The sequence below is a fragment of the Pantoea agglomerans genome, assembly GCF_021397715.1.
Taxonomy (GTDB): Bacteria; Pseudomonadota; Gammaproteobacteria; order Enterobacterales; family Enterobacteriaceae; genus Pantoea; species Pantoea astica.
Genome location: NZ_CP090207.1, coordinates 3605236 through 3720578 on the forward strand (window position 1 = coordinate 3605236; position 115343 = coordinate 3720578).

Sequence of the window (115343 nt, forward strand, 5' to 3'; positions counted from 1 at the left end):
CCGCCGCCGCTGGGCATCGGCAGCCTGACGCTGGCGGACGGCCGGGTAGTAAAAGGCTTTATCTGTGAAGGGTCCGCGCTCAAAAACGCGCTGGAAATTACTGAAACGGGCGGCTGGCGCAACTGGCTGGCGACGCAAGGGAGTCACTAAACCATGTTCAGCACCGTACTCATTGCCAACCGTGGCGAAATCGCCTGTCGCGCCATCCGTACCCTGAAACGCCTGGGCGTGAAAAGCGTGGCGGTCTACTCCGATGCCGATCGTAATGCGCAGCACGTTAAGCAGGCCGATGTGGCGATCGCGCTGGGCGGCGATAAAGCCAGCGACAGCTATCTGCGCATCGACAAAATTCTGGCAGCAGCGCAGCAGAGCGGCGCTGAAGCTATCTGGCCGGGCTATGGATTCCTGTCCGAGAGCCTGCCGTTCGCCGAAGCCTGTGAGCAGGCGGGCATCGCCTTTGTCGGCCCGACAGCGCAACAGATCGGCGAGTTCGGTCTGAAACACCGCGCCCGTGAACTGGCCGCACGCGCCGGTGTGCCAATGACGCCCGGCACGCCGCTACTGGATTCGCTGGAGGCGGCATTGCAGGCCGCCGATGAGATCGGTTATCCGGTGATGCTGAAAAGCACCGCGGGCGGCGGCGGGATTGGCCTGACGCGCTGCGCCGATGCCGCGGCGTTAGCCAGCGCCTGGGAGAGCGTGCGTCGTCTGGGCGAACAGTTCTTCAGTGATGCTGGCGTATTTCTGGAGCGCTGCATCGATCGCGCCCGCCATGTCGAAGTGCAGATCTTTGGCGACGGTCGCGGCACCGTGGTCGCGCTGGGTGAGCGCGACTGCTCACTGCAGCGGCGTAATCAAAAAGTGGTGGAAGAGACCCCGGCTCCGGGCCTGTCGGCCGCCACGCGTGACGCCCTGCTCGCCTCGGCGGTGCGTCTGGGTGAGCTGGTCAACTACCGCAGCGCCGGTACCGTCGAGTATATCTATGACGTCACTCAGCAGGCGTTTTACTTTCTCGAAGTGAATACCCGGCTGCAGGTTGAGCATCCGGTCACCGAATGCGTGACCGGGCTGGATCTGGTCGAGTGCATGTTAAAAGTGGCGGCGGGCGATGAGATCGACTGGCCGCGCCTGCAGCAGCCACCGCAGGGCGCCGCCATTGAAGTGCGGCTCTACGCGGAAGATCCGCTGAAAAACTTCCAGCCGAGCCCCGGCCTGCTCACCGCCGTCAGCTTTCCCGCCGGCGTGCGCGTCGACAGCGGCATTGATACCGGCAGCGAAGTCTCCAGCTTCTACGATCCGATGATCGCCAAACTGATTGTGCACGCCGACAGCCGCGAGGCGGCGCTGGAGAAGATGCAACAGGCGCTGGACGCCACTCAGCTGCATGGCATCGCTACTAACCTCGACTATCTGCGGCAGATCGTGGCGACCGGGGCGTTTCGCAGCGGCGCGGTCTGGACCCGATATCTTGATAGCTTCACCCCCTCCGCGCCGGTGATTGAAGTGCTGCAGCCCGGTACCTTCAGCTCGGTTCAGGATTATCCCGGCCGCCTCGGCTACTGGGACATTGGCGTTCCGCCTTCCGGCCCGATGGATGATTTCGCCTTTCGGCTGGCGAACCGGATTGTCGGTAACGACGAATCTGCGGCGGGTCTGGAGTTTACCCTGCAGGGCCCGACGCTGCGCTTCCACTGCGATGCGATTATCGCACTGACCGGCGCAGACTGTGCGGCGACGCTGGAGGGCGAGCCGGTCAGCAACTGGCAGCCGCTGACGATCAAAGCGGGACAGACGCTGGCGCTGGGTCGCGCGCAACAGGGCTGCCGCGGCTATCTGGCGGTACGCAACGGCCTCGACGTGCCGGAATACCTCGGCAGCCGCAGCACCTTCTCGCTGGGCCAGTTTGGCGGCCACGCCGGACGGACGCTGCGCGTCGCGGACATGCTGACCCTCTCCCGGCCTGAACTGCCAGCCTGCACCACACCGCCGCCGATCAGCGCGCCACAGGCACCCGATCCGGCCATGATCCCGCACTACGGCACCGAATGGCGCATTGGCGTGCTCTACGGCCCGCACGGCGCGCCAGACTTCTTCACCCAGGCCGCTATCGACGAATTTTTTGCCAGCGACTGGCAGGTCCATTACAACTCCAACCGCCTCGGCGTGCGGCTGGTCGGCCCGAAACCGAGCTGGACCCGCGCCAACGGCGGCGAGGCGGGCCTGCACCCTTCTAACGTCCACGACTGCGAATATGCCATTGGTGCCATCAATTTTACCGGCGACTTCCCGGTGATCCTGACGCATGACGGCCCGAGCCTGGGCGGGTTCGTCTGTCCGGTCACCATCGCCAAAGCCGAGCTGTGGAAAGTCGGTCAGGTTAAACCGGGCGATCGCATTCGTTTCCATCCGATCGCGGCTGATGAAGCACTGGCGCGGGAAAAGGCACAGCAGCAGGCGATCGCCACGCTGCGCCCACATCATTCCCCCGCGTTTGCTATCCCTTCGCTGGCCGAAACCGAGCACGGTTCCGCCACCGTGCTGGCCGCACTGGACGCCACCGCAACCACACCGCAGGCGGTTTACCGTCAGGCGGGCGACAAATATGTGCTGATTGAATATGGCGATAACGTGCTGGATCTGGCGCTGCGACTGCGCGTTCACCTGCTGATGGCTGCACTACGCGAGCGGGCGGTGCCCGGCGTCGAAGAGCTGTCGCCCGGCGTGCGTTCGCTGCAGGTGCGCTACGACAGCCGCATCCTCAGTCAGTCTGAACTGATGTCGCTGTTGCTGACGCTGGAAGCGACGCTGGGCGACGTCAGCACGCTGAAAGTGCCGTCGCGCGTGGTCTGGATGCCGATGGCGTTTGAGGACAGTGCCACGCTGGATGCGGTAACCCGCTATCAGGAGACGGTACGGTCCAGCGCGCCCTGGCTGCCAAACAACGTTGATTTTATTCAGCGTATCAATGGATTAACCGATCGCGAACAGGTGCGCGACACCCTGTTCAACGCCAGCTATCTGGTGCTTGGGCTGGGCGATGTCTATCTCGGCGCGCCCTGTGCGGTGCCGATCGATCCGCGCCATCGTCTGCTGAGTTCCAAATACAGTCCGGCACGCACCTTCACCGCCGAAGGCACGGTCGGCATCGGCGGCATGTACATGTGCATTTACGGCATGGATTCACCCGGCGGCTATCAGCTGGTTGGCCGCACGTTACCGATCTGGAACACCTTCCTGAAAAACCCGCAGTTCGCGGCTGAAGAGCCGTGGCTGCTGCGCTTCTTCGATCAGGTGCGTTTCTATCCGGTGAGCGAAGCCGAACTGACGCAGCTGCGGGAAGATTTCCGCGAAGGCCGCGCCAGCGTACGGATTGAAGAGACAGAGTTTGATTTCGCTGCCCACCAGCAGTTCCTGGCGGACAACGCCGGGGAGATTGCGGCCTTCCGCCAGCGTCAGGCGGCCGCGTTTGAGCGGGAAGTAACGCTGTGGGCAGAGGAAGAGCAGAACGCGCCGCTGACGCCGGATGCCCCGCCGCCGGTCGCTGAGCAGGATGAGAGCGCGCTGGCGGTGCAGGCCGATATGAATGGCAACATCTGGAAAGTGCTGGTGCAACCGGGTGAGACGGTCAGCGCCGGTCAGACGCTGGTGATCGTCGAGGCGATGAAGATGGAGCTGGCGATTGTCGCGCCGCAGAACGGACGGGTGAAACGTATTGCCTGTCAGGCGGGTCGTCCGGTGAGTCCGGGCGAAAGCCTGCTGTGGCTGGAATAAGGAGTCACGATGACGATGCATTCTCCCACCCCGAAAGTCCGGCCGGAAGCGCTGGCGGAACGGGTTTATCAGGCGCTGAAGGAGGAGATTTTTGCCTTTCGCCTGATGCCCGGCGACCGCTTCAGCGAAAGTGAAATTGCCGGTCGCATGGCGGTCAGCCGCACCCCGGTCCGTCAGGCGCTGTTCCGGCTGGAACGTGAAGGCTTCGTTGAGGTGTGGTTCCGCAGCGGCTGGCAGATCAGGAATTTCGATTTTGCCTGGTTCGAGTCGCTGTATGACCTGCGTACCGTGCTGGAGTGTGAGGCGGTGAAACGGTTGTGCGCCCTGCCCGCCGCGCAGTGCAGCGCCCTGTTAAGCGGGCTGACACGCTTCTGGTGCCAGGACGAGCGGCTGACTGCCGGCCTTACCGTGTCACAACATGATGAGGCGTTTCACATGACGCTGGTCGCCGCCGCAGGCAATCCGGAGATGGCGCGTATTCACGCTGAGCTGACGGAGAAAATCCGCATCATCCGCCGTCTCGACTTCACCTCTGACGATCGGATAACCGCGACCTATCAGGAGCATGAACAGATTTTACAGGCGATTTTTCAGCAACAGACCGAGGAGGCACAACGCATCCTGACCGACCATATCGCCGTCAGCAAGGCGGAAGTCAGGAAAATTACTTTGCACCGACTCCAGCAGGCCCGGCTTCAACCCATTGAATAACAAACATCACAATTAGGGGTTTTATCACCATGAAAAGACGTTCATTGCTCAAGGCTTTCGCGCTTTCCGCTACCGTTGCCAGCATGGGTCTCGCCTGGAGTGCTCAGGCGGCTGACACCATTAAGGTCGGTATTATGCATTCCCTCTCCGGGACCATGGCAATTTCGGAAACGCCACTGAAGGATGTGGCGCTGATGACCATTGATGAGATCAACGCCAAAGGCGGCGTGCTGGGGAAAAAGCTGGAGCCGGTGGTGGTCGATCCCGCCTCCAACTGGCCACTGTTTGCCGAGAAGGCGCGGCAGTTACTGACCCAGGATAAAGCGGCCGTGGTGTTTGGCTGCTGGACCTCGGTATCGCGTAAATCGGTGCTGCCGGTGTTTGAGGAGCTGAATGGCCTGCTGTTCTATCCGGTGCAGTATGAAGGTGAAGAGATGTCACCTAACGTGTTCTACACCGGCGCAGCGCCTAACCAGCAGGCGATCCCGGCGGTGGAATATCTGATGAGCGAGGATGGCGGCAGCGCGAAACGCTTCTTCCTGCTCGGCACCGATTATGTCTATCCGCGCACCACCAATAAGATCCTGCGCGCCTTCCTGCACAGCAAAGGCGTACAGGATAAAGATATCGAAGAGGTCTACACGCCGTTTGGTTACAGCGATTATCAGACCATCGTCGCCAACATCAAAAAGTTTGCTGCCGGCGGCAAAACGGCGGTGGTCTCCACCATCAACGGCGACTCCAACGTTCCCTTCTATAAAGAGCTGGCGAATCAGGGCATTAAAGCCACCGATATTCCGGTGGTGGCCTTCTCGGTCGGCGAAGAGGAGCTGCGCGGTATCGATACCAAACCGCTGGTCGGTCAGCTAGCTGCCTGGAACTATTTTGAGTCGATCGATAACCCGACCAACGCGAAATTTGTCGCCGACTATCGCGCCTATGCGAAGGCACACAACCTGCCAAACGCCGCGACGGTAGTAACCAACGATCCGATGGAAGCGACCTATGTCGGCATTCATATGTGGGCGCAGGCGGTAGAAAAAGCCGGTACCACCGACGTGGATAAAGTGCGGGCGGCGATGGCCGGTCAGACCTTTAAGGCACCAGACGGCTTTACCCTGACCATGGATCAGACCAACCACCATCTGCATAAGCCGGTGATGATTGGCGAAGTGGAAGAGAACGGCCAGTTCAACGTGGTGTGGCAGACCGATCAGCCGGTACGCGCGCAGCCGTGGAGCCCGTACATTGCCGGTAATGATAAGAAACCGGATCACCCGATGAAAGCCGCGCAGTAAGTGCGTCAGGTGCCGGCCTGCGGCTTTGCAGACCGGCGCCCCGCTGCGTAGATGGCACAACGCAGATCGTCTGCCGCTTATCTCTTTAACGAGGTCCTCTCTATGAACCTTTGCCGCTGCCTTTTCAGCCTGCTGCTGCTGATGCCGCTGCTTGCCAGCGCCGGACCGGCGGCCGACTTCGCCGCTGCCAGCCGCAGCCAGCAGGCGACACTGCTGCAACAGTGGGCCGCCGCGCCAGACAGCAGCCGGTTACCGCTGCTGGAAGCGCTGAATGCCGAAAGCGTGGTCATCGACCAGAATAAACAACCGTTCAGCCAGCAGGGCAACAGGCTGCTGCCGCTGGATGCCCAGCCACAGCCAGACGGCCCTCTGAAAAAACTGTTTATCAACAACCGGCTGCGGGTGCTGATTAACGGCGCACTGGCGGCCCACCAGCTGGTGAGTGACGATGCCGATCTGCGGCTGCGCGCTGCACGACAGCTACAAAATGATGGCGCGGCCGATCAGCTGCCGCTGATTGAGCAGCGGCTGGCGGCTGAAAAAGATAGCCGGGTACATGCCGCGCTGACGCTGGCGCTGGCTAACCTGCAGCTGGCGGATGCCCAGCCGATGGTGCGGCTCAAGGCGGTGACGCTGCTGGGTGAGTCCAGCGATCCCAATACCCAGGCCAGCCTGCAACGCTTAACCCAGCCGACAAATGAACCGGACGCCACGGTGCGCGCCGCCGCCGCCGACAGCCTGCAACAGATCCAGAAACGCCTGATGTGGGGCGATCTGCTGGGCCAGGCGTTCAGCGGTCTGTCGCTGGGCTCGGTATTGCTGCTGGCGGCGCTGGGACTGGCGATCACTTACGGCCTGCTTGGGGTGATCAATATGGCGCACGGCGAAATGCTGATGCTCGGTGCCTATGCCACCTGGTGGGTACAGAGCCTGTTTCAGCAGTTTGCCCCGCACTATTTAGCCTGGTATCCGCTGCTGGCGCTGCCGGTGGCGTTTATGGTGACGGCCGCTATCGGGATGGCGCTGGAGCGCACGGTGATCCGCCATCTCTACGGTCGCCCGCTGGAGACGCTGCTGGCGACCTGGGGAATCAGCCTGATGCTGATCCAGGCGGTGCGGATGCTGTTCGGGGCGCAAAACCTCGAAGTGGCGAATCCGCAATGGCTGTCGGGCGGATTGCAGGTCCTGCCTAACCTGGTGCTGCCGTGGAACCGCATCGCGGTGATCCTGTTTGTGGTGTTTGTGCTGGCGCTCACCTGGCTGCTGCTGAATCGCACCCGTCTTGGCATGAACGTGCGCGCCGTGACCCAGAACCGCGCCATGGCGGACTGCTGCGGCGTGCCGACTGGTCGCGTCGATATGCTGGCGTTTGGCCTGGGTTCCGGCATTGCCGGTCTGGGCGGCGTGGCGCTGTCGCAACTCGGCAACGTCGGACCGGAACTCGGCCAGGGCTACATTATCGACTCGTTTCTGGTGGTGGTGCTGGGCGGCGTCGGCCAGCTGGCGGGCACCGTGGTTGCCGCCTTCAGCCTCGGCATTCTTAATAAAGTGCTGGAGCCGCAAATTGGCGCGGTGCTCGGCAAGATCCTGATTCTGGTGATTATCGTGCTGTTTATCCAGAAACGTCCTCAGGGGCTGTTTGCGGTGAAAGGAAGGGTGACTGACTGATGACGCAACCCATGACGCTCCGTGCTGCGCGCAAAGCGCCGCGCCTGACGCTCAGCATCGGCCTGGTGGTGACGCTGGCGCTGCTGGTGATGCCGTTTCTGGCACTGCTGCCAGCCAGTCATCCGCTGGCGATCTCCACCTATACCCTGACGCTGGTCGGCAAAATCCTCTGCTATGCGGTAGTGGCGGTAGCGCTCGATCTGGTGTGGGGCTACGCCGGTCTGCTGTCGCTGGGGCACGGTCTGTTTTTCGCCCTGGGCGGCTACGCGATGGGCATGTACCTGATGCGCCAGGCGGCGGGCGAAGGCCTACCGGCCTTTATGTCCTTTCTGTCATGGCGTGAGCTGCCGTGGTTCTGGAGCGGGACCGAGCACTTCGCCTGGGCGCTCTGCCTCAGCGTACTGGCGCCGGGCCTGCTGGCGCTGGTATTTGGCTTTTTTGCCTTTCGATCCCGCATCAAAGGCGTTTACTTCTCCATCATCACCCAGGCGCTGACCTACGCCGGTATGCTGCTGTTTTTCCGCAATGAAACCGGCTTTGGCGGCAACAACGGTTTCACCGGCTTTACCACCCTGCTCGGCTTTTCAGTCAGCGCGACCGGCACCCGCATCGGCCTGTTTATCGCGACGGTAGGATTGCTGTTGCTGAGCCTGGCGATCGGCTTCGCGCTGGCGCGCAGCAAGTTTGGCCGGGTACTGACCGCGGTGCGCGACGCCGAAAACCGTCTGATGTTCTGCGGTTACGATCCGCGCGGCTTTAAGCTGTTTGTCTGGACGCTGTCGGCGATGCTGTGCGGGCTGGCCGGAGCGCTTTACGTGCCGCAGGTCGGGATTATTAATCCCGGTGAGATGTCGCCAGCCAACTCAATTGAAGCCGCCATCTGGGTGGCGCTGGGCGGTCGCGGTACGCTGATCGGTCCGCTGCTGGGTGCGGCGATCGTGAACGGCGCGCGCAGCTTTTTCACCGTCGCGTTTCCGGAATACTGGCTGTTTTTCCTCGGCCTGATGTTTATCCTGGTGACGCTCTTTCTGCCGCACGGCGTGATTGGCCTGCTGCGCCGGAGGAAACATGACTGACGCACTCTTTACCCAACCTCACCCGGCGGATCGCCATCGGGCGCAGCGCGATCCGGTACTGCAGCTGGAGAAGATCAGCGTCTCGTTCGACGGCTTCCGCGCTCTGACCGATCTCTCGTTGCAGATCGGCGTCGGCGAACTGCGCTGCGTGATCGGCCCTAACGGCGCGGGCAAAACCACGCTGATGGACGTGATCACCGGCAAGACGCGGCCCGATTCCGGCCGGGTAATCTACGATCAGGACAGCGATCTTACCCGCCTGTCGCCGGTGGAGATCGCCCGCGCCGGGATCGGCCGTAAGTTCCAGAAGCCGACGGTGTTTGAAGCGTTAACCGTGTTTGAGAACCTGGAGATCGCCCTGAAGGCTGACAAATCGGTGTGGGCCAGCCTGCGCGCTCGCCTCAGTGGCGAGCAGCAGGATCGGATTGATGAGGTGCTGAAGCTGTTGCGGCTCGGCGCTGAACGGCAGCGTCGAGCGGGCCTGCTGTCGCACGGTCAGAAGCAGTTTCTGGAGATCGGTATGCTGCTGGTGCAGGAGCCGCATCTGCTGCTGCTGGATGAACCGGCGGCGGGCATGACCGATGCCGAAACGGACTACACTGCCGAGCTGTTTCGCAATCTGGCGGGTAAGCATTCGCTGATGGTGGTGGAGCATGATATGGGCTTTGTCGAAACCATTGCCGACCACGTCACGGTGCTGCATCAGGGACAGGTACTGGCCGAAGGCTCGTTGCGCGAGGTGCAGGCCAATGAGCAGGTTATCGACGTTTATCTGGGGCGCTGAGATGTTACAGGTTACTGAACTGAATCAATATTATGGCGGCAGTCATATTCTGCGCGGCCTGTCGTTTGAGGTGAAAGTCGGTGAGATCACCTGCCTGCTGGGCCGCAACGGCGTGGGGAAAACCACGCTGCTGAAGTGCCTGATGGGCTTGATTCCGGCGAAATCGGGCGAGATCCACTGGCAGCAGCAGAAGCTCAACGGCCGTAAACCGCACCAGCGGGTGCAGTCCGGCATCGCCTATGTGCCGCAGGGCCGGGAGATATTTCCGCGGCTGACGGTGGAGGAGAACCTGCTGCTGGGGTTGTCCCGCTTTCCGGCATCGCAGGCACGTCAGGTCCCGGATGAGATCTACCAGCTGTTCCCGGTGCTGTTTGCCATGAAGTCACGCCGCGGCGGCGATCTCTCCGGCGGTCAGCAGCAGCAGCTGGCGATCGGCCGGGCGCTGGCCTGCCGCCCACAGCTGTTGATCCTGGATGAGCCAACCGAAGGGATCCAGCCGTCGGTGATCAAAGAGATCGGGGCGGTGATCCGCCAGCTGGCGCAGCGCGGAGATATGGCGATCCTGCTGGTTGAGCAGTTTTATGATTTTGCCGCTGAACTGGCGGACAGCTATCTGGTGATGTCGCGCGGCGAAATCGTGCAGCGTGGCCGCGGCGACAGCATGGAAGCCGATGGCGTGCGCGGCCTGGTGGCGATTTAAGGCCGCGCATCGCGCTTACAGCAAGCCGGTCTCGACGGAGAAGTGGCGCTGTTCGCCGCTGGCCAGGGTGATCAGGGTGCCGGCCTGCTGCGCCGCCAGAAAGCCTTCCGGCCGACAGGTGGCGGGCAGGATATAGGCCGCGACCTGTTGATCGGCGTTGTGCAGCAGCCAGCGGGTGGCGTGAGGAAACTGCGCGGTAGAGAAGCGCGTCATCAGAGCGTAGCCCGCCGGCGCGTGCAGCTCAAACTGCACCTCATCGCCATACTGCGGCAGATCGTCGGCGAAAAAGACGATCTCCGGATCGCACAGCTCCGGCTGATCGAGTTGCTGTAACGCCTGTGGATCGGCAGCCAGCTGCGCGGTGTAGTCGCGCCAGGCAGGCGTTGGTTTGAGATGGGCCGGGATCGAGCGACGCAGCTGAAAAGCCTGTTCGGGGATCGACTGCCGGAAACGTCCCTGATCGATCCACGCGCTGTTAAGATGACACATATACTGCAGCGGCATCGGCGCGCCAGCCAGGTTAGTCACCGTCATCGCGATCGTCAGCCGGGGCCGATCGGCCTGAATGCGGACGGCGGGTGCCGCCAGGTAGTGATGGCCGAAGCCTTTAACATATTCACACTCCCCTTCCAGCGACAGCGTCTGATCCTCCAGCACCAGCCAGGCGCTCTCCATCCGGGCGCAGGCCATCTCACCGTGCAGCGGATGATTGTCCTCGGGCGACGGGCAGCCGTTCGCCAGCAATCCCGAGTGGAACGCGAAGCAGCCGTAGGTATCGATGATCGAATCGCCGGGCAGCGGCTGCTTAAAGCTGTTGCCCATGGTCAGGTTATGATCGTCGAACTGCACGTCCCAGATCATCTGACCGAGAAACGGCAGTATGGTCACGCTGCCGCGCCGGTTATGTATGCGCACCGCTTCAATCCCCGCCGGGTAGCGAAACAACACCACCCGGAAGTCATCGCTCTCCAGCAACACCTCAGGGGTAAAATGGAACTGCTCACGGCGTAACGGTAAACGGGTTTTCATGATGCCTCCTCCAGCAGACGACCGCCAGACACCGGTTTCTTATGGCGCAGCTCGCCATAGAAGTAAAAGCCGACCCAAGCGAAGCAAAGCAACGAGACGCCAAACGCCAGCTGCATTGAGCCAGCCAGATCAGACACCAGCCCCTGCAGCGCCGGGACGAATGCAGCACCGACAATCGCCATCACGATAAACGCACCGGCCACTTCGGTATATTTATTATCGACCGTCGCCAGGGTTCCGGCGTAAATGGTCGCCCAGCAGGGACCAAACAGCACGCTGACGAACACGGCGGCGTAGACGGCGGTAAAGTTCGGCACCAGCATCACATACGCCAGCGTCAGCACGCCCAGCACCGAATAGGCGATCAGCACTTTCTCAGCGCGGAAACGGGTCATCAGGAAATTCGCCACGAACTTGCCGATAAAGAAGCAGATAAAGCTGTAGATCATGAAGTTGGAGGCGTGACGTTCATTAGTCGCACCCAGCGTCAGCGCCAGACGAATGGTGAACGACCAGACCGCCACCTGCATCCCGACATAGAGAAACTGCGTCACGATGCCGCGTTTAAAATGGCGGTTAGTCGCCAGATAGCGAAAGGTCTCCGCCAGCGAAGGCAGCGATGATTCGTTGCTTTGCGGTTTGCAGCGCGGATAGCGGGTAAACATAAACAGCAGCATCACCACCACTAATACCATCACCAGATATTTGTAGGGCTCCAGCGTATGTTCCAGCATCGTCAGGCGGAACGCGTGCGCCTGCTCTGCGGTCATGGACGCCATCTGACTCTCAAGGCTGTCGCCATCCTGGAACACCAGGTATTTACCCAGCACAATGCCCATCAGCGCCCCAATCGGATAGAAGGTCTGGCTGATGTTGAGCCGCAGCGTGGCGTGGTCGCGATGGCCAATCATCGAGCTGTAGGTGTTGGCGGCGGTTTCAAGAAAGCTCAGGCCGATGGCGATAGCAAAGATCGCCGCCAGAAACATGGTGTAGGTCGCCATGTGCGAGGCGGGATAAAACGCCACACAGCCAAGGATGTAGAGCGCCAGGCCGGTCAGGATCGCCAGCTTGTAGCTGGTTTTGCGGATCACCAGCGACGCTGGGATCGCAATCAGAAAATAGCCGCCATAAAAGGCGCTCTGCACCAGCGCGCTGGCAAAGTCGCTTAACGCGAACACGCTTTTAAACTGGGTAATCAGGATATCGTTGAGGCTGGCAGCGCAGCCCCACAGCGGAAACAGGCACGACAGCAGGATGAACTGAAAGCGCGGCGTTTTATTCAGATAGCCATCAGATTGCTGAACAATATTCTGTTGCATAGCGTGACCTCAGTGAAGGTTAAGAAAGCGCTGAAAACTCTCTGCGTCGGGATAGGCGCGCTGGGTGCCGCGTCCGGTGACGCTGCAGGCGGCATAGGCCGACGCCTGGGTCATGGCGGCCGCGACATCACCGGTTTTAACCAGCAGGTGCGCAAAACAGCCAATAAAAGCATCGCCCGCGCCGCTGGTGTCGACGGCCTGAACCGGCGTGGCGGCCACCCGATGCACCCTATCGCCGCTCATCCAGACCGAGCCGCGACTGCCGAGCGTGATGATCAGGTTTTTCAGCCCGCGTTTTAACAGCGACTGTCCGGCGAGGATCACCTCATCATCGCTGCTGACCGGCAGCCCGGTGAGGATCTCCAGCTCGGTTTCGTTAGGCATAAAGAAGTCGCACTTACAGGCGTAGTGGATGTCGAGATCGGCCACCGCTGGCGCAGGATTAAGGATCACGGTGATCTGATGCTGACGGGCAAAATCGATGGCGTAATAGACCGTTTCCAGCGGGATCTCCAGCTGCAGGATGATCAGCTGGCAGGCTTTCAGCGCCTCTGCGGCAGCGTCGATATCGGCCGGCTTCAGCTGCTGGTTAGCGCCTTTGATAATCAGAATGCGGTTCTGCGACTGGTCATCGACAAAGATCGGCGCGACGCCGCTGGAGGTGTCCGGTGCGGTGGTGACAAAGCGCGTGTCCACGCCCTGCTGTTGCAGATTAGCCACGGTGTTGGGGGCAAAGAGGTCGTCACCGACCTTGCTGACCATCATCACCTTGCCGCCCATTTTCGCTGCCGCGACGGCCTGGTTAGCGCCTTTACCGCCACAGCCAAGGGCAAAGTCGGGCGCTTCAAGGGTTTCGCCCGCTTTCGGCAGGCTGTTGGTATAGGTAATCAGATCGACCATATTTGAGCCGATGACTGCGATATCCATGACTGTTTTCTCCCGGATGTTTTTTAACCAGCAAATGTTATAAAAGTAACAATAACAATTCCTGCTGGTTAAATATGTGATAAAAACCACATCCTGAAGGGGCGGATTCTGCTGTTCAGGCCGAATTAAGGCCGGTTATCGTGTTACGATTGTAACAATCAGACAGCAGAGCAGACTGCCGCCAGGGTCGCAGCCTGGCGGCTGAAAGGCCACCGCCGGGCGACGGCGCTGGAGGTTTGCGGGGTTTAGCAATTGCAGGTAAGATTGAAAATCAGCCTGGCGGAGAGGACGCAACCCCTTAAAATCTGTGAGGTTTGTCGCGATGATTACGCCGGTTTCCGGTCCCTCAATCAGCCCAGCAGGATACTCAACAGACAGAGATGAACATGGAAACCCGGCGCGACGAACGTATTCATAAGCTGACGCAGGCGCTTAAACGCACCGATAAACTGCATCTGAAAGACGCGGCGCAGCTGCTTGGCGTGTCAGAGATGACTATCCGCCGCGATCTGACCGAGCCGGCCTCCAGCGTCGTGCTGCTGGGCGGCTACATCGTCAGCGATCCAAAAAGCCACGCTGGCCACTACTTTGTCACCGACCAGCACGGCCAGAATGCGGCCAGAAAACAGCGGCTGGCACAGGCTGCCGCCAGCCTGATCGGTGAAAATGACACGGTGTTTTTTGACTGCGGCACCACCCTGCCCTACATCGTCGATGCCATTCCTGACGCGCTGCCGTTTACCGCGATCTGTTGCGCCATGAACACCTTCCTGGCGTTAAAAGAGAAACCGGCCTGTAACGTGATCCTCAGTGGCGGCGAATTTCATGCCGACAACGCGCTGTTTACGCCGATCGGCGCCCATTCGATCCTCGACGATCTCTGTCCGACCCTGGCGTTTATCTCAGCGGCCGGGATCGATAAAGATCAGGGCGCGACCTGCTACAACATCAATGAGCTGGCGATGAAGCATCACGCAATGCGTCGGGCGCGCCAGTGCATTCTGGTGGCTGACAGCAGTAAATATGGCAAGGTGCTGCCTGCCCGCATCGCCGAACTGCGCCGCTTTGATCTGCTGGTGAGTGACAGCGCACCCGATCAGGCTCTGCAAAACTGGCTGGCGCAACAGGCGATTCCGCTGCGCCTGCCGTAAAGGTCTGCCTGACGGCGGCAGAATACTTCGCCGTCAGCCGTTCACGTTACTCTTGCCACTCCCCGGAACCGCATCCCGCCAGCGAGACGCTGATGGCGCGTCCGGTCCCCTTTTCCGACAAAACGCCTGTGCATTATCGGCTGCGCGGAAATCAGGCAGTCAGGCCGAACTGCGGCACACGTCGGAAATTCGCCGCGCCCCGGCTGTGATTAGACGGTGAAAAAGGCTAAACTTTGACATCATCCCAATGACCAACAGACCCAGAGGCTCAATACAACGTGGCTCAATTCGTCTATAGCATGCACCGCGTCGGCAAAGTGGTTCCGCCGAAGCGACACATCCTGAAGAACATCTCCCTTAGCTTCTTCCCTGGCGCGAAAATCGGCGTCCTCGGCCTGAACGGTGCCGGGAAATCCACCCTGCTGCGCATCATGGCCGGCATCGATAAAGATATCGAAGGAGAAGCGCGCCCGCAGCCAGGCATTAAGATTGGCTACCTGCCGCAGGAGCCGCAGCTCAACCTGGAACACACCGTGCGTGAGTCGGTTGAAGAGGCGCTGTCTGAAGTGGTTGGCGCGTTAAAACGTCTCGACGAAGTCTACGCGCTGTATGCCGAAGAAGGCGCGGACTTTGACAAACTGGCCGCTGAACAGGGCCGTCTGGAAGAGATTATCCAGGCACACGATGGTCACAATCTGAATACTCAGCTGGAGCGCGCTGCGGATGCATTGCGCCTGCCAGACTGGGATGCGAAAGTCGCCACGCTCTCCGGTGGTGAACGTCGCCGCGTCGCACTCTGCCGTCTGCTGCTGGAAAAGCCAGACATGCTGCTGCTCGACGAACCTACCAACCACCTGGATGCCGAATCTGTCGCCTGGCTGGAACGCTTCCTGCACGACTTCGAAGGTACCGTAGTGGCGATTACCCACGACCGTTACTTCCTTGATAACGTGGCGGGCTGGATTCTGGAACTGGACCGCGGCGAAGGCATCCCGTGGGAAGGCAACTACTCCTCCTGGCTGGAGCAGAAAGATGCCCGTCTGGCGCAGGAAGCCTCGTCTGAAGCGGCCCGCCGCAAGTCGATTGAGAAAGAGCTGGAGTGGGTTCGTCAGGGCACTAAAGGCCGTCAGTCTAAGGGTAAAGCCCGTCTGGCGCGCTTCGAAGAGCTGAACAACACCGAATACCAGAAGCGTAACGAAACCAACGAATTGTTTATTCCGCCTGGCCCACGTCTGGGTGACAAAGTGCTGGAAGTCAGCAATCTGCGTAAATCGTACGGTGACCGCGTGCTGATTGACGATCTGTCGTTCTCGGTACCGAAAGGGGCGATTGTCGGCATCATCGGTCCGAACGGCGCCGGTAAATCGACGCTGTTCCGCATGATGTCCGGTCAGGAACAGCCTGACTCCGGCAGCATCGTGCTCGGCGATACCGTCAAGCTGGCGTCAGTCGATCAGTTCCGTGACAGCATGGACAACTCCAAAACCGTATGGGAAGAGGTCTCCGGCGGTCAGGACATCATGCGTATCGGCAACACCGAAATGCCAAGCCGCGCCTATGTTGGTCGCTTTAACTTTAAAGGCGTCGATCAAGGCAAACGCGTCGGTGAACTGTCGGGCGGTGAGCGCGGTCGTCTGCACCTCGCCAAGCTGCTGCAGGTTGGCGGCAACATGCTGCTGCTCGATGAACCGACCAACGACCTGGACATTGAAACCCTGCGTGCGCTGGAAAACGCCCTGCTGGAGTTCCCGGGTTGCGCGATGGTGATCTCGCATGACCGCTGGTTCCTGGACCGTATCGCGACCCACATCCTGGACTATCAGGATGAAGGCAACATCGAATTCTTCGAAGGTAACTTTACCGAATACGAAGAGTACAAGAAGCGCACCCTCGGTGCCGAAGCGCTGGAGCCGAAGCGTATCAAGTACAAGCGTATGATTAAGTAATCGCAGCGTGATTGATGTTAAAAAGGGAAGCGAGTGCTTCCCTTTTTTATTAAATTAATAAATCTGAGTCCATTGTTCAATAAGCCCTTGATGCTCCTCATCATTTGTTTTAAATAAAATGCAGGTGAATATATTCTTTTTATCAAAACCAATCACAATATTATCTCCGGGAACCGCCAGTTCTGTTATCGGATTGCTTTCATAGTAAAGTCGGAACTCGGAACGAGTTTCATGTGACTCTCTGGCATCATACCAGGTAACGGATGCATTGCAGCTGACATTACTGCCCCTAAGGATAAAAGTAGTTTCAATCACCCTATTTTCATCACCCAGAATATTTTTAAGAGCCGTTACGCCATTAAACTCTCGCTGATCGTAAAGCTCACTTTTTGATAAGGTTTTGATACATGCAGTCTTTAAATTTTGAGCTTTCATATAAATCCTCTTCCTCTGAGAACCACAGGAAATATCATCATATTTAATGAAATATAATTTTCTGCTACAGGTATCAAACTTATAAGTTAATGTAATTCCTGTTATATAAAAGTCAGCGATAAAAATCCCTGAACACCGGGAATTGCAGCGCAAACTCAACAAAGCGCGCCAGCGCCGGCGAGTTGAGTTTACGTCCCGGATAGACCAGCCACAGTTCATTCCCTTCCATCTGCCAGTCCGGCAGCACCGGCACCAGACGCGGGTCCGCCATCGCACCGTCGGTAAGAAAATGCGGCAACAGCGTAATGCCAGCATCTGCCAGCGCAGATTCACGGGCGTAGATTAAATTATCCGTCAGATGGCCCGGCGGCAGCAGCCAGCGATAATACTCATCGTCACGCTGTAATACCCACTCGTTCCAGGCGCGATGGGCGATGCAGCGATGCGCAGCCAGCTGTTGCGGATGCACCAGCGGCGGATGCCGATCAAGATAGTGTTGCAAGGCCACCAGAAGGCGCTGGCAATAGCCAACCCGACGACCAATCAGCGATGACTCCTGCGGCTGACCGGTACGCAGCGCCACATCAAACCCCTCCTGCACCAGATCACGCATATCATCCGAGATCGAGACATCCAGCGTTACGTCGGGATAAAGCTGTAAAAACGCCGCATTGCAGCGCGCCAGCAGCGTGGCGCCAATGCCGGCCGGACTGGTGATACGCAGCCGGCCACTAGGATTCTCGCGCAGGCTGGCGATCGCCTGATCGGCGCGTTCGCTGGCCTGCATCATCTCCTGGCAGTGCAGCAGATAGCGTTCTCCGGCAAAGGTCAGATTAAGCTGGCGAGTGGTTCGGTTCAGCAGCCGGATGCCAAGCCGCTGCTCCAGCTGGCTGATGCGCTGACTGACGCTCGATTTTGGCAACCCCGCGCGTTCCGCCGCAGCAGTAAAACTGCCACACTCCGCCACCAGCGCAAAAAGCGCCATGTCCTGCCACTGACGAAACGCCATTGTTCACCTCAGACGAACACTCTATGAAAGATTGTCCATCTTATCACCGCTAAATCCAGGTTCTACACTTAGCGTAATCACACAGGAGAATCACTATGTCTATTCGCGCTATTGCTATTAATCCAGAGAGTCCTGAAAACTTTATTGAAATCTTTCCTGAAACCCCAACGCCAGGCGAGTATGACCTGCGGGTTGAGGTGAAAGCCGCCTCGGTGAATCCGGTTGATACCAAGGTTCACAAAGGCGCGGTCAAAAACGGGCTGCAGGTGCCCCGTATTCTCGGCTGGGATGCCAGCGGCGTGGTGCTGGAAGTCGGCAGCAAAGTCAGCAATTTTAAGCCGGGCGATGAAGTCTACTATGCTGGCGATCTGACCCGTCCCGGCAGTAACAGCACCGAGCAGCTGATCGACGCACGCATTACCGGCCACAAGCCGAAGAGCCTCGACTGGGCGCAGTCGGCGGCCATCCCCCTGACGGCGCTGACGGCCTGGGAAGGACTGTTTGAGCGGCTGAATCTGACCGCTGCCCGCGAAGATCAAACACTGCTGATCGTCGGTGGTGCAGGCGGTGTCGGATCGCTGGCGATCCCGCTGGCGAAGCTGCACAGCAAGGTAAAAGTCATTGCTACCGCCTCCCGGGAAGATTCGGCGCAGTGGTGCCGCGATCGCGGTGCCGATCTGGTGATCAACTATAAAGATATGCCGGGTGAACTGGAAAAACAGGGGATCAAGCAGGTCGATTATATCTTCTGCCTCAACGATACCGACGGTCACTGGGAAACCATGGCGAAGCTGATCGCGCCGCAGGGCCATATCTGCACCATCGTGGAGAACGAGCATCCGCTGTCGATGGATCAGCTGAAGCTGAAAAGCGCAGCACTGCACTTTGAGCTGATGTATACCCGCAGCATGTTTAATACGCCGGATATGGCGCGTCAGGGTGAAATTCTGGATGCCGTGGCAGCACTGCTGGATGAAGGTAAGCTGCAAACCACCCTGAGCGAGACGCTGCAGGGATTAAGCGTTGAGACGCTGAAAGCGGCCCATCAGCGGGTACTGGAAGGCCACATGCGTGGCAAAGTAGTGATGGTTTATTAATTGGCAAGGGGACCCGCCACGGTCCCCTTTTCGCTTCAGGGCTGGGCGTTCTTCTCGCCCAGCATCCCTTTCACCACTTCAATGCAGCGCAGGAAACGGGTGTCGTAGTCATCTTCCCGCACATGAACGAAATCGATATTGTTTTCACGCAGCATCGTCACCAGCATCGACTGAAATTCGCGGCGGTCGACGGAGCTGCCGAGACTGCGCAATCCGTCTGCCACCCACGGCACATTATTTTCCAGCAAAATCACTAAATCGAAGCGATATTCGTCGATCAGGGCCTGAACGAAAGGATGTTCGCGCCCTTCGTACTTCAGGCAAAACGCCTGAGTTGTGACAAAATCGGTGTCGATAAACGCCACCTTGTTGGCATATTTGACCGCAAAGTCGATGTACTGCGCCTGACCCAGTGCAATCTTGTCGTAGTCAGAATATTGCAGCGCCATTTCGTCACCACCGAGGTGCGAAAAGACATAGTCGCGGCCATATTCCCAGGCACTGGTGGTGTTGAAAATATTGGCGAGCTTATTCACCAGCGTCGATTTACCACTCGACTCGCCGCCGAGGATCGCCACGGTACGCACGAAAAACGGCTTCACTTCGGTCGGAATGTATTCCCAGAAACGGAACGGGTCCTGGCGGATCTGTGCGCCGCTGATGCTCATAAAGGATCGGTTGGGATCGACCAGTATCGTCTGAATCCCCAGATGCTGCTGATACATCTCCGCATCGGGCGCTTCACTGGTATAAATGCAATCCGGGGTGATGCCGTGCTCGTTCAGGAAGCCGCTGACGCCTTCACTCCAGACATCCCAGCCGTGCGGATAGGGCTCTATTCCCTCTTCATTGAAGGCGTGGATGCGGATGTTTTTCTGGTATTTGAAGGTTTGCAGTAGCCAGCGCAACCGATCACTGACCGTCGGCTGCTGCGACATGGCGCTGTTATCAAACAGCTCACGATCGCGCGGCTCGTCATAGCCCATGATGATATGCAGCTCATCCACCTGGCTACAGGCGCGCTGGATCAGATAGATATGCCCGGTGTGCAGCGGATAAAACTTGCCAAACACCACGCCAACCGTTTTATCACGACGCGGAAATTCCAGCCCGAGAAAGCGATGCAGCGCTTCCAGCTTTTGCGCGCTGGGGCTTTTGATTTTGGCATTGAGCAACTGGCTCAGATAGCCTTTGGTCATGCCGCTGGCGTCAGCGACCTGTTGCAGCGTGTGACCCTGCTGGCGAATGGCCGTTTTCAGATAATCAAACGACGACATGTCGTGCCTCCTGCGTGAATGCGGTTAAGGTTGAACGCGTCTCCTCGCCCGCTGACGGCACGCCATCAGCGGACGTCAGGCGCATTACAGGTCGTCCAGAATCGCCAGCGCATCCGCCAGCTTCTTCGCGCTGAAAACCTGCATTCCATCGATCGGTTTTTTCGGTGCATTGCCAGCCGGCACAATGGCCCGTTTAAAGCCATGCTTTGCCGCTTCGGAGATACGTTCCTGACCGCTGGGGACCGGTCGGATTTCGCCTGCCAGCCCCACTTCGCCGAAGATCACCAGATCCTGCGGCAACGGACGATCGCGCAGGCTCGACACCATCGACAGCATCAGTGCCAGGTCAGCACTGGTTTCGGTGACTTTGACGCCGCCGACCACGTTAACGAACACATCCTGGTCCGCCATCTGCAGCCCGCCATGACGGTGCAGCACCGCCAGCAGAATCGCCAGGCGGTTCTGTTCCAGCCCCACCGCCACGCGCCGCGGATTGCCCATCATCGAATGGTCCACCAGCGCCTGAATCTCCACCAGCAGCGGACGCGTTCCTTCCCACAGCACCATGACCGAGCTGCCGGAAGTGACCTCTTCGCCACGCGATAGGAAGATGGCCGACGGGTTGCTGACTTCACGCATCCCCTGCTCGGTCATGGCAAACACGCCTAATTCATTCACCGCGCCAAACCGGTTTTTATGGCTGCGCAGGGTGCGGAAGCGGGAATCGGCATCGCCATCCAGCAGCACTGAACAGTCGATACAGTGCTCCAGCACTTTGGGACCGGCCAGCGAACCATCTTTGGTGACGTGACCGACCATGATGATCGCCACGCCGCGCGTTTTGGCGAAGCGCGTCAGGTAGGCGGCGGTTTCTCGCACCTGCGCCACGCTGCCCGGCGAAGACTGGATCTCCGCCATGTGCATTACCTGGATCGAGTCAATCACCATCAGCTGCGGCTGCTCCTGCTCGGCGATCAGGCAGATCTGCTCGATGCTGGTTTCCGACAGCATATTGACGTTTTCGGTCGGTAATCCCAGACGATGGGCGCGCATTGCTACCTGTTGCAGCGACTCTTCCCCGGTGACGTACAGAGTTTTCATCCCTTCCGACAGGCGACACATGACCTGCAGCAGCAGGGTCGATTTACCGGCTCCCGGACTGCCGCCGATCAGTATGGCGCTGCCCGGCACTACGCCGCCGCCGAGCACCCGGTCAAACTCTTTGAAGCTGGTCGAGAAGCGCGGTAACGCCTCCAGACTGATTTCAGACAGCTTCTGTACCCGACTGGTACCGGCGCTGCCCGCGTAACCGCTCAGACGCTCGTTACGCGCCGCAGCAGGCGAGGCGGCGATCCGCACCTCGGTGATGGTGTTCCAGGCGTGACAGGCGCTGCACTGCCCCTGCCAGCGTGGATAGTCTGCGCCGCATTCGTTACAGACAAATGCGCGTTTTGCCGCTTTGGCCAAATCAATACCTCAGTTAACGCTCTTCGTGGATCAGGCTGCCGGTGAGGATGCAGAACACCCCCATTAAATCGGCATGGCGAATGGTGACCGCAGTCTGCTCATTCACCTTAGGTTTCGCATGGTAGGCAATGCCCAGCGCTGAGGCTTTAATCATCAGCAGGTCATTGGCCCCATCGCCAACCGCCACGGTCTGTTCCGGCGCGATGTCAAAACGCTGCGCCAGCTTTTTCAGCGTGTCGGCTTTGTATTGTGCGTCGACAATCGGTCCCAGCAGGTTGCCGGTGAGTTTGCCGTCGCGGATTTCCAGTTCATTGGCGACTACCGCTGACAGATGCAGCTTGTCGCGCAGGTATTCGGCGTAATAGGTAAAGCCGCCCGAGGCGATCGCGACCTGCCAGCCCAGCGCCTGCAGTTTTTGCGTCAGCGTGGTCAGGCCCGGCATCAGCGGCAGCGCATCGCGCACCTGCTTCAGAATATTAGCATCGGCCCCTTGCAGGGTCGCCACCCGCTCACGCAGGCTGGCGGTGAAGTCGAGTTCGCCGCGCATTGCGCGTTCGGTGACGTCTGCCACCCGCTCGCCACTGCCGGCCAGTTTTGCAATCTCGTCGATGCACTCGATCTGAATCGCGGTGGAGTCCATATCCATCAGCAACAGGCCCGGCGTTTTCAGGTGCGGAATTTTACCCAGCGGCGCCACGTCCATCCCGGCGTCATGCGCCAGTTTGCTGGCGAACGGCGTTAGCGAGCCCGCCAGGCGAATCACCTGATACTCATCGACGTTCCAGGCGCTGACGATCACCATCGCGGCACCCAGCTGATGCTGGTAGTCGGTCAGCCGTTGCTTATCCAGCCCGCGGCCGTACAGTAGCCAGCCTGTCCGGCCAGCGCGATAATCCAGCGGCATCACTTCATCACCGCTAAGAGAAAGGGGCAAACCCGGCCAGAGAGAGACATCGGCGGGCAGATCGCACCAGGTTAAACGATTTGGCATCACAGCTCCTGTAGGGACAACAAAACCACGCAAGAGGCTACCTTGTCTGCGCCGCTTCTGGCAACATAATCTCCAGGCTTTCTGTTGTGACGTGACACGGATTATTGATGGCTAAAACCGCACTAAAATTTCGCTTACATCGCACGGTGATTGTGCTGATCTCAATGGCGCTGCTGGTGGTCCTGATGCAGGGCGCTTCCTGGTTCAGTCTCGGCCATCAAATGGCGCGTTCCGAACAGGTCGAGGAGCTGGCGCATACCCTGACCAATCAGGTGGCGTTCAGCCTGAAGCCGTTGATGGATAACAGCGAAAATAACCGCAACCAGATTGAAGCCATTCTCAATCAGATGACCGCCAACAGCCGCATCCTCGACGCCTCGGTGTATGACGGCGACGGCAGCTTAGTGGCGCACAGCGGTGAAAATATCAATGTGCGCGACCGGCTGGCGCTGGATGGCAAACGCGCCGGCAGCTATTTCAATCATCAGATTGTCCAGCCGCTGGCCGGTAACGATGGCCCGCTCGGCTTTTTGCGCGTCACGCTCGATACCCACGTACTGGTCACCGAATCGCGCCAGGTGGATAACACCACCAACATTCTGCGCCTGATGATGCTGCTGGCGCTGGCGATCGGCATTATTCTCTCCCGCACCCTGCTGCGCCATCGCCGGACCCGCTGGCAGCAGTCGCCGTTTCTGCTCACCGCCAGTACGCCGGTGAAAGAAGATCGCGATGAGGAAGACGAGAAAAAAGAGTAGCGCCTCGTCGCTGATCCCACCGCGCGATAATACAACTGAAAAGGCCCGTCAGACGGGCCTTTTTAGCAATCAGCGTGCGGCTTTGCGAGGCATCCCGCATTAACCGGCCAGCAGGGCTTCCAGTTCACTCAGCGATTTGACCTGCCAGGTCGGATGAATATGTTCCGGCAGCGGACGGGTACCGTGATCGAGCCAGCAGGTTTTCAGACCGGCATTCATCCCGCCGAGAATGTCCGACTCCGGAGTATCCCCCACCATCAGCACCCGCTGACGATCCGGGTTGCCCATCTGCTTCAGCGCATAATCAAAGATCTCTGCGGCCGGTTTCGGCACGCCCACCTGTTCCGAGATCACCAGCGCCGAGAAGTAATCACGAAAACCGGTACGCTCCAGCCGCGTCTGTTGCAGCGCGGTGAAACCGTTGGTGATGATGCCCATCTTCACCCGGCCATGCAGCCGGTTCATCAGGCTGACCGCGCCCGGCAGCGGCGTGCAGATCTCGCCCATCGCCGTGAGAAAGCCGCTGTTGAGGATCTCCGGTGCCACGCTGAGCTTTTCGCTCCAGTGATTAAAGCGCTGGGTCTGCAACTGTAGCGCCGAAATAGTACCGTTTTGATAATCGACCCACAGCGGCTTGTTGATCGCCTGATAATCGGCGTAATCCTGGTCGGAAAACTGCACGTCGTAGCCGGCAAACAGTCGCTGTAATCCGGCATAGGCGTCGAAATGAAAAAGGGTATCGTCAGCATCAAACAGGATGCAATCCCAGTTATCTAACATCAAAGCTCCTTAACACCGCTACAGCGTCAGCGCCATGATGATGGCGTCTTCGCGACCGCTGGCGGTGGGATAATAGTTGGGACGGCGGCTGACCTGGTTAAACTGCAGTTGCTCATAGAGCGCAATTGCCGGCAGATTTGAGGCCCGCACTTCCAGCCACAGCGTCAGCACGTCGCGTTTAATCAGTTCATCAATCAGATGCTGTAACAATTGACGGCCAAATCCCCGGCGCTGCCAGGCGGGATCGACCGCAATGTTGAACAGCGAGGCTTCATCCAGTACCACCTGAGTGATAGCGAAGGCGGCCATTTGACCGTCCACATCGAGTCGCAGATTGAGAAAGCGTTCGCCCTGGTTACTGGCAAACGTCTGTTCACTCCAGGGAAAGGCGTGACTACGACGCTCAATGGCAAAGGCCTGCGCCCGATCGTCAGGGGTGAGAAAAGAGATGGCTGTCATGGTTACACATCTGTTGCCAGAGCGCGCGTTTGGCGGCGCCGCTGCTGATCAGTTCATTGAAGGAGGCGCTGGTTAATGCCACGCCGTTAAAGGTCTGTTCGCTCTCGACCCCAAGCAACCAGCCTGCGCAATTGAGCGTTTCCGGCAGCATTTGCAGCTGGTCCGGCGTCACGGTCATTACCTGAGTGGGTTGCAGATTCAGCGTATGCAGCACGTCGCGCATCAGCGGTTCGTGCAGGCCGGGCGGTGTGTCAGCCACGATAATCAGCTGCGTGTCCGGTGCCAGCGTGACCGCAATTTCGCCCTGAAGCACGCGCGGGCGGCGCAGCTGATACTGCGTAATTCCCATTTGCTGTAAAAGCCAGTCGCGCCTGGACGTCATGGTGTTACCTGTTCTGCTGCCTGAATGCGACGCTATGCTAGCAAACCCATCGAACATGCGCCAACAAACCACTATAATCGCCGCTCAGATCTTACAGGAGCCCTACATGTCTGCTTTTACCCCGGCCAGCGAAGTCATTCTGCGCCACAGTGATGAATTTACCGCCCGCCACGTTTTGTTTGCTGGCGATCTGCAGGATGACCTGCCCGCTCAGCTGGAGACCGCCTCTTCGCGCGTTCATACCCAGCAATATCATCACTGGCAAAACCTGAGCCACCGCATGGGCGAACAGGCGCGTTATGGACTGGTTGCGCAGGCGGAGGATGTGCAGGGCTGCGATACGCTGGTCTATTTCTGGACCAAGAACAAACCCGAAGTGCAGTTCCAGCTGCAGAACCTGCTGTCACTGCTGCCGGTGGGCTGCGATGTCTTTGTGGTGGGTGAAAACCGCAGCGGCGTGCGCAGCGCTGAAGGGATGCTGGAAGAGTGGGTCACGCTGGAGAAGATCGACAGCGCACGCCGCTGTGGCCTTTACCACGGTCGCCTCGACAAACAGCCTGAGTTTGATGCCAGCACCTTTGGTCATACTTATCAGCTCAACGATCTGACCATTCATACTCTGCCTGGCGTCTTCAGCCGTGACGGTCTGGATAGCGGCAGTGCGCTGTTGCTGTCGACCTTTACCGCACATACCAAAGGTAAAGTGCTGGATATCGGTTGCGGTGCGGGTGTGCTTGCCGCGTCGCTGCCGGCGCGTTCGCCAAAAGTGCGTCTGTGGTTGTGCGACGTCCACGCCGCGGCGATTGAAGCGAGTAAAGCCACGCTGGCTGCCAACGGCCTGGAAGGCGAAGTGTTCGCCAGCAACGTCTTCTCTGATGTGACCGGTCGCTTCGACATGATCATCTCGAATCCGCCGTTCCATGAAGGCACTCAGACCAGCCTTGACGCCGCACAGGCGCTGATTCGTGGCGCGGTGAAGCATCTCAACACCGGCGGTGAACTGCGTATCGTTGCTAACACCTTCCTGCCCTATCCACAGGTGCTGGATGAAACGTTCGGCAGCCATGAAGTGATCGCACAAACCGGCCGCTTTAAAGTGTATCGCGCCGTCTATGGTCGCGGAGCGAAAACGCGCTAAGGCCTTTTCCCGCCGTTAACCGCCTTGCCGGGCTGAAAACGTTGCTTTTTACAGCGATCGTTTCAGCCCGACGAAATAGTTGTTGACGCAAAGAGTAAAATCTCTAGAATGCGCCTCCGTGGTTGTAACATTCTCAACGTGTTACGGGTATGCGAAGGTGGCGGAATTGGTAGACGCGCTAGCTTCAGGTGTTAGTGTCTTAACGGACGTGAGGGTTCAAGTCCCTCTCTTCGCACCAAAATCACAAGTTTCATATCGCGAGCACTGCGCGAAGGTGGCGGAATTGGTAGACGCGCTAGCTTCAGGTGTTAGTGTCTTAACGGACGTGAGGGTTCAAGTCCCTCTCTTCGCACCATTGCGGTGATATGAACAGACAACTCGATGCGAAGGTGGCGGAATTGGTAGACGCGCTAGCTTCAGGTGTTAGTGTCTTAACGGACGTGAGGGTTCAAGTCCCTCTCTTCGCACCAACGTTGTCATCTTCCTGCTGTAATCCTTTCTGTTCTGTCCATCCTGTACGCATTCTTTCGCCATTTCCTGTCGTTAATTCAGATGAAAATTCACCGATACCGCCGCCAGTCCGCCCGCTAATGCCAGACATGATGGCAGCAGCAGATAGTGGCGTAAGCGTTGATTAAACAGCATCACAATCGTCATCAGTAGCGCAACAACCATCACCAGCCGCCACTGGCTGAAGCTCGGCCCCCACAAGGCAAATAATGGCATGGCGGCGCATGGCAGCAGCACGCCCCAGGCACTGTCCAGTTTTTTCCCCATCACCCAGCTAAATCCCCACAGGCCGCAGGCGGCAATGATAGCCATCCCCATGATCCACACCTCAAATGATAAGCATTCCCATTATCATATGACACTTCTGTGCCTTGTGCAGCCTGTTTTTGTCGGGTCCGGTCCGGAAGATGACAGACCAGTTGGAAAATGCTAGATTGCGGCCGATAACACTTTTAATAACAGCAATAATTTGCTCACCGTCCGGTAAAAGTTTTGCCGGCTTGCGCTTTGATATTTCAGGGCCGTAACGAGTATTTATAATGAAATTACACTCTTATGAAGAGCTGAAACACAGCAAATATCGACTTTCGCTCATGCTTTTGTTGTTCCTTAACGCTGTTATCTCGCTATTTTGTCTGACGCCGATAAAGCAGAGTGAAATGACGTTACCGGTAATATTGGTGGCTATCTTTAGCAGCGCCATTTTATGCCTTTGCTTAATTCGCCCTAAAGTACAATTACCGCTATTAAATCCGGTTGCCTTTATACTGGGCGTACTGTGGGCCTGGCACATTAACTATCGCTTTAATCAAATCTTTTATTTTGATGGCGGTTTTCTGATTATCAGTTTGCTCAGCGTCTTTTTTATCAGCGCCATTGCCCTCAGCGATCATCTGCTGGCCTTTTGCCTGCATATCACGCCGCCGGTGTTAACCGTGTTGCTGCTGGACAAGGGTGAACATCTGCCGCTGATCCTGCTCAACATCGCGCTGCCGCTGATCGGTTTCTCGCTCCAGCACCTGATGCGCCGCCGCGCCGATAACTTTACCCTGCGCCTGATGCACCAGCTCTATCAGGAGAAAGAGGCCTTCAGCGACCTCAGTATGCTCGATCCGCTCACCGGCCTGTATAACCGCCGCGGGCTGAAAAACCGGCTCGACAATATTCTGGAAAACCATGCAGGCAGTCATTATGTGCTGCTGCTAGATATCGATCATTTTAAAGCCTACAACGATAATTATGGTCATGCGATGGGTGACCAGGCGCTGGCGCGGGTCTCGGTGGCGATTCGTGATGCGGTGCGTTCGCGTGATGTGGTGACCCGCTATGGCGGCGAAGAGTTTCTGGTATTAATGACCAACGTTAACAGTTCCATTGCGATGAAACTGGCAGAGCGGATTCGTCAGTATGTGGTTGATTTAGAAATCCCTCATCGCTTTAACGAAAAAGTCTCGACCCATGTCACCATCAGCGCCGGTATTGCGCCTATTTATGATAATGAATTTGACCAGGCGGTGGCGAATGCGGACCGCGCATTATATGTGGCCAAAAATCAGGGAAGAAATACCATTCTGGCCTGGGAAGATTTGCCTAAAGCTCAACACCTGCCGTCCACTGAACGGGCGTAATATTCTGCGCCGGAACCGGCTATTATCGTGTCGGCGCAACGACCCGCCATTTTTCATTCTATTAGTTCTTATTCCTGACTTAATTTTTACTCCCTGTTACCGGCTATCACTTGCTGTTGTTTTGCACAGCTTGTAGAGTGAATCAATAACGATTATCATTTGCTTTCTTATCTACCCTTTTCGCGAGTCGACATGGCAACCGTAACCGCACAGGAAAATCGCTTTAGCACGCAGTCGATAATCTTCCGGCAACACGATGGTTCGCTGGCGGAAAGTTTGCAGCAGCGGCTATTACAACAGCCCGACTACCTGCAGCAGTCGATTAAGCTCGATCGGCCTGCCCCGCCCGATTGCCTGACGCTCGCCGAATGGTCACAAACCGCCACCTTCACCCCACTGATTCAGCGCTACAGCGACTATCTCTATCGCGATCATCCTGATGCCGTGCGGGAAGCAAAGCCGGTGCTGTCACTGTGGGCGCAGTGGTATTTTGGCCTGTTGCTGCCGCCGCTGATGATAGCCTTACTGCAGGAGTCGCGCGCGCTCGACTGCTCGCCTGAACAGATCCGGGTTGAGTTTCAGCAGGGTCATCCCGCCGCGTTCTGGATTGCGGTACAGGAAGATGACGATGCGCACTATCTTAATGCACAGCAGCGCCTCGATCGGCTGATTCAGCAGCATCTGATTCCGGTGGTCAACAGCATCACCCGCCACGGCGACATCAATGCCAGACTGATCTGGAACAACATGGGTTTTTCGTTTCAGTGGTTTCTCGGTGAGCTGAAAAGTCAGATTGGCGAGCAGCAGGTGGCGCAGCTGGAACAGGCGCTGTTCTTCAACCAGCGGCTGCTGGATGGCAGTGATAATCCGCTCTACCGCACCATGATCCCCCGCAACGGCGAACTGGTTCGTCGCAGCTGCTGCCAGCGTTATCGCATTCCCGATGTGGCGCAGTGCGGCAACTGCACATTAAGCAGCAGCTGATCGCGACGCATTCTGTCACGGAATCTCCGCTAATCTCGTTTACAGGCCCGAAGGCTTGTGGCAATTTCTACGCCTTCGATCAGCCTGGAGAGAAAGATGAGCCTGGAGTCAGTCCGCCAGTTCTTTGCCGAACACGCCCCTGAAATTGAAATTATTGAGTTGGCCGAAAGCACCGCGACGGTTGAGCTGGCCGCCCGCGCCCACGGCGTCACGCCGGGTCAGATCGCCAAAACCCTGTCGTTAAAGGTGAAAGATGAAGTGGTGCTAATCGTGACCCGCGGTGACGCCCGGCTGGATAACCGCAAGCTGAAAGCGGCGCTGGGCGCCAAAGCGCGGATGCTCAGCGTCGATGAGGTGATTAACTGGACCGGCCATCCGGTCGGCGGCGTCTGCCCGTTCGGGCTGGAAAATCCGCTGACCGTTTACTGCGATGTATCGCTGCGCAGTTTTGACGAGGTGCTGCCCGCGGCAGGCGCCATCCATAGCGCGGTGCGCATCAGCCCGCAACAGATGGCTGAACTGACCGCCGCCCGATGGATTGACGTCTGCGAAGCGCGTTAATCGGGCTGTCGGGCCACCGCGCCGGAAATTTCGATGCCGCGTGTTTCGCGGCCGAATGCCACTAACAGGCAGATCAGCACCGCCACCGTACCCGCCACCATCGCCATGCCGAGTCCGTAATTGCCGCCGTGCGCTTCTGCAATGCGCGACTGCAGCGTGGCGTTGACGGAGGCGATCAGATTCCCCAGCTGATAAACAAAGCCTGGCAACACGGCGCGCGCGTTAGCGGGTACCAGTTCGGTCAGGTAGGTCGGTACCACGCCCCACGCGCCCTGCACCATAAACTGCATCAGGAAAGCGCCAATGCCGATTGCCCAGGAGCCGCTGGAAAAAGCCCACAGCGGTAAAATCGGCAATGTCAGGAGTGACGCCAGAATAATCGCCTTTTTACGGCCGATACGTTCCGACAGTGAGCCGAAGCAGATGCCGCCCAGCATCGCCGCGATGTTGTAGCCGATGGCGATAATGCTGACGGTATGGGCATCAAACTGGTGCTGCACTTTAAGGAACGTAGGATAGAGATCCTGGGTACCGTGGCTGAAAAAGTTAAAGCAGGCCATCAGCAGCACCATGTAGAGACAGATTTTCCAGTGCTGGCGAATGATCGGCATCAGCGCCGAGCTGGTTTTACTTTGCCGTGCCGCCAGCCAGACTGGCGATTCCGGCACCTTAAAGTAGATAAACGGCAGCAGCAGAATCGGCATCGCGCCAATCAGGAACATTCCCCGCCAGCCAACGGTAGCGAAGAACAGGCCAAAGACGATCGACGCCAGCAGATAGCCACAGGGATAACCCGCCTGGAAAATGCCGGACATCAGCCCGCGAGAGCGATCCGGAATGGTTTCCATCGCCAGCGAAGAGGCCACGCCCCAGATCCCGCCCATCGCCACGCCGTAAATCACCCGGAATGCCAGAAACGCGCCAAAGGTCGGTGACCAGGCGGAGAGCAGTTCGAACAGTGAAAACAGCACAATATTCAGCATCAGAATCGGCTTACGGCCATAGCGCTCCGCCAGGCGACCAAACAGCAGCGCCCCGATTGGCCGTACCGCCAGCGTCAGCATAATTGCCAGCGAGACCTCGGAAACCGAGGTGTGAAAATAGTGCGCCAGATCGCTGAGCACAAAAACCAGAATAAAGAAGTCGAAAGCATCCAGCGTCCAGCTGGCAAAACTGGCAAAGGCCACGTTTCGCTGGGTCGGGGTCCAGTTAAGCATGTCACTATCCTGTCTGAGCGGCTTCGGCACAGTGGCCGGAAAGGGGTTAGCGCAACCCGCAGTATGGTTGCGAATTTGTTAACCACTTGTATATATCATGTCAGAAAGGTTAGCGTGCTACGCAATTGTCAGCCGCTGCTTCAGGCTGTAAATAAGCGTGTCAGAAAGGGGGTACAGCGGCATTACGGGGCGGGTTTCGCCCCGATTTTCAGGCTGTCAGGCGATGAAACGCCTGCTCGATGATCGAGAGCAGCTGCGCGTTATCAACGCGATGGAGTACATGGACTAACGCACCACAGTTTTCCGGGATGCCGGTCGTCACGCGCAGCGGCTGACGGTAACGCCAGCTTTTGCCGCGCGTCGGCCCGGCCCGCAGTTCGATATCGACCCGATAATCGATGCCGGAGGCCACCCGCTGATTCAGCAGCCAGGCGATCACCAGTGCATCATGAATCCAGCAGCCGGCCAGATGACGGGTCTGCATCGAATAGTCGATCCACGGCCGCAGCGTGTCGCGCACAAAGTGGGTCAGCGGATGATCTACGGCGGTCAGGCGGGTCAGATCCTGCTGAGTCAGCAGAGTCTGGGTCGTGACATCCATCGGCACCAGCGTCAGGGTTGCGCCGCTGTGCAACACCTGATGCGCCGCTTCCGGATCGAGACCAAAATTGGTGTCTTTGATGTAATCATCCAGCGCGAATACCCCGCCCATGATCACAATCTCCGCCACCGATTCCGCCATTGCCGGATAACGCTGCATCGCCAGCGCCACATTGGTCAGCGGACCAATCGCCACCAGCGTAATCTCGCCCGGATTGTCGCAAATCAGTTTGCCGATGGCGTCAGCCGCCTCGCCCGCCTCTGCCGGTAGATCGGCCGGCTGACGCACATCCTGCCACAGCGCGCTGAGACCAGACGCGGTGACCCGATCATCCAGCACCTCCCGCCACGGCACCGGATCTTCCAGCAGGGCGCGCGGCGCGCCCTGAACCACCGGAATGGGCAATCCCAGCCGGGTGACCAGATCTTTGGCGACGCGCGTCCCCACCTCACAGGGCGTATTACCCGCCACGGTGGTGATCAACTCCAGCGACAGTGCAGGAGAGGCCAGAGCCAGCGCAATCGCCAGCCCGTCATCGGTGTTAGCACCCGCGATGCCGTTGCCGGGATCGCAGTCAATAATGATTCTTTTCATGGATTTGTCAGGTTAACTCTGGCTTTGCGGCTTACAGCCGCAGGATTCACCGATTTCAAGATAGTGTGGAAACTCTTCCAGTTGTGCTTCGTCATGCCCCTCTTTCAGCATCCGGATAGCGCAACGCGCCATCTCACGCAGCGGCTGGCGCACCGTGGTTAATGTCGGAACGTGAAAGGCAGCGTGTTCAGTGCCGTTGAAGCAGACCAGAGCCACATCCTGCGGGACGCGGATCTGATGTTCGGAGAAGGCGCGCAGTGCGCCCAGGGCCTGACCTTCATTACTGGTAAACAGCGCACGCGGTACGCAACGACGTGCAATCATGGTCTGAGCCGCGGCGTAACCGCCCTGACGGCTATAGCTGGCCGGAAAGATCAGCGCTTCATCAATCGCCAGGCCGCGATCCTGCATCGCGTCACGCCAGCCCTGAATCCGATCCTGCGCATTGAGCATCTCTGTCGGGCCGCTGATCATTCCCACCTGCTGATAACCGTGGCTCAACAGGTGTGAGGTCACCTGCCAGGCGGCCTGACGCTCATTGACCCGCAGCATACTGACGCCCGGCTGCGGCTCTACCCGTTCCAGCATCACCAGCGGCGTACCGCTGGCTGTGATCATCTCAATGTAGGGATGACGATCGACGCTGTTATAAAACAGCCCATCGACCTGCCGGTTCAGCAACCCCTGAATCAACTCCAGCTCGCGCTTGCGGTCATCGCCCGCATCGCCCAGCAGCATCACATGACCGTGATTAAGTGACTCCTGAAGCAGGACGTGGGCCATCGAGGCCACAAACGGGTTGCTGATGTTGGGAACCACCAGACCAAAGGTTTTGGTATTTCCGGAGGCCAGTGCGCGCGCTGCGGCATTGGGCCGGTATCCGGTCGCCTGAATCGCAGCCAGCACCCGCTGACGTGTCGCATCGGCAACCGGACGTGGACCGTTATTAATCACATAACTGACCACCGCCACCGAGGTGCCTGCCGCTTTCGCGACCTCACTGCGGGTGACTTTTCCTGTTAACGACTTAGCCACATCCCTTTCCTCCCTAAACAAAGCAGGCCGTATTACACGGCCTGCTGCACTTTTTTATTGTCCCGGCTATATCGCATCATCGGGCAGATTGAGATCCCGCCCTCGCGTCTCTGGCGCCACAAAGGTGGTGAAGAACCCGATGGCGGCCATCACCGAGAAGTAGACCGCAATCGGCCACCAGTGACCGCTGTAGGAGAGCATCGCTGCCGCCACCAGCGGCGCGGTGCCGCCAGAGAGAATCGAACCCAGCTCTTTAGCGAACGCCATTTTGGTGTAGCGATGATGGACACCGAACATCTCTACGCCCCACGCCGCCTGCACGCCATAAATGCCCAGCGATGCCAGCGCCATCCCGACCACAATCACCGGAATGATCAAGGCCGGTTCGCGGCTATCCAGCAGCGTAAAGGCAGGCCAGGCATAGACCATCAGCAGCAGGCAGAACATGCGATAGACTATCCGACGGCCAAAACGGTCCGACAGCCAGCCTGCACAGGGGATAATGATAAAGCCTAGCAGCGACGCCAGAAAAACGGCGGTGGTCGGCACCGATTTATCCACCATCAACACCTTAGCGACGTAGCCAACAATAAATCCCTGCGCCAGATAAGAAGGGCCATTTTCGCCGATACGCAGGCCGACCATGGTCCAGAAGGCGCGGGTGCGCTGAAAGAAAGGACGCGAGTCGACCGCGGGCTGAGCCGCCATCACGCCCGCACGCTCCGCCGCCATCTGCGCTTTTTTACGCTCAAAGACCGGGGTTTCACGCAGGTTACGCCGAATCCACAGTGCCACCAGCGCAATCAGAGCACTGCTGAGGAACGGGATACGCCAGCCCCACTCCAGCAGGCTTTGCTGATCCATCTGCACCACTACCAGCCAGACCAGCGAGGCCAGCAGCGTACCGCTGTTGGAACCGAGCGCGATCACCGACGAGATCAGGCCGCGACGTTCTACCGGCGCATATTCGCCCAGCATTACGGTACCGCCCGAGAGTTCAGCACCCGCACCAAAGCCCTGCGTGAAGCGCAGCAGCACCAGACAGGCGGGTGCCCAGACGCCAATCGACGCATAGCTGGGGATTAAACCGATAAAGGTGGTAGAGACGCCCATCAGGATGATAGTGGCAATCATCACCACCTTTCGCCCTTTGCGGTCGCCGAGCCAGCCGAAGAACAGCGCACCAATCGGCCGGGCAATAAAGCCGACCGACCAGGTCGCGAAGCTGGAGAGCAGCGCCATCGCCGGGGTCGATTCCGGGAAGAAAACGTCACCAAAAATAATGCCGGCGGCAAGGCCATAGAGCGCGAAATCCGCGTACTCCATTGCCGTACCTAACCAGCATGAGAAAGTGGCGCGCCAGAAATCTTTGCGGCCTGAAGGGGTATTAAACCGCTCGTCGGCGGCTGAAGTGGAAGGCTGTGATGCCTGCTGCTTAACGGTGCTGTGTGCCGTCATAACCCGGTCCCTGAATGAGTATGCAGATCGATAAACGCCCGTCCATGGGTCGGTTCCCGGATTGTAAGCGGAACTCCCCCGGTGGCGACGTTCGGATGACTAACCATGATGAAAGGTTAAGGGATTCCCTGGTGTTGGAATCTTGTCCTCGCTCGTTTTCGCCGATCTTTTTTTGACCAGTCGCTTTAATGGAGCGAATGTAACTTCACAATCAATGGCGCCTGCCGTGCATCATGCACCGTGAGCAATCACTGGGCACATAGTGTATCTACGCGCGTAGATAAATCAATAGATCTTCAGCTAATTTGTTAGCTAAATTTCATTATCACGTTGCGTCACCAGGCGTTTTTATCGCAAATTCAGCCAGTTACACTAATCACCCTGCGCAAAAAAAAGACACCACAACCAGTAAAGTAGCATTTTCTCTTATCATTAAGCTAAATCGATAAGCGATCCCTTTCATCGCGTCCTGTTGTCGCACGGCGCTGTTACCTGAGTATGACAACCTGAGCATTCTCTTAAAAAAGTGGCGGGGATTGGCAAACGCAGGCAATGCTTTACCCTGAGGTGAAGAGAGAGAAGGAAGGTTATGACGATTATTTTAATGCGACACGGTAAGCCCGACCATCCGCCTGGCCCACGGCACAACGTGCAGGCGCTGGCGGACTGGTGCGAAGCCTACGATCTGTCACAGGTCAGCGACGGTCCACCGCCGCGTAGCCTCTCCATCGCGCGTCAGGCAACGGTGGTGGTTTGCAGCCCGTTGCCCCGCGCCCGCTCGTCACTGAGCCAGCTCGGTTTGCAGCCGCATGAGGTTGATGCGTTATTCAGTGAGGTCGCGGTGCCGCTGTTACCTGGCAGCCAGCTCCAGTTGCCGACGCTGCTCTGGCTGGCGCTGCTGCGGGTTTTGTGGCTGTGTGGCTACGCCGGTCAGTCGGAATCGCTGCGGCATGCACGCCATCGCGCCTCGCTGGCCGCCGATCGCTTAATAGAACATGCCCGACAGGGAACCGTATTGCTGCTGGGGCACGGCATCATGAATAAGATGATCGCCCGCGAGCTGCGCAAACGCGGCTGGCAGGCGGAAAAACATGCCAGCAGCCGCCACTGGAGCTCGGCGATTTATCATCGGCCGTTTATCTGATCGCGCGAAAAATAGCTCAGCACTTCACACCCGGTCCCTACCCGCGGCGTGGCAATCACTTTCCGCTGTGCCAGATCGATCACGCTTAGCGTGCCATCGCCCTGGTTAGCAATCAGTAACAGCTGCTTGTCAGGGCTGAAGCAGCCATCCATCGGCGTACTGCCAACCGCAATATCGCCGAGCGGATTGAGCAGATCGTCAAACAGGGTCACCACCGGCTCACCCTCACCTATCGCCACCAGCAGTTCACCATCGGCGCTGAACCGCACCACCTGACATGAACGCTGATGACCCGGCAGCGCCAGCCGCTGACGAATCCGATGGCTCTGCCGATCGATAACGTAGAGCAGCGGCGCATCGGCGGCACTGGCTACCAGGTAAGGATGTTTGGGTGACGCGGCGATACCGGCAATCGGCCCCGGCAGCAGAATGGTATCGATGATCCGCCCTTCCGCTTCGCACAGATCGACCACCGTGATGGTCGCGTCCTCTTCGTTATCGGTGAATAATTTGCGACCGCTGGGCGACAGCGTCAGGCGATGCGCCTGATGGGAAGGGATCGGAATCACTTTTTCCAGCTGGTCAGTGATGGGATCGATCACCGCCACCGCGGCACTCTCCTCACAGCAGAGATAAACTTTGCCATCGCGGCCCAGCTGACCGCTGTGCGGTGCCCGCAGCGGCGACAGGTCAATGAAGCCGCTGATCTCCCGGCGCTGTAAATCAATAATCGCCACTTTATGGCCCGGATGCGGATTGTTACCGTGAACGCCATCGCCGTAAATCGGGACATAGGCTTTGCCCCACGCCGTTAACATCACCAGTTCGTGCGGCCGCGGCGGAAAGGCATTAAGTTCCCGCTGTACCGCAAAGGTCTCCGGGTTGAGAAACAGGACGCGGTTGCCCTGTTTATCCACCGCCAGTAAACCGTGAGATTCACTCTGCATGCGCGCTCCTTTCTCAGTAAGGTCCTTTTAAGCGTAGACAATCGTCAACGCGCGACACGCTGTGAGCGATTGATGAGCAGAGCTAACGCAGCCGTTTAAGCGCAATCCGGCAGCGGAAAGGCAACCTGGCCACGGCACAGGCTATTCCCCGGCGGCGTGATTCAGAATTTCCTTATCAGGCAATGCAGGCGAGGCGAAATAAATGATAAAGGCGGGTTAACCTATTAAATTCATCAGCTGACCGGATTATTTCCGTATTATCCGAAAGTCGAAAAAAGACATAGCTTATAGCTAAATAATGTTTTATTAAAAAGGTGCAGTGCAATTTAAAACAGCCGTGAGGAAACTATCGCGCGCTTTTTCACTGCGCCGCCATCAGGGAAACCCTTTAATAATTCCCGCACTGATTGAAATTGCAGCCAGGCTGCAACGCCCCGCTATCGCATTAATTACCGGGCGCGCTTTCTGCAATATGACGGGAAAATAAAAACAACAGGTGCACCATGAGTTTACATCGCCAACGCCCTGCGCATAAGATCTGGCGCAACTGGAAAAGAATATCATTCAGTAGTCAGATGTTATGGAATAAAAAGCGACACGGCCTCTTTAGCGCTCCGGAATATGATCCGGGCCAGGAAGAGAATGTGGTGCTGATATCGCAGCAGAAAAGCCTGCCGGAGATTCCAAAGATTGTCTGGATGTACTGGCATAACGATCAGCTGCCCACCTCAATGGCGCTGAATATCAGTAAAATCCGTCGGGATAATCCCGATCACCAGGTTTATCTGATTACCCGGCATACCCTGCCGCAGTGGCTGCCCGATCTCGACTTTATCACTGCCGATCTGACGCTGGCCCATAAAAGTGAAATTATTCGTCTTGAACTGATCCACCGCTACGGCGGCATCGGCATTGATTGCAGTACCCTGCTGTTTGAAGATCTCGGCTGGGTGCATCGTGTTCATCAGGAGCGGTCGATGGATGTGATCGGTTATTACTGCGAACAATCGACCCTGAACTTCCTCGCGCCGGTGCTCGAAAGCTGGTTTGTCGCCGCTGCGCCACAAAACCTGTTTATCCGCGAGTGGCTGAAACAGCTGGCGCCGGTTAAAAATGTCGGCATCCAGAACTATTTTCAGGATCTGAAGAAGCGCGATGATTTCCCGATGATTGTGCAGAATATGGATAATCCGTCGCGTCAGCTGCTGTCGCTGGCACAGCAGGTGGCGATGCGCGAATACCGTCGCGCCAATCTCTACCTGCGTAAAGGCGAGGCCAACGCCTACTATTATCAACGTCTTCATGCCGACAGCAGCAGCGCCTTCGCCCATTCCGTGCTGTTTCAGCAACGACCGCAAACGCCACCCCCGATCATTAAACTGACCGGTAACGAGCGGCTGCATCTCGACTTTAATCTGCGGCTGGGATTGTATAATCGCCGCAGCCTGATGGGTGAGATGATGCAGCAGACCGCACCGGCGCTGACGCTGCCGCTAAGCGTCAAAGCGCGCGCGTAACCAGTGAGCAAAGGTGGTGACGGCGCGCGGCACCTGTGCCGCCCAGGGCCGCACTATCCACAGGCGGGCGGCGAACGCCTCGACCGCCTGCCATTCTGGCAGCACCTGTTGCAGTGAACCGTCCTTCAGCGCCGCGCTGGCGCTGAAGTCGGGCAGCATCGCAATGCCTAATCCCTGTAGCGCCGCATCACGGATCGACTCACTGTTATTGGTGGCAAAACAGCCCTGAATCCGCACCTGAATCCGCTCATCATCACCGTCGCTCACAAAGCTCCAGCGTGGTGATTCCACCCCGCGTGGATAGTACAGGCAGTTATGCCGGGCCAGATCCTGTGGTACCACCGGCAGCCCGTGCGCGGCCAGATAGGCCGGTGAGGCCACCAGCAGCGTGCGTGTATCACACAGCGGCAGCGCCACATGGGTTTCCGGCAGCCGGTCGCTGTGGCGTATCGCCAGATCAAACCCTTCACTGCTCAGCGACACAATGCGATCGGTGACGTCCAGCTGCAGGCGAACCTGCGGATAGTCACGCAGAAACTCGCCGATAAGCGGCACCAGTTGCTGACGGGCAAAGGCGACCGGCGCGGTGACCCGTACCCGTCCACGCACCGGACCGGCGGTGTCACGTACGCTGAAAAAGCTCTGCTCGATGCGGGCAAACGGCTCGCGCAGCTCCTCCACCAGCTTTTCACCCGCCGCGGTCAGCCGCACGCTGCGGGTGGTGCGCTGAACCAGCAGCACGCCCGCCATCTGCTCCAGCTCTTTGATTTTCTGACTCATCGCCGCTTTGCTGACGTCAAGGCGATCTGCGGCACGGGTAAAGCTGCCCTGCTCCGCCAGCACCGTCAGCCAGTGCAGGTGATCCCACAGCGCATCGGTCTTCAGCTCTTTCATTTTCATTGTTCAATATTGTGAATAATCAGTTCAGGCTACCCGCTTTTTCCCGGCGGATAAAGCGGTCACTATAGTCGCAACAGATATCCTTTTTACCGCGAGGAACCGCCAATGCCACTGCTGCAATTTGATGTTATTCAGGGTCGTTCAGAATCAGAACTGCGTACGCTGCTGGATGCGGCACACCGTGCCGTCCTCACCGCCTTTCAGGTGCCTGAGCGCGATCGCTACCAGATTGTTCAGGAAAACAAGCGTTATCAGATGGTGTTTCAGGACACCGGACTGGGGTTCAGCCGCAGCGATAATCTGGTGATGGTGCGGGTCTACACCAGCCCGCGCAGCAGCGAACAGAAACAGCATTTTATGGCCGAACTGGCGCGTGAACTGCGGGAGAGCTGCGGCGTGCAGGGCAACGATTTGATGATCAGCTTTATCACCAATGACAAAGGCGACTGGAGCTTCGCCGACGGTGAGGCACAATACCTGACCGGCAAACTCTGAAATTGTGCTCCCGCCAGTGCGACTGACGGTGTGCGCCAGCCGCCGTCAGGCCTGATAAATGCCCCTCTGATCCCCTCTCTCATCAATATGATCCTCACCGCACAAATCTGGCTGGATGTGTTGCAGCCGGGTTACAGCCAATATAGATTGTCGAAAAACCATCCCCCCGAAGGTGGCCGGCAGTCTGAAGCGCCGCGTACTCATATCAAGAGAGGATTTGCCGTTGTCCGAATTAGCGTCACTTGGGCTGTTTCTGGCCGCTATTGCTATCTATTCCTGTAAAGCCGGGCGTAACAAATTTTGGTTCTTCGTGGTGCTAATCCTGCTGGTGTTGTTTGTGGTGCTGAATGCGACGCTCTACGCCAGCAACTACTTCACCGGCGACGGCATCAATGATGCGGTGCTCTATACCCTGACCAACAGCCTGACCGGCGCAGGGGTCAGTAAATATGTGGTGCCGGGCATCGGGCTGATCATCGTGCTTTTTCTGCTGTTCTGCCTGCTGTCGTGGATACTGCGACGGCGTGAACGGCCACACCATATCGGCTGGTCGCTGCTGGCGGTCGTCTGCGCGCTGGGTTCAGTGCAGACCACGCCTGCGTTTCGTCAGGTGACGTCGCTGATCGTATCGCATACCCAACTGGCTGACTCCGACTTCGACGCCTTTTATAAGGTGCCGCGTAACCGCATTGATCAGCCTCACCTCAACGTGGTTTACATCTACGGCGAAAGTCTGGAGCGCACCTATTTTGACCAGCACGCCTTTCCCGGCCTGGCACCTGAACTCAGCCGCCTGAAAGAGCAGAGCATCGACTTCAGCCAGACCGAGCAGCTGCCGGGTACCGACTACACCATCGCCGGTATGGTCGCCTCAATGTGCGGCATTCCGCTGTTTGCGCCGTTTGACGGCAATGCCTCAGCCTCACTCTCCAGCTTCTATCCGCAGAACGTCTGCCTGGGTGACATCCTGAAAAACTCCGGTTATCAGAACTGGTTTATTCAGGGCGCTGACCTGCGTTTCGCCGGTAAAGATGTGTTTCTGAAATCGCACGGCTTCGATCCGGCCAACCTGTATGGTGCGCAGGAGCTGAAAAGCCGCGTTGCCGATCCGACCTATCGCAATAACTGGGGTTACTATGACGATACGGTGATGGATGAAGTGTTTGAAAAGTATCAGGAACTGTCACAGGCCAATAAACCTTTTGCGCTGTTTACCCTGACGGTCGATACCCATCATCCCGACGGTTTTATCTCCCGCAGTTGTGAACGTAAGAGCTACAGTTTCGACGGTAAACCGAACCAGTCATTCAGCGCGGTCGCCTGTTCGCAGGAGCACGTCGCGCGGCTGATTGAGCGGATCAAAGCCTCGCCGTGGTTTAAGCAGACGGTGATTGTGGTCACCTCCGATCACCTGGCGATGAATAACACCGCCCATCAGTATCTGATTAAGCAGCCGCGTCACGATCTCTTTATGGTGATCCGCGGCGATAAACCGCAGGCGGAAGTGATTGATGCGCGCCGCAGTACGCTGGATAACGGCGCGACGCTGCTGGATATTCTCGGCGGCGACAACGCCATTGGCCTGGGTCGCAGCAGCCTGAGCAGCGTCTCGCTCTCGACCCAGTTTGACGATATGAAAACGAAGGTGACGAGCTGGAAGCCCGACATCATCCAGCTGTGGAATTTCCCGAAGATGATGGACAGCTTTACCGTTGATCAGACGAAGCATACCTTCAGCTTCTCGGGCACCACCTTTAAATTACCGATCCTGTTCCGCATCAGCGATAAGCACGTCGAGCCGATGCCGGAAGGCGAATATTCAGCGCCGCTGCGCTATCAGCTGGCCGATTTCACCTCGACCGATAAGTTTCTCTGGGTCGATCGCTGCTTCAAAATGGCGCGCCTGTGGCAGCCATCGCTGGCGCTGTCAGGGGATTTCTGTGTGGCCATGGGCCAGCTCGGCGCAACGCCCACGGTGACGCTTATCGATCAGCCACAGTGGAAAGGCAACGTGAAATTCCCGACCGCAGCTACCAGCGATGCGGCTTATCAGCGTAATCTGGCGCAGATCCGCATTGAGGATAATGACATTCGTTACAGCGCCGACAGCTTCAGGCTCGACGTGCCGGGTGCTCCCCAGAGCATCAAACGTTTTAGCGGTATCTCCCGACCGGAAAGCTGGGGCCGCTGGTCCAATGCCAATCTGGCACCGGAAGTGAAGATTGAGTACGTCGACCCGCTCCCCGCGAAGTTTGACCTGGTGATTACCGCCCGCGCCTACGGGGCTAACGCCCATCGCCAGATCCCGGTGCGGGTCGGGGATCAGCAGCAGCTGTTGTCGCTGGGTGAAACCGTCTCGACCCATACGCTGCATTTTGAAAACCCGACCGCCACGCATGAGCTGATCATTGCGCCGCCGGAACCGCAGCTGAGTAATATCGGCAATATTACCGGCCAGGACCCGCGCAAACTGGGCATTGGCATGGTGGAAATCAGGATCGTGCCGCAATCGTAACCTCTGCTTTTTCTGATCTCCGTTGCAACATCACGCAGCGGAGATCGTCCCGCCCTCAACCTAAAATGTTGCGAGATCGCTCGCAACTCAATTCACGTTACTTGTTGAATTAATTGATATTTTCTGGAAGATCGCGCAAAATAACACCCGCTTTGTGGCACCCTTTGCTGGCCCTGTCATCATGCCGCTATCACCGTATTGCCGAAGGAGAGGCAGAGATGACCCGCGCTATGATGAATACCCACAAAGCCTTCAAAGCCCTGCAGCGGGCAGGGATCGACGACCAGCAGGCGGAGGTGATGGTGGAGATCTTTACGGAGTTGCAGCAAGGGAAGCCGGGCGAGCAGAACGATAAACAACTCAGCCGCATTGAGCGCAAAGTCGACCAGATCGATGAGCGTCTCGGCAACGTTGAGCGCAAAGTCGACCAGATCGATGAGCGTCTCGGCAACGTTGAGCGCAAAGTCGACCAGATCGATGAACGTCTCGGCAACGTTGAGTGCAAAGTCGACCAGATCGATGAACGTCTCGGCAACGTTGAGCGCAAAGTCGACCAGATCGATGAGCGTCTCGGGCACGTTGAAAGGAAGGTCGATAAGCTGGGCAGCCGGTTTAATCAGCTTGACGTCAAAACCGATAAGCTGGATGCAGGCCTCATCAGCCTGACCCGGACAACAGAGATGCTCAGGGATGAAATGGTGACCGTTAAAAACGACATGCGCTGGGTTAAACGGCTGTTTATGGTGATGACCACCACCCTGCTGGTGGCGGCCATTAAAACCCTGTTCATCTGACTCTCCGGCAACCGGTCAGGGCCGCTCGCGCAAGGTTTCCAGCTTCTCGCGCTGTTGCCCTTCGGCAGTAAAGTTGTCGCTGGCCAGCCAGCGCTGCAGCCCCTTTTTCACCTGCGGCCATTCGCCATCAATGATCGACAGCCAGCTGGTATCGCGGCTGCGGCCCTTATAAACAATCGCCTGGCGGAAATCGCCTTCGTGCCGGAAGCCGAGACGTTCCGCCGCCCGGCGTGACGGTGCATTTAAGCTATCGCACTTCCACTCATAGCGGCGATAACCCAGCGTCTCGAAGGCGTAACGCATCAATAGGTAATGGGCTTCTGTTGCCATTCGGGTCCGCTTCAGCTGCGGTGAAAATGCCACATGTCCGACTTCGATCACCCCATGCTCCGGCTGGATCCGCATCAACGCCAGGCTGCCTGCCGCCAGTCCGGTCGCAAGATCGATCACCGCGAAATGCAGCGGATCGCGACTGGCCTCCAGCTGAGTCGCGTGATCCTGCCACGCCTGCCGGTCATCAAACGGCCCGACGAACATATAGGTCCAGTCGCGACCCTCTTCCGCGGCGGCGTAGGCTTCGAACAGCGCCTCACCATGACGCGCCACGCTGAAGGGTTCAAGGCGGCAAACCTCACCGCTGAAAACCTGTGGCTGGGGGAAAGGACGTGGTTGCCAGTCCGGCAATGGATGTCCGACTGGCTGACCATACTGATTAGTGTGTTGTGACATACCGCCTCCTGGCTTCCGATGATGTCTGCAGATTGCCACTATCCTGGTAGGTTAAAAAGTACCACAATGTTTGAAAATGATAGATCCACGGGAGCGCGCGATGAAAGCGGAGAGCCATCCTTTGTTGCTGGCACCGTTAACGCCAGCCGCCGGCACCACGCTGCAACAGCAGCTGTATCAGCGGATAAAACAGGGCATTTTACAGGGCCAGCTGGTGGCTGGCGCGCTGTTACCCGCCACCCGACAGCTGGCCGCTGAGCTACAGGTGTCACGCAATACGGTGCTTAACGTCTGGACGCAACTGCAGGCGGAAGGCTATCTGATGAGCGATCGGCAGGGCAGCCGCGTCAGCCTGCTGGCGTTACCCACTGCCCGGCCGGATGACGACGAATTAGCCCACTGGCCGCTGGCAAAACGGCTGGCTGCCCTTCAGCTCAGCCAGCGTTTCGACACCGGTACACTGCCGCTGCGTCCCGGCATCCCGGCGCTGAACCATTTCCCGCTGACCGCGTGGCGTCGGGCACTGAATCATGTGCTGAACCACACGCCACCGCGCCAGCTGGGCTATGGCGATCCGCTGGGTGATCCTGAACTGCGTGCCGCGCTGGCACAGCAGTTACGCATCACGCGCGGTGTACGATGTGACGCCGGACAGATTGTGATTACCGAAGGGGCACAGCAGGCGCTGACGCTGTGTGTCACCCTGCTGAGCGATCCGGGCGATTATGGCTGGGTTGAAGATCCGGGCTATCGCGGGGCCAAAGCGGCAATGCAGGCTGGCGATCTGCGGCTGGTTCCGATCCCGATCGATCAGCAGGGCCTGGCGCCGCAGCCGCAACACTGGCAACAGACGCCACCGCGCCTGATCTACACCACACCGACCCATCAGTACCCCACCGGCGCGGTAATGAGCGCCGCCCGGCGGCTGGCGCTGATTGCGGCCGCACGGCAGCAGCAGGCGTGGATTATCGAAGATGATTATGACGGCGATTTCCGGCACCACGGCGAGCCGATTACCGCCATGCAGGGGATGACCGATAATGCGCCGGTGATCTACCTCGGCTCCTTCAGCAAGACGCTGTTCCCTGCCCTGCGTATCGGTTTTATGGTGCTGCCCGCGCCGCTGGTCAGCAATCTGCGACCGGCGCTGCATCAGCTGCTGCGCGGGGGTAATCCGCTGGAGCAGCAGGCGCTGGCGCGCTTTATTCTCAGCGGCGACTACAGCCGACACCTGAGTAAGATGCGCCGCCTCTATCGCCAGCGTCAGACGCTGCTGCGCAGCGAGCTGCAGCAGGCGGCAGGCCAGCCGATCCCCTTACTGGGCGGCGACAGCGGGATGCATCTGGTGCTGCCGCTTGATGCGGCTCAGGACGATACAGCCATTGTCCGCCATCTGCTTCAGGCAGGTTACGCGCCCGCCGCGCTCTCTACCTTTTATCTGACTGAACCGGCGCAGCGTGGTTTAGTGATGGGCTACGGCAACAGCAGCCGTTCGCAGATCGGCGCGGCGGTGCGTCAGCTACGCCGGTTACTGGGCTGGCCGGATTAACGTCTGGCGCGTGGCTCACTGTCGCTGGCCGGAGCAGCAATCGATTCCCGCAGTATCAGCCGGGCATCAAAGCGCGGCATCGGACCGGCCGCTTCGCCACGAATTTCGGCAATCAGCCGGCGTGCCGCTTCACGCCCCATCTCGTACACCGGTTGCGCCACCACCGTCAGCGGCGGCGTCACTATCTCGCTCCATGGAAAGTTGTCATACATCACGAAGGAGAGATCCTCCGGGATGCGCAGCCCGCGCTGCGTCACTTCACGCAGCAGCCACATCGCTACCACGCTGTCAGAGGCCACCAGCGCGCTGGGTGGCTGCGGGCGCTGCCACAGCTCAGCCACGATGCGGGCGATCTGCGCTTCATCCAGCGCATTCACTTTTACCAGCGACGGATCAAATTCCACTCCCGCCGCGGCAAACGCCTGCATCATGCCACCGACGCGCTGGGCAACCGGCGTCAGGCCAAAATCAGCTGGCGCACAGTAGTCACCGGTCAGCGCCATGCTGGTGACATAGGCGATATGACGATGGCCGGCCTGTAGTAACCTGCTGGTGGCGTCAGCCGCCACTTCGGTGAATTCACAACAGATCGCTTCGACATCAAGGCCGGTAACTGCACGATCGAACAGTTTCAGCGCCCGACCCTCTTCCAGCACCTGCATCAGATGGCTGTTTTGATCGCGCTCTGAACAACTGGGGGCCACGATAATGCCGTCGACCCGCTTCTCCAGCATCACCCGCACCGCATCCTGTTCAGCCTGCAGCTTTTCGTCGCTGTTGCTGAGCAGCAGATGATAACCGGCGGTACGCGCCACATCCGCCATGCCGCGCAGGGCGAGGCCGAAGTGGGGATTTTCAATATCCCCGACAATCACACCGATGGTGTTAGAGCGCCCGGTATTCATGCTGCGCGCCAGCTCATTCGGACGGTAGCCCAGTGCGGCAGCGGCGCTGTTTACCCGCGCCTGCACCTCATCACTGACCGCGCCATAGCCCCCTAGCGCACGCGCCGCCTGGGCCTTGGAAACCTTTGCCGCGCGCGCCACATCCGCCACGGTGGGTGCTTTAGAACGTAATTTCTGGCTGGTCATAATTATTTTGAATCACAGGTTGATGACAGGAAGATTGACGCCGAAAAAAGGCTGTGCTTAAACTCATTGTAACCCCTTGAGACCGGTCTCACAACGCCCACGTCCACAAGGTGTCACCTGCGTTGAGACCGGTCTCAAAAATAATCACCGGCTCAACAGTCTCTGATGTTTAAACCTGCAAAAACGGATGAGCTATGAAATCGCAAACCAAAACGGGCAAACGGCCTGGCATGCTGTTCGGCACTGTGTTCAGCAAGACGTTCAGCACCCTGCTCGCACTCTGTGCACTTTCGTTCTTTACGCTGGCTGCCAGCGATGACAATCCCTACGGCCTGATCGAACCGGGCCAGCTACGCGTCGCCAGCGTCGGCGATTCCAGACCTTATACCTTCACCGATGCCAGCGGTCAGTTCACCGGCTTTGACGTCGAATTCTTTAAAAATGTCGCCCATCGCATGGGAATCGATAAGGTCGATTTTGTCGGTCAGGACTTCTCCGCCATCATGCCGGCGGTCGCCAACGGTCAGTATGATGCGGCGGTCGCGGCGATCGGCATCACCCCGGCACGGGAAAAAACCGTCGATTTTTCTACTGGCTATCTGGCGGGCTTTCTCACCGTGCTGACCCGCAGCGACAGCGGCGTGAAGAATGTCGCCAGTCTGGCAAAACGGCGGCTCGGTGTAGTTCAGGGCACGCTGCAGGAGAACTACGCGGTCGAACACTTCACCCAGACCGACATCGTGCGCTTCCCGGATAACAACAGCGCGGTCTCGGCGCTCAATAATGGCACGCTCGACGCCATCTTCCTCGACTATGAGGCCGCCAAAAGCTACGCCGACCGCTTCAAGCTGGTCTCTGCTGCCGATATCCCCTCTTTTGATGCCCCAGCCGGTATCGCCATCGCCAAAGGCAAACCCGCCTTTAAGGCCGCACTGGACAGCGCCATTAAAGCGGCGATGCAGGACGGCACCTGGCAGCGGCTCTATCAGAAGTGGTTCCCCGGCTCGCCAATGCCCAAACAGTATCTGCCTGGCGGTCAGTAAAGCGGCGGACGTTCGCGTCCTGAGTTAACCGGGGAATGCCCCGCACTGCATGGAGACGGCGATGGACTTGCTCACGATTCTTTCCCGCACCTTCTTTGATTTTTCCTCAATGAGGGAAGTACTGCCGCAGATGCTGACCACCGGGCTGGTGAATACGGTGATTATCTCGCTGGCGGCCACCCTGCTTGGCACACTGTTTGGCCTGCTGTTGGCGCTGATGGGCATTTCGCCCTCTCGCTGGCTGCGCCTGCCCGCCCGGCTGTATACCGATCTGTTTCGCGGTCTGCCGTCGATTCTGACCATCCTGCTGATTGGTCAGGGCCTGGCGCGATTCAGCTATCAGCTGTTCGGTCCGACGCCTTACCCGCTGGGGATCTTCGCCCTCAGCCTGATTGCCAGCGCCTACATGGGAGAGATTTTCCGCGCCGGCATTCAGAGTGTCGAACGCGGCCAGATGGAAGCCTGTCGCGCGCTGGGGATGAGCTATGGCCGGGCGATGCGGCTGGTGGTGATCCCGCAGGGGATCCGCCGGGTGCTGCCCGCCATCGTCAATCAGTTCATCGCCATCATTAAAGACTCGTCGCTGGTCTACCTGCTGGGGCTGATGACCCAGCAGCGTGAGCTGTTTCGCGTCGGTCAGGATGCGGCGGTGCTGACCGGCAATCTGTCGCCGCTGATGCTGGCCGGGCTGTTCTATCTAATCATCACCGTGCCGCTGACGCACATGGTCAACTACGTGGATGTGCGTTACCGCACCGGCCGCCGTCGCCTGACCGCGCCACAAAGTGGTTTAAAAGAGGTGGAGGAAGTCAGACGGCCCAACGGCGCGCTGGCCACTCACCCGCTGACCGGAGGCAACCATGAATAACCGCTCAACCAGCGCCAGCTGGCACGGAGCCAGCCTGGAGCTGCGCGATCTGACCCTCGCCTATGGCCCGATTGAGGTGCTGCGTAACGTCTCGCTGCGAGTCGCGCCTGGCAGCACTACCTGCATTATCGGGCCATCCGGCTCGGGCAAATCGACCCTGCTGCGCGGTATTAACCGGCTGCATGAACCGAAATCGGGCGATGTGCTGCTGGCCGACCGATCGGTACTGCGCGACAAACCGGACGCACTGCGGCTGCGGATTGGCATGGTGTTTCAGCACTTCAACCTGTTTCCCGATCACAGCGCGCTGGAGAACGTGGCGCTGGCCCCGTGGCGCGTAAAAGGCTTGCCCAAAGCGCAGGCGATGGCGATTGCCCGTCAGCGGCTGGAAGAGGTTGGTCTGGGTCCGCGCGCCGATCACCGGCCACGCGATCTCTCCGGCGGCCAGCAGCAGCGGGTGGCGATTGCCCGCGCGCTGGCGATGGATCCGGAGGTGATGCTGTTTGATGAGGCGACCTCGGCGCTCGATCCCGAACTGGTGAAAGGCGTGCTGACGCTGATGGCCGATCTCTGTCGTCGCGGCATGACGATGGTGGTGGTAACGCATGAAATGGGCTTTGCGCGCAAAGTGGCGGATCAGGTGGTGTTTATGGACGAAGGCGAGATTGTTGAAGCCGGGCCGCCAGCCGCTATTTTCGATGCGCCGCAGTCGCCGCGCCTGCAACGTTTTCTCTCTGAAGTGCTGTAACTGAGTAAGGAACCTGATAATGGCGGTAAAAACTGAAATGAAAGTGGTGGTGCTGGGCGGTGGCGTGCTGGGCGTATCGACGGCGCTCGAGCTGGCGAAACGCGGGGCAGCGGTAACCTTAGTGACCGAAGCCGCGCTCTGCTCCGGCGCCTCAGGACGCTCGCTGTCGTGGCTCAACTCAGCGGGCGAGCGGTCGAAACCTTATCATGCGCTACGCATGGCCGGCATCGATCGCTATCGCACCCTGTTTGCCCGGCATCCGACACTCGACTGGCTGCGGTTTGACGGCGGGATCTGCTGGTCGGACAGTGACGTTACCGCGACGGAGGCGCGCCACGCCTATGAAAAAGCCCACGGCTACGATTCACAGCTGATCACGGCTGAAAACGTGGCGCAGGCGGATGCCGCGGTCGATCCCGATGCGCTGGCGGCCCAGGCAATATTTAATCCCGGTGAAGGCTGGGTCAGCCTGCCGCATCTGGTGGATTATCTGGTCAATCAGTTCCGCGCACTGGGCGGCGAAGTGGTAGAACACGCCGGTAAAGCCAGCGTGATCACCGATCGGGGCCGGGCCTGCGGCATTCGTAGCGATAAAGGCGAGCTGCGCGCCGATGCGGTGCTGGTTGCCTGCGGTCCCTGGACGCCGGATGTGGTGGCACCGCTCGGTGTGACTATCCCCAACGGCTCGCCGGTTTCGATGCTGGTGATCACCGAACCATCCGCCCAGCCGCTGAAAGCGGTGCTGAACACCCCGCGCGCCGCGGTTCGTCCCAATCCTGGCAACCGTTTTGCGCTCGATCACGACTGGTATGAGGCTGATATCCAGCCGCTGGCCGACGGGGAATACCGGATTGATGAGCAGGTGGTGGCGCAGTTGGCGCAGGAAGCCAGCCGGTTACTGCGTGGCGATCGGCCGCTCAAAGCTGAGAGCTGGAAGATTGGACTCAAGCCGATTCCGGGCGATGGCGATCCGGTGCTGGGTGAACTGCAAAAGGTGCCGGGCTGTTACGTGGCGTTCAGCCACTCCGGTGCCACGCTGGCGCTGATTGTCGGGGAATTACTGGCGGACGAGATGGTCAGCGGCGAAAAACATCCGATGCTGGCAAGCTTTGGTGCGGAGCGTTTCAGCTAAAAAAAAGCCGGTCGTGCTGACCGGCTGATTTTTGATCCGCTGATGTTAACCGCGGAAAAAGATGTCGCCCGATTTCCCCATGACAATTTTGCCGGTGTCATTGGTGATCAGGATGTAATTGGCGTTGATGTAGGCCCAGTGGGTATTCTCCTGCGGCGCCGGCAGATTACGTTTTTGCCACTCAACGATGGTGTAGGTTTTATCGGTGTATTTCTCTGGCACCGTATCGCCGACTTTATACTCTTTGTAGTCGATGATGATGGTGTTGAGATCGTAGTTCGGTTGTCCGCCATTGGATGGCGACGGCGTGGTCGGCGTAATGCCATCGTTCGATTGTGAGCTGGATGGCGCCTGCGTCTGCGCCGCACCGGCATCCGGCTGAGCGTTAGCGGCATCGGGCTGCGGTTGGGTTGCAGGATTGGCGGGCTGAATCTGTGGCGGCGGCGGAACGGTATCCGTTGCTTCACCAGCGGCCTGCACTGCAGGGATCAGGCTCAGCGAGCCAACCAGTAATCCCATTGAGAAAAGTACACGTTGAGTCCTGCGCATAATGATTTCCACGTTAAATTGATTTTAGTGACAGTAGACAGGCTAAAGACACTCTTTATAGCGAGTCAGTTCCCCTCTCGTCAAAGCTAAGTGTAAGGAAAGACGACGCTATTCGCTTCACCGCGCACCGGTTACTGTCCGACCACTCTATCCTTAGTTGCCTGATCGACCAACAACGCAATGCCTGAATCGCTGCTCCATTTTGCAGCACCACAATCGCAATCCCATTGGCGCTATCGTAGCCGATAAAGCTGGCATAGCCGCCAAAGTAGCCAGCAACTGGATATTCGGATGGAAGCGTTGACGCAAAATGTAGCCGGGCAGCGCCTAGCCGGAACTGGAGTAATGCGGCCACGCACCGCCGCCGCAGAGAAATCGGCGAGATAATCGAGCAGCGTATCGCTGTCGGGCGTAACCGGATAGCGGTGAAGCCGATCGGGCACGCCATAGGCGTAAATTGTGCCGGGCCGCGAGGCTCCGAATGAGAGCAGGCTACAGCAGGATCAGCGATCGGAGCCTGCGGCTGTGCGCTGTCCTCCCGCGGCGTGACGTCCTCATCCGGCGGGAGAAAAAGTCTGTTCTCATTTTTATTATAATAATCAGCCAATTAATTTGATCAGTCGTGTAACAAACCCGATTTTTCGCAAAATGTCTTACAAAGCAGCCAGCGGCTATAGCGCACTCAACCGGTTAAAAGTGGCACTCAACGCGGATTCACAGCTGCCGCGTCGGGGTTATCGCCTGCCCGGAAAAAAGCCCGTCAGACCGCAGGTAAGCTGTGTTGCGGCGCGCAAGGGTGTACACTGCTGCGGCTTTATGGCGTGAACGCCGTGCTCACATTTTTGAAATGCCCGGGAGGCAACCGCATGAAAGAAGGCCCACTGTCCGAGAAAGAGCTGCAATGGCTGGAAGATATGCTGGAAAAATATGGCAGCGAAGCGTCGATTCTTGATGTCTCTGAACTGGATGGCCTGCTGACCGCGGTGCTGTCCGGCCCGACCACTGTCGAACCGAGCAAATGGCTGGTGGCGCTGTGGGGTGGCGAGAAGAGGATCCCAAAATGGAGCAACGAACGTGAGATGACACGTTTTATGGAGCTCTGTTTTCAGCACATGAATGACGTGGCTGACCGGCTCTCTGAGTTTCCTGAGCAGTTCGAACCGCTGTTTGGCATCCGTGAGATGGAAGGTCTGGAATTTACCGTGGTTGAAGAGTGGTGCTTCGGCTACATGCGCGGCGTATCGCTGACCGACTGGTCTGCCCTGCCGCAGGATCTGCAACCGGCGCTGGATGCCATCGCCCTACACGGCGTGGAAGAGAACCTCGAAAATCTGGATGCGATGACGCCGGACGAGATGGAAGCCAGCATTGAGGCGATCCGCCCGGCTGCGCTGGCGCTGCACGATCACTGGATTTCCCAGCCCGAAGCAGTGCCGGAGCCACAGAAGCCGATCTCAGTAGAAAAACTGCCTGGCCGCAACGATCCCTGCCCGTGCGGCAGCGGTAAAAAATATAAGCAGTGCTGCCTGCATTAATAGTTCCTGGGGCTGCGATAAGCGGCCCTTAACTGCTTAAACATAATGACTGCTGATTTGCTGCATTAAGTTATTATCACCATACCTTTCCTCATCGGGCTTCACTTAGCCTTCTGAACAACTGATATTCCCCTTCAAAAGACAATGAATTTTATCTCTATCCCATTTTCTTCGTGTATTCTATAGAATATTATCTACAAATATTAAATTATCAGGGATGTAATATGCGTTTTTTGAGAAAATTAAAGCGGATCACCCAGGAATACAGATTAGACCTGATTATTTTCTTTACTTTAGTCACTATTATAGGATCTTCCGGCTTTGAAAAAAACATTAAGGAAATAGCAGGCTCAATAGGCTTGATAATTATCATTTCATCTATAATTTTTTTGCCGCACAGAGCATTAGCGATATTTCATACATTCATATTCAAATATCAGAATCGCACGCTGAAGAAAGTAGCTGGCACACTATCATTACTCTCGTGGTTAGTATTTGGGTTAACTTATATAGTACTTCCCCTGGGCTTTGTTTTTACAGGCAGACTTCTGTTTCTTACCTTCATTTTATTAACGCTTGCGGGCGGTATTCTGACTTTTTACGATTTAGAAAAAAATGGAAATCTCTCCTTGCGAAAAATCAGGCTGACGCTCTGGTTTTTCTTACCGCTCTGTTTTATTTTAACTAATGCACTGGCATCAAGTTACTTTACCCAATTCAGCGCATTGAGTATTTCCTCCGTACCTTATACTGAATTCATCTGGAAGTTTGTTTTTTCAATTATGGCACTGGCATTGCTGCTCCAGCCGGTAAGCTACCTGATTTTCATTACTCAGGCAGACAAAACCGAAGGCTATCAGACCGCAACGTTAATCGCTTTTTTTCTGGCTGTATCCGTGGTGCTTTTTGCGATTCCACACTGGGGAGCAAACATCCTCTCCTCAGTTTTAGATCACGCAACCCGATTTGAATGGCGTGATGAGGCGAAGTGTGGAAAATTAATAATAAAAAGAGAGGATGAGAGATACTTTGGTTTCAATAGCGACAAATACACTCTCTATTTCTCTAACCCTGGCTACTGGGGATTTTACGAATTAAATTGTGCTAAAGATAAATATAATAACGATACGTTTCGTCTGACTGCCGTAGATATCGAAACTCGAAAACCCTGGTTTGGAAAAGATAGCGTGCGTTAAGGACGTTTAGCTCGCTAAAAAATGTGACTGTTTGCCCATATGCCTCGCCGCTGTCTAAGCAGGACCAGAGCAATACGTGACGTTCCCGGGGATCGTTCCGCCAGACAGTTCAGCAACATAGCCGAAAAGGTAAAGTCGTGACGATCGCCCCGATCCCACCAGGATCAACATCCCGCGACCGCTGGCACGCCAGACTGCTCACGACTTGAACAGCCATGCGCTTATCGCTAAGGTAAGCGCGAATTTTCCCGCCAGGAACGCATCATGATTACCATCGCGCTTATTGACGATCATCTTATCGTCCGCTCCGGGTTTGCCCAGTTGCTGGGACTGGAACCCGATTTTCAGGTTGTGGCCGAGTTTGGATCGGGCCGTGAGGCGCTGGCGGGTTTACCGGGACGCGGCGTACAGGTCTGTATCTGCGACATCTCAATGCCCGATCTCTCCGGACTGGAGCTGCTGAGCCAGCTGCCCGCGGGCTTAGCCACCATCATGCTGTCGGTACACGACAGTCCGGCACTGGTCGAACAGGCGCTTAACGCCGGCGCGCGCGGTTATCTCTCCAAACGCTGTCGTCCCGATGAGCTGATCGCCGCGGTGCGCACGGTTTCCGCCGGTGGCTGTTACCTGACGCCGGAGATTGCCCTTAAGCTGGCCGCCGGTCGCCAGGACCCGCTGACCCGCCGCGAACGCCAGGTGGCCGAGAAACTGTCGCAGGGGATGCCGGTAAAAACCATTGCAGCCGAGCTGGGGCTGTCGCCCAAAACCGTTCACGTTCATCGCGCCAACCTGATGGAAAAACTCGGCGTCAGCAACGACGTCGAGCTGGCGCGCCGCATGTTTGACGGCTGGCAATGACGCCGCTTCTGTCGCGGCTGATATCGGTGGCCGCCAGCGTCTGCATCTTCTCGGCGGCCTGGTTCTGCCTGTGGAGCATCAGCCTGCATCTGGTGGAACGACCCGAGCTGGCGGTGCTGCTGTTTCCGTTTGGCCTGCGGCTGGGGCTGATGCTGCAGTGTCCGCGCGGCTACTGGCCGGTACTGCTGGTCAGCGAGTGGCTGCTGCTGATCTGGCTGTCGCACGAAGTCGCGCTGGCCCATCTGCCACTGCTGATGCTCGGCGGCGTGCTGACATTGCTGCCGTGGGCCGGTCAGCAGGAGGTGCTGAACGCCCTGCTGCTGACGCTCACTGGCGGGCTGACGCTGGCTCCGACCTGCCTGGTTATCTGGCACTATCTCACCCGCACCCGCTGGCAGCCGCTGGGCCCGGCGCTGGTCTCCCAGCCGGTTTACTGGCGCGCCCGGCATCTGATCGGGTATCTGCTGCTGTTTATCATCAGCCTGGGATTGCAGCTTGGCCTGCCGGCGGAGCTGTCGCGATTTACGCCGTTTTGTCTGGCGCTGCCGATTATCGCGCTGGCGTGGCACTACGGCTGGCAGGGTGCGCTGATCGCCACCCTGATGAACGCCATTGCCCTGATTGCCAGCCAGACCTGGCACGATCATCCGGTCGATCTACTGCTGTCGCTGCTGGCGCAAAGCCTGACCGGGCTGCTGCTGGGTGCCGGTATCCAGCGGCTGCGGGAGCTTAATCAGTCGCTGCAGCATGAGCTGGCGCGCAACCGGCGGCTGGCTGAACGTCTGGTGGAAACCGAAGAGAGCGTACGCCAGGAGGTGGCGCGTGAGCTGCACGATGACATCGGCCAGACCATCACCGCGATCCGTACCCAGGCGGGCATCGTCCAGCGGCTGGCGCCCGATAATGGCCGGGTGATCCAGAGCGGCGCACACATCGAGCAGCTGTCGCTGGGCGTGTACGATTCGGTGCGGCGGCTGCTGGGACGGTTACGACCGCGTCAGTTAGACGATCTCTCGCTGGAGCAGGCGGTCCGCTCGCTGATGCGTGAGATGGAACTCGACGATCGCGGCATCGTCAGCCATCTCGACTGGCACGTCGATGAGAGCCTGCTCAGCGAAGGCCAGCGCGTCACGCTGTTTCGCGTCTGCCAGGAGGGACTGAACAATATCGTGAAACACGCCAGCGCCCGTGCGGTAACGCTCAAAGGCTGGCAGCAGGATGAACGGGTGATGCTGGTGATTGAAGATGATGGCTGCGGCCTGCCGTCCGGTTCCGGCCAGCAAGGTTTTGGCCTGGCCGGGATGCGCGAACGGGTAACCGCGCTGGGCGGCACGCTGGCGATATCCTGTACCCACGGCACCCGCGTCAGCGTCCATTTGCCGCTGCGTACGGTGTGAGGAGTGAATGTGTTTAGCTTTCTGAAAACCCCGGCCAACGCCACGCCGCTGCAGGATAAAGCGGAGATCGATCGCCGCTATCGCTACTGGCGACGACACATCATGATGACCATCTGGCTGGGCTACGCGCTGTTCTATTTTACCCGCAAAAGTTTCAACGCCGCGGCTCCGGAGATCCTCGCCAGCGGCGTGATGACCCGCACCGATATCGGCCTGCTGGCGACGCTGTTTTACATCACCTACGGCCTGTCGAAATTTTTCTCCGGCATCGTCAGCGACCGCTCCAACGCCCGCTACTTTATGGGGCTGGGGCTGATTGCCACCGGGGTGGTAAACATCCTGTTCGGCTTCTCCACCTCGCTGTGGGCCTTTGCCCTGCTGTGGGCGGTTAACGCCTTTTTCCAGGGCTGGGGCGCGCCGGTCTGCGCCCGCCTGCTGACCGCCTGGTATTCGCGTAACGAGCGCGGCGGCTGGTGGGCGTTGTGGAACACCGCGCACAACGTCGGCGGCGCCCTGATTCCGATCATGATCGGGGCGGTGGCGCTGCACTACGGCTGGCGCAGCGGGATGATGATGGCGGGCGGATTAGCGATTCTGGCTGGTCTGTTTCTCTGCTGGCGACTGCGCGATCGGCCTCAGACCGTTGGCCTGCCGGAGGTCGGCGACTGGCGGCAGGATGAGATGGAGACGGCGCAGCAGCAGGAAGGCGCGGGCCTGAGCCGCAAAGCGATCCTCACCCGCTACGTGCTGCTGAACCCTTACATCTGGCTGCTGGCGCTGTGTTACGTGCTGGTTTACGTGGTGCGCGCGGCGATCAACGACTGGGGCAACCTCTATATTTCAGAGACGCTGGGCGTCGATCTGGTGACCGCCAATTCGGCGGTGACGATGTTTGAGCTGGGCGGGTTTATCGGCGCGCTGGTGGCCGGCTGGGGATCGGACAAGCTGTTTAACGGCAACCGCGGCCCGATGAACCTGATTTTCGCCGCCGGGATCCTGCTGTCGGTGGGATCGCTGTGGCTGATGCCGTTCACCAGCTACGTGATGCAGACGGCGTGCTTTTTCACCACCGGCTTCTTTGTCTCGGGTCCGCAGATGCTGATTGGCATGGCGGCGGCCGAGTGTTCTCACAAGGATGCGGCGGGTGCGGCGACCGGCTTTGTCGGGCTGTTCGCCTATCTTGGCGCATCGCTCTCCGGCTGGCCGCTGGCGTGGGTGATCGACAGCTGGCACTGGAGCGGCTTCTTTGCGGTGATTGCGATTGCGGCCGGGATCTCCGCGCTGCTGCTGCTGCCGTTTCTCAATGCGCAGGCACCGCGTCCGGTCGACGAAGCGTGATGCGCCTCTCTTTTTTGCCGCATATCGGGCAAAACTAAGACATTTTCCTGGTTTCGCCTGGCGGCTGTCTCAGGCCAGGCGGGCGGCTGATTTTTACAATGCCAGCCATTCGCTGCCCGTTGCAGCTTTTCCAACCAGGAGAACCCCCATCCATGCTGGCCTTTCTTAATCAGGTGCGCAAACCGACCCTGGACCTGCCGCTCGACGAGCGGCGCAAGCTGTGGTTCAGACCCTTTATGCAGTCCTATCTGGTGGTGTTTATCGGCTACCTGACCATGTATCTGATCCGCAAAAACTTCAACATTGCGCAGAACGACATGATCACCACCTACGGGCTGAGCATGACGCAGCTGGGGATGATCGGCCTCGGCTTCTCGATCACCTACGGCGTGGGTAAAACGCTGGTCTCCTATTACGCCGACGGCAAAAACACCAAGCAGTTCCTGCCGTTTATGCTGATCCTGTCGGCCATCTGTATGCTCGGCTTCAGCGCCAGCATGGGTACCGGATCGGTCAGCCTGTTTCTGATGATTGCGTTTTATGCTTTAAGCGGATTCTTCCAGAGTACCGGCGGCTCCTGCAGCTACTCCACCATCACCAAATGGACCCCGCGCCGCAAGCGTGGCACCTATCTGGGAATGTGGAACATCTCGCACAACCTCGGCGGTGCCGGTGCGGCCGGCGTGGCGCTGTTTGGTGCCAATTATCTGTTCGACGGCCATGTGATAGGGATGTTTATCTTCCCGTCGATCATCGCGCTGATTGTTGGCTTTATCGGTCTGCGTTTCGGCAGTGATTCACCGGAGTCCTATGGGCTGGGCAAAGCCGAAGAGCTGTTTGACGAAGTGCTGAGCGAAGAGGATCAGGAAGCCGAAGATGAGTCGATGACCAAATGGCAGATCTTTGTTGAGTACGTGCTGAAAAACAAAGTGATCTGGCTGCTCTGCTTCGCCAACATCTTCCTCTATGTGGTGCGCATCGGCATCGATCAGTGGTCAACCGTCTATGCGTTTCAGGAGCTGAAGCTCTCTAAAGAGGTGGCGATTCAGGGCTTTACCCTGTTTGAGGTCGGCGCGCTGGTCGGCACGCTGCTGTGGGGCTGGTTATCCGATCTGGCCAACGGTCGTCGCGGGCTGGTGGCCTGTGTGGCGCTGGCGCTGATTATCGCCACGCTGGGGATCTATCAGCATGCCAGCAACCAGTATATCTATCTGGCCTCGCTGTTCGCGCTCGGCTTTCTGGTGTTTGGTCCGCAGCTGTTAATCGGCGTCGCCGCGGTCGGCTTTGTGCCGAAAAAAGCCATCGGCGCAGCGGATGGCATCAAAGGCACCTTCGCCTATCTGATTGGTGACAGCTTCGCCAAACTGGGCCTGGGCATGATCGCCGACGGCACGCCGATATTCGGCCTGACCGGCTGGGCCGGCACCTTTGCCGCGCTGGATGCTGCCGCTATCGCCTGTATCACTCTGATGGCGATGGTAGCGGTAATGGAAGAGCGCAAAATCCGCCGCGAGAAACGGCTGCAGCGGCTGAAGATGGCGTGATGTTGGGTTAGTGATAAGGTAATCGCAACGGCCAGCGTGGCGGAGAGAAGTGCTCTCTGCTGCGCTGGCCGCTCTTTCATTAAAAGATTAGTTAACAGGGCTGATGCCGCGCAGAAGCCTGCATTTCACCGGCGCGCCGCTGGTTGCTTCACTATGTGAAGCAAAAAAACGATTCAATCTTTGCTCCACCTCACGCAATCCTCGCCCGTTCCGACATGCTCCGCCTAAAGCTCATACGCTCATTCCATCAGCCAACCGATGCACTCATCGTTATCACCTTCAGGAGAGCGTATGGATCATTCAGCCCGCCAGTACGGTATTGAGGTCGCGCCGACGACAGTTAAACGTTCGCCCAGACGCACCGCCAAAATTATGATGTCTGCCGGGATAGGTCACTTTATCGAGTGGTTTGACTTTGGCTTGTACGGCACCCTGGCGGCGATTATCGCCAGCAACTTTTTTGTCAGCGCCGATCCCGCGACCGCACTGTTAAAGTCTTTCGCCGTGTTCGGTTCCGGCTTTCTTATGCGTCCATTGGGCGGGCTGTTCTTTGGCTCAATGGGCGATCGTCTGGGCCGACGCAAAGTGCTGGTCACGGTGATTGTGATTACCTCACTCTCAACTTTTGTGATGGGGATTTTGCCGACCTGGCACCAGGCGGGCATTATCGCCCCTATCCTGCTGGTGATAACCCGGCTGGTGCAGGGCTTTGCGGCGGGCGGTGAAAGCTCTGGCGTTATCACTTATCTGGCCGAAAGCGCCGCACCGAACCGGCGGGCTACGCTCACCTGCTGGAGCGAAAACTTCAGCTTTATGGCCTTTGTTTGTGGCTCAGGGCTGGTACTGCTGCTGACCCATGCGTTAGGCGACGCCGCAATGAACGACTGGGGATGGCGTATTCCCTTCCTGCTTGCCGCCCCGCTCGGCCTGGGTGGGCTGTATATGCGTCGCAATATGGAAGACTCGGCTGCGTTTCATAAGCTGCAGGCCAGCGGAAAGATCGAGAAATCGCCGCTGCGTAAGACGCTCAGCTCATCCGGTCGCGCCCTGCTTTTCTGCGTCGGCTTTGTGGTGGTCAAAGCGGTCAGCAGCTGGGTGCTGCAATCCTTTATGCCGGGCTACCTCTCCACCCACCTGCATTACAGCCGGACCGACGCTTATCTCATCACCACGCTGGGCTTGCTCAGCGTCGCTGTCTGTATGCCGCTTACCGGCTATCTTTCCGATCGCTGGGGCCGCCGTCCGTTGATGCTGATGGGATGTGGCGGCTTCATTCTGCTCACCTATCCCGCCATGCTGCTGATGACGCAAGGTTCGGTGATGACGTCGATAGCGGCCATGAGCCTGCTGGGCGTATTTGTCGCCATGTTTAACGGCGGCTGTGGCGCAGCGATGGTGGAGCTGTTTCCCACCGCGATTCGCTACGGCGGCATTGCCGTCGCCTACAACCTGACGGTGGCGGTGTTTGGTGGCGTCACGCCTCTGGCCTCAGCCAGCCTGATTGCCTGGACCGGAGATCCGCTCTCTCCCGCCTGGTACGTGATGATCACTGCCCTCGTCTCTTTTATTGCGGTGTGGTTCGCCAAAGAGACCGCCGGCAAAATCCTTGATTAATCTGAACCGGAGTTACTATGCAAATCAGTCAGGTTGAATGCTTTCCGCTCAAAGTTGCCGCTGACCAGATCTATCTGGGCGGCAAGGCTGCTGACGATGAAGCGGATTATTATTACCGTCCTGAATACCGCTGCGTCTATTCCCGCAAGATGGAAACCTGCCTGGTAAAGATTACCACCCGCGACGGCCACGTCGGCTGGGGCGAGGCGCTGGCACCGGTGGTGCCGCAGGTGATTGCTGAACTGATCAACCAGCTGTTCAGGCCGTTAATTATCGGTCGTTCGCCCTTCGATAGCGCCGTGCTGAATTCACGCATGTACGATGCGATGCGCGATCGCGGCCATATCACGGGCTACCATATTGATGCGCTGGCCGCCGTAGATATCGCCCTGTGGGATCTTAAAGGCCAGATCCTCAATTTACCGGTGTATCAACTGCTCGGGGGAGCCTACCGCGAGACCATTCCTTGCTATGTCTCCGGCTTGCCGGAACCGGATCTGGAATCCCGTGCGCGGCTGGCCAGACGCTGGCAGGAAAAGGGGTTCAATGCCTTTAAGCTGGCATTGGGATATGGCGTCAGCGAAGACATCCACAATGTGAAAGTTATCCGTGAAGCGCTCGGCCCGGAAGCACAACTGTTCGTTGATGCCCACTGGAATTACAGCGTTGCCGAAGCAAGTGAACTCGCACAGCGCCTGCATACGCTCGGTGTTGGCTTCCTTGAGGCGCCGCTGCTGCCTGAAGATGTTACCGGTCATCGTGAACTGCGCGCCAAAAGCCCGATTGCCATTGCGCTGGGTGAAACGGAACGCACCCGCTACCAGTTTAAGCCGCTGATTGAGCAACGCGCCGCAGATATTCTGCAACCTGACGTAGGCCGCACCGGGATCAGTGAACTGATACATATCGCCGCGCTGGCGGAAACCTGGAACCTGCGTGTAGCCCCTCATCTCAGCGTGGGTCAGGGTCCGTGTATCGCCGCCTCAATCCATGCCGCTGCTGCGATACCTAATCTGTTCATGCTTGAGTACCAGCCTCCGGTTTTCAACGTCGCTAATCAGCTACTTAAACAGCCGCTGGTCTGTGAAAAAGGCGCGTATCAGTTGCCACAGGGTGCCGGACTGGGGATTGAAATCGATGAAGATCGTTTACGCAAACATCTGACGGAGGCAACATGCTAAAAGGTAACGTACCCATTCTGGCCACCGCATTTACTGAACAAGGCGAGCTGGATCTTGCCTCGGTTGAACGCCTGGTCCACTTTCTGTTGCAGCAGGGTGTTGATGGCCTGGCGCTGTTTGGCAACGCCTCTGAAGGTTATGCCCTGACGCAGGATGAGAAGCAGGCGCTTTTTTACTGCGTCAAAAAACAGGTCGGCGATTTGCCTCTGGTTGCGGCGGCGGGCGGCGCCTCTTCAGCCGTCGCGATTGATGAGATCAACCGGGTACAGCGTTGGGGTGCCGATATCGCCATGGTCAATCCACCCGCCGTGGTTAAACCCGGCCCGGAAGAACTCTATCGCTTCTGGCGCGATATCTGTCAGGCGTGCAGCATCGATATCATGATTCAGGATGCACCGCTGATGACCGGCGTGACCATGCCGGTGACGACGCTGGTCCGTGTTTGCGAAGATTTCCCGGCCATTAAGTACATCAAAGTTGAGCAGCCGCCGACGACGCTAAAAATCAGCGCGCTGAAACAGGCATTAGGCGATCGGGTCGGCCTGTTTGGCGGCCTGAATGCTGGCTTTCTGTTTGAAGAGCTCTGCCGGGGGATAACCGGCACGATGCCCGCCTGCGAATTTCCGGACGTGATTAATACCATTCTTCACTGCTGGCATCAGGATCGAAAAGCAGCCCAGAGCCATTTTTACCGTTACCTGCCCTTTCTTCGCTACGGTGTCCAGCCCGGTATCGGCGTGGCTATTCATAAAACCGTGCTGCACCGGGCGGGGATTTTTGCCAGTGATTACGTCCGCGAACCGGCAAAGAGTCTGGATGAGATAACCCGTCAGGAGCTGAAGGAACTGACCGATGCACTGCCGCTGGCGGTACTGGCGAGGCCGGCATGAACTATATCGCGGTCGACTGGGGCACCAGTAATTTTCGGGCGCTGAGCGTACGAGATGGCAGGATGATCAAAACGGTCGAGGCGGACTGCGGCGTCGGTAAATGCCAGCGCGATGCCTTGCCGTTGATATTGCAGCAGCAACTGTTAAGGCTCGGCGAGGCTTACGATGAACAGCTGCCGGTGATATTGTGCGGCATGATTGGCAGCAATATCGGCCTCGCCGATGCGGGCTATCTCACTCTACCGCTTAGCTTCAGCGCGCTTTTCGGTAAAGGGCAGCCGCTGCCGGGGATCATCCCGAACCCGGTGAGTCTGCGTCCGGGGATCTGTGACCGACGGGTGAATGAAATCTGCCGTGGAGAAGAGATGCAGCTGGCCGGCGGGTTGATGCTCTCTGCTGTGCAGAACTTTGCCGCGGTTGGCACCCACAGCAAGTGGCTCAGAATCGATCGACAACAGCAGCAGGTGACCCGCTTACAGACGCTGATGACCGGTGAGCTCTATGCGCTATTGCTTAACCATTCGGTGCTGGGTAAAGGATTGCCCGAGCAATGCTGGTCAGATGAAGCCTTTTTAAGCGGCATTGAAACGGCGCAGACTATTCAGCATCAGCAAACCGATTTGGTTAGCGAACTATTTCGCTGTCGGGGTCGTTATATCCTTAATGCGCTTGCGGCAGAGGCGGCCTCTGCATGGTTATCCGGATTACTGATCGGCCATGAAGTTTTATTGGGTGCTACCGGCCCGGAGACCATCTGTTTTATTGGCAGTGAAAGCCTGTTAGCGCATTACCGGCTGGCCTGTGAGGCGCTAAATCAACCGGCAGAATTTCTGCCTGCGGAAACCGCCTTAATAGCCGGTCTGAATGAGGTATTCCGCCATGACTATTAGCTCACAGGTTATCGCTATATTACGCGGCATTGGTCCGGAAGAGGTTAATCAACATATCCGCTGCCTGCTGGATAATGACATCAGCCAGGTTGAAATCACCACTAACTCGCCTGACTGGCAATCCAGTATTCAGGGAGCGGTTAAGCACTTCGGTCCCCGCCTGAATATTGGCGCAGGAACGGTAGTGAATAGCCGCCAGGTCGATGAAAGCCTTGCCGCCGGAGCCCGGTTTATTCTTACACCCAATCTTGATCCGCAGGTGATAGCCGAAGCGAAAAGGCAGAGATTAGCGGTGTATGCCGGAGTGTTTAGCGCCAGCGAAATTTTCCTTGCTGCCGAACTGGGTGTGGCGGTGATGAAAATATTTCCGGCCTGCGCATTGCCGATTAATTATCCGCAACTGATCAAAGGCCCGCTCTCTCAGCCGGTCCGGTTTTCAGCGGTCGGCGGGATAACGGTTGATAATGCGGCTGACTATCTGGTTCATTATGACAGTGTCGGGATAGGTTCGTCGTTATACCGGCCAGGACAGTCGGTTGCCGAAACGGCGAAGCGCTGTAAACTATTGATTTAGAATAGTCAGTGGTTCGCCACTGATTTTTTTCGCGGCAGATATCAGGTACAAACTTAACATCTCAACGTCCATCTTTTCACTGTTGATATTAGATAAGGCGATGGCCGCTGGCATGCCGGGAATATTACATGCCAGTCGATAATCATGCTGACCATAGGCTTTCGCGAACACCTGATGGCGGCGTGCCTGTTCGATATCATTTTTAAGTAGCCGATAATCATGAATACCGATTTGACTGATAATTTCCTCATCACTCATGGCTGATAATAATTTGATGCCAATCACCGAGTCATGCACCGGATAGGATTGATAATTCCCGATAGCACGGGCAATGCTTTCTCCTCCGCGTGTATGGATGATATAGACCACATTGGTGCCGCTCAGGACGCCGATAACAATAGAAATAGCCGGATTTCCGCTCTCTTCCAGAATGCCGATCACCGCATTATAAAACGCTGAATTATGGATAGCGTAGGCCGAGAGACGATGGATACCGATGCCAAGGGTGTATTTGCGCCGCGCATCGCGATGCACCATATCCAGCGCCAGCAGCGTTTTCATCAGGCGCGTTATTTTGGCCGAGTCGAGCGCCAGTTCACGTCCCATTTCGCGAATGCCTTGAGGCCGGCTCGCTGAAGCGAGCAGCTCCAGGCAGCGGAAAGCGTCATAGACGGTACTGTTCATGATGAGCTCCGGGTCCGGGCGTGAGTCATGCCGTTATTCTCCAGCCTTTGCTGATGCAAGCAACCCGCAATGGTCAGATCTGGAACCTGTTTCAAATGCTGAGAGGAATGGGGCTTTTAAAGCTGGTTCTGTGAGGAGCGGGTTAGCAACTGAATGATTGGTAAAAGCGCTACGGTTGAGAGATCAGCGTTTAGGATGCAAATGAGCATAGGAATTTCGGGATAACGAAATTAGCTAAACCGCCTACAACCCTCTGGAGCTGATTCAATCGACATACGAAGTGTCAGAGAACACGACCAGACATGCTTTTGTAACGGGTACTGGCCCTGCCAGAAACACTATTATTGCTCCAGACAGGCAGTTGAAAATGAATACTCGCTGAAAAACTCATCCATCAGTTCTTCGACTTCTCACACATCCAATTACATATCCAGCTCAGCCTCGGATATGATTAATCGTTTCAATTTCTCATTATTGAATGATTAAAATCCGCTATTAGTTCTGGATAATGCGGAAATTAATTTCATCCACCATAATTTCCCATTGCATTTCGTTATGTGATTGAAATAACCTAATGAGCCATAAGTGTTCTGCCATGGTTTCACAGAAAATAACAAACAGTATTCTGAGACGTTATGGTTGGATACCCTACATAAAACCAGGTTCCGTTTGGTACTTGTGGCGTATACGTTACAAAATTCCTATAAGCCTGTGCGAAAGATTTTTTAGGTAATCCAGAGAGTTGACGGGTAAAACAATCGTTAATGCTTGTTCTGGTTCTGAGAGGTTGTAATTGAACGTCTCATTACAACCCTTCAAGTCTTGCCGGATACTTCAGCGCTAAAAGTGAGCTTAATCATCTGTAATCAACATTCTTCAGGTCCGTACATTCCAGTCATCTGTGTACTGCACATTGCCATCAACATAACGCCAGGTGATTTTGTCGTACATCAGGGAAACAGATTCCATATGGTTAACCTGTAAATTACCGGTCATTTTGGTATTTGGCATTCCCGGATTGATGCCAGTAATTTTTACGCCCTCAATGGTCATAATAAAATAGCACTCTTCCTGTCCCGCATAATTAATCCGATACCAGCGAATTTCGGCGCTTTTCAGCGTCTGTCCTGTTGCGACAGCCTTGTAAAGATAAGGGCTGGCACTATCGAATTCTTTTTCAATCATCATTGGCGAGTGCGAGCGCTTACCGGTAATTTTACCGTTAGCACTGTCTACCGGAATGTTCAGGCCATGACTAAAACCGACAATTTCAATACTTCCTTCACGTTCCTGAACATCAACTGAACCTTTGATGTCAGCACCGCCGTCATCTTTGAGCCACATATACGCGGGAACAGGCATTTTACAAACTCCTTTTGAATGTCATTTTCTTTTTAATTAAGCTGTAGCAGGCAATCGTCAATAGCAGGTTTAAGACTACCAACGTCGCCAGAGTAAATGCTGAAAACATCTCTTCATCTGGTAAAAAAACGTGATAAGGCAGGCAGCGGAACAGTATCCAAAAAATAAATGTGAACGCGAATATCTTTGCTAATCGGCGTAATGTTGAAAAAGCCCACTCTTTAACCAGGAAAACCGATCTGGTTTTATGCCTGATGCTCTTGAAAACAGTGAGAGCCGCGCTCATGACAGGAACACCGATCAGTGTGTTTATTAAGAGACTAAAGTAAAACTGTAACGCTTCCCAGGGCTCCGGATCAGGCTCACCCAGAATGAAATGGGTAAACCTCTCTGCGCTTTGAAAATCAAATAATGCCGTAATTGCATCAACTAAACCATCATAGGGAACAACTTTAGCCACGATCAGCATAATTGCATTAAACAGCGCTATTTTGATAAAAAGATTAAGGGCATGTTTTGCCATTGGCAATTACCTCAATCGTTCCGTAGGCCATTAGTTGCTTCATACAAGGAACCGCTATCTTTTGCGTTCTCAGTAATGCGTTACGTAACATGGCATAATCAGAGTCATGCGGAAGCGTAATACATCCTTCGGATAGTGCGCCCGGATGCAAACGAAAGTTACCTCGCTTGACGTTCTCTACCCATGTGTAATCATCGATCGTCCAATCATCCCGCCATATTGCGAACCATTCGGAATGCCTGAACGTAGCGCCGCTGGCAAAGTGGTTATAAATATCCCTGACACCGGCATTTAATTGTGATTTGAGCCCTCCCTGAGGGCGATCAACAATCCAGTATTTACCTGCTGGTACAGGCCCCTCTCCGGAAATCATTCCACAGGCTCCACGATTGCGGTAAGCGCCATTGCCAGAGAACGCTAAGAACGTTCCCACGCCCGGAAAGAATAAGGGTGAGTAGTAAGCATCATTAATTACAAACTTTCCATGTAAAGCCATAATCATCCCTTATTCAGGCTAGTTGATTGATAATGCTACAGGCGATTTTCCAACCTTTATAGTGGAAGTCAGACCCATTGGAAAATTAATGAGGACAAAAGGGGTAAAGATTTACAATGATTATTATAAGATTGTTATAATTATATCGCTTTTGTTTAACATTCTGAAGGCAATGTTACTTTCATTATCTTTACCCGAGACAAACACTCCATATAAGAGCGTTTGTGTAAATGATTTTTCAGGGAAAGATCGAGGAGTGATTATGCTGATTATCATATTTCGAAATTAAGCAAGGGCATGTCATTCGAACCAATAATATTTACAGTAAACTTTCATGGTAGCCGGTTCAGGAAACTGTGGCGGATGGGCCTGCGACAGGCCAGTAGCGGTAAGTAATAAAAGTAAGGTGTCAGACAAAGAGTCTGACGCAACGTCGTGCCTGTATTCTGACAGGCTTGTCTTTATCGGCCAGCCGCTATGATGACGTCCGGCTGTGGATGTTCATTTATTCGGGCACATTCTGAACTTGTGCTTTAGCTCAGACACTTTGACTAACGCCGCGTCTGGCGGCACCCCAACCTTATCTGGCCGATTGAATTTTGAGATGGATGCGCGCTCCAGCGTTCGCGGATCAGGTACCTGACTTATACCCAAACCCGGTACGGTTGAAAACATATGCAGCACGCTGAGTGACTGAGGTACGCCCATTGAACATCCTCGTTTTTAAGAGCATGATCGCAATAATTTTTCACTGCTTACCCTCGATTATGACCTCAGGTAAAACGCTACAAGCCGCTATTTCCGATGTCGCTGTATGGCGCAAAGGTGACCAATGTGCACCGCACAAGCCTCTTTTGCTCCTCTACGTCTTATCTCAATACAGGAAAGGTCATTCCCGACTATTTGATTACGGCAATGAAATTCACGAACCGTTAACCCGATTACTGATCGAGTTTGGTCCTAAAAGACGGGATTACTACCCGAATATGCCTTTCTGGCGCTTAAGGACTGATGGGTTCTGGACGCTGGAAAACAGCGAGAGTTGCAAACCACGTAAAGGCAACATCCAGCCGACAAAACGAGAATTAATTGAGAATCAGGTTGCCGGTGGGTTTGATGAGGAGAGTTACCAGACTCTGCAAAAAAATCCAGCCTTAATCGATAAACTGGCACAGCAGATTCTGACTGATCGCTTTCCGGAAAGCCTGCAGATAAAGCTGGCCGAACTGTTGGGTTTTGATTTAATTACGCTGATGAGAGCACGCGATCCACGTTTTCGCGATTTGATATTGCGGGCTTATCACTCTCAATGTGCCATTTGCGGATATGACCTGCGACTGGATGGCGCGCTAGTCGGACTCGAGGCTGCGCATATACGCTGGAAGCAATATGGCGGACCTTGTGAAGTTAATAACGGGCTGGCGCTCTGCTCCGTACACCACTCTGCATTCGACAAGGGTGCCATCGGCATTGATGAAGATCTCAGGATTCAGATATCAGGTGGAATCAACCGTAGTCCGATGGTGGAGCAGCTTTTCTGGTCACTTGAGGGGCAAAGACTTCATCTGCCTAAAGATAAAATGCTGTGGCCTGCTGATCAGTTTATTGAGTGGCATCAGACGCAGGTGTTTAAGGCCTGAGAGGCATAAGGGATTCAGCATTTCGATGTAAAGCTGGATAACTATTTCAGTGTATCCTGTGCCATAAGCCTCACAGATTAAATGAACCCCATTCATCCCGATGATAAATGTGGTCAGATATTGAAGATTCGTTTTGATCAGGGAATGGGGGCGTGATACTGAGGATTATTTACAGAATAGGGCTGTGAAAGAAGAAGGGTATCAGCAGGAGTTTGGCAACGCCTAGTGGTCATGAGATGCTGTAAGGGATTCGAGAGGGGAAGAAATACCGACCTTCCCGCAGCGAAAGGAATACTACAAATCCATATACCTTATCGAGAAAAAGTCTTAGGGAGGTATGCAAGCCCGCCCCAGGGATTAATACAATGCAGTTAGAACGCATCATCTTAGTCAAAGAATAAGCAATGTCACAGCAGAGGAAAAGTCATGATGACTCTTGTAGATAGTGTCGAAGCAGGCAAGCTGACGATCAGTGAATTAATTGGTACCCTGGCGAAAGATAAAGATTACGCAGCTTCTAAGTGGGATCAGCGATACCGCGAATTTACGACCTTGCTACAGCAAACCTCAACTTTTACTAAGCCTGGAACGGATGATTTGGTCAAACGGCTTTGGTATGAACGTGGCAACGGTATTGCCAGTATTAGCCAGGGTGTTCCGTCTTTAGCGGAATATCAGCAGAGCCTTCCATTGCTTAGAGAACTAACCGAGCGTATTCGTCAGCAACCGGATGTAGCGACCTACCAATATGTTGGCGATGCTCTAAAGCAGGCCAAAGATACAGGGCTTCTGAAGCGTATGTATTGGAGTTTGAGAAATCGTGTCTTTGCCGCGTTTTCGCCAGGAACCTGCACCAGTACAGTAGATGAGAATGCGTTTACTAAAGCGGCAGATTTTCTGAATAAGAAATTCCACCTCGGTTTGGCTCTGAACGGTAATTGGTTGCAGAAAAACCATGAATTGAAGCAAGCCATACACGCACATTCTCCCAATGCAGATCCCTATTACGTGAATATGGCTATTTGGCATCTCTATGAATTATTACGCGAGCGCGATAATGAGCAGAAACAGGAGAGACTATCCAGCATCACATTAACAACCAGTAGTGAGCTCACCGAAATTAAGCCCCTCTCACACTCACCAACTAACGTGATTTACTTTGGTCCACCAGGAACTGGGAAGACCTTAACGTTGCAGCAAAGGATGAAAGAGTACACTTCTCATGCTGTACCGGCCGATCGTGATGCCTGGCTGGATTCTCGCCTTGAATCGTTGAACTGGATGCAAGTCATAACCCTGGTACTGCTCGATCTTTGTAAACGAGCAAAAGTTCGCCAAATTATTGAGCATACGTGGTTTCAACGTAAGGCATTATTAAATGGTCGTAATGGCAATTTATCGAATACTGCCTGGGCTGCTTTGCAATCCTATACCGTTCCCGAGTCGTTAACCGTTGATTATAAGAATCGTCGTGAACCTACCGTATTTAACAAAACAGATAATAGCGAATGGTTGCTAGTTGATTCACAGCTCGAGCAAGTGGAGGATTTGGTAGAACTCTACGCCGAACTTAAAAGCGGCCCTAAATCTGCCGAATCCATCCAGAGATTTGCGGTGGTTACTTTCCACCAATCTTACGGCTATGAAGAATTTATTGAGGGTATCCGCGCTCGCTCTGATGAGAGTGGCAATATCTCTTACCCTATTGAGCCGGGTATCTTTATGCGTCTGTGTCAGCGTGCCAATGCCGATCCAGCACATCGCTACGCCATTTTCATTGATGAGATCAATCGCGGCAACATCTCCAAGATCTTTGGCGAGCTGATTTCGCTCATTGAAGTAGACAAGCGTGCAGGTATGTCCAATGCAATGAGCCTGCAACTGTCTTATAGCGGTGATCACTTCAGTGTACCTGGCAATGTCGACATCATCGGAGCCATGAACACTGCGGATCGTTCTTTAGCTCTGATGGACACGGCTTTGCGCCGTCGCTTTGACTTTATCGAGATGATGCCTGATCTCTCTTTGCTGAGTGGAAGTAAGGTGAAAGGCATAGAACTCGAGTCGTTGTTAGAGAAACTCAACAGCCGCATCGAAGCACTTTACGATCGTGAACATACGCTAGGGCATGCGTTCTTTATGCCGGTAAAAAATGCACTCGATGCCGGTGATGAAGAAGCTGCGTTTAAACAATTGAAGATCGCATTCCAGAATAAGATCATTCCGCTGTTACAGGAATACTTTTTCGATGACTGGAACAAGATCAGGCTGGTGCTGGCAGACAACCAGAAACAAGACGACAGCCTGCAATTCGTGATTGAGAAAACCGACGATCTGGATACGCTTTTTGGTAACAATCATTCTTTACGACGCCATGATCAGCAATCAACAGCTTACGAGCTCGAAGCATTTGATGAAGAGATCTGGAATATGCCACAGGCTTACCGCGCTATTTATCAGCCACAGCAGACCACTCTTGATGAGCAGGCTTTAAACCATGGGTGAAGTGATCTCTGTTTTTGAATATGACCTGCTAGGGGGTGGGAAAGCGGCTTCAGTTGGTGCAAAGCTGGTCCCTCAACAGGTCTTTGATTATTTAGAAGAACTTAGCCTAACAAGTATTCAAGGAAGCCAGTTTCTAAAACTCACCTCCCGCTCAGGTTTTAAATTGCTTCAGGTGCAAAACTACGCGGGGATGCTTTCAACACCTCACGGTTTCCAACTTGAGATACTACCCAAGGTTGGCAAAAACCTCACAGCTGCGAGTGCGCGAGAAATATTGCTTACGATGCTAAGCCATCTACCAGGGTTTCGACATATTCAAACCCAGCAGGCCATTCTTCAAGCACAGCGCATGCCTTTGCTCGAGATTTTTATCAGCCAGTTTTTGCAAAGCGTCAGCCAATTGCTTAAACAAGGTTTACGATCAGACTATGTGAGCAAGCAAGGTAATCTGTCTTTTATGAAGGGCAAGCTGATGCTTTCCGCGCAGTTGCGGCATAACGTGGTGAATCGTCATAAATTTTGTGTCGATTATGATGACTACATGCCGGATTGTTCAGCCAATCGGCTCTTACACTCCGCGCTAGATAAGCTACTTAGCCTGAAGCTTTCATCTGAGAATCAACGCTGGCTTTACGAACTGCGCTTTGCTTTCGACGGTATTCCACTGAGTCGGGATATTGAAAGCGATATAAACAGCCTACGCCTCGAGCGTGGTATGGCTCATTACAGCGAGCCAATGGCCTGGGCGCAGTTGATCCTGACAGGAATGAGTCCGAGTACCTTGCAAGGAAACACCAATGCAATTTCACTCCTATTCCCTATGGAAGCGCTATTTGAATCCTTTGTTGCACAAACCCTCCCCTACGAACTTCCTCCTCACCTTAAAGTTAAACCACAGGCTGCCACTTATTCCCTTGTGAAGCATGGGCTTAACGAATGCTTTAAACTTCGCCCAGATTTGTTGATTCAATCGCGCCAGCCGGTTCAAACCAAAATGGTGATGGATACAAAATGGAAGCTGGTGAATAGCAGCCAGCAAAAAAAATCACTCTACGGACTAGCACAAGCCGACTTCTATCAAATGTTTGCCTACGGCCAAAAATATCTTGATGGAACTGGTGAAATGTACCTGATCTACCCTGCGCACGATGACTTTAACCAACCGATACAGCGGCACTTTGCTTTTTCAGAAACTTTAAAATTATGGGTTGTGCCATACCAGATAACAGCAAAGCGTGGGGAGAGAATGATGTGGGCAAGTCCAAAACATAGAAGCTGAAGATGACTTTCCCTAACATGAATTGACACTGCATGCACCTCACTAGCCCAGACTCGAAAGCCTTGCTACTAGCAAGAAGCTTTTATCAAACGTACAATCAAACCCTAGAGTAGCCTTTTCAAAAAAGAATCGATTTAAACAGGACTTATAGTGAATAAACAGCAGCTTGCGGCAAAAATCTGGGAATCAGCCAACCAGATGCGTTCTAAAATTGAAGCCAACGAATACAAAGATTACATACTCGGTTTCATCTTCTACAAATACCTAAGCGACCAGCTGGTGCAGTTTGTCACCAGACAGGGTATGACGCCCGAAGACATCAAAGCCCTCAATGAAGAAGACGCCGACACCGTTAAATACGTGCAAGACAACCTGGGCTACTTTATAGCCTACGATAATCTGTTTTCTACATGGATTGATCCAACATCCGAATTTGCTGAATCTAACGTGCGTGATGCGCTCTCCGCCTTTAGCCGTTTGATTTCGCCAACATACAAAAAACTGTTTGAAGGCATTTTTACCACCTTAGAAACAGGTTTAAGCAAACTGGGTGAAAGTGCTGGCAAACGCACCAAAGCCATCAGCGATCTACTGCACCTGATCAAAAGCATCCCCATGAACAGTAATCAAGGGTATGACGTCCTGGGTTACATTTACGAATACCTGATTGAAAAATTTGCCGCCAATGCTGGTAAAAAAGCCGGTGAGTTTTACACGCCTCATGAAGTCTCGGTACTCATGTCAAACATCATCGCCCATGAGTTAAAACACAAAGATACTATTAAAATTTACGACCCCACTTCCGGCTCGGGTTCGTTGCTGATCAATATCGGTGAGGCGTTCGAAAAATATGCTAAAAACAAAGACAGCATCACCTATTACGCTCAAGAGTTAAAAGCCAACACCTACAACCTAACCCGTATGAACCTCATCATGCGCGGTATTAAGGCCAGCAACATTAAAACCCGTAATGGCGACACCCTGGAAGATGATTGGCCGTATTTTGATGAAAGCGATCCTCAAGGCTCATACTACACCCTGCATGTCGATGCAGTGGTGTCCAACCCGCCTTATTCACAAAACTGGGACCCAAGCTTTAAAGACAGCGATCCACGCTATTCACGTTTTGGCCTGGCACCTAAAACCAAAGCCGATTTTGCTTTTTTGCTGCACGACCTCTACCACCTAAAACCCGATGGCATTATGGCTATTGTACTGCCCCATGGTGTCTTGTTCCGTGGCGGTGAAGAAGGTGAAATTCGCAAGCAACTCATTGAGCAGAATCACATTGATACGGTTATCGGTTTACCGGCCAATATCTTTTTTGGTACCGGCATTCCTACGGTGATTTTGGTACTCAAGCAAAAACGCCAAAACACTGATGTATTGGTGGTCGATGCCTCTAGGCACTTTATGAAAGAAGGCAAAAACAATAAACTTCAAGCCAGTGATATCAAGCGCATTACTGATGCGGTGATTAACCGTGAAAGTATCGACAAGTTCTCGCAACTTGTGAGCAAACAAACCCTGCGCGACAACGGCTACAACCTAAATCTACCGCGCTATGTGGATTCTTCTGCAGCGGCGCAAAGCTGGGATTTACACGCCACCATGCTCGGCGGCATTCCCAACAGCGAAATTGCCGGGCTACACCTTTTTTGGCAAGCTTTCCCGCTATTGCGCGGTACTCTGTTTACGCCAAAATCCCCCGCTTACAGTGAGCTGGCCATTGACAAACAAGACGTCAACGCCAGCATCAGTGAGCACCCGCAAGTATCAGCGTTTATCAGCGCCTACAGCCAGGCCTTCAATGGCTTTGATGAACAGCTAAACACCCAGTTAATACAAAACTGGCAAAACGTACAGCGTAACCAACAAGAAACGGTATTAACTACCGAGCTATTTGCTCGCCTAGCCCCGATTGCCTTAATCGACAAATACCAGGCTTACCAATTTCTAAACAACCAATGGCAAATCATCAGCGCCGATTTAGAAATGATGCAAACCGAAGGCTTTGCCGCCACCAGACAAGTTGACCCTAATATCGTAATCAAGAAGAAAGACGGTAAAGACACCGAAGTACAAGACGGCTGGAAAGGCCACATACTGCCCTTTGATTTAGTGCAACAAACTTACTTAAGTGATGACTTACAGGCTCTGGCAGTTAAAGAAACTCGCTTGGCGGAAATCGCCAGCACGCTTGAAGAAATTTTAGAATCCCTGACTGAAGAAGAAAAAGAACAAGATACGGTAAAAGAGAGCAAAGACGGCTTTGCCAATACCGAGTTAAGCAAAGCCGCTAAGGCCTTCATGAAAGAACAAAAAGACAGCAAAGTTAAATTGGCAGAAGAAAGCTATGAAGCCAAAATCATTCGTGCAAACAAATTAATCGACGAAGAAAAATCCCTGAAAAAAACGGTCAAAGATGCCGTCACTGCCCTGCACTTAAAAACCAAAAAAACTATCGAAGCCTTAAACACTGAACAAGTGAATAATCTGCTGCATCTTAAATGGATTGCGCCATTAAGCACCGAACTCGCAGCCATGCCAACCGCCGTGATTAGCCAGCTTACCAGCCAGATACAAGCCCTTGCTGATAAATATGCCGTCACCTATTCGCAAGTGGCAAATGAGATAAAAACCACAGAGCAAGAACTGGCGGATATTATGGGCGAGCTCACAGGTAATGAGTTTGATATGCAGGGCTTGACTGAACTCACCAGCTTACTAAAGGGCGAATAAGATGAGTGTGAATAGCAATACTCCAGAGATTCGCTTTGAAGTGTTTAGCGGGGAATGGGAGGAGAAGGTATTAGGTGAATTAGCTGAAATTGTTCGTGGCGCCAGTCCTCGCCCGATTGAAGATCCTAAATGGTTCGATAGTCAATCAAGTGTTGGTTGGTTACGTATTAGAGATGTGACCGAGCAAGATGGCAGGATTCATTATTTAGAGCAGAGAATTTCAAAACTTGGCCAAGAAAAAACTCGTGTATTACATGAGAAACATCTGCTGTTAAGCATAGCAGCGAGTGTTGGTAAACCTGTAGTTAACTATGTTGAAACAGGAGTTCACGATGGTTTCTTAATATTCAAAAAACCACTTTTTGAACTTGAGTTTATGTATCAATGGTTAAAATCCTTTGAAGCAAAGTGGCAACAATTTGGCCAGCCCGGAAGCCAGGTTAACCTTAATTCCGATATTGTTAAAAGTCAGGTCGTAGCAATTCCTACAAATGAAGAACAAACCGCCATCGGCAACTACTTCCAGAAACTCGACTCGCTTATCAACCAACACCAACAAAAGCATGATAAACTCAGCAACTTCAAAAAAGCCATGCTGGAAAAAATGTTCCCCAAACAAGGCGAAACTATACCAGAAATCCGCTTTAAGGGGTTTAGTGAGAAGTGGGAGGAGAAAGGGCTAGGTACTGATGTCGCTGAAATTATAGGGGGCGGTACACCCAGCACGTCAATTTCTGAATTTTGGGACGGTGATATTGATTGGTATTCACCTACTGAAATTGGAAACAATGTATATGCTGGAGGTAGTCAGAAAAAAATTACCGCTCTAGGTCTGAAAAGTTCTTCTGCAAAGATACTTCCCGCTGGTAATACGATTCTCTTTACTAGTAGAGCAGGCATAGGCGACATGGCAATTCTTGCTAAACCTGGTGCAACTAATCAAGGTTTTCAATCATTTATTGTTAAAGAAGGATTTTCACCCTATTTCATCTATTCAGCCGGCAAACAAATCAAAGAGTTTGCGCTTAAACATGCATCTGGCTCCACTTTTTTAGAAATTTCAGGTAAGCAACTTGGGCGCATGAAAATTCTTATGCCTAGCTTAGAGGAACAAACTGCCATCGGTAGCTTTTTCCAGAAACTCGACAACCTGATCAACCAGCACCAACAACAAATCGCCAAACTTAACAATATCAAGCAGGCCTGCTTAAGTAAAATGTTTGTCTAACAGGGAGCGCCATCATGATTACCTTTAAAACCGAAGCGAAATTTGAGCAGGCCTTTATTGAAGTACTGACCCATAAAGGCTGGGAAACAGAGATACTCAAAAACAAAACCGAAGCGGATTTACTGCAAAACTGGGCAAACATTTTGTTTGAAAACAATCGCCAGCGGGATCGTTTAAACGATGTCCCGCTTACCGCGACTGAAATGCAGCAAATTATTGAGCAAATCAAAGAGCTTAAAACCCCGCTCAAACTCAACGGTTTAATTAACGGTAAAACCGTGGCGATTAAGCGCGATAACCCAGCCGATACCTTGCATATAGGCAAAGAAGTCAGCTTAAAAATATATGATCGCCAGGAAATTGCCGCTGGCCAAAGCCGTTACCAAATAGTGCAGCAGCCTAAATTTGAACGCAGTAGCCCTTTGCGTAACGACAGACGCGGTGATGTGCTGCTACTGATTAACGGTATGCCGGTGATCCATGTAGAGCTAAAGCGCAGCGGCATTCCGGTTAGCCAGGCAGTGAACCAAATTGAGAAGTACAGCAAAGAGGGTGTATTTAGCGGCTTACTTTCGCTTATCCAGGTCTATGTGGCAATGGAACCTAATGAGACAAAATACTTTGCCAATCCTGGGCTCGACGGCAAGTTTAACCCCGACTATCAATTTAACTGGGCCGATTTTAATAACGAACCCATGAACCACTGGAAAGACATCGCCTCTACCTTGCTTTCCATCCCTATGGCGCACCAGTTGATTGGCTTTTATACCGTCGCCGACGATACCGACGGCGTGCTTAAGGTAATGCGAAGTTATCAGTATTACGCTGCTAATGCGATATCTGACAAAGTGGCCAAAACCAACTGGCAACAACTGGGTAGCGCGGCCAATAATCCCGATCGCCTCGGGGGTTACGTATGGCATACCACAGGTTCGGGTAAAACCATGACCAGCTTTAAATCGGCGCAGTTGATTGCACAATCCAAAGATGCCGATAAAGTGATTTTTTTAATGGACAGGATTGAGCTGGGCACCCAGTCGCTCGCGGAATACCGCAACTTTGCTGGCGATGGCGAAGACGTTCAAGCCACTGAAAATACTCACGTACTGATTACCAAATTAAAAAGCACTGCCCCCGCCGATACCTTAATTGTTAGCTCTATTCAAAAGATGAGTAATATTTTTGAAGCGGTAGACGATGAAGGCGCGGCCACGAACTCTGCGGATATTGAAAAAATTCGCGCTAAGCGTTTGGTGTTTATTGTCGATGAGGCGCACCGTTCTACCTTTGGCGGCATGCTGATTATTATTAAATGTACCTTTCCGCGCGCCTTGTTTTTTGGCTTTACTGGTACACCAATTCAAGAAGACAACGAAAAAAACGGCAATACCACCAGTACCGTATTTGGCAACGAGCTACACCGCTATAGCATCGCCGATGGCATACGCGATGGCAACGTGCTGGGCTTCGACCCTTACAAAGTTCCAACTTTTAGAGACAGTGATCTAAGACAAGCGGTAGCGTTAGAGCAAGCCAAAGCCAACACGGTGATGGAGGCCATGGATAACCCAGCCAAAAAGAAAAAATTTAACCACTTTATGAAAGATGTACCTATGGCTGGCCATAAAGACGCCACAGGCAAGTACCACAAAGGCATTGAAGACTATGTTCCTAAAAGCCAATATTTAAGCGAAGCTCACCAAGCCAAAGTGGTGGAAGATATTCTGCATAAATGGGATGTGCTCAGCCAAGGCAATAAATTTCACGCCATTTTGGCCACTAACAGCATTGCTGAAGCCATTGATTATTATCGTCGTTTAAAAGCCGCCAAACCTGAACTTAAAGTTTCAGCCCTGTTTGACCCGAACATTGATAATGACGGTAGTGGCGACCGTGACCCCACCTTTAAAGGCGATGGTCTGGAAGAAATTATGGCCGACTATAACGCGCGTTACGGTCAAGATTTTGATTTTGCCCGCCATGCGGCCTTCAAAAAAGATTTGGCGGCACGCCTTGCCCATAAAAAGCCCTACGAGCGCATTCATACCGAGCCTTCGAAGCAATTAGATTTATTGATTGTTGTAGATCAAATGCTCACTGGCTTTGACTCTAAATGGCTTAACACTTTGTATTTAGACAAAGTGATTAGATACCAAAACATTATTCAAGCGTTCTCACGCACCAATCGTTTATTTGGCCCCGACAAACCCCACGGCATCATCCGTTATTACCGCTATCCGCACACCATGGAGAAGCACATTATCGATGCGGTAAAACTGTATTCCGGCGACAGACCTATTGGCTTATTTGTTGATAGGTTAGAAAGCAATCTTAAAGCCATGAATGAATTAGTGACTGACATTACAGAGCTGTTTATCAATGCCGGTGTTGATAATTTTGAAAAGCTGCCAGACGATATAGAAGCCTGTGCCCAATTTGCCAAATTATTTAATACCTTTAGCCAGCACCTGGAAGCGGCTAAAGTACAAGGTCTGCATTGGGAACAGTCAGCCTATTTCTTTACTGAAAATGATGTAGAACACGAGGTAACGCTGGCCATAGACGAACAAACTTATCTGAGCCTGGTCCTGCGTTACAAAGAGTTGGCAGGCAAAAGTGATGGTGGTGGCGAAGGTGGCGACAATGTGCCTTTTGATATCAATGGTTATTTAACTGAAGTAGATACTGGCAAAATCGATGCCGACTATATGAACAGCCGCTTTGATAAATTTTTAAAAGAGCTGAACATACACCAGGACTCTGCGAGCATTGAAACCACATTAAATGAGCTGCACAAGTCGTTTGCATCGCTCACCCAAAACGAACAAAAGTACGCAAAACTCTTCTTGCACGACTTGCAGCGCGGCGATGCGCAGTTAATTGAAGGCCATACTTTCAGAGACTACATCAACACCTACAAAGATAACGCTGAAAATGCGCAATTAAACGCAGTTGTTAATGCTCTTGGTTTAGAGAAAGGACTACTCATCGCATTAATGGCTGATAGTGTTAATGATAAGAATCTCAACGAGTTTGGTCGCTTTGACGCATTAAAAGATTCCGTAGACAAAGCGAAAGCCAAAGTCTATTTTGAAAAGCAAGATGGCGTAACCTTACCTCTGTTTAAGCTAAATATTCGCATTGATCAGTTTTTAAAGCAGTTTATCTTTGCGCGAACGAATGATTTCTTAAGTGGCAAAGATGTTGTTGATGTCGTGACGTGACGTGACGTGACGTGACGTGACGTGACGTGGCGGATGTTCCTCCCTCAGCATAATTCATGCCACACTTATGCTGAGTGTTCTTTTCTTAAAGGTACTGCATCATAAACTCGATAAAAGTTAATGACCCCGTTATGCGGGATATTTACAACTGTCTGGGCTAAGTTGTGTGTCTGAAAATAGTAAATTAGTAAATTAGTAAATTAGTAAATTAGCAAATTAGCAAATTAGCAAATTAGCAAATTAGCAAATTAGTAAATTAGTAAATTATTAAATTATTAAATTAGTAAATTAGTAAATTAGTAAATTAGTAAATTAGTAAATTAGTAAATTAGTAAATCAGTAAATTAGTAAATTAGTAAATTAGTAAATCAGTAAATCAGTAAATCAGTAAATCAGTAAATCAGTAAATCAGTAAATCAGTAAATCAGTAAATCAGTAAATCAGTAAATCAGTAAATCAGTAAATCAGTAAATCAGTAAATCAGTAAATCAGTAAATCAGTAAATCAGTAAATCAGTAAATCAGTAAATCAGTAAATCAGTAAATCAGTAAATCAGTAAATCAGTAAATCAGTAAATCAGTAAATCAGTAAATCAGTAAATCAGTAAATCAGTAAATCAGTAAATCAGTAAATCAGTAAATCAGTAAATCAGTAAATCAGTAAATCAGTAAATCAGTAAATCAGTAAATCAGTAAATCAGTAAATCAGTAAATCAGTAAATCAGTAAATCAGTAAATCAGTAAATCAGTAAATTAGTAAATTAGTAAATTAGTAAATCAGTAAATTAGTAAATTAGTAAATTAGTAAATTAGTAAAAAATAATGCATGTCCAATGCATTTCTTATAGAAAATCTTTTTAATCAGCCCATATTTAATTTAGCAAAATAAAACGGACTAACCCCCTTCTCACAAATCGCGTCGAGATAATCAGCTCACCATTGCAGCATTAGCCTGCGCTCTCCCAGATGCTCGGCCTTATGAATATAAGCCACACGTACAGAGTTACGCTCCATATGGCTCATCTGCCGCTCTACTGCATCCCTCGACCATAGGACCATAGACCCTACTTAATCAATGAGCTACAAGCCATCGTCCTGAAAACATGCCCACATACTTCTTTTTTTGTGTCATAACCCATTACTCGTAGAGCCTTGTTCACCGTGTTCTCACTCATCGGTTTACGCGGATCGTGATCGCCAACGAAGATCAGCTCTCGGTTCCCATTCATGCTTTTGATCTTTTCCAAAATAGCTAAGGCCTGACGCGACAAGGGAACAAGATGTGGAGTCCGCATCTTTGAACCACGTTGAGAATGCTTAACACCTTCAAGTGGCTCACGTTCTCCCGGAATCGTCCACATGGCCGTTTCAAAATCTACTTCTGACCAGCGGGCAAAATGTAGCTCGCTTGAACGGATGAAAACTAACAAAGTGAGTACCACGGCCAACCTGGTTAACGGTCTGCCGGAATAATGATCAATGCGATGAAGTAATTCAGGAATACGGTTAAGTTCTAATGCAGCACGATGCTGTCTTTTCGCCGTAGCAACCGCACCGGCAATCTCCTGCGCGGGGTTGTAATCGATTAAGCCACTCTGCACAGCAAAGCGCATAATCGCGGTAGTACGCTGCTGTAAACGGGCGGCGACTTCAAGGGTCCGGATGACTCGACTGCTTTGATGGGTTCAAGTAGGTCTCGCGTTTTCAGTTCTGCCATGTTCCGCTTACCGATAGCAGTAAAGAGATTATCTTCCAGGCTTTTCAATACACGAGCACTATGCGATGCCGACCACTTCTGATTGCTGGCATGCCAGTCTCTGGCGACCACTTCAAACGTTATTGCCTCTTGCTCCAGCTCTACCTTAAGGGCTTCCTTGTTCTCACTGGGATCGACGCTGTTTGCTAACAGCTTACGCGCTTCATCCCGGCGCGCTCTGGCATCAGCCAGCGAAACTTCAGGATATTTTCCCAACTCCAGCATCTTCTCTTTGCCACCAAAGCGATAACGAAGCCGTCAGTATTTAGAACCGCCAGGGTGAACCAGCAACACCATGCCTTAGCCATCAGCCAGTTTATAGGCTTTTACTTCAGATCTTTCAGAACGAACCTTCACACCACTTAGAGTCATGTCGAGTATCCTTTCGAGGGTTCGCGTGCGTATAAATATAATCGAACGGAGATCAACCCGCAGACACACCCACATCAGTTAGTTGATGCAGCTAGAATCAGGTTGGCTTAAGGTAAGTGATTACGGCGACTGAAAAGCGAGGATGTCCCTGCAGTTACCAAACCCCAGAAACAAAAAAAGCCACCCGTAGGTGACTTGATTGCATACTTGGTGCCGAAGGCCGGACTCGAACCGGCACATCTTTCGATGGTTGATTTTGAATCAACTGCGTCTACCGATTTCGCCACTTCGGCACTGAAGAGGATGCGGAAAACGTTGGGGATTATACCGTTACGGCCACCATGCGCAACACTATTCATCCGGGTTGTGCATTAAGCGGCGAAAAAAACAGCGTAGCGTGATATTGCGCGCACGGCCATACGTTGGCCCGGTAATTTGTCCGCTGGCTGGCTACTCGCTGAACAGCACTGCCCTGCTCCTGCAACGATAAATTATGCCGCGTCCGATGTCGTCATACCTATCATGCCCACACGCCCGTTTCATCCCTCTCCATACGAAAAACTCACAACACCCCCGCTTCCCGCGCGTCCTGCTCCCGAACCCCGTTCTCAATCCCCGATCAACACCCCAAAATAAAAGAGCCAACCTCACGGTTGACCCCTTTTGCATGCTCAGCATTGGGCATCAGCGATGCCCATTAGCACTCATTGTTGACAGGATGAGCACCTCAATGCGAATGGTCGTAATCACGCTGTTTCAGCTTGTTCTCAACCTTGTCTTTCGCTTCGCTGGCTTTCTCACTCACTTTCTCAGTCAGGCCGGCTTTGTGGTCGCGCTCGGTGGCTACGCCTGGCGACTGCGTGCCCACACCTGCTGCGGTAGCGGGTTTAACCCCTGCTGCACCGGTTGGTGATAGTTCGTTATCCAGTCCAGCCCGCGCATGGTCGATGTCCACCTCTTGACGACGTACTGTGTCATTAATGGTCTCGGTACGTTCACTGCCGTCAGTACGCACCACCACTTCTTCTTTCACGTGGGTCGTTTTGTTGATCACCGGCTGCTCGTGGGTTTCAGCCACTTCGACGGTTTTCTCGGACCAGTCCACTTCACCTGCCAGTGCCGGTTCATTCACCGAACGACGGAAGATGTCAGCGTGCTGCTCGTGCAGCGAGATATCTTCAGAGACCTGATCCGTCACGGTATAGCGGCGAACCCGGGTCGAACCTTCACTCACCAGACGCTTACCAACTTCAATCTGCTCTTCGGCCAGGCGCAGAATATCTTCTTCGCTCTCATCACCGGTCAGTGAGGTGCGTCGTGGCTCAACCTGTCGATCCTCAAACTGGCGATCGTTGGTCTCTCCGGCAAACTGCTTACCGGCGGTCGGATTAATACCTGCTGCAGGTGCGCCGTTCTCCACTGAGCTTTGCATCCGCGATGGCACATCAACCGAGTCATGCGAATGCAGAATAGTCATGGCACGCGCCAGCTTCTCTTCTTCGGTGCGCAGCGTCAGTACCACGCCGCCTTTATCCATCGCTCTGGTGTAAACATCCGCCTGCTCTTTATCAACGGTGTGGCCAAACAGGCGCTGCCAGATGCTCGGGTGCTTAATTGACTGGCCTTCCTGCTGCAAACGTTCTCCACTGATAAGACTGATGTCCCGATCAGAAAAGCCTGCTTTCACGAGATTTCTTTTCGCGGCCTCTGCCTGAATCGCAGAATCGAACAGTGTTACGATTTTTTCTTGTGCCATGATAGATTCCTCTCTTGTTAGCTGTTTATTACCGATCGTCGTCTCTCTCTACTTTCGCCTGCTGCTCACGTCGGGTAACCACATCCTGAAAAGGAACGCTCTCCTGCACTTTTCGGATGTGAATCTCCTCTTTAAGCACCAGTTTTCTGACTACTTCAATCTCTTCTTCTACTACCGGGACAATCAGTACACCGTTCTCTTCCCTGATTTCGGGCATCGTCTCGACGCGTTGTGCTTTCGCTACATGCTCAACCTCAACCTTCTCCCGGTTAAGCAGCGTACTGATTACCTCGTCATGCTCGGTTGTGGAACGGGTTACGCGGACATGTCCATCGACAACGGTTTGCTTTGTCAGCGCTATCTGCTCTTCCGCGAGTTTCAGCGTTACCTCAGCATCTTTATCGTGTTCTGGCTGCCCCGCCATATATTCGCTCCCGTTAAATCAATACTTTTAAATAATCGCCACAACTGCCTGACACAGTGATTAAGCATGAACACTCTCACGAATTTCGCAAGGCGGAATAAAAAATTCATTGCGTAAAAATAGCGGAAAAATGAGTCATGACAGCGTTATTAAAATGCTGAAATGGCAGAGTATAACTTTAAGCAATAGATCAAAAAAATCATTAAAACAAACAGTTAAGATCAAATAACTCTAACCAACAATCATAACTGCGCAAAAGCACCTACCTTAAAAATAAACATTTAAGCCCAGCGGGGAAATTTACCTTAACCAGGAATTATCCTGCGAAAGATAACAATGATATAAATGAATATTTAAAAATATTACAACCGATAAAATCATATTATCCTTCTGCGCCAGGCGAAGAGGTAAATAATCTACAAATTATCGAAAACGCTATTTAATCTGAGATTACAGAATATTCCCAAAGGCCTTATTAATGGATAAATTCAGGAACTTTCTGCTCGCCAGTGGCTCTTAGCAAGGCTGAAGAGGCCATACAATTACAGACAGAGGTTGAGATGAAACAAGCACAACGCAGCGCGTGGGGATGGGGATTAGCGGCACTGTTGGTGGCGGGCAGTGCATCAGCCGCCAGCTGGCAGGATCAACTGAGCAGTGCGGCATCGCAGCTCAGCCAGCAGAACAGCGGAACGAACTCCGGCACCACTACCGGGACCAGCCAGCAGAATGGCGGTCTGTCGCTCTCTTCCCTGACCGGGTTGCTGAACGGTGGCGACAAAGCGGTCAGCGCTAACAGCATGACCAACGCGGCGGGCGTGATGCAGTATTGCGTCGAGCACAACGTGGTGAAAAACAACGTGCAGTCGGTGAAAGATCAGGTGCTGAGCAAGCTCGGCCTGAACACCACCACCGCGCAGGAACAGAAAACTGACTACACCCAGGGCGTCGCGGGCCTGCTGAATACCGGCAACGGCCAGCAGCTCAACCTGCAGAGCCTGAGCAGCTCGCCGATGGGCGAGAAGCTGAAAACCAAAGCCTGTGACGTGGTGTTAAAACAGGGCAAAAACTTTATCTCCTGATAAAGCCGTCGCGCCGCTGACTCCCCTCTTGCATCGACAAAGCGGGGAGCATTGGCCGGTCCAGTCCTCGCTACATTTCACGCTGTGAACCCCGACACTCCCTTATCCGCACGTTGAGCGCTATAGTGTTGTTTTGATTTCTACAGGACAGCACGCATGAAAGGCATCAACATCGCACTTTACTTCGACCCCGATCGGATTCAGGCCTGCGTTCACGACCAGGACGACAGCTACTTCACCAAAAAATTCGAGTACGACGATGGCGTGATTGAAGAGATCTATCAGTGGCTGGATCAGTATGAGCCAAACCGCACTCACATCTGTCTGATAGAAAACGAAACCGCCGAGCTGCTGGCTGACGAACTGGTCGACAGCGGCTTCCGCGTCCACCAGATCACCATGCACCAGCTACTGAGCTGGTTCGCCTCCGAGCCACCGGCCACGCCAGACGGCACCCCGATGCGCGCCATGCTGCGCTTCCTGGAAGATGAACATCCGCGTGAATATGAATCACGCACGCCGCAAACCGAAGCGCTGATGGAGATGTTTGACGAGCTGGATGCGCTGGAGATGATCGATGATGCGGATGATGAAGATTCGCTGCCTGCCGACCTGCTGCGCGCGATGAAGAAACACAAAATCACCGCCAGCGCCGCCGCCCAGCGTCTGCTGCCGGATATTAACGAACGTATCCGTGAGCATCTGATGCAGTATCCGGAACTGATGACGCCCGAAATTCTGCAGGACTTCTTCCCGGAATTAATCGAAGCGCTGGAGCGTCCGAAACACTAATCACTCACGGATGATTTTAACATGCTGGAGTTAATCAAAGCGGTCAGTCTGGGGCTGGTGGTGCTGTTGCCGCTCGCCAATCCGCTCACTACCGTGGCGCTGTTTCTTGGCCTCGCGGGTGACATGAACTTCGAGGAGCGCAACCGCCAGGCCAGACAGGCTTCCATCTACGTTTTCGCCATCATGCTGGTGGCGTGGTATGCCGGTAATGCGGTGCTGGATACCTTCGGCATCTCGATCCCTGGCCTGCGCATTGCCGGCGGGTTAATCGTGGCGTTTATCGGTTTTCGGATGCTGTTTCCGGCTAAGCCTGCCGGCCATTCTGTCGAAGCAAAGCAGAAACTGGATGAGCTGGAGGAAACCAAAGAGTCGGTGAATATCGCCTTTGTGCCACTGGCGATGCCAAGCACGGCCGGGCCGGGCACCATTGCGATGATCATCTCTTCCGCCTCGACGGTAAGAAGCGGCATCGATTTTCCGGTCTGGGTGGTGAATACCGCGCCGGTGCTGACCTTTCTGCTGGTGAGCCTGATTTTATGGATTTCGCTGCGCAGTTCGGGGGCGATCATGAGAATCGTGGGTAAAAGCGGCATTGAGGCGATTTCGCGCCTGATGGGATTTTTACTGGTCTGTATGGGCGTGCAGTTCGTGATCAACGGCGTGCTGGAAGTGGTGCGCACTTTCCACTAATCATCAATACGCTAAACATAAATAAAGGGTGCCCGTGACCGGGCACCCTTTTCATCTGTTACTTCAGCGTTTTCCGCACTTCAGCAACCTGATCTTTACTCACTTCCGGTGCCTTGTTGCTCCAGCCCTGACGGATAAAGGTCGCCAGCTTCGCCACCTCTTCATCACTCAGACGCTGACCAAAGCCTGGCATCGCCAGTTTCGACGGCGCTTTCTCTGTCGATGGCTGCTGCGCACCGGCCAGGATGGTGTGGATTAATCCGGTTGGATCTTTGGCATTCACGATCGTCGCCTGATCCAGCTCCGGGAAGATCCCCGGTGCGCCTTTGCCGGTAACAAAGTGGCAGGCGCCACAGTTATCCAGATAGAGCCGCTCGCCTTCGCTCAGGTTCTTCGCCGCGGTCAGCTTCGCTTCGGTCGCCTGCTGCGCCTGGACGTTATAAGCCTGCAACGGCGGGTTACCGCCGAGGAATTTCAGGTAGGCGGCAATCGCTTTCAGGTCAGCGTCGGTCATGTGCGAACTGCTGTGCTCAATCACCGAGGTCATCTCGCCGCCCACCGCCGCTTTATCGTTGCGGCCGGTCTGCAGGTAATCCACGATTTCCTGCTCGCTCCAGCGCGGCAGCCCGCGCAGTGACGGCACATCCCAGTTATTCAGGCTACCGCCCGCCAGGAATTTGTCATCACCGCTATCCAGCGCTTTCTCGTTCATGCCCAGACCGCGCGGCGTATGGCAGCTGCCGCAGTGGCCCAGGCTTTCGACGATGTAAGCACCACGATTGATCTCGGCAGAGGCGCCGCCAATCGGCTGGAACGGTTTGTCCGAGGTGAACGCCCAGTTCCAGAAGCGCATGCCCCAGCGCTGGCTGAACGGGAAGCTCAGTTTGGTTTCCGGCGGCTGTTCCGCGCTCGGCTGTACGCCTTTCATAAAGTAGACATACAGCGCGTGCATATCAGCATCGCTGATTTTGGCGTAATCCGGGTATGGCATTGCCGGATAGAGCCGCGATCCGTCCGGTAATACCCCTTTACGCACCGCATCAGAGAACTCCTGTTCGCTGTAGTTGCCGATGCCGTGGGTTTTATCCGGCGTGATGTTAGTGGAGAAGATAGTGCCGAGATTCGACTCAATCGCCAGCCCGCCCGAATAGTCCGGTTTGCCTGGTAATGAGTGGCACGCCATGCAATCGCCCAGCCGGGAGAGATATTCACCCTGCTTGATCAGTTGCGCCTCATCTTCAGCGTGTGCTGGCAGGGCAAAACCGCTGGCCAACAGCACTGCGTTGGCGAATAAAAAGGATGTCAGTTTCAGCTTATTCATGCGCTTATGCCTGTACCAGTGGGCCGGGATTTTTCAGATACTGATCTTTGATCGCCTGTGCCGCCATCAGCGTAATAGCGCCGATGGTGTCGGTCGGGTTCGCCTGGAAGTTCTGCGGGAAGGCGTTGCCGCCCGGCACAAAGACGTTATGCACGTCCCAGCTCTGCAGGTACTTGTTCAGCGCCGAGGTTTTCGGGTTATCGCCCATCACCGCGCCGCCCACGTTGTGGGTAGAGACATACTTGGTCAGGTCAAAGTCCGCGCCCATCGGCAGGAAGCTCATGCTCATGCTGTCCGGGTTCAGCTCTTTAGCGATGTTGCCGACGATGCCTTTCAGGTGCTGCTGCAGCTTGAGCTCATTCTCTTTCCAGTTAAAGGTCATGCGCAGCAGCGGCAGGCCACGATGATCGTTGTAGTTCGGATCGAGATCCAGATAGATATCGCGGTAAGACTGGCAGGTGGTGGTGATACTGATCTTCATTGAATGACCGTACCACTCTTCCAGTCCCTCTTTGTAACCCAGGCCCCAGGTTGGCGTGCCTTTTGGCAGCGCGGTGCTGATTGGCGTACCGGTCGCCTGGGAGCTGTGGATCTTCGCGCCGCCGAGGAAGCCGAGCGATGGGCCGTCGAAGTTGCCTGGCGAGATATCGTTAAACATCTGGCCGGTGGCGCCCGCGGTGGCGTACGGGTTGAAGTTTTTATCTTTGAAGAACAGGGTTGCGCCGCCGTTCGACAGGAAGGCGTAGTTACGTCCTACTACACCCTCTTCGGTGATCGGGTTATACGGCTTGCCGATGCCGGAGAGCAGCATCAGACGCACGTTGTAGAGCTGGAAGCTGCTCAGCACCACAATTTTGGCGGGCTGGAAGCACTCATTGCCCTGTGCATCGATGTAGATCACCCCTTTCGCGGTTTTCTTATCATCGTTCAGCACTACCTTGATCACTTCCGCGTTCACTTCGTAAGAGAAGTTCGGCATCCGCTTCAGCGAATCCATGACCGCGGTTTGTGGCGAGGCTTTGGAGTAGTTGAGGCACGGATATTTACTGCAGTAGCCGCAGTAGTTGCACGGCGCGATCTGGTTGCCGTACGGGTTTTTCCACGCGCGTGACACGCAGGCGGACGGGTTCGGGAACGGATGGTAACCGAGCTTTTTCGCCACTTCCTTGAACATCACGTTGTTCAGCGTGTCATCCAGCGCCGGCAGCGGATAAGGCTCCGAACGCGGTCCTTCAAACGGATCGCCGCCTTCAAGAATCTGGCCGCGCAGGTTGCCGGTGTTACCCGACTGGCCGCAAATCAGTTCGAATTTGTAGTAGTAAGGCTCGATCTCTTCCCAGCTGAACGGGAAATCCATCACCCGCATATCATCCTGCAGAATGCCTGGCTTGTACGCCTCATCGACATAAGTCTTGAGTTTGATATCGGTAGGCGTTGGACGGATCAGTACCGCCGTCCAGTGCAGACCAGAACCGCCGACGCCGGTGCCGGGTGCAAACGCGCCCCATTTACGGGTTGGCAGCGCCGTCTGGCTGCTGTTGTAGCGAACGGTAACCGCCACTTCTGCCGGGGTGGCGAACACTTTGTTGCGCACCGCGTAGGCGTATTCATCCGCCGGTTTAGGGTAGGCGAACTCGTCGTAATCACGATCGCCGCCGCGCTCCAGCGCGCGCACTTCAAGTCCTGCCAGTGCCAGTTCGATGCTCATCAGCGAGCCGGCCCAGCCGAGGCCGCAGACGACGACGTCGACTTCTTTTTTAGTAACCTGTGCCATGATAATCCTGTTTCAAAACCCTGATTCGGAATGCGTCTTACGCGCGCTCGCCTTTAACACTGACCGGACCCAGCGGATACGGAACGTTGTGCTGTTTCACCCATTCGGTGAAGCTGGCACGCGCGCCCGGGAAGCCGATGGCGATCCAGGCTTTCATGCCTTTATTGCCGCCGTACATCGGGTCCGCGAGGTAACCGTGCTTGGTATCTGAAAGCAGCTGGCTGAAGAACTGAGACGCCTTGAGGTTGGGTTCGCCCAGCGCCGCAAAGTCGATGTCGTTTTTATTGACCTGGGTCAGCACCGCATCTTTCTCTTCCAGCGTCAGCGCATGAAACGCTTTCTGGTGAGTGTTCTGCGACCACTGATTAATCAGCCGGATAGCGGTCTGATACATCTGTTGTGGACGGAACGGGATCTGGTAGCCCATGGTGGCGGGCGCCTGAATATTGAACGGGCCCTGCAGGTAGATTTCGCTGCCAAACTCTTCGCTGTGCAGCTGCTGATCGATAAAGATCGGCACGTTGGTTTCCAGCGCGCCTGGCGCTTTACCTTTGCCGCCCGCCGGAATCAAACGATCGGTGGCCGCAAGGATAAACTGCCATTCATCGGCAGAGAAAAAGATGGGTTTATAGTCAGCTAATTCCGGGGCGGCCATCTCTGCAGCCTGGGCGGCAGTGATGCCTTTAAAGACCAGCTCACTTAATGGCAACGCCAGTAATGAGCCCAGCAAAAATTTACGCCTGGTGGTGGGTTTTTGTAACAGCATATCCGCACGACTCTCATCTGCTAAATACCCGACTGACAGGCTACGCAATCGTCAGGCTGGCAGCGCGAGCGGCTGGCAGATTGCCAGTCACTTCAGAGAATCAACGCGCACAGCACAGACGTCTGCAGAACCTACAGGGTGGGTATAATAATTTTTATGTGAATAACGGAACATATCGGTTAATAACCTGGCAATCTTAGGGATATAGATGTGTCTGAATGTAAAAATTGAATTTGAGATGTGTTTTAGTGAAAATTTATCATGGTGTTGCGTTGAGGTTACAGGCTGGTAAAAGTTTTAGATCGAGGAAATTTATTCTAAAACCGCACAATCGTCGGGTAAAGGGCGGTTTTTACCGCGTATCGGCACACTATTATTTTCGGTCAGTCATCATCACGCAGAATAACCGATAAAAAAATATCATACTTCCATACAAGAGAATTATTCTTATTGGCAACATTATATTTACTTTGAGTGTCAGACAATCAGATAGCGCGCAAAATGTGATCGGTGGCGCGGAACCGGCGTTATTTAAATAATGCGCAAAATTCCGTCAGAATAATTACGGTCGGTCACTATCTTTATTTGTTCATTTGCCTGAATCACGCTGGTAATAATTGTGCAAAGCTCAGAACAAACCGGCATTTTGAGTTTTCTCCACGCCAGATAGAGTAGGTTAATCAACTACTCAGGATAACTCTTTATGCGTAAAACGCTTCTTTCACTGCTTACCGCCGTGGCGCTGGCTCACCCGGTGTACGCCGCCACGCCCGCCGATACGCTGGTGATTGCGGTGCCACTCGATGGCATCATCAGTTTTGATCCGGCGGAAAGTTTCGAAACCATCAGTAGCAGCAGCCTGCGTAACATTTATCAAACACTGCTGGAGCCGAATCATCAGGACCCGCAGCAGTTATCGCCACTGGCGGCCAGCCGCTGGCAGCCGGGAAAAACTCCACACAGCCTGGTATTTGATCTCAATCCGCAGGCCCGTTTCGCCAGCGGCAATCCCCTGACGGCCCAGGATGTAGTGTTTTCGTTAACCCGCGCGGTGAAACTCAATAAGGCACCCTCGTTCATCCTGGGTGAATTTGGCTGGACGCCCGACAACATTGACCAGCAGTTTACGGTGATTAACGACCACCAGCTTGAGCTGCGCTGGCCGGCACAAATCGGCAGCGATCTGGCACTGCGACTGCTCACCGCGCCCGTCGCCTCGCTGGTCGACAGCAAGCTGGCGCAACAGCATGCCGCAAACAACGACTACGGCAATGGCTGGCTGAAAACGCATTCCGCCGGTAGTGCCGCCTATGCCATCAAACAGTTTGTGCCGCTGCAGGCGCTGGTGCTGGAAGCCAATCCCAACAGCACGCAGCCGTCGCACCTGAAACGGGTGCTGCTGAAAGGGGTCGCCGAGCCAGGCACCCGTCGTCTGCTGATCCAGCAGGGTGATGTGGATGTCGCCTATCAGCTCGGGCCGGATCAGATCGCCGCGGTGAAAGGCACGAAAGATGTCCGGGTCGATGCCTTCCCTTCCAGCCTGATCTACTACCTCGGCTTTAACACCCAAAGCCCGCAGCAACCGGCGTTGGCTAACCCGGCATTGTGGCAGGCGGCGCGCTGGCTGGTCGATTATGACAGCCTGGCGAATCAGCTGTTAAAGGGGCAATACCGCATTCATCAGAGCTTTTTGCCGGACGGTTTTGATGGCGCGCTGAACAGCACGCCGTTCCATTACGATCTGAAAAAGGCGCAGTCGATTCTGCAACAGGCTGGCATCAAGCCTGGCACCCACATTGCCCTGACGGTGGTCAATCAGCCTCCTTACATCGATGTGGCGCAGGCGCTGCAGGCCAGCTTCGCCAAAGCGGAGGTGAATCTGGATATTCAGCCGGTGGCGGAATCGGAGCTGTGGAGTAAAATGCGCAGCCGCGATTTCCAGGCGATCTTCTCCTACTGGGGCGCGGACTATGTCGATCCCAACACCAACGCCAGCGCCTTTGCCTATAACGTGCCGGGCGGCGGCAAAACGCTGGCGTGGCGGGTCGGCTGGAGCATCCCTGAACTCAGCGCCGCCACCCGTGCCGCAGCCGGTGAGAGCGATGCGGTTAAACGTCGCAGCCGTTACCAGCAATTACAGACCCAGGTGCAGCAGTCATCACCCTTTGTCGTGATGCTGCAGGGCGCGACTCAGGTGGCGGTGCGCAGCAATATCCGCAACGTGCAGCAGGGGATCGGCGTCAGCCTGCTCAATTTCGAAGACGTGCAGAAGTAACCTGGCCCGTTGCTCTGCGGAGCAACGGCCTGCTTTTTGGTGAAAAGTTCTCCGCTTTACCCCGCCCCGCTTGCTATTCTTCAGGCATAACCCCTTGCCTGAGAGTGGAAAATCATGACTTCCCCGCTACTGATTGCCCGCACCATCGACGTTCAGCTTGAACTGTTACCGCAAATGGCCAATCGCCACGGATTAATTACCGGCGCGACCGGCACCGGTAAAACCGTTACCCTGCAAAAGCTGGCCGAATCGTTCTCGTCGATTGGCGTACCGGTGTTTATGGCCGATGTGAAAGGCGATCTGACCGGTGTGGCGATGGCGGGCCAGAGCAGCGAAAAACTCCAGCAGCGGCTGGCCAGCATTGGCGTCACCGACTGGCAGCCGCAAGGCAATCCGGTGATGCTATGGGATATCTTCGGTGAAAAAGGCCATCCGGTGCGGGCGACCGTCTCCGATCTCGGTCCGCTGCTGCTGGCGCGCTTGCTGAACCTTAATGAAGTCCAGAGCGGCGTACTGCAGATCATTTTCCGCATCGCCGACGATCAGGGCTTACTGCTGCTCGATTTCAAAGATCTGCGCGCCATGACGCAGTACATCGGCGACAACGCCAAAAATTTTCAGACCCACTACGGCAACATTAACAGCGCCTCGGTCGGGGCGATTCAGCGCGGCTTGCTGACGCTGGAGCAGCAGGGTGCCGAGCATTTCTTCGGTGAACCGATGCTGGATATCGCCGACTGGATGCGGGTCGACGATCAGGGCAAAGGCTTTATCAATATTCTCTCGGCAGAGAAGCTCTATCAGCTGCCGAAACTCTACGCCACCAGCCTGCTGTGGCTGCTCTCTGAGCTGTATGAGCACCTGCCGGAAGCGGGCGATCCCGATAAGCCGAAGCTGGTATTCTTCTTCGATGAGGCGCATCTGCTGTTTAACGACGCGCCGCCGGTGCTGCTGGAAAAGATCGAACAGGTGATGCGGCTGATTCGCTCCAAAGGCGTTGGCGTCTGGTTCGTCACCCAGAACCCGGCAGACATTCCGGATCGGGTGCTGGGACAGCTCGGCAATCGGGTACAGCACGCCCTGCGCGCCTTTACGCCAAAGGATCAGAAAGCGGTCAAAACGGCCGCCGAAAGTCTGCGCGCTAACCCGGCCTTCAGCAGCGTGGAGGCGATTCAGGCGCTGGGCACCGGCGAAGCGCTGATCTCTTTTCTCGATGCCAAAGGCAGCCCGTCGGTGGTCCAGCGGGCGATGGTGATTGCGCCCGGATCACGCATGGGACCGGTAACGGCCGATGAACGTAACGGGCTGATCAACCACTCGCCGCTGTATGGCAAATATGACAGCGAGGTCGATCGCGAATCAGCCTTTGAACGGCTGCAGCAGGGCTTTCAGGCCAGCGGCGAACAGACCAATGCGCCGCCCGCCAAAGGCAACAGCGTGGCCGTTGATGAGGGCATTCTCGGCGGACTGAAAGAGATTCTGTTTGGCCATACCGGGCCACGCGGCGGTAAGCACGATGGCGTAGTGCAGACCATGGCGAAAAGCGCCACCCGCCAGATAACTAACCAGATCATCCGCGGCGTGCTCGGCAGCCTGCTGGGTGGCCGCCGCCGCTGAACAACGCGCTCTGCTAAGATCGGGATATGGATAAACAACACGAACTGAAACGGACCAAACGTCTGGCGCTGCTGCTGCTGTTACTGGCCGCCGCCACCTTCATCATCACCCTGTTTCTGCCGCCCGGCTTCTGGGTCAGCGGCGTGAAAGCGATAGCGGAAGCGGCGATGGTCGGCGCGCTGGCTGACTGGTTTGCGGTAGTGGCGCTGTTTCGCCGGGTGCCGGTGCCTTTTATCTCGCGTCATACCGCGATTATTCCGCGCAACAAAGACCGTATCGGTGAGAATCTCGGCCGCTTCGTGCAGGAGAAGTTTCTCGATACCGATTCTCTGCTGAGCCTGATACGCCGTCACGATCCGTCGCACCTGCTGGCGCAGTGGCTGAATGCGCCCGGCAATGCCGATCGCATCGGGCGGCATCTGCTGCAGGTGATGCGCGGCTTCCTCGATCTGACCGACGACACGCGTATTCAGAACTTCATGCGCCGCGCGGTGCATCGCGCTATCGATAAGGTCGATCTGACGCAGACCAGCGCGCTGATCCTGGAGAGCCTGACCAAAAATAATCGTCATCAGGCGCTGCTGGACGCGGCGATCGAGCAGCTGCTGGCGCTGCTGCATAAGCCCTCAACCCGCGAGTTCATTGCGCAGCAACTGGTGCGCTGGCTGAAGCGTGAGCATCCGATCAAAGCCAAAATGTTGCCGACCGAGTGGCTGGGCGAGCACAGCGCTGAACTGGTGGCGAACGCGGTCGATTCGCTGCTGGATGATGTGGCGCTGGATCAGGGGCACGAGCTGCGTCTCGGCTTTAACCGGGCGGTGGAGCGCCTGATCGTTAAACTGCAAACCGACCCGGAGATGGCGGAGCGCGCCGAGGTGATCAAGAGCTGGCTGAAAGAGGATGCCACGCTTAATCGCTACATCGGCGAGCTGTGGAACGATATGCGTAACTGGCTGAAAGCGGACCTCAGCAGCGACGATTCGCGGGTGCAGGAGAAAGTGCGCGGCGCGGCGCTGTGGCTGGGCGAAACCCTGGCTGCCGATCCGGCGCTGCGTGACTCGATGAACCAGCACCTCGAACAGGCGGCGCGCAGCGTAGCGCCGGAGTTTGCTGGCTTCCTGACGCGCCATATCAGCGACACCGTGAAGAGCTGGGATGCGCGCGAGATGTCACAGCAAATCGAGCTGAATATCGGCAAAGACCTGCAGTTTATTCGCATCAACGGCACGCTGGTGGGCGGTACCATTGGTCTGATTCTCTATCTGCTGTCGCAGTTGCCAGCCGCTCTGCCCGCATTGTCTGGCTGGATAACAGGCTGGATAAATAGCGTGGCCTGAAGCCGCTTTCCGCCGCTGAAACAGCGGTTTCCGGAGAGCTCATTCGTAAAGCGATGGAAGCCTGCGCCTGCAGCCAATCATCACCGGCCACCGATGCGCTTTTGCCTCTTTGCGAAAGGCGTATGCTTCCTGAGCCGGCAGGTTAAAAACAAAAAGGCCGCTTGCGCGGCCTTTTTCAGTTGCGGTGCTCGCTTAGCGCCGCTTGATCAGCATAAACAAGCTGATGGCGAAGAACGCGAAGCTCGGCAATATCGCCCCCAGAATCGGCGGCAAGCCGTAAACCAGGCTGAGCGGGCCGAAAATCTGGTCCAGCACGTAGAACAGGAAGCCGAAGCTGATGCCGGTGACTACCCGCACCCCCATCGACACGCTGCGCAGCGGGCCAAAGATAAACGACAGCGCCATCAGCATCATCACCGCCACCGACAGCGGCTGGAAGATCTTGCCCCACATATTCAGCAGATAACGCCCGGACTCCTGGCCGCTCTGCTTGAGATATTTGCTGTAGTTATACAGGCCGCGAATCGACAGCGCGTCCGGATCGAGTGCCACCACGCCGAGTTTGTCCGGCGTCAGGTTGGTTTTCCATTCGCCACTGAGGCTTTGCGAGCCGGTAATCTGCTTAGGATCGGTCAGGTTTGACTCATCCACCTGCGACAGAATCCAGCGCTTTTTCGCCGCATCCCAGATAGCGGTCGCAGCGAAGCGTACGCTCTGCAGCCGACGCTGATCGTTGAAGCTGTAAATGCTGACACCATCAATTTCATTGTCGCCTTTGATACGCTCAATGAAGATGAAGTTGTTGCCATCTTTCGCCCACAGGCCATTTTGCGTCGACACCAGCGCGCCGCCAAACAGCTGCTGCGCCCGGTAGTTACGTGCCATCTGCTCGCCCGAAGGCGCGACAAATTCGCCAATCGCCATGGTCAGCAGCACCAGCGGAATCGCGGTTTTCATCACCGACAGCGCCACCTGCATACGGGTGAAACCGGCGGCCTGCATCACCACCAGCTCACTGCGCTGCGCCAGCGTCCCCAGCCCCAGCAGTGCGCCGAGCAGCGCCGCCATCGGGAAGAAGATTTCAATGTCTTTCGGCACGCTGAGCAGGGTGTAATAACCGGCGGAGAGCGCGCTGTAGCTGCCCTGGCCGGTTTTACGCAGCTGATCGACGAACTTGATGATGCCGGAGAGCGACACCAGCATGAACAGCGTCAGCATGATGGTATTGAAGATGGTTTTGCCGATATAGCGGTCAAGTACGCGAAACATCAGACCGATCCTCCGCGTGTGAAGCGGGCACGGACCCGACGCATCGGCACCGTATCCCACAGGTTAAGCAGTACCGCCAGCAGCAGATAGCCGATATTCACCACCCACATCCAGACGGCCGGATCGAGCCGCCCTTTCGCCCCGCTCGACTTCAGCGAGCTTTGCAGCAGGAAGAAGATCAGATAGAGCAGCATCGCAGGCAGCATCGACAGCACCCGGCCCTGACGTGGATTGACCACGCTGAGCGGCACCACCATCAGCGCCATCACCAGCACCGAAAACACCAGCGTCAACCGCCAGTGCAGCTCGGCGCGGAAGGTTGGCGAATCGTTGCCGAACAGGCCGGTAAAGCTCGACTGCTCCGCATCATTCGGGTCCAGCGTCGCCTCTTTGTAGCCGACGCGCGCCTGATAGTTGGTGAAGTCAGTGATGCGGAAGTCGCGCAGCAAGGCGGTGCCCTCAAAGCGGGTGCCTTTATCCAGCGTCACCACCTGCGAACCGTCTTTATACTGTTCCATATGACCGCTGTCAGCCAGCACCACCGACGGCCGCGCGTTGCCTTTTGGCCGTAACTGCGCCAGGAACACGTTGCCGAACTGGTTGCCTTTGACATCCTCGATGAACAGTACCGCGTTGCCATCGCTGGAGGTCTGGAACTGCCCGGCCGCCAGCGCCGCCGTACCTGGATTGGCTTTGGCGTTCTGGGTCACTTCATCCTGATAACGGGATGACCAGGGACCGAGCCAGATGACATTCACCGCCGCCACCAGCGAGGTAAACAGCATCAGGACCATCGCCGCCTTGACCAGCACGGCTTTACTCAGGCCGCAGGCGTGCATCACGGTAATTTCACTTTCCGTGTAGAGTCGTCCCAGCGTCATCAGGATCGCCAGAAACAGACTCAGGGGCAGTATAAGTTGTGCCATTTCAGGCACACCCAGTCCTAACAGAGTCAGAACGAGGTTTGTCGGCACTTCGCCATCCACCGCGGCTCCTAAAATCCTGACTAACTTCTGGCAAAAGAAGATTAATAGCAGGATGAAGAGGATAGCCAGCTGGCTTTTGAGCGTTTCCCGAACCAGATATCTAATGATGATCACGCTTAGTACGCCTGTGAAAACTTGTCTTTTTGCAGGAAAATCGCTAGTTTCAACGCTTATTTGCCATTTTTCTTCATCAATGGCCGTCATCGTAGCTAAAATTGTATGACAAACGCGCATGGGTGGTGGAAAAACAACATCTTGTCACCCTGATTCATTATGACCTCCAGCGGCAGATTGTCATGCTGCCACGATGAATAAATGGGTCATGAGCGCGCTACATTCTAGCGGCAGCAGCGGCCGTTGTCTTTAAGATTCAGGAGAGTGCATGGAGTTCAGTGTAAAAAGCGGAAGCCCGGAAAAACAGCGCAGTGCCTGCATTGTCGTTGGCGTTTTCGAACCGCGCCGTCTGTCACCGATTGCCGAACAGCTGGATAAAATCAGCGACGGCTATATCAGCGCCCTGCTGCGCCGTGGCGAGCTGGAAGGAAAAGTAGGCCAGACACTGCTGCTGCATCACGTGCCCAACATCCTCTCTGAGCGGATTCTGCTGATTGGCTGCGGCAAAGAGCGCGAGCTCGACGAGCGTCAGTATAAGCAGGTCATCCAGAAAACCATCAATACGCTGAACGATACCGGCTCAATGGAAGCGGTCTGCTTCCTGACCGAGCTGCACGTCAAAGGCCGTAACACCTACTGGAAAGTGCGTCAGGCGGTCGAAACCTCGAAAGAGGCGCTGTATAACTTCGATCAACTGAAGAGCAACAAGGCGGAACCCCGTCGTCCGCTGCGCAAGCTGGTATTTAACGTACCGACCCGCCGTGAACTGACCAGCGGTGAGCGCGCGATCCAGCACGGTCTGGCGGTCGCAGCCGGGATGAAAGCGGCGAAAGATCTCGGTAATATGCCGCCAAACATCTGTAACGCAGCCTATCTTGCTTCGCAGGCGCGCCAGCTGGCGGATGCCTTCAGCAAAAATGTCACCACCCGCGTCATCGGCGAACAGCAGATGAAAGAGCTGGGGATGAACGCCTATCTGGCGGTCGGTGCCGGTTCGCAGAACGAATCGCTGATGTCGGTGATTGAGTACAAAGGCAACCCGGATGCCGACGCACGCCCTATCGTGCTGGTCGGTAAAGGCCTGACCTTCGACTCCGGCGGTATCTCGATTAAGCCGTCCGACAGCATGGACGAGATGAAATATGATATGTGCGGCGCGGCCTCGGTCTATGGCGTAATGCGCATGGTGGCCGAGCTTAACCTGCCGCTCAACGTGGTCGGCGTGCTGGCCGGTTGTGAAAACATGCCGGATGGCCGGGCGATGCGTCCGGGCGACGTGCTGACCACCATGTCTGGTCAGACGGTGGAAGTGCTGAATACCGATGCCGAAGGCCGTCTGGTCCTGTGCGATGCGCTGACCTATGTCGAACGTTTCGATCCGGAAGTGGTGATTGACGTCGCGACCCTGACCGGTGCCTGCGTGATTGCGCTGGGCCACCACGTCAGCGGTCTGCTGTCGAACCATAATCCGCTGGCGCATGAGCTGATCAGCGCCTCTGAGCAGTCGGGTGACCGCGCCTGGCGTCTGCCGATGGCGGATGAGTATCAGGAGCAGCTGGAGTCCAATTTTGCCGACATGGCTAACATTGGCGGCCGGCCTGGCGGCGCGATTACCGCCGCCTGCTTCCTGGCGCGCTTTGCCCGCAAATATAACTGGGCGCACCTCGACATCGCCGGTACCGCATGGCGTTCAGGCAAAGCCAAAGGCGCCACCGGTCGTCCGGTGCCGATGCTGTCGCAGTTTCTGTTGAATCGGGCAGGATTGAACGGCGACGATTGATCGCCTCAATGCTGACTACAAGGGCGGATGAGATTCCGCCCTTGATCTTCTGACGAGCAAACTGATGAAAAACGCAACCTTCTACGTGCTGGAAACCGATGCACCGAGCGACGGCCTGAGCGCCATTGAAGCGCTGGTGTGCAATCTGGCGGAAACACGCTGGCGGGCCGGAAAGCGGGTGTTGATCGCCTGTGAAGATGAGCAGCAGGCAATTCGTCTCGACGAAGCACTGTGGCAACGACCGGCAAACGCCTTCGTGCCGCATAACCTTGCCGGTGAAGGCCCGCGCTACGGCGCGCCGGTTGAACTGGCCTGGCCGCAGCGTCGCGGCAGTTCGCCGCGCGACCTGTTAATTAGCCTGCTGCCACAGTTCGCAGATTTTGCTACTGCTTTCCATGAAGTGATAGACTTCGTTCCTTACGAAGAATCTCTCAAACAGCTGGCGCGCGACCGCTATAAAGCGTACCGCAGCGTTGGTTTCCAATTGAATACGGCAACGCCGCCACAGCCGCAAACGACATAGCAGAAATGGAAAAGACATATAACCCGCAAGATATCGAGCAGCCGCTTTACGAGCATTGGGAAAAGCAGGGCTACTTCAAACCGAATGGCGATACCAGCCAGGAAAGCTTTTGCATCATGATCCCGCCGCCGAACGTCACCGGTAGCTTGCACATGGGTCACGCTTTCCAGCAAACCATCATGGATACCATGATTCGTTACCAGCGTATGCAGGGGAAAAATACCCTGTGGCAGGCCGGTACCGACCATGCGGGCATCGCCACGCAGATGGTGGTTGAACGCAAGATTGCGGCTGAAGAGGGCAAAACGCGCCAGGATTATGGCCGTGATGCGTTCATCGACAAAATCTGGCAGTGGAAAGCGGAATCCGGCGGCACCATCACCCGTCAGATGCGCCGTCTCGGCAACTCCGTTGACTGGGAGCGCGAGCGCTTCACCATGGACGAAGGGCTGTCCAATGCGGTGAAAGAGGTGTTCGTCCGCCTCTATAAAGAGAACCTGATTTACCGTGGCAAGCGCCTGGTCAACTGGGACCCTAAACTGCGCACCGCCATCTCTGACCTGGAAGTGGAAAACCGCGAGAGCAAAGGCTCGATGTGGCACATCCGCTATCCGCTGGCCAACGGCGCGAAAACCGCTGACGGTAAAGATTACCTGGTGGTCGCCACCACCCGTCCGGAAACCCTGCTGGGTGATACCGGCGTGGCGGTGAACCCGGAAGATCCGCGCTACAAAGATCTGATTGGCAAATTTGTTATGCTGCCGCTGGTGAACCGTCTGATCCCGATTGTTGGCGATGAACATGCTGACATGGAAAAAGGCACCGGCTGCGTCAAAATCACGCCAGCACATGACTTTAACGACTACGAAGTCGGTCGTCGTCATAAGCTGCCGATGATCAACATTCTGACCTTTGACGGTGATATCCGCGAGCGCGCCCAGGTGTATGACACCAACGGCGAAGTCAGCGATGCCTGTTCCGATGAGATCCCGGCGGCGTTCCAGAAGATGGAGCGTTTTGCGGCGCGTAAAGCGATTGTCGCAGCCGTTGATCAGCTCGGCCTGCTCGAAGAGATCAAACCGCACGACCTGACCGTCCCTTACGGCGACCGTGGCGGCGTGGTCATTGAGCCGATGCTGACTGACCAGTGGTACGTGCGCACCGCCCCGCTGGCGAAAGTCGCGGTGGAAGCGGTTGAAAACGGCGACATTCAGTTTGTGCCGAAGCAGTACGAAAACATGTACTTCTCCTGGATGCGTGATATCCAGGACTGGTGTATCTCCCGTCAGCTGTGGTGGGGTCACCGCATTCCGGCGTGGTATGACAACAACGGTCACGTCTACGTCGGCCGCACCGAAGACGAAGTGCGCGCTGAAAACAACCTGGCCGCCGATGTGGCGCTGCGTCAGGATGATGACGTGCTGGACACCTGGTTCTCCTCAGGCCTGTGGACTTTCTCGACCCTGGGCTGGCCGGAAAACACCGAAGCGCTGCGCACCTTCCATCCGACCAGCGTGCTGGTGAGCGGCTTCGACATCATCTTCTTCTGGATTGCCCGCATGATCATGCTGACCATGCACTTCATCAAAGATGAAGATGGCAAACCGCAGGTGCCGTTTAAAACCGTCTACATGACCGGTCTGATTCGTGATGAAGAAGGCCAGAAAATGTCAAAATCCAAGGGCAACGTGATTGACCCGCTGGATATGGTTGACGGTATTTCGCTGGAAGCGCTGCTGGAAAAACGCACCGGTAACATGATGCAGCCGCAGCTGGCTGAGAAGATCCGTAAACGCACCGAGAAGCAGTTCCCGAACGGCATTGAGCCGTCAGGCACCGATGCGCTGCGTTTCACTCTCGCCGCCCTCGCCTCAACCGGTCGCGACATCAACTGGGACATGAAGCGCCTGGAAGGTTATCGCAACTTCTGTAACAAGCTGTGGAACGCCAGCCGCTTTGTGCTGATGAACACCGAAGATCAGGATTGCGGCCAGAACGGCGGCGAAATGACGCTGTCGCTGGCGGATCGCTGGATTCTGACCGAGTTCAACAGCACGGTGAAAGCCTACCGTGACGCGCTGGATAGCTACCGTTTCGATATCGCGGCTAACCTGCTGTATGACTTCACCTGGAACCAGTTCTGTGACTGGTATCTGGAGCTGACCAAGCCGGTGATGAACAGCGGCAGTGAATCTGAACTGCGCGGCACCCGTCATACGCTGGTTAACGTGCTGGAAGGCTTGCTGCGTCTGGCGCACCCGATTATTCCGTTTATCACCGAAACCATCTGGCAGCGCGTGAAGGGGCTGAAAAACATCAGCGACGACACCATCATGCTGCAGCCTTTCCCGCACTACGATGTGGCGAAAGAAGATGCCGAAGCCAAAGCGGATATCGAGTGGATGAAACAGGCGATCGTCGCGGTGCGTAATATTCGTGCTGAGATGAACATTGCGCTGAGCAAACCGCTGGACGTGCTGCTGCGCGACTGCTCACCGGCCGCACTGCGTCGGGTGGAAGCGAACCGTAACTTCCTGTCGCGCCTGGCGCGTCTGGAAAGCCTGACCATTCTGCCAGCGGGCGAGAAAGGCCCGGTCTCGGTGACCAAGATCGTTGAAGGCGCAGAGCTGCTGATCCCGATGGCGGATCTGGTGGATAAAACCGCTGAGCTGGAGCGTCTGGCGAAAGAGCTGGTTAAGCTGGATGTGGAAATCGAGAAGATCGAGACCAAGCTGGCGAACGAAGGCTTTGTCTCCCGCGCTCCGGAAGCGGTCGTGGCGAAAGAGCGTGAACGCGTGGCCGAACTGCAACAATCAAAAGCAAAACTGATTGAACAGCAGGCGGTGATTGCGGCGCTCTGATTGACAGATTGCCCTGCCCTGAACAAACCCTGCGCTCGCGCAGGGTTTTTTATTTATAAATGGTAATAAAGGTAAGCGTTTAGCAAGGTGCAGACTTAATCACAGAGTAAACCCGGCGACTGTTCTGCCCTGCCCACCTGCCGCAGACAAAAGAACCTGGCTTAGACTAGCGATTTCAGGAATGATGAAAGACTGGTTATAACGCAAAACGTTGATTAAGTAATAAATCAGGTGTGTTATTTAACAGGCATAATCATTGTTGTGATGAACCGTCCTCCGGCCTCACCTCGCCTTTTTGACCCGCATAACGCTTTTTTAATACAGCCAGGCATCTTTTTTGCCAGTATCCTCCGGTGGGTAATTTATTAAGTGCGGCACTGGTTAGTATAAAGTACGCTTCTGTTTCATTCTGGGTGGGTTCAATAAATGGCAGCCCGCATATACTATTAATATTATTTTCATTAACGAACTTCAATACTTCTTCAGGGTTCTCAGGTAAGGCATAGGCCATAGAGATATTCAAACCTTCCTGAAATGATGTTATCCCTAAGAAGGGTGATTGATTAAGGATGGGATAAAGTGCTATCCAGCGTGGTCTGCCCTGAGAAAGATATTCAGATATCTGGTCATAATCAACGTCTGAGAGAGGGCTATTGTCGTTATTCATGGAGGCCGTAAGCACTTTATCTGACAAAACCTGTTCAGCAGATTGAGGGTTTCCTGATGCGCAGGCCACCGCAAACAAGGTTAAGACTACGATAATAAGCCATTTCATTTCACGATTAACTCCCTGTCGCCGCTATCTGCAATGCTCTTCCTGACATTAAAAGAGGCAACAATACAGCCATTGGAGGCAGTACCAAAGCCATTATCTCCATGAATAAGGAATCCAGCGCGACCACACATATTATTGCCTGCATAAGGCGTCAGACGGAGAACAAATCGTCCGGCTGTCGGATGCTTTGCCACCGGATGGCCAATCTTATACTTGCCCGCAGGCAAAGGGCCTTTGTTAACTTCACATGCTAATGCAGGATCGTCTTTGTATCCTTCAGCTCCGGCATATAATGCATCGAATTTATAGACACCATCTCGTGTAAAAGATCGCTTTCTCACGTCATAAACCCATGTCATACCTGCTCCTTACAATGACGCAAAGAGGTGCGACGCCATTAAATAGTTGGATTACGCGCGTTCCTTCCATGAATCGGAATGCTGAATATTACCATCGCAATACTTCCAGGTGATTTTTTCGTAGCGCAGCGTCACTGACTCAAGATGGTTCATATTTTCAATCGATTTAATGTTATGCATAAGTGGGTTAACTGACACCACTTTTACCCCTTCAATGAACATGTTGAAGTACTCTTCCTCCTGGCCTGCATGATTAATGCGATACCATTTTATTTCAGCTGATTTAAGTGTTTGTCCGGAGGATACTGCCTTGTAGAGATAAGGGCTGGATGAATCAAATTCTTTTTCGAACTCCAATGCACTGTGAATACGCGTTCCGGTGAGTTTGCCCGTGTGGGGATCAACAGGAATGCTCAACCCATGCATGAAACTAAGAACTTCGATACTTCCTTCCCGATGCTGAACATCAACTGAACCTTTGATATCTGCGCCGCCATCATCTTTTAACCAGAGGTAAGCTGGAATTGCCATGAAATTAATCCCTTAAATAGCGTTAAAGATCTTAACTTACAGCAGTAAACCACTGGAATTTTGATTCAAATCAAATAAAATAAAAGCAGCCAATTAAAAACCTGGATAATTAAGTCAGGGGAATAATTATTTATTATTAAATGAACCAGTGACGACAACAGAGAGAATAATTAATTAAATCACCATAAAAAGGATAAATGCACATTTAATGCCTGTGTGAATTATCACAAATATTGCTTTTACATGACGATAATGTTATTTCTGGTGTATGTCTAATTGAATTGCACAATCCAATCCCAACATGATTTCTGACTCTCAGCACCTCCAGGTGCGGCCGATTACTGCCGCCGACAATCCGCATATTGCCCAGGTAATCCGCGACGTTTCAGCGGAGTTCGGCCTGACGGCGGATAAGGGATACACCGTATCCGATCCGCAACTTGACCACCTGTTTGAGTTGTACAGCGCCGAACAGAGCGCCTACTGGATTATTGAGGCTGACGGCAAGGTGGTCGGCGGCGGCGGCGTAGCGCCACTGGCCTGCAGCGCGCCCGATATCTGCGAACTGCAGAAGATGTATTTCCTGCCTGTGGTACGCGGTCAGGGACTGGCGCGCGAGCTGGCGCTGCGGGCGCTGGATCATGCCCGTCAGCACGGTTTTCGTCGCTGCTACCTCGAAACCACGGCCAGCCTGACCAGAGCGATTAAGCTGTATGAATCGCTGGGCTTTGAGCATATCGACAGCGCCATGGGCTGTACCGGTCACGTTGACTGTGAAGTGCGAATGCTGAAAAACCTGTAACCGCTGCGGGCCACTGCACCGTCAGCCCAGTCTCTTTAGCTGTAACGCTGCGGTTCAGAAGGTCGGTACGCCACTGTGAAAACGTAATTCGCCGTCCGGCTCGCTGATCAATCGCGCTTCGGTTTCGCCAATCGCCCGTACCCGTGGCGCGATATCTTTCGCTGAGATCTGCGCCGCCAGGGTTAAATAGTCCTGATAGTGGCGCGCTTCTGAGCGCAGCAGTGAGATATAAAACTTCTCCAGCTCGCTATCCAGCCACGGCGCCAGCGCCGCAAACCGCTCGCAGGAGCGCGCTTCAATGTAAGCACCGCAAATCAGCTTATCCACCAGCGTCTCCGGCTCATGGGTTGTCACTTCACGCAGCAGGGACTTCGCATAGCGGCTGGAGGTGATCTTCTGATAGACCAATCCGCGCGACTGCATAATTTCCCATACCTGATAGAAGTGATGCAGCTCTTCTTTAATCAGCAGCACCATCTTTTCCACCAGCTCATCCGCCCACGGCAGTTCATTGCGGACGATGATGCGTTTGGTGAGATTTTTATGGGCATTGATAAAGTCGCTGTCGCTATCTTCGCGGAAGATAAAATCTTCGTACGGTTTCAGCCAGCCGAGGATCGCCTCACCGCTGGGTTTGTCAGCCACATATTTACGGATCAGCCAGACCGCGGTCTGCGCGGCTTTCAGTTCGCACACCAGGTGATCGGTTAACAGCAGGGTCAGATTTTCCGGTTTACGCGCCTCATCAATCCAGGCTTGTGGCGTGCGGCAGTGCAGAAACTGATAAATGGGTTCAAGTAAGGGTGCGTAGTTCATGGTGTTAAAACAGGGCTGGAAAAGAAGAGAGGCGGAGAATTCCCCGCCCTGCGCGACTTAGTGGCGAATGCCATTATCATCTTCATCGTCGATGGCGTCTTCGTCATCTTCATCTTCGGCGTCCGGGTCTTCGAAGTAGGTGCCCCAGCCGTCGTAGTCGACATTGTATTTACCGATCAGGTTCACCAGTTGCTCAACCTGCACATCAATCAGCTCTGGCTTCAGCGCCGATTCACTGATGATGTCAACGCACATCACGGTCGTCCCATCTTCCAGCTCCAGCTCTTCCGGCTCGGTCACTTCATAACCCAGCTTGAAGGCGTCAACTGCGGCCTTTTCCAGTGAATCGAAGTTGTTGCACGAGAGATGATGCTCGATGGTATAAAGCGCATCGGGATCGCTGCCATCCTCCAGCAGCTCTTCAATGATCAGGCGCGTCTCTTCACGCTGCTCTTCCAATAATGCTTCATATGCCATAACGATGTCCTCTCTGAGTTCGGCAATAAACAATTATTTTCCCACACTGCCTGTCGCGCCACTACACAAAACGAAAAGTTTATTCTCGCCGGGGTTGAAAATGCATATTCATACGGTTAGATTGAATTTTAATTCATTTTTATGGTTACCGGAGTGTTGTATGAGTCAGCTGTATCAGCGCCATTTCCTCAGGCTACTGGATTTTACCCCGGCCGAAATTAATTACCTGCTTACCCTTGCTGCGGAATTAAAACGCGCGAAAAAAAGTGGCAGTGAAGTCCCGACCCTGAAAGGCAAAAATATCGCGCTCATCTTCGAAAAAGACTCGACCCGTACCCGATGCTCTTTCGAAGTTGCCGCTTACGATCAGGGTGCTAACGTCACTTATCTCGGTCCGAGCGGCAGCCAGATCGGGCATAAAGAGTCGATGCGCGACACCGCGCGGGTACTGGGCCGGATGTATGACGGTATCCAGTATCGCGGTTACGGCCAGGAGCTGGTGGAAACCCTGGCGGAGCACGCTGGCGTGCCGGTGTGGAATGGACTGACCACGGAGTTTCATCCGACACAGCTGCTGGCCGATCTGCTGACCATGCAGGAGCATCTGCCAGGCAAAACGCTCAGCCAGATGACGCTGGTTTACGTCGGCGATGCCCGCAATAACATGGGCAACACCATGCTGGAAGCGGCGGCGCTGGTCGGGCTGGATCTGCGTCTGGTGGCACCGCAGAGCTGCTGGCCAGAGGCGCAGCTGGTGGAGCAGTGTCGCGACGTGGCGCAGCAGACCGGCGGCAAAATCACCCTCACCGATAACATTGCTGACGGCGTCAAAGGTGCAGACTTTATCTACACCGACGTCTGGGTGTCGATGGGCGAAGCCAAAGCGGTGTGGGAAGAGCGTATCGCCCTGCTGCGTGACTTTCAGGTTAACCGGGCGATGCTCGATCTGACCGGCAATCCGCAGGTGAAATTCCTGCACTGTCTGCCCGCTTTCCATGACGATCAGACCACGCTGGGCCGGCAGATGGCGGAACAGTACGATCTGCCGAACGGCATGGAAGTGAGTAACGAGGTGTTTGAATCACCGCACAGTATCGTGTTCGATCAGGCGGAAAACCGGATGCACACCATCAAAGCGGTGATGGTGGCGACGCTGGGGCAACGCTGATGCAGATTCCCGGCGTCTGCCTGTATCAGCCAGGCACGGCAGCCCAATCGCCCCGCTTCGGGGCCAGCGCAAACGGTTTCCTCGCGCACGATTTTCCCTTGCTGCCCGGCAGCGAATGGGTATAATGCGCCACAATTTGCCGGAGGAAATATGCTACAGCGCAGCGGACAATTTGACGCTCAATCACGCCTGACCACAGGCGGCGCCGCTGTTTCTTTCGGTCATCGACCCGATCTTAAAAAAGCCCCTTAATCAGGGGCTTTTTTTTGTCCGCAATCCGGCCGCGCAGAGGAGAAAGCTATGGCTAACCCGCTATATCGCAAGCACATTATTTCGATCAACGACCTCAGCCGTGACGAGCTGGAACTGGTGCTGCATACCGCTGCACAGCTCAAAGCGCACCCGCAGCCGGAGCTGCTGAAGCATAACGTGATCGCCAGCTGCTTTTTTGAAGCCTCGACCCGCACCCGGTTGTCGTTTGAGACGGCGATCCATCGTCTCGGCGCATCGGTTGTGGGTTTTGCCGACGGCAGCAATACCTCGCTGGGCAAGAAAGGCGAAACCCTGGCCGACACCATCTCCGTGATCAGCACCTATGTTGATGCGATTGTGATGCGTCATCCGCAGGAGGGCGCGGCGCGGCTGGCAACGGAGTTCTCTGGCGGCATCCCGATTCTCAACGCCGGTGACGGAGCCAACCAGCATCCGACCCAGACGCTGCTCGATCTCTTCACCATTCAGGAGACCCAGAGTCGCCTGAACCAGCTCAATGTGGCGATGGTCGGCGACCTGAAATATGGCCGCACCGTGCACTCCCTGACACAGGCGCTGGCGAAGTTTGATGGCAACCGCTTCTTCTTTATCGCCCCCGATGCGCTGGCGATGCCGGCTTACATCACCGATATGCTGGATGAGAAAAACATCGCCTGGTCACGGCATGACAGCTTTGAAGAGGTGATGCCGCAGCTCGATATCCTCTACATGACGCGGGTACAGAAAGAGCGGCTCGATCCGTCGGAGTATGCCAACGTCAAAGCGCAGTTCATTCTGCGGGCCGCCGATCTGGCGACGGCGCGTGACAACATGAAGGTGCTGCATCCGCTGCCGCGCATCGACGAAATCACCACCGATGTCGATAAAACCCCCTACGCCTGGTACTTCCAGCAGGCCGGAAACGGCATCTACGCGCGTCAGGCTCTGCTGGCGCTGGTATTAAACAGCGAACCCGCCCTGTAAGGAGATCCTCAGATGACACACGACAACAAATTGCAGGTCGAAGCGATCAAGCGCGGCACGGTAATCGACCATATCCCGGCCCAGGTCGGATTCAAACTGCTCTCCCTGTTCCGTCTGACCGAGACCGATCAGCGCATCACCATCGGCCTGAATCTGCCGTCAGGCGAGATGGGCCGCAAAGATCTGATCAAGATTGAAAACACCTTTCTGACCGACGACCAGGTCAACCAGCTGGCGGTCTATGCGCCCCATGCTACGGTCAACCGCATCGACGATTACGAAGTGGTGGCGAAGATCGCCCCGACGCTGCCGGAGCACGTTGAGCGGGTGCTGACCTGCCCGAACAGCAACTGCATCAGCCGCAGCGAACCGGTCTTCTCCAGTTTTGCGGTGAAGCAGCGCGCCGATGATGTTCATCTGAAGTGCAAATATTGTGAAAAAGAGTTCGCGCGCCATGTGGTGTTGGGTCACTGGTAATCGTTCCGGCCGACCCTATAATGGTCAGCACCGGCGGGCTCACCGCCCTACTGCCTTATTCAAGGAGCAATAATGTCTCGTGAAATCAGTACTGAAAAAGCCCCTGCCGCCATCGGCCCCTATGTTCAGGGTGTCGATCTCGGCAGCATGATCATCACCTCCGGTCAGATCCCGGTCGATCCGGCCACCGGCATGGTCGCCGATGACGTGACCGCCCAGGCGCGTCAGTCGCTGGAAAACGTGAAGGCGATTGTGGAAGCGGCTGGCCTGAAGGTCGGCGATATCGTGAAAACCACGGTATTCGTTAAGGATCTGAACGATTTCGCCACGGTGAATGCAGCCTATGAGGCATTCTTCACCGAGCATCAGGCGGCATTCCCGGCCCGTTCCTGCGTTGAAGTGGCGCGCCTGCCAAAAGATGTGAAGATTGAAATTGAGGCGATTGCCGTTCGTCGCTGAGTCACGACGGATGCGTAGCCGCCTCGCTGCCTGACGCTGGCAGCGAGGCGGCCAGCCTTAGCGTTTAGCCGGTCGCCACAGCCACAGCAGGGCGATGGCCAGCGCAAACAGCACGCCAAACCCGATGCCGGTAGCGACCGCAGGCGCACCGGCTTTAATCGCCAGCGTATAGAACCCCAGCATCAGCAGCATCGCGCTGTTCTCACCGAGATTCTGCACCGCAATCGCATTGCCCGAGCCGACGCTCTCTTTACCGCGCGCCTGCAACAGCGCATTCAGCGGCACCACAAAGAAGCCCCCCAGCGCGCCAATTACCATCAGCAGCAAATAGGCATTCAGCAGCGAATGCTGCAGTGAGAAGACCACCACCATTACGCCAATCAGCACCCCGGCCGGCATACAGCGACGCACCGTTTCCAGCGTCACCAGCTTCGCCGCTGCCGCCGCACCCAGCACGATACCCATTGCCACCATCGCATTGAGGGTGGTTGGCGTGGTGTTGTCATGAATGCCCAGCGCCACCGGCACCCAGAGTACCAGCAGGAAACGCAGCGTCACGCCCGCGCCCCAGAACAGGCTGGTGCCGAGCAGCGAGAAACGCGTTTCGGCATCATGCCAGAGCACCGCCGCCGCCCGGAAGAAACTGCGCAGCATGGCGGCGATCTGCCAGCTTTGCCCCGGACGCGCCGCCTGCAGTTTCGGGATAAACAGGTTCGCGATAACCGCGACGCCGTAGGTGACCGCGCAGATGCCGAGCGCCGCCAGCAGATGCCAGTCCGCCAGCATCCCGCCCGCTACTGAGCCGAGCAGGATCGCGGCGATGGTCGACCCTTCCATCAGCCCGTTGGCTTTCACCAGCTTTTCGCCGTGGGTGATTTCACCGAGGATGCCATATTTGGCCGGTGAGTAGGCCGCAGCACCTATCCCCACCAGGGTATAGCCGAGGAACGGGTTGAAGCCGAAACAGATCGCCAGTGCGCCCAGCAGCTTCAGGCTGTTGGCGATCATCATCACCCGCCCTTTCGCCATGTTGTCGGCCATCTGCCCGACAAACGGCGCCAGCAGAATGTAGGTGGCGACAAACAGCATCTGCAACACCGGCTGGCTCCAGTCGGGATAGAACTGGCTTTTCAGCACCGCCAGCGTAGCAAACAGTAGCGCGTTATCGCCGAAGGCCGAAAAGAACTGGGCGATAATCACGGCGATCATGCCGCGTGACATCAGCGGCGCATCCCGTTCGATGTTCATGCCTGCTCCTCTTCAGCCAGCTTTTTCAGCGTCACATAATCCGGTTTACCGCTGCCGAGCTGCGGCAGCTGTTTCATCACCCGGATATCGCGCGGCAGCGCCAGCTCCGGCGCGCCCAGCTCCCGGGCGGCTTTTTGCAGGCCGTCACGCGCCAGTTCGCCGTCGGTGGTGAACAGCACCAGCGCCTCGCCGCGCTGACCATCCGGCCGCAGCGAGGCGGCATGCTGCTTGTCCGGCGACGCTTTCAGGGCGATCTGCTCAACGATCTCCAGCGACACCATCTCGCCAGCGATCTTGGCGAAGCGTTTGGCGCGTCCCTGAATCTGGCAGAAGCCTGCCTCATCAAAGCTGACGATATCGCCGGTGTCATACCAGCCCGCTTCCTGATTGCCTTCGCCATCATCGGCGACCGGCACTTCCAGCACGCCGGGATTCTCGACCCGCAGATAGCCTTTCATCACGTTCGGGCCGCGCAGCTGCAGCCGTCCGCCCTGCTCAATGCCCGGCACTGACATCAGTCGCGAATCCATCCCCGGCAGAATGCGTCCCACGGTGTGCGCCTTCGCCGCCATCGGCACGTTAATCGCCACCACCGGCGCGCATTCGGTTACGCCGTAGCCTTCGAGGATGCGAATACCATATTTTTCCATGTAGATCTGGCGGGTGTTTTCCTGCAGCTTCTCAGCCCCGGCCACCACATAGCGCAGGCGGGCAAAATCATAGGGCGCGGCAAAGCGCGCGTAGTTACCGAGGAAGGTTGAGGTGCCAAACAGCACGGTGCAGTTTCGGTCGTAGACCAGCTCTGGCACGATGCGGTAGTGCAGCGGGCTGGGATAGAGGAACACCTGCGCGCCGGTCATCAGCGGCGTAAACAGGCCAACGGTCAGACCAAAGGCGTGGAACAGCGGCAGCGCCGACATAAAGCGGTCACGCGGGGTGAAGTCAGCGATGGTGCGGATCTGTTCGACATTCGCCAGCAGGCTTTTATGCGAATGCACCACCCCTTTGGGATGGCCTTCCGAGCCCGAGGTGAACAGCACCATCGCCGCATCTTCCGGCTGCTGCGGCAGCTGGGCGCGATGCGGCATCAGCAGATGGGCGACGATCCACAGTTTGTCCTTACTGGTAACGGTATCTTTCAGATCTTCCAGATAGATCCACTGCACCTCGTCGAGCCCCTGTGGCAGATGCCATAGGTTGCCTTTGTCGAGGAACTGCCGCGACGTGAAGACCGTTTTGATCTGCGCCGCAGTCAGTGCCGCCCGCATACCGTTGACGCCCGCGGTGTAGTTCAGCACCGCCGGAACCCGTCCGCGCAGTGATGCGCCGAGAATTGCCGCCGCCGTGACGGTAGTGTTGGGCAGCAGCAGACCGACCACTTCGCGCGGCTGGCTGTAACGTTCGAGGATGCGGCCCACGCCGAGCGATTTTTTCAGCAGGCCGTTGTAGCTGTCGGGCTTGAAATTGACATCTTCAATGCAGCGCTTAAAGGCACCGTAGCGTGAACGGGCCGCGAGAAAAGCATCAAACAAAGTTTCACGCGGGCGCACCGCCATGCGGGCTTCCATCATCACATGATGCAGATGTTCGCCCGCCAGCAGCCGGCGATCGCGCGCCCGTTTCGCTTCCGGCATCGGGATGCGGGTCGCGGGCAGAATGCTGAGAGTGATGCGCGGAAACAGACGGCGTTTGAATACGCCCGCCAGCCGGCCAAACGGCGTGAACTCCGCCCCTTCTATCCGCATTGGCACCACGTTCGCGCCAGATCGCGCCGCGACGAAACCGGCGCCGCTGTAGATTTTCATCAGCGATCCGGTGACGGTGATCCGTCCCTCCGGGAAGATCACCACCGGACGGCCGCTGTCGATCAGCCGCACCAGCTGTTTCAGCGCCATCGGCTTGGTGGGATCGAGCGGCACATAGTCGATAAAGGGTTTAACCAGCCGCATAAACCAGCTTTCGCTGATAGTCGAATAGACCGCGTAGACCGGCTTAATCGGCAAAAATAGCGCCAGCAATATGCCGTCGAGAAACGACATATGGTTCGGCGTGATCAGTACCTTCTGCTTATGCAGTTCGGCGACGTCGCCGCGCAGTTCGACCCGCCATAACAGGCGGAATACCAGACGCAATAGTGTGAATACCATGCCCGCTCCTTAGCATCGTGAAAAATAGCCCCTCACGATGCAGGATTTGACGCAGTTCGACAACAGAATTATCCACTACGCTCAGGGTGCCTGCCAGCCGCCGCCCAGCGCGGCAATCAGCGCCACGCTGCTGACCCACTGGGTGCTTTGCAGCGTCAGTAAACTCTGTTGTTCGCTCAGGCTGCTGTTTTCGGTGGTTGCTACATCGAGGTAGTCGATCATCCCGGCCTGATACTGATTGCGCGTCACCCGCGCCGAGGTCTGCGCCGCCACGGCTGCGCGCTGCTGGGCCGCTATCTCGCCCTGCAGGGTATTGAGTTCCACCAGCTGATCTTCCACCTCCTGCAACGCGGCTAATACCGTCTGACGATAGCTGGCAACGCTGGCATCCCAGCTGGCGCGTGCCTGATCGACCTGCGCTGAGGTGGCACCAAAGTCGAGCAGCGTGCCGCTCAACTCCGGTCCCAGCGACCAGACGCGGTTCGGCAATGCGAACAGCGAATGCAGCGCCGATGAACTGACGCCGCCGCTGGCGCTCAGAGTGAGATCGGGATAGTAACCGGCCACCGCCACGCCCACCGCAGCGTTTGCCGCTGCCATGTTACGTTCGGCATAGGCGATATCGGGACGGCGCTGCAACAGCTGCCCCGGCAGGCTGGCAGGTATGGCGGGCAGCGTGGCGTTCAGCGGCGCGGCGGGCAGGCTGAAGTCGGCGGGCGCTTTGCCGACCAGCAGCGCGATGGCGTGCTCCATCTGGGCGCGCTGCCACTGGTAATCCTGCGCCGAGGCGCTGGCACTCTCCAGCTGCATCTGCGCCTGCGCCTGGGTGGCGAGTGACGCGGTGCCAGCCTGATACTGGTTAGTGATCACCTTCAGGTAGCGCTGATAGGCCGCCACGCTCTGCTGATAGAGCGCAATTTTCTGGTCCATAAAGCGCAGCTGGAAATAGTCCTGCGCCAGTTCAGACTGCGCGCTCAGGGTGATATTAGCCAGTTCTGCGGCGCTGGCCGCCGCGCTGGCGCGGTTCTCTTCCAGCGTCCGCCGCAGTTTGCCCCACAGATCCAGCTCCCAGCTGGCGCTGAGTTCCGCCTGATGGCTGCTGCTGGTGGTGCGGCTGCTGCCGGTGGTGGCGTGGCTGCCGCTGCGCGTTACGCTGCTGTCATAGCCCAGTGACGGAAACAGCGCGGCGCGTGACTCACTCGCCAGCGCCTGCGCCTGACGGTACTGCGCCGCATAATTCGCGACGTTCTGGTTCGAGATGCTCACCTGGCTAAGCAACCCGCTCAGGGTGGCGTCGTGATAGACCGCCCACCATTCGCCTTTGTTCTGCTGATCCAGTGGCGTCGCGGGCTGCCAGCCTTTGGCCTCTTTATAGTGAACCGGCATCGCCATCGCGGGACGCTGGTAGTCGGGACCAACAGTACAGCCGCTCAGCAGCAGCATCAGAACAAGCGGGATAACGGGTTTCATCAATCAGGATTCCGCATGGCGCAGTCGACGCCATTGACGTTGAGTGGCACGGCTCAGACGATCGAGCCACAGATAAATAACCGGGGTGGTGAACAGGGTCAGCAGCTGGCTGAGCGCCAGACCACCCGCGATGGCGATACCGAGCGGACTGCGCAGATCGGCATCGCCGCCGCTGCCCAGCGCCAATGGAAGCGCACCAAAAAAGGCCGCCAGCGTGGTCATCATGATCGGCCGGAAGCGCATCAGGCAGGCCTGGGTAATCGCCTGTTGCGGCGTCATGCCCTGCTCTCTTTCGGCGCTGATGGCGAAGTCGATCATCATGATGGCGTTCTTTTTCACAATGCCGATCAGCAGGATGATGCCAATCAGCGCGATCACCGTCAGCTGGGTGTTGGTCAGCAG

General features: G+C 55.4%; 98 protein-coding genes, 4 tRNA genes and 1 pseudogene (2 of these 103 only partly in view). 60 read left to right on the plus strand and 43 right to left on the minus strand.

What is annotated here, in order from left to right; genetic code table 11:
• The 8 genes from atzF to urtE all read left to right on the plus strand — a co-directional run.
• A protein-coding gene (atzF, locus tag LZU96_RS17230) for an allophanate hydrolase (RefSeq protein ID WP_233985355.1) crosses the window boundary here: on the plus strand, positions 1-150 show its 3' end. 1647 nt of this gene lie to the left of the window's left edge; 150 of the gene's 1797 nt are visible here — the last part of the coding sequence; its start codon lies off the left edge, out of view; its stop codon occupies positions 148-150.
• Positions 151-153: 3 nt separating this feature from the next.
• Positions 154-3771 (plus strand): urea carboxylase, encoded by a 3618-nt coding sequence (uca, locus tag LZU96_RS17235; RefSeq protein ID WP_233985356.1) that lies wholly within the window; start codon positions 154-156, stop codon positions 3769-3771.
• A gap of 9 nt (positions 3772-3780) precedes the next feature.
• Positions 3781-4482, plus strand: coding sequence for a GntR family transcriptional regulator (locus LZU96_RS17240; protein ID WP_233985357.1), 702 nt, complete (start codon positions 3781-3783; stop codon positions 4480-4482).
• A gap of 29 nt (positions 4483-4511) precedes the next feature.
• A complete protein-coding gene (urtA, locus tag LZU96_RS17245; RefSeq protein WP_233985358.1) occupies positions 4512-5780 on the plus strand; it encodes an urea ABC transporter substrate-binding protein in 1269 nt (422 codons plus the stop codon).
• 102 nt (positions 5781-5882) lie between these two features.
• Positions 5883-7448 carry an urea ABC transporter permease subunit UrtB gene (urtB, locus tag LZU96_RS17250; protein WP_233985359.1) on the plus strand — a complete coding sequence of 522 codons (1566 nt, stop codon included), beginning with the start codon at positions 5883-5885 and terminating at the stop codon, positions 7446-7448.
• Positions 7448-8524: an urea ABC transporter permease subunit UrtC gene (gene urtC, locus LZU96_RS17255; RefSeq protein ID WP_233985360.1), complete on the plus strand. Its 1077-nt coding sequence runs from the start codon at positions 7448-7450 to the stop codon at positions 8522-8524. The genes urtB and urtC overlap by 1 nt, the downstream gene beginning before the upstream one ends.
• Positions 8517-9308: an urea ABC transporter ATP-binding protein UrtD gene (gene urtD / locus LZU96_RS17260; protein ID WP_233985361.1), complete on the plus strand. Its 792-nt coding sequence runs from the start codon at positions 8517-8519 to the stop codon at positions 9306-9308. The genes urtC and urtD overlap by 8 nt, the downstream gene beginning before the upstream one ends.
• 1 nt (position 9309) lies before the next feature.
• Complete coding sequence (urtE, locus tag LZU96_RS17265; protein ID WP_069728458.1) at positions 9310-10008, plus strand: urea ABC transporter ATP-binding subunit UrtE; 699 nt, start codon at positions 9310-9312, stop codon at positions 10006-10008.
• A gap of 15 nt (positions 10009-10023) precedes the next feature.
• Here urtE and LZU96_RS17270 read toward each other — a convergent pair whose 3' ends face one another.
• Genes LZU96_RS17270 through rbsK form a run of 3 tightly spaced genes read right to left on the minus strand, consistent with a single transcriptional unit; the run spans position 10024 to position 13283 of the window.
• Complete coding sequence (locus LZU96_RS17270) at positions 10024-11037, minus strand: aldose 1-epimerase family protein (protein ID WP_233985362.1); 1014 nt, start codon at positions 11035-11037, stop codon at positions 10024-10026.
• A complete protein-coding gene (fucP, locus tag LZU96_RS17275) occupies positions 11034-12356 on the minus strand; it encodes an L-fucose:H+ symporter permease (RefSeq protein WP_233985363.1) in 1323 nt (440 codons plus the stop codon). Before fucP ends, LZU96_RS17270 begins: the two co-directional genes overlap by 4 nt.
• Positions 12357-12365: 9 nt before the next feature.
• Positions 12366-13283, minus strand: coding sequence for a ribokinase (gene rbsK, locus LZU96_RS17280; RefSeq protein WP_233985364.1), 918 nt, complete (start codon positions 13281-13283; stop codon positions 12366-12368).
• 386 nt (positions 13284-13669) lie between these two features.
• Here rbsK and deoR point away from each other — a divergent pair, with 386 nt between their 5' ends.
• Complete coding sequence (deoR, locus tag LZU96_RS17285; protein ID WP_233985365.1) at positions 13670-14434, plus strand: DNA-binding transcriptional repressor DeoR; 765 nt, start codon at positions 13670-13672, stop codon at positions 14432-14434.
• Positions 14435-14712: 278 nt separating this feature from the next.
• Positions 14713-16380: an energy-dependent translational throttle protein EttA gene (gene ettA / locus LZU96_RS17290; RefSeq protein WP_233985366.1), complete on the plus strand. Its 1668-nt coding sequence runs from the start codon at positions 14713-14715 to the stop codon at positions 16378-16380.
• Positions 16381-16434: 54 nt separating this feature from the next.
• On the opposite strand, the gene LZU96_RS17295 is transcribed toward ettA, so the two are convergent.
• Together LZU96_RS17295 and LZU96_RS17300 are read right to left on the minus strand one after the other, a co-directional pair.
• The gene (locus tag LZU96_RS17295; protein ID WP_094119198.1) at positions 16435-16815 is read right to left on the minus strand and encodes a hypothetical protein; all 381 of its coding nucleotides are present in this window, start codon (positions 16813-16815) and stop codon (positions 16435-16437) included.
• A 112-nt stretch (positions 16816-16927) separates the two neighbouring features.
• Complete coding sequence (locus LZU96_RS17300; RefSeq protein WP_233985367.1) at positions 16928-17824, minus strand: LysR family transcriptional regulator; 897 nt, start codon at positions 17822-17824, stop codon at positions 16928-16930.
• Positions 17825-17919: 95 nt separating this feature from the next.
• Between LZU96_RS17300 and LZU96_RS17305 the strand changes: the two genes are divergently transcribed.
• Positions 17920-18921 carry a zinc-binding alcohol dehydrogenase family protein gene (locus tag LZU96_RS17305; RefSeq protein ID WP_233985368.1) on the plus strand — a complete coding sequence of 334 codons (1002 nt, stop codon included), beginning with the start codon at positions 17920-17922 and terminating at the stop codon, positions 18919-18921.
• Between the two features lie 35 nt (positions 18922-18956).
• Here LZU96_RS17305 and nadR read toward each other — a convergent pair whose 3' ends face one another.
• The 3 genes from nadR to serB all read right to left on the minus strand — a co-directional run bounded on the left by nadR (position 18957) and on the right by serB (position 22656).
• A complete protein-coding gene (gene nadR / locus LZU96_RS17310; RefSeq protein ID WP_094119195.1) occupies positions 18957-20198 on the minus strand; it encodes a multifunctional transcriptional regulator/nicotinamide-nucleotide adenylyltransferase/ribosylnicotinamide kinase NadR in 1242 nt (413 codons plus the stop codon).
• A gap of 84 nt (positions 20199-20282) precedes the next feature.
• Positions 20283-21665: a DNA repair protein RadA gene (gene radA, locus LZU96_RS17315; RefSeq protein WP_031376046.1), complete on the minus strand. Its 1383-nt coding sequence runs from the start codon at positions 21663-21665 to the stop codon at positions 20283-20285.
• A 13-nt stretch (positions 21666-21678) separates the two neighbouring features.
• Complete coding sequence (gene serB, locus LZU96_RS17320) at positions 21679-22656, minus strand: phosphoserine phosphatase (RefSeq protein WP_233985369.1); 978 nt, start codon at positions 22654-22656, stop codon at positions 21679-21681.
• Between the two features lie 107 nt (positions 22657-22763).
• Here serB and LZU96_RS17325 point away from each other — a divergent pair, with 107 nt between their 5' ends.
• Positions 22764-23414: a YtjB family periplasmic protein gene (locus tag LZU96_RS17325; RefSeq protein WP_094119192.1), complete on the plus strand. Its 651-nt coding sequence runs from the start codon at positions 22764-22766 to the stop codon at positions 23412-23414.
• Positions 23415-23513: 99 nt separating this feature from the next.
• On the opposite strand, the gene yjjG is transcribed toward LZU96_RS17325, so the two are convergent.
• Genes yjjG through LZU96_RS17340 form a run of 3 tightly spaced genes read right to left on the minus strand, consistent with a single transcriptional unit; the run spans position 23514 to position 25035 of the window.
• Complete coding sequence (gene yjjG, locus LZU96_RS17330) at positions 23514-24194, minus strand: pyrimidine 5'-nucleotidase (RefSeq protein ID WP_233985370.1); 681 nt, start codon at positions 24192-24194, stop codon at positions 23514-23516.
• Positions 24195-24212: 18 nt separating this feature from the next.
• Positions 24213-24653: a ribosomal protein S18-alanine N-acetyltransferase gene (gene rimI / locus LZU96_RS17335; protein WP_233985371.1), complete on the minus strand. Its 441-nt coding sequence runs from the start codon at positions 24651-24653 to the stop codon at positions 24213-24215.
• Complete coding sequence (locus LZU96_RS17340; protein ID WP_233985372.1) at positions 24625-25035, minus strand: DNA polymerase III subunit psi; 411 nt, start codon at positions 25033-25035, stop codon at positions 24625-24627. The genes rimI and LZU96_RS17340 overlap by 29 nt, the downstream gene beginning before the upstream one ends.
• Positions 25036-25141: 106 nt before the next feature.
• On the opposite strand from LZU96_RS17340, the gene rsmC reads away from it, so the two are divergent.
• The 4 genes from rsmC (at position 25142) to LZU96_RS17360 (ending at position 26643) form a co-directional block, all read left to right on the plus strand.
• The gene (gene rsmC / locus LZU96_RS17345) at positions 25142-26173 is read left to right on the plus strand and encodes a 16S rRNA (guanine(1207)-N(2))-methyltransferase RsmC (RefSeq protein ID WP_233985373.1); all 1032 of its coding nucleotides are present in this window, start codon (positions 25142-25144) and stop codon (positions 26171-26173) included.
• Positions 26174-26324: 151 nt separating this feature from the next.
• Positions 26325-26411 (plus strand) — tRNA-Leu (locus LZU96_RS17350).
• Between the two features lie 30 nt (positions 26412-26441).
• Positions 26442-26528: transfer RNA gene (locus tag LZU96_RS17355), tRNA-Leu, on the plus strand.
• A gap of 28 nt (positions 26529-26556) precedes the next feature.
• Positions 26557-26643, plus strand: a tRNA-Leu gene (locus LZU96_RS17360).
• Between the two features lie 73 nt (positions 26644-26716).
• On the opposite strand, the gene LZU96_RS17365 is transcribed toward LZU96_RS17360, so the two are convergent.
• Positions 26717-27001 (minus strand): DUF1435 domain-containing protein, encoded by a 285-nt coding sequence (locus LZU96_RS17365; protein WP_233985374.1) that lies wholly within the window; start codon positions 26999-27001, stop codon positions 26717-26719.
• A gap of 221 nt (positions 27002-27222) precedes the next feature.
• Between LZU96_RS17365 and LZU96_RS17370 the strand changes: the two genes are divergently transcribed.
• The 3 genes from LZU96_RS17370 (at position 27223) to LZU96_RS17380 (ending at position 29856) form a co-directional block, all read left to right on the plus strand.
• Positions 27223-28311 carry a GGDEF domain-containing protein gene (locus tag LZU96_RS17370; RefSeq protein WP_233985375.1) on the plus strand — a complete coding sequence of 363 codons (1089 nt, stop codon included), beginning with the start codon at positions 27223-27225 and terminating at the stop codon, positions 28309-28311.
• Between the two features lie 192 nt (positions 28312-28503).
• Positions 28504-29295 carry a siderophore-iron reductase FhuF gene (gene fhuF / locus LZU96_RS17375; RefSeq protein WP_233985376.1) on the plus strand — a complete coding sequence of 264 codons (792 nt, stop codon included), beginning with the start codon at positions 28504-28506 and terminating at the stop codon, positions 29293-29295.
• A gap of 96 nt (positions 29296-29391) precedes the next feature.
• Positions 29392-29856 (plus strand): YbaK/EbsC family protein, encoded by a 465-nt coding sequence (locus tag LZU96_RS17380; RefSeq protein ID WP_233985377.1) that lies wholly within the window; start codon positions 29392-29394, stop codon positions 29854-29856.
• Here LZU96_RS17380 and LZU96_RS17385 read toward each other — a convergent pair.
• The 4 genes from LZU96_RS17385 to LZU96_RS17400 form a co-directional block, all read right to left on the minus strand.
• Positions 29853-31073: an MFS transporter gene (locus tag LZU96_RS17385; protein WP_233985378.1), complete on the minus strand. Its 1221-nt coding sequence runs from the start codon at positions 31071-31073 to the stop codon at positions 29853-29855. The two genes, LZU96_RS17380 and LZU96_RS17385, sit on opposite strands and share 4 nt — an antisense overlap.
• Positions 31074-31281: 208 nt before the next feature.
• Positions 31282-32268, minus strand: a complete 987-nt coding sequence (locus tag LZU96_RS17390) for a nucleoside hydrolase (RefSeq protein WP_233985379.1) — start codon at positions 32266-32268, stop codon at positions 31282-31284.
• A gap of 12 nt (positions 32269-32280) precedes the next feature.
• Positions 32281-33303, minus strand: coding sequence for a LacI family DNA-binding transcriptional regulator (locus LZU96_RS17395; RefSeq protein ID WP_233985380.1), 1023 nt, complete (start codon positions 33301-33303; stop codon positions 32281-32283).
• A gap of 66 nt (positions 33304-33369) precedes the next feature.
• The gene (locus LZU96_RS17400; RefSeq protein WP_233985381.1) at positions 33370-34761 is read right to left on the minus strand and encodes an MFS transporter; all 1392 of its coding nucleotides are present in this window, start codon (positions 34759-34761) and stop codon (positions 33370-33372) included.
• Between the two features lie 589 nt (positions 34762-35350).
• Here LZU96_RS17400 and LZU96_RS17405 point away from each other — a divergent pair.
• A complete protein-coding gene (locus LZU96_RS17405) occupies positions 35351-35905 on the plus strand; it encodes a histidine phosphatase family protein (protein ID WP_233985382.1) in 555 nt (184 codons plus the stop codon).
• Here the strand turns inward: LZU96_RS17405 and LZU96_RS17410 are convergent.
• Positions 35887-36852, minus strand: a complete 966-nt coding sequence (locus LZU96_RS17410; protein WP_233985383.1) for a WD40 repeat domain-containing protein — start codon at positions 36850-36852, stop codon at positions 35887-35889. The two genes, LZU96_RS17405 and LZU96_RS17410, sit on opposite strands and share 19 nt — an antisense overlap.
• 503 nt (positions 36853-37355) lie before the next feature.
• Here LZU96_RS17410 and LZU96_RS17415 point away from each other — a divergent pair.
• Entirely contained in the window at positions 37356-38369 is a 1014-nt protein-coding gene (locus LZU96_RS17415) for a capsular polysaccharide synthesis protein (protein ID WP_316044366.1), read from the plus strand.
• Here the strand turns inward: LZU96_RS17415 and LZU96_RS17420 are convergent.
• A complete protein-coding gene (locus tag LZU96_RS17420) occupies positions 38346-39263 on the minus strand; it encodes a LysR family transcriptional regulator (protein WP_233985385.1) in 918 nt (305 codons plus the stop codon). The two genes, LZU96_RS17415 and LZU96_RS17420, sit on opposite strands and share 24 nt — an antisense overlap.
• A gap of 111 nt (positions 39264-39374) precedes the next feature.
• On the opposite strand from LZU96_RS17420, the gene LZU96_RS17425 reads away from it, so the two are divergent.
• The 3 genes from LZU96_RS17425 (at position 39375) to LZU96_RS17435 (ending at position 43073) form a co-directional block, all read left to right on the plus strand.
• Positions 39375-39764: a tautomerase family protein gene (locus LZU96_RS17425; protein ID WP_233985386.1), complete on the plus strand. Its 390-nt coding sequence runs from the start codon at positions 39375-39377 to the stop codon at positions 39762-39764.
• Between the two features lie 223 nt (positions 39765-39987).
• Positions 39988-42279 carry a phosphatidylglycerol--membrane-oligosaccharide glycerophosphotransferase gene (gene opgB / locus LZU96_RS17430; RefSeq protein ID WP_233985387.1) on the plus strand — a complete coding sequence of 764 codons (2292 nt, stop codon included), beginning with the start codon at positions 39988-39990 and terminating at the stop codon, positions 42277-42279.
• A 218-nt stretch (positions 42280-42497) separates the two neighbouring features.
• Complete coding sequence (locus tag LZU96_RS17435) at positions 42498-43073, plus strand: hypothetical protein (protein ID WP_233985388.1); 576 nt, start codon at positions 42498-42500, stop codon at positions 43071-43073.
• A 15-nt stretch (positions 43074-43088) separates the two neighbouring features.
• On the opposite strand, the gene LZU96_RS17440 is transcribed toward LZU96_RS17435, so the two are convergent.
• The gene (locus LZU96_RS17440; protein WP_233985389.1) at positions 43089-43802 is read right to left on the minus strand and encodes a GNAT family N-acetyltransferase; all 714 of its coding nucleotides are present in this window, start codon (positions 43800-43802) and stop codon (positions 43089-43091) included.
• 100 nt (positions 43803-43902) lie between these two features.
• Between LZU96_RS17440 and LZU96_RS17445 the strand changes: the two genes are divergently transcribed.
• Positions 43903-45351 carry a PLP-dependent aminotransferase family protein gene (locus tag LZU96_RS17445; protein WP_233985390.1) on the plus strand — a complete coding sequence of 483 codons (1449 nt, stop codon included), beginning with the start codon at positions 43903-43905 and terminating at the stop codon, positions 45349-45351.
• Here the strand turns inward: LZU96_RS17445 and LZU96_RS17450 are convergent.
• The gene (locus LZU96_RS17450) at positions 45348-46442 is read right to left on the minus strand and encodes a LacI family DNA-binding transcriptional regulator (RefSeq protein WP_233985391.1); all 1095 of its coding nucleotides are present in this window, start codon (positions 46440-46442) and stop codon (positions 45348-45350) included. The genes LZU96_RS17445 and LZU96_RS17450 overlap by 4 nt on opposite strands.
• A gap of 230 nt (positions 46443-46672) precedes the next feature.
• On the opposite strand from LZU96_RS17450, the gene LZU96_RS17455 reads away from it, so the two are divergent.
• From LZU96_RS17455 to LZU96_RS17470, 4 genes are all read left to right on the plus strand, one after another.
• On the plus strand, positions 46673-47485 hold the full coding sequence (locus tag LZU96_RS17455) for an ABC transporter substrate-binding protein (RefSeq protein ID WP_233988223.1): 813 nt from the start codon (positions 46673-46675) through the stop codon (positions 47483-47485).
• A 61-nt stretch (positions 47486-47546) separates the two neighbouring features.
• The gene (locus LZU96_RS17460) at positions 47547-48353 is read left to right on the plus strand and encodes an amino acid ABC transporter permease (protein ID WP_069728476.1); all 807 of its coding nucleotides are present in this window, start codon (positions 47547-47549) and stop codon (positions 48351-48353) included.
• Positions 48346-49101 (plus strand): amino acid ABC transporter ATP-binding protein, encoded by a 756-nt coding sequence (locus LZU96_RS17465; RefSeq protein WP_046289175.1) that lies wholly within the window; start codon positions 48346-48348, stop codon positions 49099-49101. The genes LZU96_RS17460 and LZU96_RS17465 overlap by 8 nt, the downstream gene beginning before the upstream one ends.
• A 19-nt stretch (positions 49102-49120) precedes the next feature.
• Positions 49121-50233, plus strand: coding sequence for an NAD(P)/FAD-dependent oxidoreductase (locus tag LZU96_RS17470; RefSeq protein WP_233985392.1), 1113 nt, complete (start codon positions 49121-49123; stop codon positions 50231-50233).
• A 45-nt stretch (positions 50234-50278) separates the two neighbouring features.
• Here LZU96_RS17470 and LZU96_RS17475 read toward each other — a convergent pair whose 3' ends face one another.
• Positions 50279-50782: an RcnB family protein gene (locus tag LZU96_RS17475; protein WP_233985393.1), complete on the minus strand. Its 504-nt coding sequence runs from the start codon at positions 50780-50782 to the stop codon at positions 50279-50281.
• Positions 50783-51648: 866 nt separating this feature from the next.
• On the opposite strand from LZU96_RS17475, the gene LZU96_RS17485 reads away from it, so the two are divergent.
• The 11 genes from LZU96_RS17485 to LZU96_RS17535 all read left to right on the plus strand — a co-directional run bounded on the left by LZU96_RS17485 (position 51649) and on the right by LZU96_RS17535 (position 63799).
• Positions 51649-52317, plus strand: coding sequence for a YecA family protein (locus LZU96_RS17485; protein ID WP_233985394.1), 669 nt, complete (start codon positions 51649-51651; stop codon positions 52315-52317).
• Between the two features lie 224 nt (positions 52318-52541).
• Positions 52542-53513: a hypothetical protein gene (locus LZU96_RS17490; protein ID WP_233985395.1), complete on the plus strand. Its 972-nt coding sequence runs from the start codon at positions 52542-52544 to the stop codon at positions 53511-53513.
• Between the two features lie 264 nt (positions 53514-53777).
• Positions 53778-54371 carry a transcriptional regulator UhpA gene (gene uhpA / locus LZU96_RS17495; protein WP_031376330.1) on the plus strand — a complete coding sequence of 198 codons (594 nt, stop codon included), beginning with the start codon at positions 53778-53780 and terminating at the stop codon, positions 54369-54371.
• On the plus strand, positions 54368-55768 hold the full coding sequence (uhpB, locus tag LZU96_RS17500; RefSeq protein WP_233985396.1) for a signal transduction histidine-protein kinase/phosphatase UhpB: 1401 nt from the start codon (positions 54368-54370) through the stop codon (positions 55766-55768). Before uhpA ends, uhpB begins: the two co-directional genes overlap by 4 nt.
• A gap of 9 nt (positions 55769-55777) precedes the next feature.
• Positions 55778-57106 (plus strand): MFS transporter, encoded by a 1329-nt coding sequence (locus LZU96_RS17505; RefSeq protein ID WP_233985397.1) that lies wholly within the window; start codon positions 55778-55780, stop codon positions 57104-57106.
• A 152-nt stretch (positions 57107-57258) separates the two neighbouring features.
• Entirely contained in the window at positions 57259-58650 is a 1392-nt protein-coding gene (gene uhpT, locus LZU96_RS17510) for a hexose-6-phosphate:phosphate antiporter (protein ID WP_233985398.1), read from the plus strand.
• Between the two features lie 372 nt (positions 58651-59022).
• On the plus strand, positions 59023-60264 hold the full coding sequence (locus LZU96_RS17515; RefSeq protein WP_233988224.1) for an MFS transporter: 1242 nt from the start codon (positions 59023-59025) through the stop codon (positions 60262-60264).
• 17 nt (positions 60265-60281) lie between these two features.
• Complete coding sequence (locus tag LZU96_RS17520; RefSeq protein WP_233985399.1) at positions 60282-61445, plus strand: mandelate racemase/muconate lactonizing enzyme family protein; 1164 nt, start codon at positions 60282-60284, stop codon at positions 61443-61445.
• Positions 61439-62335 (plus strand): dihydrodipicolinate synthase family protein, encoded by an 897-nt coding sequence (locus LZU96_RS17525; RefSeq protein ID WP_233985400.1) that lies wholly within the window; start codon positions 61439-61441, stop codon positions 62333-62335. Before LZU96_RS17520 ends, LZU96_RS17525 begins: the two co-directional genes overlap by 7 nt.
• Positions 62332-63225: a 2-dehydro-3-deoxygalactonokinase gene (locus LZU96_RS17530; protein WP_233985401.1), complete on the plus strand. Its 894-nt coding sequence runs from the start codon at positions 62332-62334 to the stop codon at positions 63223-63225. The genes LZU96_RS17525 and LZU96_RS17530 overlap by 4 nt, the downstream gene beginning before the upstream one ends.
• Positions 63215-63799, plus strand: a complete 585-nt coding sequence (locus LZU96_RS17535) for a 2-dehydro-3-deoxyphosphogluconate aldolase (RefSeq protein WP_233985402.1) — start codon at positions 63215-63217, stop codon at positions 63797-63799. The genes LZU96_RS17530 and LZU96_RS17535 overlap by 11 nt, the downstream gene beginning before the upstream one ends.
• Here LZU96_RS17535 and LZU96_RS17540 read toward each other — a convergent pair.
• From LZU96_RS17540 to LZU96_RS17555, 4 genes are all read right to left on the minus strand, one after another.
• Positions 63788-64483: a helix-turn-helix domain-containing protein gene (locus tag LZU96_RS17540; RefSeq protein ID WP_233985403.1), complete on the minus strand. Its 696-nt coding sequence runs from the start codon at positions 64481-64483 to the stop codon at positions 63788-63790. The two genes, LZU96_RS17535 and LZU96_RS17540, sit on opposite strands and share 12 nt — an antisense overlap.
• A gap of 876 nt (positions 64484-65359) precedes the next feature.
• The gene (locus tag LZU96_RS17545; RefSeq protein WP_233985404.1) at positions 65360-65845 is read right to left on the minus strand and encodes an Hcp family type VI secretion system effector; all 486 of its coding nucleotides are present in this window, start codon (positions 65843-65845) and stop codon (positions 65360-65362) included.
• 1 nt (position 65846) lies between these two features.
• Positions 65847-66368: a hypothetical protein gene (locus LZU96_RS17550; protein WP_233985405.1), complete on the minus strand. Its 522-nt coding sequence runs from the start codon at positions 66366-66368 to the stop codon at positions 65847-65849.
• The gene (locus LZU96_RS17555; protein WP_233985406.1) at positions 66349-66864 is read right to left on the minus strand and encodes a DUF2778 domain-containing protein; all 516 of its coding nucleotides are present in this window, start codon (positions 66862-66864) and stop codon (positions 66349-66351) included. The genes LZU96_RS17550 and LZU96_RS17555 overlap by 20 nt, the downstream gene beginning before the upstream one ends.
• Positions 66865-67631: 767 nt before the next feature.
• Between LZU96_RS17555 and LZU96_RS17565 the strand changes: the two genes are divergently transcribed.
• The 6 genes from LZU96_RS17565 to LZU96_RS17590 all read left to right on the plus strand — a co-directional run bounded on the left by LZU96_RS17565 (position 67632) and on the right by LZU96_RS17590 (position 79482).
• The gene (locus LZU96_RS17565) at positions 67632-68504 is read left to right on the plus strand and encodes a phosphorothioated DNA-binding restriction endonuclease (RefSeq protein WP_233988225.1); all 873 of its coding nucleotides are present in this window, start codon (positions 67632-67634) and stop codon (positions 68502-68504) included.
• A 429-nt stretch (positions 68505-68933) separates the two neighbouring features.
• The gene (locus tag LZU96_RS17570) at positions 68934-71009 is read left to right on the plus strand and encodes an McrB family protein (protein WP_233988226.1); all 2076 of its coding nucleotides are present in this window, start codon (positions 68934-68936) and stop codon (positions 71007-71009) included.
• A complete protein-coding gene (locus tag LZU96_RS17575; RefSeq protein ID WP_233985407.1) occupies positions 71002-72288 on the plus strand; it encodes an McrC family protein in 1287 nt (428 codons plus the stop codon). The genes LZU96_RS17570 and LZU96_RS17575 overlap by 8 nt, the downstream gene beginning before the upstream one ends.
• 150 nt (positions 72289-72438) lie before the next feature.
• Positions 72439-75030: a type I restriction-modification system subunit M gene (locus tag LZU96_RS17580; RefSeq protein ID WP_233985408.1), complete on the plus strand. Its 2592-nt coding sequence runs from the start codon at positions 72439-72441 to the stop codon at positions 75028-75030.
• Between the two features lies 1 nt (position 75031).
• Complete coding sequence (locus LZU96_RS17585; protein WP_233985409.1) at positions 75032-76258, plus strand: restriction endonuclease subunit S; 1227 nt, start codon at positions 75032-75034, stop codon at positions 76256-76258.
• A gap of 14 nt (positions 76259-76272) precedes the next feature.
• Positions 76273-79482: a type I restriction endonuclease subunit R, EcoR124 family gene (locus LZU96_RS17590; RefSeq protein ID WP_233985410.1), complete on the plus strand. Its 3210-nt coding sequence runs from the start codon at positions 76273-76275 to the stop codon at positions 79480-79482.
• Positions 79483-80342: 860 nt separating this feature from the next.
• Here the strand turns inward: LZU96_RS17590 and LZU96_RS17595 are convergent.
• From LZU96_RS17595 to LZU96_RS17610, 4 genes and pseudogenes are all read right to left on the minus strand, one after another.
• Positions 80343-81609 (minus strand): annotated as a pseudogene (locus LZU96_RS17595) (tyrosine-type recombinase/integrase).
• Between the two features lie 208 nt (positions 81610-81817).
• Positions 81818-81902 (minus strand) — tRNA-Leu (locus LZU96_RS17600).
• 434 nt (positions 81903-82336) lie between these two features.
• Positions 82337-83365 carry a YsnF/AvaK domain-containing protein gene (locus LZU96_RS17605; RefSeq protein ID WP_233985411.1) on the minus strand — a complete coding sequence of 343 codons (1029 nt, stop codon included), beginning with the start codon at positions 83363-83365 and terminating at the stop codon, positions 82337-82339.
• A gap of 28 nt (positions 83366-83393) precedes the next feature.
• A complete protein-coding gene (locus tag LZU96_RS17610; RefSeq protein ID WP_233985412.1) occupies positions 83394-83789 on the minus strand; it encodes a DUF2382 domain-containing protein in 396 nt (131 codons plus the stop codon).
• 560 nt (positions 83790-84349) lie between these two features.
• Here LZU96_RS17610 and LZU96_RS17615 point away from each other — a divergent pair.
• The 3 genes from LZU96_RS17615 (at position 84350) to LZU96_RS17625 (ending at position 86353) form a co-directional block, all read left to right on the plus strand.
• Positions 84350-84871, plus strand: a complete 522-nt coding sequence (locus LZU96_RS17615) for a DUF2501 domain-containing protein (RefSeq protein ID WP_233985413.1) — start codon at positions 84350-84352, stop codon at positions 84869-84871.
• Positions 84872-85027: 156 nt separating this feature from the next.
• Entirely contained in the window at positions 85028-85663 is a 636-nt protein-coding gene (locus LZU96_RS17620; RefSeq protein WP_233985414.1) for a hypothetical protein, read from the plus strand.
• Positions 85664-85684: 21 nt separating this feature from the next.
• Positions 85685-86353, plus strand: coding sequence for a MarC family NAAT transporter (locus LZU96_RS17625; protein WP_233985415.1), 669 nt, complete (start codon positions 85685-85687; stop codon positions 86351-86353).
• 58 nt (positions 86354-86411) lie between these two features.
• On the opposite strand, the gene LZU96_RS17630 is transcribed toward LZU96_RS17625, so the two are convergent.
• From LZU96_RS17630 to LZU96_RS17640, 3 genes are read right to left on the minus strand one after another with little or no spacing between them, the layout of a single operon-like run.
• On the minus strand, positions 86412-87674 hold the full coding sequence (locus LZU96_RS17630) for a c-type cytochrome (protein WP_233985416.1): 1263 nt from the start codon (positions 87672-87674) through the stop codon (positions 86412-86414).
• Positions 87675-87678: 4 nt separating this feature from the next.
• Positions 87679-89448 (minus strand): GMC family oxidoreductase, encoded by a 1770-nt coding sequence (locus LZU96_RS17635; RefSeq protein ID WP_233985417.1) that lies wholly within the window; start codon positions 89446-89448, stop codon positions 87679-87681.
• Between the two features lie 37 nt (positions 89449-89485).
• Positions 89486-90214 (minus strand): gluconate 2-dehydrogenase subunit 3 family protein, encoded by a 729-nt coding sequence (locus LZU96_RS17640; protein WP_233985418.1) that lies wholly within the window; start codon positions 90212-90214, stop codon positions 89486-89488.
• Between the two features lie 703 nt (positions 90215-90917).
• On the opposite strand from LZU96_RS17640, the gene LZU96_RS17645 reads away from it, so the two are divergent.
• The 3 genes from LZU96_RS17645 to LZU96_RS17655 all read left to right on the plus strand — a co-directional run bounded on the left by LZU96_RS17645 (position 90918) and on the right by LZU96_RS17655 (position 95443).
• Positions 90918-92489, plus strand: coding sequence for an ABC transporter substrate-binding protein (locus LZU96_RS17645; RefSeq protein ID WP_233985419.1), 1572 nt, complete (start codon positions 90918-90920; stop codon positions 92487-92489).
• A gap of 114 nt (positions 92490-92603) precedes the next feature.
• Positions 92604-94106 (plus strand): helicase HerA-like C-terminal domain-containing protein, encoded by a 1503-nt coding sequence (locus LZU96_RS17650; protein ID WP_233985420.1) that lies wholly within the window; start codon positions 92604-92606, stop codon positions 94104-94106.
• 26 nt (positions 94107-94132) lie between these two features.
• Entirely contained in the window at positions 94133-95443 is a 1311-nt protein-coding gene (locus tag LZU96_RS17655; protein WP_233985421.1) for a DUF445 domain-containing protein, read from the plus strand.
• Positions 95444-95635: 192 nt separating this feature from the next.
• Here the strand turns inward: LZU96_RS17655 and lptG are convergent, their stop codons facing one another.
• Entirely contained in the window at positions 95636-96712 is a 1077-nt protein-coding gene (gene lptG / locus LZU96_RS17660) for an LPS export ABC transporter permease LptG (protein ID WP_233985422.1), read from the minus strand.
• Positions 96712-97812, minus strand: coding sequence for an LPS export ABC transporter permease LptF (lptF, locus tag LZU96_RS17665; protein WP_233985423.1), 1101 nt, complete (start codon positions 97810-97812; stop codon positions 96712-96714). Before lptF ends, lptG begins: the two co-directional genes overlap by 1 nt.
• A gap of 268 nt (positions 97813-98080) precedes the next feature.
• On the opposite strand from lptF, the gene pepA reads away from it, so the two are divergent.
• The 3 genes from pepA to LZU96_RS17680 all read left to right on the plus strand — a co-directional run bounded on the left by pepA (position 98081) and on the right by LZU96_RS17680 (position 102976).
• Entirely contained in the window at positions 98081-99592 is a 1512-nt protein-coding gene (gene pepA, locus LZU96_RS17670; protein ID WP_031375817.1) for a leucyl aminopeptidase, read from the plus strand.
• Between the two features lie 64 nt (positions 99593-99656).
• On the plus strand, positions 99657-100115 hold the full coding sequence (locus tag LZU96_RS17675; RefSeq protein WP_031375818.1) for a DNA polymerase III subunit chi: 459 nt from the start codon (positions 99657-99659) through the stop codon (positions 100113-100115).
• Between the two features lie 5 nt (positions 100116-100120).
• The gene (locus LZU96_RS17680) at positions 100121-102976 is read left to right on the plus strand and encodes a valine--tRNA ligase (RefSeq protein ID WP_233985424.1); all 2856 of its coding nucleotides are present in this window, start codon (positions 100121-100123) and stop codon (positions 102974-102976) included.
• A gap of 253 nt (positions 102977-103229) precedes the next feature.
• On the opposite strand, the gene LZU96_RS17685 is transcribed toward LZU96_RS17680, so the two are convergent.
• From LZU96_RS17685 to LZU96_RS17695, 3 genes are read right to left on the minus strand one after another with little or no spacing between them, the layout of a single operon-like run.
• Entirely contained in the window at positions 103230-103751 is a 522-nt protein-coding gene (locus tag LZU96_RS17685; protein WP_233985425.1) for a hypothetical protein, read from the minus strand.
• Complete coding sequence (locus tag LZU96_RS17690; protein WP_233985426.1) at positions 103748-104110, minus strand: tlde1 domain-containing protein; 363 nt, start codon at positions 104108-104110, stop codon at positions 103748-103750. Before LZU96_RS17690 ends, LZU96_RS17685 begins: the two co-directional genes overlap by 4 nt.
• 51 nt (positions 104111-104161) lie before the next feature.
• The gene (locus LZU96_RS17695; RefSeq protein WP_233985427.1) at positions 104162-104641 is read right to left on the minus strand and encodes an Hcp family type VI secretion system effector; all 480 of its coding nucleotides are present in this window, start codon (positions 104639-104641) and stop codon (positions 104162-104164) included.
• Between the two features lie 301 nt (positions 104642-104942).
• On the opposite strand from LZU96_RS17695, the gene LZU96_RS17700 reads away from it, so the two are divergent.
• On the plus strand, positions 104943-105443 hold the full coding sequence (locus tag LZU96_RS17700) for a GNAT family N-acetyltransferase (protein ID WP_233985428.1): 501 nt from the start codon (positions 104943-104945) through the stop codon (positions 105441-105443).
• Between the two features lie 54 nt (positions 105444-105497).
• On the opposite strand, the gene miaE is transcribed toward LZU96_RS17700, so the two are convergent.
• Positions 105498-106259 (minus strand): tRNA isopentenyl-2-thiomethyl-A-37 hydroxylase MiaE, encoded by a 762-nt coding sequence (gene miaE / locus LZU96_RS17705; RefSeq protein WP_233985429.1) that lies wholly within the window; start codon positions 106257-106259, stop codon positions 105498-105500.
• Positions 106260-106316: 57 nt separating this feature from the next.
• Positions 106317-106736, minus strand: a complete 420-nt coding sequence (gene rraB / locus LZU96_RS17710; RefSeq protein ID WP_069728807.1) for a ribonuclease E inhibitor RraB — start codon at positions 106734-106736, stop codon at positions 106317-106319.
• 160 nt (positions 106737-106896) lie between these two features.
• Here rraB and argF point away from each other — a divergent pair, with 160 nt between their 5' ends.
• The 4 genes from argF (at position 106897) to ridA (ending at position 110076) form a co-directional block, all read left to right on the plus strand.
• The gene (gene argF / locus LZU96_RS17715; protein ID WP_233985430.1) at positions 106897-107904 is read left to right on the plus strand and encodes an ornithine carbamoyltransferase; all 1008 of its coding nucleotides are present in this window, start codon (positions 106897-106899) and stop codon (positions 107902-107904) included.
• Between the two features lie 300 nt (positions 107905-108204).
• Positions 108205-109140 (plus strand): aspartate carbamoyltransferase, encoded by a 936-nt coding sequence (gene pyrB, locus LZU96_RS17720; protein ID WP_233985431.1) that lies wholly within the window; start codon positions 108205-108207, stop codon positions 109138-109140.
• A gap of 12 nt (positions 109141-109152) precedes the next feature.
• Positions 109153-109617 carry an aspartate carbamoyltransferase regulatory subunit gene (gene pyrI / locus LZU96_RS17725; protein ID WP_031375827.1) on the plus strand — a complete coding sequence of 155 codons (465 nt, stop codon included), beginning with the start codon at positions 109153-109155 and terminating at the stop codon, positions 109615-109617.
• A 72-nt stretch (positions 109618-109689) separates the two neighbouring features.
• Positions 109690-110076 (plus strand): 2-iminobutanoate/2-iminopropanoate deaminase, encoded by a 387-nt coding sequence (gene ridA, locus LZU96_RS17730; protein ID WP_233985432.1) that lies wholly within the window; start codon positions 109690-109692, stop codon positions 110074-110076.
• Positions 110077-110133: 57 nt separating this feature from the next.
• Here ridA and lplT read toward each other — a convergent pair whose 3' ends face one another.
• The 4 genes from lplT to LZU96_RS17750 all read right to left on the minus strand — a co-directional run.
• Positions 110134-111324 carry a lysophospholipid transporter LplT gene (gene lplT, locus LZU96_RS17735; protein ID WP_233985433.1) on the minus strand — a complete coding sequence of 397 codons (1191 nt, stop codon included), beginning with the start codon at positions 111322-111324 and terminating at the stop codon, positions 110134-110136.
• A complete protein-coding gene (gene aas, locus LZU96_RS17740; RefSeq protein ID WP_233985434.1) occupies positions 111321-113471 on the minus strand; it encodes a bifunctional acyl-ACP--phospholipid O-acyltransferase/long-chain-fatty-acid--ACP ligase in 2151 nt (716 codons plus the stop codon). The genes lplT and aas overlap by 4 nt, the downstream gene beginning before the upstream one ends.
• An 81-nt stretch (positions 113472-113552) precedes the next feature.
• Positions 113553-114941 (minus strand): efflux transporter outer membrane subunit, encoded by a 1389-nt coding sequence (locus LZU96_RS17745; RefSeq protein ID WP_233985435.1) that lies wholly within the window; start codon positions 114939-114941, stop codon positions 113553-113555.
• Between the two features lie 3 nt (positions 114942-114944).
• A protein-coding gene (locus tag LZU96_RS17750; protein WP_233985436.1) for a multidrug efflux RND transporter permease subunit crosses the window boundary here: on the minus strand, positions 114945-115343 show its end. 2703 nt of this gene lie beyond the right edge of the window; 399 of the gene's 3102 nt are visible here — the last part of the coding sequence; the start codon falls outside the window, past its right edge — the gene reads right to left on this strand; its stop codon occupies positions 114945-114947.

Excerpts from the sequence above, each read along its gene's own strand:
- LZU96_RS17555 (WP_233985406.1), bottom strand. The coding sequence starts at position 66,864 with ATGGCTTTACATGGAAAGTTTGTAATTAATGATGCTTACTACTCACCC.
- LZU96_RS17390 (WP_233985379.1), bottom strand. The coding sequence starts at position 32,268 with ATGAAAAGAATCATTATTGACTGCGATCCCGGCAACGGCATCGCGGGT.
- LZU96_RS17340 (WP_233985372.1), bottom strand. The coding sequence starts at position 25,035 with ATGACGTCCAGGCGCGACTGGCTTTTACAGCAAATGGGAATTACGCAG.
- LZU96_RS17460 (WP_069728476.1), top strand. The coding sequence starts at position 47,547 with ATGGACTTGCTCACGATTCTTTCCCGCACCTTCTTTGATTTTTCCTCA.
- LZU96_RS17540 (WP_233985403.1), bottom strand. The coding sequence starts at position 64,483 with ATGAACAGTACCGTCTATGACGCTTTCCGCTGCCTGGAGCTGCTCGCT.
- LZU96_RS17300 (WP_233985367.1), bottom strand. The coding sequence starts at position 17,824 with ATGGCGTTTCGTCAGTGGCAGGACATGGCGCTTTTTGCGCTGGTGGCG.
- fhuF (WP_233985376.1), top strand. The coding sequence starts at position 28,504 with ATGGCAACCGTAACCGCACAGGAAAATCGCTTTAGCACGCAGTCGATA.
- aas (WP_233985434.1), bottom strand. The coding sequence starts at position 113,471 with ATGGTATTCACACTATTGCGTCTGGTATTCCGCCTGTTATGGCGGGTC.
- LZU96_RS17570 (WP_233988226.1), top strand. The coding sequence starts at position 68,934 with ATGACTCTTGTAGATAGTGTCGAAGCAGGCAAGCTGACGATCAGTGAA.
- lplT (WP_233985433.1), bottom strand. The coding sequence starts at position 111,324 with ATGAACATCGAACGGGATGCGCCGCTGATGTCACGCGGCATGATCGCC.
- LZU96_RS17695 (WP_233985427.1), bottom strand. The coding sequence starts at position 104,641 with ATGGCAATTCCAGCTTACCTCTGGTTAAAAGATGATGGCGGCGCAGAT.
- yjjG (WP_233985370.1), bottom strand. The coding sequence starts at position 24,194 with ATGTTAGATAACTGGGATTGCATCCTGTTTGATGCTGACGATACCCTT.
- deoR (WP_233985365.1), top strand. The coding sequence starts at position 13,670 with ATGGAAACCCGGCGCGACGAACGTATTCATAAGCTGACGCAGGCGCTT.
- LZU96_RS17365 (WP_233985374.1), bottom strand. The coding sequence starts at position 27,001 with ATGGGGATGGCTATCATTGCCGCCTGCGGCCTGTGGGGATTTAGCTGG.
- LZU96_RS17645 (WP_233985419.1), top strand. The coding sequence starts at position 90,918 with ATGCGTAAAACGCTTCTTTCACTGCTTACCGCCGTGGCGCTGGCTCAC.
- fucP (WP_233985363.1), bottom strand. The coding sequence starts at position 12,356 with ATGCAACAGAATATTGTTCAGCAATCTGATGGCTATCTGAATAAAACG.
- LZU96_RS17530 (WP_233985401.1), top strand. The coding sequence starts at position 62,332 with ATGAACTATATCGCGGTCGACTGGGGCACCAGTAATTTTCGGGCGCTG.
- LZU96_RS17525 (WP_233985400.1), top strand. The coding sequence starts at position 61,439 with ATGCTAAAAGGTAACGTACCCATTCTGGCCACCGCATTTACTGAACAA.
- urtA (WP_233985358.1), top strand. The coding sequence starts at position 4,512 with ATGAAAAGACGTTCATTGCTCAAGGCTTTCGCGCTTTCCGCTACCGTT.
- LZU96_RS17585 (WP_233985409.1), top strand. The coding sequence starts at position 75,032 with ATGAGTGTGAATAGCAATACTCCAGAGATTCGCTTTGAAGTGTTTAGC.
- urtB (WP_233985359.1), top strand. The coding sequence starts at position 5,883 with ATGAACCTTTGCCGCTGCCTTTTCAGCCTGCTGCTGCTGATGCCGCTG.
- LZU96_RS17565 (WP_233988225.1), top strand. The coding sequence starts at position 67,632 with ATGACCTCAGGTAAAACGCTACAAGCCGCTATTTCCGATGTCGCTGTA.
- urtE (WP_069728458.1), top strand. The coding sequence starts at position 9,310 with ATGTTACAGGTTACTGAACTGAATCAATATTATGGCGGCAGTCATATT.
- LZU96_RS17295 (WP_094119198.1), bottom strand. The coding sequence starts at position 16,815 with ATGAAAGCTCAAAATTTAAAGACTGCATGTATCAAAACCTTATCAAAA.
- LZU96_RS17435 (WP_233985388.1), top strand. The coding sequence starts at position 42,498 with ATGACCCGCGCTATGATGAATACCCACAAAGCCTTCAAAGCCCTGCAG.
- LZU96_RS17440 (WP_233985389.1), bottom strand. The coding sequence starts at position 43,802 with ATGTCACAACACACTAATCAGTATGGTCAGCCAGTCGGACATCCATTG.
- rraB (WP_069728807.1), bottom strand. The coding sequence starts at position 106,736 with ATGGCATATGAAGCATTATTGGAAGAGCAGCGTGAAGAGACGCGCCTG.
- LZU96_RS17270 (WP_233985362.1), bottom strand. The coding sequence starts at position 11,037 with ATGAAAACCCGTTTACCGTTACGCCGTGAGCAGTTCCATTTTACCCCT.
- LZU96_RS17640 (WP_233985418.1), bottom strand. The coding sequence starts at position 90,214 with ATGCTGTTACAAAAACCCACCACCAGGCGTAAATTTTTGCTGGGCTCA.
- LZU96_RS17690 (WP_233985426.1), bottom strand. The coding sequence starts at position 104,110 with ATGACATGGGTTTATGACGTGAGAAAGCGATCTTTTACACGAGATGGT.
- LZU96_RS17515 (WP_233988224.1), top strand. The coding sequence starts at position 59,023 with ATGATGTCTGCCGGGATAGGTCACTTTATCGAGTGGTTTGACTTTGGC.
- LZU96_RS17405 (WP_233985382.1), top strand. The coding sequence starts at position 35,351 with ATGACGATTATTTTAATGCGACACGGTAAGCCCGACCATCCGCCTGGC.
- argF (WP_233985430.1), top strand. The coding sequence starts at position 106,897 with ATGAGTCAGCTGTATCAGCGCCATTTCCTCAGGCTACTGGATTTTACC.
- uhpA (WP_031376330.1), top strand. The coding sequence starts at position 53,778 with ATGATTACCATCGCGCTTATTGACGATCATCTTATCGTCCGCTCCGGG.
- LZU96_RS17675 (WP_031375818.1), top strand. The coding sequence starts at position 99,657 with ATGAAAAACGCAACCTTCTACGTGCTGGAAACCGATGCACCGAGCGAC.
- LZU96_RS17305 (WP_233985368.1), top strand. The coding sequence starts at position 17,920 with ATGTCTATTCGCGCTATTGCTATTAATCCAGAGAGTCCTGAAAACTTT.
- LZU96_RS17410 (WP_233985383.1), bottom strand. The coding sequence starts at position 36,852 with ATGCAGAGTGAATCTCACGGTTTACTGGCGGTGGATAAACAGGGCAAC.
- urtD (WP_233985361.1), top strand. The coding sequence starts at position 8,517 with ATGACTGACGCACTCTTTACCCAACCTCACCCGGCGGATCGCCATCGG.
- LZU96_RS17520 (WP_233985399.1), top strand. The coding sequence starts at position 60,282 with ATGCAAATCAGTCAGGTTGAATGCTTTCCGCTCAAAGTTGCCGCTGAC.
- LZU96_RS17465 (WP_046289175.1), top strand. The coding sequence starts at position 48,346 with ATGAATAACCGCTCAACCAGCGCCAGCTGGCACGGAGCCAGCCTGGAG.
- LZU96_RS17625 (WP_233985415.1), top strand. The coding sequence starts at position 85,685 with ATGCTGGAGTTAATCAAAGCGGTCAGTCTGGGGCTGGTGGTGCTGTTG.
- LZU96_RS17650 (WP_233985420.1), top strand. The coding sequence starts at position 92,604 with ATGACTTCCCCGCTACTGATTGCCCGCACCATCGACGTTCAGCTTGAA.
- LZU96_RS17455 (WP_233988223.1), top strand. The coding sequence starts at position 46,673 with ATGCTGTTCGGCACTGTGTTCAGCAAGACGTTCAGCACCCTGCTCGCA.
- LZU96_RS17470 (WP_233985392.1), top strand. The coding sequence starts at position 49,121 with ATGGCGGTAAAAACTGAAATGAAAGTGGTGGTGCTGGGCGGTGGCGTG.
- LZU96_RS17415 (WP_316044366.1), top strand. The coding sequence starts at position 37,356 with ATGAGTTTACATCGCCAACGCCCTGCGCATAAGATCTGGCGCAACTGG.
- pyrB (WP_233985431.1), top strand. The coding sequence starts at position 108,205 with ATGGCTAACCCGCTATATCGCAAGCACATTATTTCGATCAACGACCTC.
- LZU96_RS17325 (WP_094119192.1), top strand. The coding sequence starts at position 22,764 with ATGGCTAAAACCGCACTAAAATTTCGCTTACATCGCACGGTGATTGTG.
- LZU96_RS17425 (WP_233985386.1), top strand. The coding sequence starts at position 39,375 with ATGCCACTGCTGCAATTTGATGTTATTCAGGGTCGTTCAGAATCAGAA.
- LZU96_RS17635 (WP_233985417.1), bottom strand. The coding sequence starts at position 89,448 with ATGGCACAGGTTACTAAAAAAGAAGTCGACGTCGTCGTCTGCGGCCTC.
- LZU96_RS17605 (WP_233985411.1), bottom strand. The coding sequence starts at position 83,365 with ATGGCACAAGAAAAAATCGTAACACTGTTCGATTCTGCGATTCAGGCA.
- LZU96_RS17590 (WP_233985410.1), top strand. The coding sequence starts at position 76,273 with ATGATTACCTTTAAAACCGAAGCGAAATTTGAGCAGGCCTTTATTGAA.
- LZU96_RS17620 (WP_233985414.1), top strand. The coding sequence starts at position 85,028 with ATGAAAGGCATCAACATCGCACTTTACTTCGACCCCGATCGGATTCAG.
- LZU96_RS17630 (WP_233985416.1), bottom strand. The coding sequence starts at position 87,674 with ATGAATAAGCTGAAACTGACATCCTTTTTATTCGCCAACGCAGTGCTG.
- LZU96_RS17450 (WP_233985391.1), bottom strand. The coding sequence starts at position 46,442 with ATGACCAGCCAGAAATTACGTTCTAAAGCACCCACCGTGGCGGATGTG.
- ridA (WP_233985432.1), top strand. The coding sequence starts at position 109,690 with ATGTCTCGTGAAATCAGTACTGAAAAAGCCCCTGCCGCCATCGGCCCC.
- LZU96_RS17745 (WP_233985435.1), bottom strand. The coding sequence starts at position 114,941 with ATGAAACCCGTTATCCCGCTTGTTCTGATGCTGCTGCTGAGCGGCTGT.
- nadR (WP_094119195.1), bottom strand. The coding sequence starts at position 20,198 with ATGTCGTCGTTTGATTATCTGAAAACGGCCATTCGCCAGCAGGGTCAC.
- rsmC (WP_233985373.1), top strand. The coding sequence starts at position 25,142 with ATGTCTGCTTTTACCCCGGCCAGCGAAGTCATTCTGCGCCACAGTGAT.
- LZU96_RS17550 (WP_233985405.1), bottom strand. The coding sequence starts at position 66,368 with ATGGCAAAACATGCCCTTAATCTTTTTATCAAAATAGCGCTGTTTAAT.
- rimI (WP_233985371.1), bottom strand. The coding sequence starts at position 24,653 with ATGACAGCCATCTCTTTTCTCACCCCTGACGATCGGGCGCAGGCCTTT.
- pyrI (WP_031375827.1), top strand. The coding sequence starts at position 109,153 with ATGACACACGACAACAAATTGCAGGTCGAAGCGATCAAGCGCGGCACG.
- serB (WP_233985369.1), bottom strand. The coding sequence starts at position 22,656 with ATGCCAAATCGTTTAACCTGGTGCGATCTGCCCGCCGATGTCTCTCTC.
- uhpB (WP_233985396.1), top strand. The coding sequence starts at position 54,368 with ATGACGCCGCTTCTGTCGCGGCTGATATCGGTGGCCGCCAGCGTCTGC.
- LZU96_RS17475 (WP_233985393.1), bottom strand. The coding sequence starts at position 50,782 with ATGCGCAGGACTCAACGTGTACTTTTCTCAATGGGATTACTGGTTGGC.
- LZU96_RS17385 (WP_233985378.1), bottom strand. The coding sequence starts at position 31,073 with ATGCTTAACTGGACCCCGACCCAGCGAAACGTGGCCTTTGCCAGTTTT.
- pepA (WP_031375817.1), top strand. The coding sequence starts at position 98,081 with ATGGAGTTCAGTGTAAAAAGCGGAAGCCCGGAAAAACAGCGCAGTGCC.
- rbsK (WP_233985364.1), bottom strand. The coding sequence starts at position 13,283 with ATGGATATCGCAGTCATCGGCTCAAATATGGTCGATCTGATTACCTAT.
- LZU96_RS17490 (WP_233985395.1), top strand. The coding sequence starts at position 52,542 with ATGCGTTTTTTGAGAAAATTAAAGCGGATCACCCAGGAATACAGATTA.
- LZU96_RS17445 (WP_233985390.1), top strand. The coding sequence starts at position 43,903 with ATGAAAGCGGAGAGCCATCCTTTGTTGCTGGCACCGTTAACGCCAGCC.
- urtC (WP_233985360.1), top strand. The coding sequence starts at position 7,448 with ATGACGCAACCCATGACGCTCCGTGCTGCGCGCAAAGCGCCGCGCCTG.
- uca (WP_233985356.1), top strand. The coding sequence starts at position 154 with ATGTTCAGCACCGTACTCATTGCCAACCGTGGCGAAATCGCCTGTCGC.
- LZU96_RS17400 (WP_233985381.1), bottom strand. The coding sequence starts at position 34,761 with ATGACGGCACACAGCACCGTTAAGCAGCAGGCATCACAGCCTTCCACT.
- LZU96_RS17680 (WP_233985424.1), top strand. The coding sequence starts at position 100,121 with ATGGAAAAGACATATAACCCGCAAGATATCGAGCAGCCGCTTTACGAG.
- LZU96_RS17485 (WP_233985394.1), top strand. The coding sequence starts at position 51,649 with ATGAAAGAAGGCCCACTGTCCGAGAAAGAGCTGCAATGGCTGGAAGAT.
- LZU96_RS17700 (WP_233985428.1), top strand. The coding sequence starts at position 104,943 with ATGATTTCTGACTCTCAGCACCTCCAGGTGCGGCCGATTACTGCCGCC.
- LZU96_RS17535 (WP_233985402.1), top strand. The coding sequence starts at position 63,215 with ATGACTATTAGCTCACAGGTTATCGCTATATTACGCGGCATTGGTCCG.
- LZU96_RS17575 (WP_233985407.1), top strand. The coding sequence starts at position 71,002 with ATGGGTGAAGTGATCTCTGTTTTTGAATATGACCTGCTAGGGGGTGGG.
- miaE (WP_233985429.1), bottom strand. The coding sequence starts at position 106,259 with ATGAACTACGCACCCTTACTTGAACCCATTTATCAGTTTCTGCACTGC.
- LZU96_RS17615 (WP_233985413.1), top strand. The coding sequence starts at position 84,350 with ATGAAACAAGCACAACGCAGCGCGTGGGGATGGGGATTAGCGGCACTG.
- LZU96_RS17545 (WP_233985404.1), bottom strand. The coding sequence starts at position 65,845 with ATGCCTGTTCCCGCGTATATGTGGCTCAAAGATGACGGCGGTGCTGAC.
- LZU96_RS17610 (WP_233985412.1), bottom strand. The coding sequence starts at position 83,789 with ATGGCGGGGCAGCCAGAACACGATAAAGATGCTGAGGTAACGCTGAAA.
- LZU96_RS17240 (WP_233985357.1), top strand. The coding sequence starts at position 3,781 with ATGACGATGCATTCTCCCACCCCGAAAGTCCGGCCGGAAGCGCTGGCG.
- uhpT (WP_233985398.1), top strand. The coding sequence starts at position 57,259 with ATGCTGGCCTTTCTTAATCAGGTGCGCAAACCGACCCTGGACCTGCCG.
- LZU96_RS17370 (WP_233985375.1), top strand. The coding sequence starts at position 27,223 with ATGAAATTACACTCTTATGAAGAGCTGAAACACAGCAAATATCGACTT.
- lptG (WP_233985422.1), bottom strand. The coding sequence starts at position 96,712 with ATGTTTCGCGTACTTGACCGCTATATCGGCAAAACCATCTTCAATACC.
- LZU96_RS17420 (WP_233985385.1), bottom strand. The coding sequence starts at position 39,263 with ATGAAAGAGCTGAAGACCGATGCGCTGTGGGATCACCTGCACTGGCTG.
- LZU96_RS17380 (WP_233985377.1), top strand. The coding sequence starts at position 29,392 with ATGAGCCTGGAGTCAGTCCGCCAGTTCTTTGCCGAACACGCCCCTGAA.
- LZU96_RS17655 (WP_233985421.1), top strand. The coding sequence starts at position 94,133 with ATGGATAAACAACACGAACTGAAACGGACCAAACGTCTGGCGCTGCTG.
- LZU96_RS17685 (WP_233985425.1), bottom strand. The coding sequence starts at position 103,751 with ATGAAATGGCTTATTATCGTAGTCTTAACCTTGTTTGCGGTGGCCTGC.